At 46.5% G+C, this 115343-nt stretch carries 122 protein-coding genes and 3 pseudogenes (1 of these 125 running past the window's edge); 34 read left to right on the top strand and 91 right to left on the bottom strand.

Annotation, left to right across the window (positions count from 1 at the left end):
- Both uvsE and SB724_RS10470 read left to right on the top strand, forming a co-directional pair.
- Positions 1-693, top strand: partial view of a UV DNA damage repair endonuclease UvsE gene (uvsE, locus tag SB724_RS10475; RefSeq protein ID WP_410571040.1) — the 3' portion only. The gene continues 270 nt to the left of window position 1, outside the view; 693 of the gene's 963 nt are visible here — the last part of the coding sequence; the start codon falls outside the window, past its left edge; the stop codon is at positions 691-693.
- A gap of 68 nt (positions 694-761) precedes the next feature.
- Positions 762-1034 carry a hypothetical protein gene (locus tag SB724_RS10470; RefSeq protein WP_003151087.1) on the top strand — a complete coding sequence of 91 codons (273 nt, stop codon included), beginning with the start codon at positions 762-764 and terminating at the stop codon, positions 1032-1034.
- A 66-nt stretch (positions 1035-1100) separates the two neighbouring features.
- Here SB724_RS10470 and SB724_RS10465 read toward each other — a convergent pair whose 3' ends face one another.
- The 8 genes from SB724_RS10465 to SB724_RS10430 form a co-directional block, all read right to left on the bottom strand.
- Positions 1101-2828, bottom strand: a complete 1728-nt coding sequence (locus tag SB724_RS10465; RefSeq protein ID WP_410571038.1) for an ABC transporter ATP-binding protein — start codon at positions 2826-2828, stop codon at positions 1101-1103.
- Positions 2829-2908: 80 nt separating this feature from the next.
- Positions 2909-4411, bottom strand: a complete 1503-nt coding sequence (gene cls, locus SB724_RS10460; RefSeq protein WP_410571036.1) for a cardiolipin synthase — start codon at positions 4409-4411, stop codon at positions 2909-2911.
- A gap of 95 nt (positions 4412-4506) precedes the next feature.
- Positions 4507-5136, bottom strand: coding sequence for a YitT family protein (locus SB724_RS10455; protein ID WP_032875913.1), 630 nt, complete (start codon positions 5134-5136; stop codon positions 4507-4509).
- Between the two features lie 139 nt (positions 5137-5275).
- Positions 5276-5947 carry a respiratory nitrate reductase subunit gamma gene (gene narI / locus SB724_RS10450; RefSeq protein ID WP_410571034.1) on the bottom strand — a complete coding sequence of 224 codons (672 nt, stop codon included), beginning with the start codon at positions 5945-5947 and terminating at the stop codon, positions 5276-5278.
- Positions 5944-6501 (bottom strand): nitrate reductase molybdenum cofactor assembly chaperone, encoded by a 558-nt coding sequence (narJ, locus tag SB724_RS10445; RefSeq protein WP_088461803.1) that lies wholly within the window; start codon positions 6499-6501, stop codon positions 5944-5946. Before narJ ends, narI begins: the two co-directional genes overlap by 4 nt.
- Positions 6502-6526: 25 nt before the next feature.
- On the bottom strand, positions 6527-7990 hold the full coding sequence (gene narH, locus SB724_RS10440; protein WP_410571031.1) for a nitrate reductase subunit beta: 1464 nt from the start codon (positions 7988-7990) through the stop codon (positions 6527-6529).
- On the bottom strand, positions 7980-11666 hold the full coding sequence (locus SB724_RS10435) for a nitrate reductase subunit alpha (protein WP_410571029.1): 3687 nt from the start codon (positions 11664-11666) through the stop codon (positions 7980-7982). The genes narH and SB724_RS10435 overlap by 11 nt, the downstream gene beginning before the upstream one ends.
- A 178-nt stretch (positions 11667-11844) precedes the next feature.
- A complete protein-coding gene (locus tag SB724_RS10430; protein ID WP_007407629.1) occupies positions 11845-12321 on the bottom strand; it encodes a cyclic nucleotide-binding domain-containing protein in 477 nt (158 codons plus the stop codon).
- Between the two features lie 142 nt (positions 12322-12463).
- On the opposite strand from SB724_RS10430, the gene SB724_RS10425 reads away from it, so the two are divergent.
- Positions 12464-13183 carry a YwiC-like family protein gene (locus SB724_RS10425; RefSeq protein WP_410571027.1) on the top strand — a complete coding sequence of 240 codons (720 nt, stop codon included), beginning with the start codon at positions 12464-12466 and terminating at the stop codon, positions 13181-13183.
- 30 nt (positions 13184-13213) lie between these two features.
- Here the strand turns inward: SB724_RS10425 and fnr are convergent, their stop codons facing one another.
- From fnr to SB724_RS10405, 4 genes are all read right to left on the bottom strand, one after another.
- Positions 13214-13930 carry a fumarate/nitrate reduction transcriptional regulator Fnr gene (gene fnr / locus SB724_RS10420; protein WP_007407631.1) on the bottom strand — a complete coding sequence of 239 codons (717 nt, stop codon included), beginning with the start codon at positions 13928-13930 and terminating at the stop codon, positions 13214-13216.
- 97 nt (positions 13931-14027) lie between these two features.
- Entirely contained in the window at positions 14028-15218 is a 1191-nt protein-coding gene (gene narK, locus SB724_RS10415) for a nitrate transporter NarK (protein ID WP_032875893.1), read from the bottom strand.
- Between the two features lie 133 nt (positions 15219-15351).
- The gene (gene argS / locus SB724_RS10410; protein WP_007407633.1) at positions 15352-17022 is read right to left on the bottom strand and encodes an arginine--tRNA ligase; all 1671 of its coding nucleotides are present in this window, start codon (positions 17020-17022) and stop codon (positions 15352-15354) included.
- Positions 17019-17447 carry a YwiB family protein gene (locus SB724_RS10405; RefSeq protein WP_014419128.1) on the bottom strand — a complete coding sequence of 143 codons (429 nt, stop codon included), beginning with the start codon at positions 17445-17447 and terminating at the stop codon, positions 17019-17021. The genes argS and SB724_RS10405 overlap by 4 nt, the downstream gene beginning before the upstream one ends.
- A 290-nt stretch (positions 17448-17737) precedes the next feature.
- Between SB724_RS10405 and SB724_RS10400 the strand changes: the two genes are divergently transcribed.
- The 7 genes from SB724_RS10400 to SB724_RS10370 all read left to right on the top strand — a co-directional run bounded on the left by SB724_RS10400 (position 17738) and on the right by SB724_RS10370 (position 20848).
- Positions 17738-18883, top strand: coding sequence for a response regulator aspartate phosphatase (locus tag SB724_RS10400; RefSeq protein WP_410571024.1), 1146 nt, complete (start codon positions 17738-17740; stop codon positions 18881-18883).
- Positions 18867-18986 (top strand): PhrC/PhrF family phosphatase-inhibitory pheromone, encoded by a 120-nt coding sequence (locus SB724_RS10395; protein WP_021494790.1) that lies wholly within the window; start codon positions 18867-18869, stop codon positions 18984-18986. Before SB724_RS10400 ends, SB724_RS10395 begins: the two co-directional genes overlap by 17 nt.
- 197 nt (positions 18987-19183) lie before the next feature.
- Positions 19184-19387: a helix-turn-helix transcriptional regulator gene (locus tag SB724_RS10390; RefSeq protein ID WP_003151064.1), complete on the top strand. Its 204-nt coding sequence runs from the start codon at positions 19184-19186 to the stop codon at positions 19385-19387.
- A gap of 13 nt (positions 19388-19400) precedes the next feature.
- Positions 19401-19604, top strand: a complete 204-nt coding sequence (locus SB724_RS10385; RefSeq protein WP_007407641.1) for a hypothetical protein — start codon at positions 19401-19403, stop codon at positions 19602-19604.
- Positions 19605-19638: 34 nt separating this feature from the next.
- Complete coding sequence (locus SB724_RS10380; protein ID WP_007407642.1) at positions 19639-19824, top strand: DUF4177 domain-containing protein; 186 nt, start codon at positions 19639-19641, stop codon at positions 19822-19824.
- A gap of 186 nt (positions 19825-20010) precedes the next feature.
- Positions 20011-20292 (top strand): hypothetical protein, encoded by a 282-nt coding sequence (locus tag SB724_RS10375; RefSeq protein ID WP_007407643.1) that lies wholly within the window; start codon positions 20011-20013, stop codon positions 20290-20292.
- Positions 20293-20335: 43 nt separating this feature from the next.
- Entirely contained in the window at positions 20336-20848 is a 513-nt protein-coding gene (locus tag SB724_RS10370; protein ID WP_410564003.1) for a stage II sporulation protein M, read from the top strand.
- A 590-nt stretch (positions 20849-21438) separates the two neighbouring features.
- Here SB724_RS10370 and SB724_RS10365 read toward each other — a convergent pair.
- From SB724_RS10365 to speE, 3 genes are all read right to left on the bottom strand, one after another.
- The gene (locus SB724_RS10365; protein ID WP_003151056.1) at positions 21439-21657 is read right to left on the bottom strand and encodes a helix-turn-helix transcriptional regulator; all 219 of its coding nucleotides are present in this window, start codon (positions 21655-21657) and stop codon (positions 21439-21441) included.
- Between the two features lie 168 nt (positions 21658-21825).
- Positions 21826-22698 (bottom strand): agmatinase, encoded by an 873-nt coding sequence (gene speB / locus SB724_RS10360; protein ID WP_410571021.1) that lies wholly within the window; start codon positions 22696-22698, stop codon positions 21826-21828.
- 58 nt (positions 22699-22756) lie between these two features.
- Positions 22757-23587 carry a spermidine synthase gene (gene speE, locus SB724_RS10355; protein WP_003151052.1) on the bottom strand — a complete coding sequence of 277 codons (831 nt, stop codon included), beginning with the start codon at positions 23585-23587 and terminating at the stop codon, positions 22757-22759.
- A gap of 199 nt (positions 23588-23786) precedes the next feature.
- Between speE and SB724_RS10350 the strand changes: the two genes are divergently transcribed.
- Entirely contained in the window at positions 23787-25859 is a 2073-nt protein-coding gene (locus SB724_RS10350) for a transglycosylase domain-containing protein (RefSeq protein WP_101670745.1), read from the top strand.
- A gap of 24 nt (positions 25860-25883) precedes the next feature.
- Here SB724_RS10350 and SB724_RS10345 read toward each other — a convergent pair whose 3' ends face one another.
- The 3 genes from SB724_RS10345 to SB724_RS10335 all read right to left on the bottom strand — a co-directional run bounded on the left by SB724_RS10345 (position 25884) and on the right by SB724_RS10335 (position 27649).
- On the bottom strand, positions 25884-26315 hold the full coding sequence (locus SB724_RS10345; RefSeq protein ID WP_342019151.1) for a hypothetical protein: 432 nt from the start codon (positions 26313-26315) through the stop codon (positions 25884-25886).
- 143 nt (positions 26316-26458) lie between these two features.
- Entirely contained in the window at positions 26459-26977 is a 519-nt protein-coding gene (locus tag SB724_RS10340) for a YwhD family protein (RefSeq protein WP_410564012.1), read from the bottom strand.
- 12 nt (positions 26978-26989) lie between these two features.
- Complete coding sequence (locus SB724_RS10335) at positions 26990-27649, bottom strand: site-2 protease family protein (RefSeq protein WP_003151043.1); 660 nt, start codon at positions 27647-27649, stop codon at positions 26990-26992.
- A 105-nt stretch (positions 27650-27754) separates the two neighbouring features.
- Between SB724_RS10335 and SB724_RS10330 the strand changes: the two genes are divergently transcribed.
- The gene (locus SB724_RS10330; protein ID WP_410571019.1) at positions 27755-27943 is read left to right on the top strand and encodes a 2-hydroxymuconate tautomerase; all 189 of its coding nucleotides are present in this window, start codon (positions 27755-27757) and stop codon (positions 27941-27943) included.
- Between the two features lie 37 nt (positions 27944-27980).
- Here SB724_RS10330 and SB724_RS10325 read toward each other — a convergent pair whose 3' ends face one another.
- Complete coding sequence (locus tag SB724_RS10325) at positions 27981-28400, bottom strand: MarR family winged helix-turn-helix transcriptional regulator (RefSeq protein WP_095060295.1); 420 nt, start codon at positions 28398-28400, stop codon at positions 27981-27983.
- A 385-nt stretch (positions 28401-28785) separates the two neighbouring features.
- Here SB724_RS10325 and SB724_RS10320 point away from each other — a divergent pair, with 385 nt between their 5' ends.
- Positions 28786-30165, top strand: a complete 1380-nt coding sequence (locus SB724_RS10320) for an amino acid permease (protein ID WP_038460224.1) — start codon at positions 28786-28788, stop codon at positions 30163-30165.
- A 64-nt stretch (positions 30166-30229) separates the two neighbouring features.
- On the opposite strand, the gene SB724_RS10315 is transcribed toward SB724_RS10320, so the two are convergent.
- From SB724_RS10315 to SB724_RS10305, 3 genes are all read right to left on the bottom strand, one after another.
- Positions 30230-30730, bottom strand: coding sequence for a YwgA family protein (locus SB724_RS10315; protein WP_007407653.1), 501 nt, complete (start codon positions 30728-30730; stop codon positions 30230-30232).
- Between the two features lie 39 nt (positions 30731-30769).
- Positions 30770-32071 carry an HD domain-containing protein gene (locus SB724_RS10310; protein WP_003151035.1) on the bottom strand — a complete coding sequence of 434 codons (1302 nt, stop codon included), beginning with the start codon at positions 32069-32071 and terminating at the stop codon, positions 30770-30772.
- Between the two features lie 159 nt (positions 32072-32230).
- Entirely contained in the window at positions 32231-32455 is a 225-nt protein-coding gene (locus tag SB724_RS10305) for a YuzB family protein (protein ID WP_003151034.1), read from the bottom strand.
- A gap of 202 nt (positions 32456-32657) precedes the next feature.
- Here SB724_RS10305 and SB724_RS10300 point away from each other — a divergent pair, with 202 nt between their 5' ends.
- From SB724_RS10300 to SB724_RS10280, 5 genes are all read left to right on the top strand, one after another.
- The gene (locus SB724_RS10300; protein WP_012118695.1) at positions 32658-33431 is read left to right on the top strand and encodes an RsfA family transcriptional regulator; all 774 of its coding nucleotides are present in this window, start codon (positions 32658-32660) and stop codon (positions 33429-33431) included.
- Between the two features lie 261 nt (positions 33432-33692).
- Positions 33693-34007 (top strand): PadR family transcriptional regulator, encoded by a 315-nt coding sequence (locus SB724_RS10295; protein WP_007614461.1) that lies wholly within the window; start codon positions 33693-33695, stop codon positions 34005-34007.
- A complete protein-coding gene (locus tag SB724_RS10290) occupies positions 34008-34562 on the top strand; it encodes an HAAS signaling domain-containing protein (protein ID WP_265972699.1) in 555 nt (184 codons plus the stop codon). It abuts the gene before it with no gap.
- Positions 34563-34659: 97 nt separating this feature from the next.
- Positions 34660-35580: an ATP-binding cassette domain-containing protein gene (locus SB724_RS10285; RefSeq protein ID WP_044802454.1), complete on the top strand. Its 921-nt coding sequence runs from the start codon at positions 34660-34662 to the stop codon at positions 35578-35580.
- Positions 35577-36530, top strand: coding sequence for an ABC transporter permease subunit (locus tag SB724_RS10280; protein ID WP_410571015.1), 954 nt, complete (start codon positions 35577-35579; stop codon positions 36528-36530). The genes SB724_RS10285 and SB724_RS10280 overlap by 4 nt, the downstream gene beginning before the upstream one ends.
- On the opposite strand, the gene SB724_RS10275 is transcribed toward SB724_RS10280, so the two are convergent.
- From SB724_RS10275 to cysL, 6 genes are all read right to left on the bottom strand, one after another.
- Positions 36520-37356 (bottom strand): hypothetical protein, encoded by an 837-nt coding sequence (locus tag SB724_RS10275; protein WP_265972697.1) that lies wholly within the window; start codon positions 37354-37356, stop codon positions 36520-36522. The two genes, SB724_RS10280 and SB724_RS10275, sit on opposite strands and share 11 nt — an antisense overlap.
- Complete coding sequence (locus SB724_RS10270; protein WP_265972696.1) at positions 37347-38144, bottom strand: hypothetical protein; 798 nt, start codon at positions 38142-38144, stop codon at positions 37347-37349. Before SB724_RS10270 ends, SB724_RS10275 begins: the two co-directional genes overlap by 10 nt.
- Positions 38113-39036 (bottom strand): DUF6895 family protein, encoded by a 924-nt coding sequence (locus SB724_RS10265; protein WP_265972695.1) that lies wholly within the window; start codon positions 39034-39036, stop codon positions 38113-38115. The genes SB724_RS10270 and SB724_RS10265 overlap by 32 nt, the downstream gene beginning before the upstream one ends.
- 48 nt (positions 39037-39084) lie before the next feature.
- Complete coding sequence (locus SB724_RS10260; protein WP_003151018.1) at positions 39085-39264, bottom strand: hypothetical protein; 180 nt, start codon at positions 39262-39264, stop codon at positions 39085-39087.
- 152 nt (positions 39265-39416) lie between these two features.
- Entirely contained in the window at positions 39417-40280 is an 864-nt protein-coding gene (lipL, locus tag SB724_RS10255) for an octanoyl-[GcvH]:protein N-octanoyltransferase (RefSeq protein ID WP_265972694.1), read from the bottom strand.
- 46 nt (positions 40281-40326) lie between these two features.
- Entirely contained in the window at positions 40327-41226 is a 900-nt protein-coding gene (gene cysL, locus SB724_RS10250; protein ID WP_007407666.1) for a cysJI operon transcriptional regulator CysL, read from the bottom strand.
- Positions 41227-41341: 115 nt separating this feature from the next.
- Between cysL and SB724_RS10245 the strand changes: the two genes are divergently transcribed.
- Positions 41342-42319 carry a YeiH family protein gene (locus tag SB724_RS10245; RefSeq protein ID WP_410571011.1) on the top strand — a complete coding sequence of 326 codons (978 nt, stop codon included), beginning with the start codon at positions 41342-41344 and terminating at the stop codon, positions 42317-42319.
- Between the two features lie 36 nt (positions 42320-42355).
- On the opposite strand, the gene pta is transcribed toward SB724_RS10245, so the two are convergent.
- Positions 42356-43327, bottom strand: a complete 972-nt coding sequence (pta, locus tag SB724_RS10240) for a phosphate acetyltransferase (protein ID WP_003151012.1) — start codon at positions 43325-43327, stop codon at positions 42356-42358.
- A 257-nt stretch (positions 43328-43584) separates the two neighbouring features.
- Between pta and hemQ the strand changes: the two genes are divergently transcribed.
- Both hemQ and bacG read left to right on the top strand, forming a co-directional pair.
- Positions 43585-44349, top strand: a complete 765-nt coding sequence (hemQ, locus tag SB724_RS10235) for a hydrogen peroxide-dependent heme synthase (RefSeq protein ID WP_003151011.1) — start codon at positions 43585-43587, stop codon at positions 44347-44349.
- A 119-nt stretch (positions 44350-44468) separates the two neighbouring features.
- Entirely contained in the window at positions 44469-45248 is a 780-nt protein-coding gene (gene bacG, locus SB724_RS10230; protein ID WP_410571009.1) for an NADPH-dependent reductase BacG, read from the top strand.
- Between the two features lie 16 nt (positions 45249-45264).
- On the opposite strand, the gene bacF is transcribed toward bacG, so the two are convergent.
- The 7 genes from bacF to SB724_RS10195 form a co-directional block, all read right to left on the bottom strand.
- On the bottom strand, positions 45265-46464 hold the full coding sequence (gene bacF / locus SB724_RS10225) for a transaminase BacF (RefSeq protein ID WP_410571007.1): 1200 nt from the start codon (positions 46462-46464) through the stop codon (positions 45265-45267).
- Between the two features lie 12 nt (positions 46465-46476).
- A complete protein-coding gene (gene bacE / locus SB724_RS10220; RefSeq protein WP_007407671.1) occupies positions 46477-47658 on the bottom strand; it encodes a bacilysin exporter BacE in 1182 nt (393 codons plus the stop codon).
- Positions 47655-49073 (bottom strand): alanine--anticapsin ligase, encoded by a 1419-nt coding sequence (gene bacD, locus SB724_RS10215; protein WP_265972691.1) that lies wholly within the window; start codon positions 49071-49073, stop codon positions 47655-47657. The genes bacE and bacD overlap by 4 nt, the downstream gene beginning before the upstream one ends.
- Before the next feature lie 17 nt (positions 49074-49090).
- Positions 49091-49852 (bottom strand): dihydroanticapsin 7-dehydrogenase, encoded by a 762-nt coding sequence (gene bacC, locus SB724_RS10210; RefSeq protein ID WP_044802445.1) that lies wholly within the window; start codon positions 49850-49852, stop codon positions 49091-49093.
- Positions 49849-50559, bottom strand: coding sequence for a 3-((4R)-4-hydroxycyclohexa-1,5-dien-1-yl)-2-oxopropanoate isomerase (gene bacB / locus SB724_RS10205; protein WP_410571004.1), 711 nt, complete (start codon positions 50557-50559; stop codon positions 49849-49851). The genes bacC and bacB overlap by 4 nt, the downstream gene beginning before the upstream one ends.
- A complete protein-coding gene (locus SB724_RS10200) occupies positions 50549-51163 on the bottom strand; it encodes a bacilysin biosynthesis protein BacA (RefSeq protein WP_032875842.1) in 615 nt (204 codons plus the stop codon). The genes bacB and SB724_RS10200 overlap by 11 nt, the downstream gene beginning before the upstream one ends.
- A 160-nt stretch (positions 51164-51323) precedes the next feature.
- Positions 51324-52562: an MFS transporter gene (locus SB724_RS10195; protein ID WP_108725258.1), complete on the bottom strand. Its 1239-nt coding sequence runs from the start codon at positions 52560-52562 to the stop codon at positions 51324-51326.
- Positions 52563-52784: 222 nt separating this feature from the next.
- Between SB724_RS10195 and SB724_RS10190 the strand changes: the two genes are divergently transcribed.
- Positions 52785-53987 carry a multidrug effflux MFS transporter gene (locus SB724_RS10190; protein WP_410571002.1) on the top strand — a complete coding sequence of 401 codons (1203 nt, stop codon included), beginning with the start codon at positions 52785-52787 and terminating at the stop codon, positions 53985-53987.
- 32 nt (positions 53988-54019) lie between these two features.
- On the opposite strand, the gene SB724_RS10185 is transcribed toward SB724_RS10190, so the two are convergent.
- The 20 genes and pseudogenes from SB724_RS10185 to SB724_RS10090 all read right to left on the bottom strand — a co-directional run bounded on the left by SB724_RS10185 (position 54020) and on the right by SB724_RS10090 (position 75400).
- Positions 54020-55438 (bottom strand): amino acid permease, encoded by a 1419-nt coding sequence (locus SB724_RS10185; RefSeq protein WP_410571000.1) that lies wholly within the window; start codon positions 55436-55438, stop codon positions 54020-54022.
- Between the two features lie 24 nt (positions 55439-55462).
- Positions 55463-57145, bottom strand: a complete 1683-nt coding sequence (locus SB724_RS10180) for a M20 family metallopeptidase (RefSeq protein ID WP_045209236.1) — start codon at positions 57143-57145, stop codon at positions 55463-55465.
- Positions 57146-57216: 71 nt separating this feature from the next.
- On the bottom strand, positions 57217-58764 hold the full coding sequence (pruA, locus tag SB724_RS10175) for an L-glutamate gamma-semialdehyde dehydrogenase (protein WP_032875826.1): 1548 nt from the start codon (positions 58762-58764) through the stop codon (positions 57217-57219).
- 207 nt (positions 58765-58971) lie between these two features.
- Positions 58972-60258: a Glu/Leu/Phe/Val family dehydrogenase gene (locus SB724_RS10170; RefSeq protein WP_410570997.1), complete on the bottom strand. Its 1287-nt coding sequence runs from the start codon at positions 60256-60258 to the stop codon at positions 58972-58974.
- A 232-nt stretch (positions 60259-60490) separates the two neighbouring features.
- The gene (locus SB724_RS10165; protein ID WP_082998236.1) at positions 60491-61426 is read right to left on the bottom strand and encodes a sensor histidine kinase; all 936 of its coding nucleotides are present in this window, start codon (positions 61424-61426) and stop codon (positions 60491-60493) included.
- A 1-nt stretch (position 61427) separates the two neighbouring features.
- Positions 61428-62126 (bottom strand): response regulator transcription factor, encoded by a 699-nt coding sequence (locus SB724_RS10160; RefSeq protein ID WP_410570995.1) that lies wholly within the window; start codon positions 62124-62126, stop codon positions 61428-61430.
- Positions 62127-62317: 191 nt separating this feature from the next.
- Positions 62318-63184 (bottom strand): annotated as a pseudogene (locus SB724_RS10155) (DUF4097 family beta strand repeat-containing protein).
- 20 nt (positions 63185-63204) lie between these two features.
- The gene (locus SB724_RS10150) at positions 63205-63909 is read right to left on the bottom strand and encodes an ABC transporter permease (RefSeq protein WP_012118718.1); all 705 of its coding nucleotides are present in this window, start codon (positions 63907-63909) and stop codon (positions 63205-63207) included.
- A gap of 64 nt (positions 63910-63973) precedes the next feature.
- A complete protein-coding gene (locus SB724_RS10145) occupies positions 63974-64900 on the bottom strand; it encodes an ABC transporter ATP-binding protein (protein WP_032876931.1) in 927 nt (308 codons plus the stop codon).
- Between the two features lie 348 nt (positions 64901-65248).
- Positions 65249-65704: a dTDP-4-dehydrorhamnose 3,5-epimerase family protein gene (locus tag SB724_RS10140; RefSeq protein ID WP_003150986.1), complete on the bottom strand. Its 456-nt coding sequence runs from the start codon at positions 65702-65704 to the stop codon at positions 65249-65251.
- The gene (rfbD, locus tag SB724_RS10135) at positions 65701-66549 is read right to left on the bottom strand and encodes a dTDP-4-dehydrorhamnose reductase (RefSeq protein WP_410570992.1); all 849 of its coding nucleotides are present in this window, start codon (positions 66547-66549) and stop codon (positions 65701-65703) included. Before rfbD ends, SB724_RS10140 begins: the two co-directional genes overlap by 4 nt.
- A 20-nt stretch (positions 66550-66569) precedes the next feature.
- Positions 66570-67517 carry a dTDP-glucose 4,6-dehydratase gene (gene rfbB, locus SB724_RS10130; RefSeq protein ID WP_020957994.1) on the bottom strand — a complete coding sequence of 316 codons (948 nt, stop codon included), beginning with the start codon at positions 67515-67517 and terminating at the stop codon, positions 66570-66572.
- A gap of 2 nt (positions 67518-67519) precedes the next feature.
- Positions 67520-68257, bottom strand: a complete 738-nt coding sequence (locus SB724_RS10125) for a sugar phosphate nucleotidyltransferase (protein ID WP_038460267.1) — start codon at positions 68255-68257, stop codon at positions 67520-67522.
- 27 nt (positions 68258-68284) lie between these two features.
- On the bottom strand, positions 68285-69289 hold the full coding sequence (locus SB724_RS10120; protein ID WP_410570989.1) for a PseG/SpsG family protein: 1005 nt from the start codon (positions 69287-69289) through the stop codon (positions 68285-68287).
- 1 nt (position 69290) lies between these two features.
- Positions 69291-70031, bottom strand: a complete 741-nt coding sequence (locus SB724_RS10115; RefSeq protein WP_410570987.1) for a cytidylyltransferase domain-containing protein — start codon at positions 70029-70031, stop codon at positions 69291-69293.
- Positions 70024-71145 (bottom strand): N-acetylneuraminate synthase family protein, encoded by a 1122-nt coding sequence (locus SB724_RS10110; RefSeq protein ID WP_032875799.1) that lies wholly within the window; start codon positions 71143-71145, stop codon positions 70024-70026. The genes SB724_RS10115 and SB724_RS10110 overlap by 8 nt, the downstream gene beginning before the upstream one ends.
- The gene (locus SB724_RS10105) at positions 71145-72008 is read right to left on the bottom strand and encodes a GNAT family N-acetyltransferase (protein WP_038460275.1); all 864 of its coding nucleotides are present in this window, start codon (positions 72006-72008) and stop codon (positions 71145-71147) included. The genes SB724_RS10110 and SB724_RS10105 overlap by 1 nt, the downstream gene beginning before the upstream one ends.
- On the bottom strand, positions 72009-73178 hold the full coding sequence (locus SB724_RS10100) for a DegT/DnrJ/EryC1/StrS family aminotransferase (protein ID WP_310527261.1): 1170 nt from the start codon (positions 73176-73178) through the stop codon (positions 72009-72011).
- A gap of 22 nt (positions 73179-73200) precedes the next feature.
- Positions 73201-74625: a capsular polysaccharide export protein, LipB/KpsS family gene (locus tag SB724_RS10095; protein WP_410570983.1), complete on the bottom strand. Its 1425-nt coding sequence runs from the start codon at positions 74623-74625 to the stop codon at positions 73201-73203.
- Between the two features lie 4 nt (positions 74626-74629).
- The gene (locus SB724_RS10090) at positions 74630-75400 is read right to left on the bottom strand and encodes a glycosyltransferase family 2 protein (protein ID WP_017418665.1); all 771 of its coding nucleotides are present in this window, start codon (positions 75398-75400) and stop codon (positions 74630-74632) included.
- Between the two features lie 280 nt (positions 75401-75680).
- Between SB724_RS10090 and gerQ the strand changes: the two genes are divergently transcribed.
- Positions 75681-76226 (top strand): spore coat protein GerQ, encoded by a 546-nt coding sequence (gene gerQ, locus SB724_RS10085; RefSeq protein ID WP_410570981.1) that lies wholly within the window; start codon positions 75681-75683, stop codon positions 76224-76226.
- Between the two features lie 46 nt (positions 76227-76272).
- On the opposite strand, the gene SB724_RS10080 is transcribed toward gerQ, so the two are convergent.
- The 8 genes from SB724_RS10080 to SB724_RS10045 form a co-directional block, all read right to left on the bottom strand.
- Entirely contained in the window at positions 76273-76644 is a 372-nt protein-coding gene (locus SB724_RS10080) for a DUF423 domain-containing protein (RefSeq protein WP_410570979.1), read from the bottom strand.
- Positions 76645-76707: 63 nt separating this feature from the next.
- Positions 76708-78027, bottom strand: coding sequence for a purine/pyrimidine permease (locus tag SB724_RS10075; RefSeq protein WP_021494757.1), 1320 nt, complete (start codon positions 78025-78027; stop codon positions 76708-76710).
- Positions 78028-78045: 18 nt separating this feature from the next.
- Positions 78046-78372, bottom strand: a complete 327-nt coding sequence (locus tag SB724_RS10070) for a YwdI family protein (RefSeq protein WP_410570977.1) — start codon at positions 78370-78372, stop codon at positions 78046-78048.
- Between the two features lie 150 nt (positions 78373-78522).
- Complete coding sequence (locus tag SB724_RS10065) at positions 78523-79206, bottom strand: uracil-DNA glycosylase (RefSeq protein WP_012118732.1); 684 nt, start codon at positions 79204-79206, stop codon at positions 78523-78525.
- A 14-nt stretch (positions 79207-79220) separates the two neighbouring features.
- The gene (locus SB724_RS10060) at positions 79221-80027 is read right to left on the bottom strand and encodes a glycosyltransferase family 2 protein (RefSeq protein WP_410570975.1); all 807 of its coding nucleotides are present in this window, start codon (positions 80025-80027) and stop codon (positions 79221-79223) included.
- A gap of 84 nt (positions 80028-80111) precedes the next feature.
- A complete protein-coding gene (locus tag SB724_RS10055) occupies positions 80112-80639 on the bottom strand; it encodes a hypothetical protein (RefSeq protein ID WP_410570973.1) in 528 nt (175 codons plus the stop codon).
- 44 nt (positions 80640-80683) lie between these two features.
- Positions 80684-81319, bottom strand: coding sequence for a permease prefix domain 1-containing protein (locus SB724_RS10050; RefSeq protein ID WP_132105616.1), 636 nt, complete (start codon positions 81317-81319; stop codon positions 80684-80686).
- Positions 81312-81650, bottom strand: a complete 339-nt coding sequence (locus tag SB724_RS10045; RefSeq protein WP_003150960.1) for a PadR family transcriptional regulator — start codon at positions 81648-81650, stop codon at positions 81312-81314. Before SB724_RS10045 ends, SB724_RS10050 begins: the two co-directional genes overlap by 8 nt.
- A gap of 149 nt (positions 81651-81799) precedes the next feature.
- On the opposite strand from SB724_RS10045, the gene SB724_RS10040 reads away from it, so the two are divergent.
- On the top strand, positions 81800-82612 hold the full coding sequence (locus SB724_RS10040; protein ID WP_003150959.1) for a bifunctional hydroxymethylpyrimidine kinase/phosphomethylpyrimidine kinase: 813 nt from the start codon (positions 81800-81802) through the stop codon (positions 82610-82612).
- Between the two features lie 30 nt (positions 82613-82642).
- On the opposite strand, the gene SB724_RS10035 is transcribed toward SB724_RS10040, so the two are convergent.
- The 5 genes from SB724_RS10035 to SB724_RS10015 form a co-directional block, all read right to left on the bottom strand.
- The gene (locus tag SB724_RS10035; protein WP_042635591.1) at positions 82643-82918 is read right to left on the bottom strand and encodes a hypothetical protein; all 276 of its coding nucleotides are present in this window, start codon (positions 82916-82918) and stop codon (positions 82643-82645) included.
- Positions 82919-82981: 63 nt separating this feature from the next.
- Positions 82982-84421, bottom strand: a complete 1440-nt coding sequence (locus tag SB724_RS10030; RefSeq protein ID WP_410570970.1) for a sucrose-6-phosphate hydrolase — start codon at positions 84419-84421, stop codon at positions 82982-82984.
- Positions 84418-85800, bottom strand: coding sequence for a sucrose-specific PTS transporter subunit IIBC (locus tag SB724_RS10025; protein WP_020958006.1), 1383 nt, complete (start codon positions 85798-85800; stop codon positions 84418-84420). Before SB724_RS10025 ends, SB724_RS10030 begins: the two co-directional genes overlap by 4 nt.
- Before the next feature lie 219 nt (positions 85801-86019).
- On the bottom strand, positions 86020-86850 hold the full coding sequence (locus tag SB724_RS10020) for a PRD domain-containing protein (RefSeq protein ID WP_012118737.1): 831 nt from the start codon (positions 86848-86850) through the stop codon (positions 86020-86022).
- Positions 86851-86873: 23 nt separating this feature from the next.
- On the bottom strand, positions 86874-87188 hold the full coding sequence (locus SB724_RS10015) for a hypothetical protein (RefSeq protein WP_265972666.1): 315 nt from the start codon (positions 87186-87188) through the stop codon (positions 86874-86876).
- Between the two features lie 525 nt (positions 87189-87713).
- Here SB724_RS10015 and SB724_RS10010 point away from each other — a divergent pair.
- The gene (locus tag SB724_RS10010) at positions 87714-90125 is read left to right on the top strand and encodes a S8 family peptidase (protein ID WP_174736959.1); all 2412 of its coding nucleotides are present in this window, start codon (positions 87714-87716) and stop codon (positions 90123-90125) included.
- A gap of 41 nt (positions 90126-90166) precedes the next feature.
- Here SB724_RS10010 and SB724_RS10005 read toward each other — a convergent pair whose 3' ends face one another.
- The 4 genes from SB724_RS10005 to SB724_RS09990 all read right to left on the bottom strand — a co-directional run bounded on the left by SB724_RS10005 (position 90167) and on the right by SB724_RS09990 (position 94030).
- Positions 90167-91168: an LLM class flavin-dependent oxidoreductase gene (locus tag SB724_RS10005; RefSeq protein ID WP_265972665.1), complete on the bottom strand. Its 1002-nt coding sequence runs from the start codon at positions 91166-91168 to the stop codon at positions 90167-90169.
- 162 nt (positions 91169-91330) lie between these two features.
- Positions 91331-92080: an oxygen-insensitive NADPH nitroreductase gene (gene nfsA / locus SB724_RS10000; RefSeq protein ID WP_007407708.1), complete on the bottom strand. Its 750-nt coding sequence runs from the start codon at positions 92078-92080 to the stop codon at positions 91331-91333.
- A gap of 102 nt (positions 92081-92182) precedes the next feature.
- Complete coding sequence (locus SB724_RS09995) at positions 92183-93370, bottom strand: FtsW/RodA/SpoVE family cell cycle protein (RefSeq protein WP_007407709.1); 1188 nt, start codon at positions 93368-93370, stop codon at positions 92183-92185.
- 201 nt (positions 93371-93571) lie between these two features.
- Complete coding sequence (locus SB724_RS09990) at positions 93572-94030, bottom strand: GNAT family N-acetyltransferase (protein WP_265972664.1); 459 nt, start codon at positions 94028-94030, stop codon at positions 93572-93574.
- Between the two features lie 291 nt (positions 94031-94321).
- On the opposite strand from SB724_RS09990, the gene ywcE reads away from it, so the two are divergent.
- Entirely contained in the window at positions 94322-94582 is a 261-nt protein-coding gene (gene ywcE / locus SB724_RS09985) for a spore morphogenesis/germination protein YwcE (RefSeq protein WP_003150937.1), read from the top strand.
- A 43-nt stretch (positions 94583-94625) separates the two neighbouring features.
- On the opposite strand, the gene qoxD is transcribed toward ywcE, so the two are convergent.
- Genes qoxD through qoxA form a run of 4 tightly spaced genes read right to left on the bottom strand, consistent with a single transcriptional unit; the run spans position 94626 to position 98567 of the window.
- Positions 94626-94994, bottom strand: a complete 369-nt coding sequence (gene qoxD / locus SB724_RS09980; protein ID WP_007614576.1) for a cytochrome aa3 quinol oxidase subunit IV — start codon at positions 94992-94994, stop codon at positions 94626-94628.
- Between the two features lies 1 nt (position 94995).
- Entirely contained in the window at positions 94996-95610 is a 615-nt protein-coding gene (gene qoxC, locus SB724_RS09975) for a cytochrome aa3 quinol oxidase subunit III (protein ID WP_003150930.1), read from the bottom strand.
- A 14-nt stretch (positions 95611-95624) separates the two neighbouring features.
- Positions 95625-97574, bottom strand: a complete 1950-nt coding sequence (qoxB, locus tag SB724_RS09970; protein ID WP_007614578.1) for a cytochrome aa3 quinol oxidase subunit I — start codon at positions 97572-97574, stop codon at positions 95625-95627.
- Between the two features lie 27 nt (positions 97575-97601).
- On the bottom strand, positions 97602-98567 hold the full coding sequence (qoxA, locus tag SB724_RS09965; protein WP_087920812.1) for a cytochrome aa3 quinol oxidase subunit II: 966 nt from the start codon (positions 98565-98567) through the stop codon (positions 97602-97604).
- A 502-nt stretch (positions 98568-99069) separates the two neighbouring features.
- Between qoxA and SB724_RS09960 the strand changes: the two genes are divergently transcribed.
- The gene (locus SB724_RS09960) at positions 99070-99315 is read left to right on the top strand and encodes a GlsB/YeaQ/YmgE family stress response membrane protein (protein WP_003150926.1); all 246 of its coding nucleotides are present in this window, start codon (positions 99070-99072) and stop codon (positions 99313-99315) included.
- A 16-nt stretch (positions 99316-99331) separates the two neighbouring features.
- Here the strand turns inward: SB724_RS09960 and galT are convergent, their stop codons facing one another.
- The 4 genes from galT to SB724_RS09940 form a co-directional block, all read right to left on the bottom strand.
- Positions 99332-100873, bottom strand: coding sequence for a UDP-glucose--hexose-1-phosphate uridylyltransferase (gene galT, locus SB724_RS09955; RefSeq protein ID WP_410570965.1), 1542 nt, complete (start codon positions 100871-100873; stop codon positions 99332-99334).
- Complete coding sequence (locus SB724_RS09950; protein WP_044802422.1) at positions 100863-102047, bottom strand: galactokinase; 1185 nt, start codon at positions 102045-102047, stop codon at positions 100863-100865. The genes galT and SB724_RS09950 overlap by 11 nt, the downstream gene beginning before the upstream one ends.
- A gap of 51 nt (positions 102048-102098) precedes the next feature.
- Positions 102099-102485, bottom strand: a complete 387-nt coding sequence (locus tag SB724_RS09945; protein ID WP_029325749.1) for a GtrA family protein — start codon at positions 102483-102485, stop codon at positions 102099-102101.
- A gap of 79 nt (positions 102486-102564) precedes the next feature.
- Positions 102565-103188, bottom strand: a complete 624-nt coding sequence (locus tag SB724_RS09940; protein WP_007614590.1) for a TetR/AcrR family transcriptional regulator — start codon at positions 103186-103188, stop codon at positions 102565-102567.
- A gap of 335 nt (positions 103189-103523) precedes the next feature.
- Here SB724_RS09940 and SB724_RS09935 point away from each other — a divergent pair, with 335 nt between their 5' ends.
- From SB724_RS09935 to SB724_RS09925, 3 genes are all read left to right on the top strand, one after another.
- On the top strand, positions 103524-103685 hold the full coding sequence (locus SB724_RS09935) for an anti-repressor SinI family protein (RefSeq protein ID WP_003150917.1): 162 nt from the start codon (positions 103524-103526) through the stop codon (positions 103683-103685).
- A gap of 216 nt (positions 103686-103901) precedes the next feature.
- Positions 103902-104582 (top strand): class I SAM-dependent methyltransferase, encoded by a 681-nt coding sequence (locus SB724_RS09930; RefSeq protein WP_410570962.1) that lies wholly within the window; start codon positions 103902-103904, stop codon positions 104580-104582.
- Positions 104582-105256 carry a glycosyltransferase family protein gene (locus SB724_RS09925; protein ID WP_410570960.1) on the top strand — a complete coding sequence of 225 codons (675 nt, stop codon included), beginning with the start codon at positions 104582-104584 and terminating at the stop codon, positions 105254-105256. Before SB724_RS09930 ends, SB724_RS09925 begins: the two co-directional genes overlap by 1 nt.
- A 20-nt stretch (positions 105257-105276) precedes the next feature.
- Here SB724_RS09925 and SB724_RS09920 read toward each other — a convergent pair whose 3' ends face one another.
- The 6 genes and pseudogenes from SB724_RS09920 to cidR all read right to left on the bottom strand — a co-directional run bounded on the left by SB724_RS09920 (position 105277) and on the right by cidR (position 110034).
- Complete coding sequence (locus SB724_RS09920; RefSeq protein WP_095060328.1) at positions 105277-105879, bottom strand: DsbA family oxidoreductase; 603 nt, start codon at positions 105877-105879, stop codon at positions 105277-105279.
- Positions 105880-105964: 85 nt separating this feature from the next.
- The gene (gene efeB, locus SB724_RS09915; protein WP_410570958.1) at positions 105965-107221 is read right to left on the bottom strand and encodes an iron uptake transporter deferrochelatase/peroxidase subunit; all 1257 of its coding nucleotides are present in this window, start codon (positions 107219-107221) and stop codon (positions 105965-105967) included.
- 18 nt (positions 107222-107239) lie between these two features.
- A pseudogene (locus SB724_RS09910) lies at positions 107240-107558 on the bottom strand (Efem/EfeO family lipoprotein); the annotation flags it as partial.
- Between the two features lie 75 nt (positions 107559-107633).
- Positions 107634-108308, bottom strand: a complete 675-nt coding sequence (gene thiE / locus SB724_RS09905; RefSeq protein ID WP_265972660.1) for a thiamine phosphate synthase — start codon at positions 108306-108308, stop codon at positions 107634-107636.
- Entirely contained in the window at positions 108305-109123 is an 819-nt protein-coding gene (gene thiM, locus SB724_RS09900; protein ID WP_265972658.1) for a hydroxyethylthiazole kinase, read from the bottom strand. Before thiM ends, thiE begins: the two co-directional genes overlap by 4 nt.
- Positions 109124-109125: 2 nt before the next feature.
- Complete coding sequence (cidR, locus tag SB724_RS09895; protein WP_044802418.1) at positions 109126-110034, bottom strand: cidABC operon transcriptional activator CidR; 909 nt, start codon at positions 110032-110034, stop codon at positions 109126-109128.
- Positions 110035-110140: 106 nt separating this feature from the next.
- On the opposite strand from cidR, the gene SB724_RS09890 reads away from it, so the two are divergent.
- Positions 110141-110527 carry a CidA/LrgA family holin-like protein gene (locus SB724_RS09890; protein ID WP_007407725.1) on the top strand — a complete coding sequence of 129 codons (387 nt, stop codon included), beginning with the start codon at positions 110141-110143 and terminating at the stop codon, positions 110525-110527.
- Positions 110509-111186, top strand: coding sequence for a CidB/LrgB family autolysis modulator (locus SB724_RS09885; RefSeq protein ID WP_017418642.1), 678 nt, complete (start codon positions 110509-110511; stop codon positions 111184-111186). The genes SB724_RS09890 and SB724_RS09885 overlap by 19 nt, the downstream gene beginning before the upstream one ends.
- 85 nt (positions 111187-111271) lie before the next feature.
- On the opposite strand, the gene SB724_RS09880 is transcribed toward SB724_RS09885, so the two are convergent.
- The 4 genes from SB724_RS09880 to SB724_RS09865 all read right to left on the bottom strand — a co-directional run bounded on the left by SB724_RS09880 (position 111272) and on the right by SB724_RS09865 (position 114598).
- Positions 111272-111913, bottom strand: a complete 642-nt coding sequence (locus SB724_RS09880; protein WP_017418641.1) for an ATP-binding cassette domain-containing protein — start codon at positions 111911-111913, stop codon at positions 111272-111274.
- A 12-nt stretch (positions 111914-111925) separates the two neighbouring features.
- Complete coding sequence (locus tag SB724_RS09875) at positions 111926-112480, bottom strand: ABC transporter permease (RefSeq protein ID WP_410570954.1); 555 nt, start codon at positions 112478-112480, stop codon at positions 111926-111928.
- Positions 112481-113304: 824 nt separating this feature from the next.
- Positions 113305-114102, bottom strand: coding sequence for an ABC transporter permease (locus SB724_RS09870; protein WP_017418638.1), 798 nt, complete (start codon positions 114100-114102; stop codon positions 113305-113307).
- Positions 114103-114163: 61 nt separating this feature from the next.
- Positions 114164-114598: a hypothetical protein gene (locus tag SB724_RS09865; RefSeq protein ID WP_025650423.1), complete on the bottom strand. Its 435-nt coding sequence runs from the start codon at positions 114596-114598 to the stop codon at positions 114164-114166.
- Between the two features lie 134 nt (positions 114599-114732).
- Between SB724_RS09865 and SB724_RS09860 the strand changes: the two are divergent.
- Positions 114733-114924, top strand: a pseudogene (locus SB724_RS09860) (LrgB family protein); the annotation flags it as partial.
- Between the two features lie 129 nt (positions 114925-115053).
- Positions 115054-115248 carry a YwbE family protein gene (locus SB724_RS09855; protein ID WP_003150901.1) on the top strand — a complete coding sequence of 65 codons (195 nt, stop codon included), beginning with the start codon at positions 115054-115056 and terminating at the stop codon, positions 115246-115248.
- Positions 115249-115343 lie beyond the last annotated feature (95 nt).

The raw sequence follows: 115343 nt of genomic DNA, 5'->3' as shown, positions 1-115343 counted from the left end.
CAGGAGTTTCGTGAGATCGGCGGGCTGGTCAGAAAATATGACCTCAGAACGAGCTTTCATCCGAACCAATTCACGCTTTTTACAAGCCCGAAACAGGAGATTACCGCAAATGCGGTCAAGGATATGGCCTATCATTATGACATGCTGGACGCAATGGGCATCGCGGACCGTTCCGTCATCAACATCCATGTCGGAGGCGCTTACGGTGACAAACAAAGCGCCCTTGGCCGTTTCCGCGTGAATCTGAAAGAACTTCCCGATGTCATCAAACAGCGGATGACTTTAGAAAACGATGATAAAACATATACGTCCGAGGAAACACTCAGTATATGTGAGCAAGAAGGCATTCCGTTTGTGTTTGATTATCACCATTTTTACGCCAATCCGACCGATGACGCTGATTTAGATGACATTCTTCCGCGGATGATCAAAACATGGCAGCGGATCGGCTTAAAGCCGAAGGTCCATCTCTCCTCGCCAAAATCGGAATCAGCCGTACGCAGTCATGCGGACTATGTGGATGCGAATTTTATTCTGCCGGTGCTGGAGCGGTTCAGACAATGGGATACGGACATCGACTTTATGATTGAGGCAAAAGAGAAAGACCGGGCGCTGCTCCGGATCGTCGAAGAATTAAGCGCCATCCGCGGAGTCAAACGCCTGGCGGGCGGAGTGCTGAGGTGGAAGGCATAACCAGGTTTATCACCCGTTTATATGGGGAATTTCCGAAATAACAGACCATCAGACGGAGGAGAAAACATATGAAAAACATTACATCTTTGAAAATAGCCGCTAAGAAGTTCACTTTACGAAACATGCTTCAGCTTTATCAGCTTTGCCACACGGGAGGCCACGAGCTGTATATCTACTCTAAAAAAACGATGTGCAAAATCAAAGATATCATTGAGCTGGAAACGTTCAGAATGGCCCATAAAGAACAAGAATATTTAATTGTAGTGGAAGGAAAGAAAGCGGTGCAGCTTGTTGACCGTTTCAAACATATCATCGAACCTGCGCAAAAAGAAGCCCATTAAATACGGACTACATAAAAAAAGGATAGACAGGAGGCTGCCCGGCCCCTTTTGTCTATCCTTTTTCTTTTATTGATGTATCAGCTCGCCGAATTGGGCCTGATGGAGTCTCTGGTACATGCCGCCGGATGCCAGCAGTTCCTTATGATGACCTTGTTCAGCAATGCCTTCTTTCGTGACGACGACGATCCGGTCCGCATCCTTAATCGTAGCCAGCCGATGGGCGATCACAAGCGTTGTGCGTCCTTCAGACAGCTCTTGCAGCGATTTTTGAATGGCGGCTTCCGTTTCTGTATCGAGGGCTGATGTAGCCTCGTCTAAAATTAAGATCGACGGGTTTTTCAAAAACATTCTGGCGATGGAAAGCCGCTGCTTCTGCCCGCCTGACAGTTTCACCCCGCGCTCGCCGATCACCGTGTTTAAACCGTCGGGATACCCGTTTACCAAGTCCTCTAAATGCGCCTGGCGGACGGCCTGCCAGATTTCTTCCTCAGACGCGTCGAGCCGCCCGTAAGCAATGTTTTCCCGCAATGTGCCGGAAAACAGAAAGACATCCTGCTGGACGACGCCGATTTGTCCGCGCAGAGATGACAGCGTCATGTCCTTAATATCGATACCGTCAATGGAAATCACGCCTTCAGACGGCTCATAAAAGCGCGGCAGCAGACTTGTCAGCGTTGATTTTCCCGCTCCCGAAGGCCCGACGAATGCGACTGTTTCCCCGGCATGAATGGACAAATTGATTCCCGACAGAACCGGACTGTTTTCTTCGTAACCGAATGACACACGATCATAACGGATATTCCCTTTTAAACCGGACACATGTCTCGCGTTCGGGGCGTCCTTGATATCAGGCTCCGTTTCCAGTATTTCTATAAAGCTTTTAAAACCGGCAATGCCTCTCGGATACATCTCAATAATCGCGTTGATTTTATCAATCGGACGGAACAGAACGTTCGTCAGCAGCACAAAAGCGACGAATTCCCCGTAAGATAACGATCCGCGGATCACGAACCATGTCCCGCACAACAGGACGAACAGCGTGACGAATCTTGTCAGCATGTAACTGATCGAGCCGTTTTTCGCCATGATTTTATATGACGTCAGCTTTGTTTTGCGGAAACGCTGATTGTTCACGTCAAACCGCTGCGTTTCAAACGCTTCATTGCTGAAAGCCTGAACAAGACGGATGCCGCCGATATTGTTTTCAACCCTCGCGCTGAAGTCCCCGACGTCTTTGTTCAGTTTTGTAAACGCAGAAGTCATTTTTTTATTAAAATACAAAGCAAGCCAAATGACGACCGGCATAATGATAAAAGTCAACAGCGCAAGCTGCCAGTTAATAAACAGCATCACACCGAACGCGCCCAAAATCGTCATAATCGCGATAAACAGGTCTTCAGGCCCGTGGTGGGCGGTTTCTCCGATATACATCAAATCATTGGTGAGCTTGGACATTAAACTGCCCGTTTTGTTGTTATCGTAAAATTTGAACGAAAGCTTTTGCAGATGGTCGAAAAGCTTTTTCCGCATATCGGTTTCAATGTTAATGCCGAGCATATGGCCCCAATACGTCACAACATACTGAAGCGCCGAGCTGAGGGCGTAGACCCCGAATAAAGCCGCCGAAGTCAAAATAATCAGACTCCAATCCCGCCCCGGGAGCAATTTATCGATAAAGTAATTGACAATCAGAGGAAAACTCAGCTCCATCAATCCGCCGGCGATGGCAGAAAAGAAGTCGAGAAAAAACAGCTTTTTGTACGGTTTATAATAAGAAAAAAATTGTCGCAGCACGATTCCGTCCTCCTTGTGCCTCGTTCTTAATGATAATATTTCTCAATTATACTATACACAAGGAGTTTTAAAAGCGTTTTTTATAAAACGCCGGAAAATAACCGTGCGAAGGATTCCTTCGTTCTTTCCCATAATGTGCGCTTATAGAAACGGACGGGGCTGATTTTTTCAGACTCCTTCATATCCTCCAGATAATGCGCTTCAAGATCTTTGATCGCCTCTTGATCTGTAAAAAAGACATTGACTTCAAAGTTCAGCTGAAAGCTTCTCATGTCCGTATTCGCTGTCCCGACAGAGGCGAGGTTTCCGTCAGTGATGAGCACCTTTTGATGCATAAAGCCTTTTTGATAAGAATAGACTTCGATTCCTTCGCGAAGAAGCTCGGGGAAATACGATCTCGTCGCATACTGGGTTAAAAACCCGTCATTGGTTTCCGGCACCATGACACGCACCCGGACGCCTCTGGCAGCAGCCTCCTTTAGCGCTGTGCGAATCGGCTCATTCGGCACGAAATAAGGCGTCGCGATCCATACAGACGATTCGGCCGCCGCTATCATGGCATAATACAGATCGCTCATCCGCTCCTTCATATCGGGCCCTGTCGGAACGACTTGATAGACGCCGCCGCTTTCTGCAGCAACCGGGCGGGTGTATGCTTTCTGATCAATCAGCACCTCATCCGAAACGTATTCCCAATCAAGCATAAAAATGCTGTGGAGCGTCTGAACGATTTCTCCTTCGACTTTCATATGTGTGTCCCGCCAAAAGCCGACATCTTGGTCTTTGCCGATATACTCCTTGCCGACATTCAGCCCGCCGACAAAACCGACTTTCCCGTCAACGATGACGATCTTGCGGTGATTTCTGAAATTGAATTTTTGGTTGAAAAAACCGTATTTCAGCGGCAGAAACGGTACGATGTTCACGCCCGCGCGTTTCAGTTTTTTAATATCTTTTCCGGCCAGCTTCAGGCTGCCGGCCGCGTCGAACAAAAACCGCACTTCCACGCCTTGACGCGCCTTTTCCATCATAATGTCCATCATCTTGTGCCCGAGCATGTCTGATTTGAACATGTAATACTCAATATGTATAAATGACGCGGCCTCCCGGAGCGCCTCAAACAGCTCCGGAAATGTTTCGCCCCCGTTTTTGAGCACCTTCAGCCTGCTTTTTGTATTGATATTCATATGGGACGCCTTGATTGAATATTGAAAGAAACGCTTCTGATTTCCTTTCAGCCCGGTCAGATCAGGAGTTTGTTCCATATCAAATATCGTTCTCAGCTTTTCCCGGTTGTATGTCCGTTTCGACCTGAACAGCTTGCCTTTTTCATAAAGCTGGCCGGAAAAAAGGTAAAATAAGTACCCGGCGATCGGAAAAAACACAAGAATATGAATCCATAACAGCGTGTGCTGCGAGGTGCGGTTTTCAAGAATTAACGAATAGATGCTGAACAAAATAATGCTTGCATAGCAAAGCACCCCTCCGTAAAACTCAAGCCTGGAAACCGGAAAAAACCATATGACATATGCTCCGATAAGCATCATATATAAAAAGCAAAATTCCAGTCTCCTTTTCAGCATCCCGACTCTCCCCCATCTGATCCGATATCTCTGTATACCCTCTGTTTTCCGGCTTGTAAACATATGAAAAAGCCTCTCCGCACGAGCGGAAAGGCTTATGATGAAGCTTCCTGTGATTGGCCGGGTGTGATGTTCTGAAGCAATGCCGGATTGAGCGAGCAGCTGCCTTTGATTTTATTTTTGAAGATGCCGATGATCAGACCGGTGACTGCTATCGACACTAAGGAGAAGAGCCCTTTCAGCAATCCGACGGAAAAAATACCGGCCAGCACGACGCCAAAATCGAAGAGGAAATTAACGGCACCCGGATTCCATCCGCAGCGCTTTTGCAGAAATAAAGCGAGGATATTGGCGCCGCCGAGCGATGCCTGATGATAAAACATGAGCGACAAGCCCAACCCGATCAGCGCCCCGCCGCAAATCGCCCCGGCAAGCGGTGAAACAGAGACCGGCGGCAGCCAGTGATCCGCGCCGGTAAACAGAGTCAGCACTGTGACTGCAAAAACGGTGGATAGAGTGAATTTGATTCCCATTCTGATGAGAGAAAATATATAAAACGGGATATTGATCAGAAAGAAGATAATCGCAAACGAGGAATGAAACACGTATGACAGGCTTAGTGACAGTCCCGCTGTGCCGCCGGTTAATACATGAGAATGTCTGAGTGTCAGGACGCCGGCGCTTGTCATCAGACAGGCGGCTAAAATGAGGAAAATCCGCTTCATTCTTCACTCTCCTTTCGTTGATGTTATTTCCAAATAAAACATAACAGGAATCCCCGCCGCCCAGCCATTACCTTGGCAGAAAATATCTTATGTTTTTATTTTTTCACCATAAAAAATCCCCCTTTTGCAGGGGGGATTTTTACGTGCGTTTCCGATAGACAACATAGCTGCGGGCCAAATACTTGAGGGGCAGGCTGAACACGTGAACCAATCTTGTAAACGGCCAGAGGATAAAAACGACGTACCCTATGATGATATGAAACTTAAACCATAGCGGGACACTTTCCATCAAAGAAGCGTCAGGGCGGAACAAAACAATTTCCCTGAACCACGGCCCGACTGTTGCCCTGTAATCAAATCCTTTCGAGTCAATGTTGAGGAACGTGGCCGCAACGCCCGACAGCATCATGAACAGCAGCAGAATAAGCGTCAGGATATCCGATGGCGAGCTGGTTTTGCGGATTCTTTTGTCAAACAGCCTTCTGTACGTCAGGATGACAAGTCCGGTACATGCCGCGATCCCCGCCGGCAGGCCTGCGCCGATCGCTATTTTGTGATACATATGCTCGGAAATGCCAAGAGAAGCATACACGCCTTCCGGGATCAAAATTCCCATGACATGTCCGCCGACAACGCATAGTAAGCCCCAGTGAAAAAGTGTGCTGCCAGCGGCGAGTTTTTTCTTTTCTAACAGCTCGCTTGATTTCGCCGTCCAGCCGAATTGGTCATGCTGATAGCGGTAAATATGCCCGCCGATAAAGATCGTCAATACAATGTATGGCATAACGCCCCACAGGATCTGCCCGCTCATGCCTGAACAGCCCCTTCTTCAATGCTTTCACGCACACCGATGTTTTCCAGCGCGGCCTGCAGCACGTGCAGCAGCTCAGCATAGATGCTGTCATTTTTTTCGAGGCGGGAAGCCAGCTCTCTCACATTGGACAGGTATTTCTCAAACACGCTTCTCGCCGCTTCAATCTCCGCAACCGCGGCGAATTCCAGCATCAGCGGCAGGTAATCTGGCAGTTCTTTATCTGTCGGCAGGAAACCGGATTGCTGGTAGGTGTTTTTTAAATGCAGCAATTCGATGCCGCGTTCCCTCTGCTCGCCTGAGTTAAAGTAGGTGACGTACATATTCGTTTTTTTTCCGAAATCGAACGTATACACATAGTGTTCAATCAGCGCTTGCGGAGAAAAGCCGGCTGCCGCCTCTAAAAAGTGCAGCAATTTCTCCCGGATTTGCTGATTGGTGATGTCATGGATAAGAGCCTTCCAATCGGGAAGCCCGGCTCTCCACTCTTCATCCGGATATGAGAGAAGAACGGAAAGAGCGGAGAACGTCATTTGCCGGTCTGTGGTGTTCATGTTATTACACCTCATTTATGAAAAATTAGAAACAAGAGCCCGGGCCGCCTGAAAATGATAAGCCGCAGCTCCCTTGTTCAGCATATAAATCTGATACTTCTTCTCGATGGCTGCTCGGTATCACAAAGCGGTCATCATATTTGGCGATCGCAAGCAGCCGATACATATCTTCAATTTGCTGTTCTGTTAAGCCGACACTGGAGATCAGTTCCGGATCGATTGATTTATTCGTCTGCACCGCCCTCATATACTGGCGCATGACAGACATTTTCTTTAACGTTGACCGAATATGATCCGTATCACCGGCCGTTAACAGCTGCGCCAAATAGTCAATCGGAATTCTCATTTGGTCGATAGCCGGAAAAATCGCTTCCGCCGTTTGCCGGCTGCCTTTTCCTTCAAAGAGATTCATAATCGGGCTCAGCGGCGGAATGTACCACACCATCGGCAGCGTGCGGTACTCAGGGTGAAGCGGAAGCGCAATCTTCCAGTCGATGATCATTTTATAGATCGGCGATTGCTGCGCAGCCTCTATCCATTCAGCCGGGATGCCTTGTTCTTTTGCCAGTTTGGCAATCTCAGGATCATTCGGATCAAGAAAAACGTCCAGTTGGGATTGGTAGAGATCCTTTTCATTTTCAACGGAGGCCGCTTCCTCCACTTTGTCCGCGTCATACAGCATGACGCCGAGATAGCGGATTCTGCCCACACACGTTTCAGAGCAAATAGTCGGCAGCCCCGCCTCCAAACGCGGAAAGCAGAGTGTGCATTTTTCCGCTTTGTTCGTTTGCCAGTTAAAATAGACTTTTTTATAAGGACAGGATGAGACGCAATATCTCCATGAACGGCATGCGTTTTGATCAACAAGCACAATGCCGTCCTCCTCACGTTTGTACATAGCGCCGGACGGGCAGGAGGACACGCACGCCGGATTGATGCAGTGTTCGCAAATACGCGGCAGATACATCATAAAGACTTCATCGAATTCCGTTTTAATGGATTCCTCCATTTTTTGAACGTTTGGATCTTCAAGACCCGTAATATGCCCGCCCGCGAGATCATCCTCCCAGTTCGGGCCCCATTCGATATTCATGAAATCCCCCGTCAAGGACGATTTCGGCCGTGCCACCGGCTGGTGTTTTTTCTGCGGGCTGTTTGTTAATGTTTCATAATCATAGTTCCAAGGTTCATAGTAGTCATCAATCGTCGGCTGGTTCGGGTTATAGAAAAGGCCTGCAAGCCGATTCGTTTTCGGGCCTGATTTCAGTTCAAGCTTTCCTTTTTTCAACGTCCAGCCGCCTTTATATTTGTCCTGGTCCTCCCATTGCTTCGGGTAGCCGATGCCAGGCTTTGTTTCTACATTATTGAAGTACATATATTCCGCACCGGAACGGTTTGTCCACGTGTTTTTGCAGGTGACGCTGCACGTGTGGCAGCCGATGCATTTATCCAAGTTCATGACCATCCCGATTTGCGCTTTAATCTTCAAGCCAATCGACCTCCTTCAGCTTGCGGATGACGACATTCAGATCGCGCTGATTCCCCGTCGGACCGTAATAGTTAAAGCCGTAGCTGAGCTGGGCATAGCCCCCGATCATCTGGGTCGGCTTGACGTGAATCCTTGTCGGGCTGTTATGGGTGCCTCCGCGGTTATTCGTCAGTTTTGTGCCGGGCACGTTGATGTGGCGGTCCTGGGCATGGTGCATAAACGCCATTCCTTTAGGAATCCGGTGAGACAAAACCGCTCTCGCGACGACAACACCGTTTCGGTTGAAGCATTCAATCCAATCGTTGTCTTTGATATCCGTATCCGCAGCATCATCTTTATTCATCCACACGGTCGGCCCGCCGCGGAACAGCGTCAGCATCGGCAGAGAATCAAAATACATGCTGTGGACGGACCATTTATTATGCGGCGTCAAATAATTAAGAACGATCTCTTTGCCCTCTTGATCAGGCCGCTTGCTTAGGAACGGACGGTGCTGGAGGATCGGTTTAAATGTCGCCATCGTTTCACCGAATTCCATCATCAGTTCATGATCGACATAATAGGATTGTCTGCCTGTCATCGTCCGCCACGGAATTAATTTTTCCACATTCGTCGTAAACGGCGAATACCTGCGCCCTCCTTTTTCTGAGCCGGTAAAGGCCGGAGAGGTGATGACCGTTTTCGGCTGGGCTGTAATTTGCTCGAACGTAAAGCATTCTTCCTCGCGCTCTTCCGCCAGGTCTTTCAGCTTCAGGTTTGTGATGTTTTCAAGTGATTCCCATGCTTTCACGGCGACTTTTCCATTGGAGGTGGACGACAGGGTTAAAATCGCTTCCGCCGCCTGCTTCGCTTCACTTATATTCGGGCATCCTTTGGCAACGCTGTTTGAATCGGTTTCTCCCAGTCTCTGTTTGAGTGATTCATATTCATCCGCAATCGACCAGCTCATCCCTTTTGTTCCGCTCGGTTTTAAAGCCGTATGAGGGCCGAGCGCGGTCATTTTATGAAAAATGTGTTTGTAATCCCGTTCAACGACATGGATGTTCGGCATCGTTTTTCCCGGAATGGCTTCACATTCACCCTTGCTCCAGTCATTGATTTTGCCGAACGGCTGGGCCAATTCCTGCATCGTGTCGTGGAGGAGCGGCGTGGCGACTACCTCTTTCACCGGCTCCATATCGACTTCTTCCGCCAGATCGGAAACGGCTTTTGACAGCGCCTTGAAAATATCCCAGTCTGACTTCGATTCCCACGGCGCCGAGATGGCCGGAGCAAATGGATGAATAAACGGATGCATATCCGTGCTGCTGAGATCGTGTTTTTCATACCATGTCGCCGCCGGCAGCACGATATCGGAATACAGCGCCGTACCCGCCATTCGAAAATCGAGATTGATTAACAAGTCGAGCTTTCCTTCCGGTGCCTGCTCCCGCCATTTGATTTCTTCAGGGCGAATGCTGTCGCTGTCGTCATTCATCAAACCGTTCGTCGTCCCCAGCAGATGCTTAAGAAAGTATTCATGCCCTTTTCCTGAGCTTGAGATCAGATTGGCCCGCCATACGAAGAGATTCCTCGGGAAATTCACTTCATTGTCTGGGTCTTCAATCGCGAATTTCAGTTTTTTCTCTTGAAGCCGTGAGGCCACGTACGCACCTACGTCTTCAGGTGTCGCCGCCCCCGCCTTCTCAGCTTCTTTGTACAGATCAATGCCGTTTTGATTGAATGTTGGGTAAGACGGAAGCCACCCTAATCGCGCCGCCAGCACATTGTAATCGGCGTGATGCTTGTAGCGGGATGAAGAAGCGATCGGTGAAGCCAAGTCACTGATCGGCTGGTCTTCATAACGCCACTGGTCTGTCGCAAAGTAGAAAAACGAGGTGCCGTTTTGCAGTTTAGGCACGCCTTCCCAGTCCTTTGCGGTTGCAATCGTCTGCCACCCTTCAGCGGGACGGAGCTTTTCCTGCCCCACGTAATGGGCCCAGCCTCCGCCGTTTACGCCTTGGGCGCCTACGAGTAAAACAAGATTTAACACCGCGCGGTAAATCGTGTCGGAGTTGAACCAATGGTTAATGCCGGCCCCTACGATAATCATGGACCGGCCGTCTGTATCGATCGCATTTTGGGCAAACTCCCTGGCAATCTGTATAACGGCTTCTCTTTTAATTCCCGTGATCTGTTCCTGCCAGGCAGGTGTGAACGGACGGGGATCATCATAAGATGCGGCTGATTGTCCGCCGATGCCCCGGTTCACGCCGTAGTTGGCCAATATCAAGTCAAACACGGTCGTGACGTACGTCTCCTCACCATTCAGATCCAATTTTTTAATAGGAAGATTCCGCTCAAGCACTTTGTTTCCGTCATTTGAAAAATACGGAATGCGCACCATGCCGATTTCGTCCTCTATTCCGAGCACGGAGAGGCGGGGCTTAATCTGTTCCCCGGTGTCTTCGTCGATCATGTGCAGATTCCATTTCTGCTGCCCGTCCCAGCGGGAGCCCATTGTTCCTTGCGGTATGGCAAACGCACCTGTCTGTTCATTCCAGACCGCCGGCTTCCACTGATCATTTTTTGTCTGCCGCCCGATGTCTTTTGCATGCAGAAACCGCCCGGCTGTATACACGCCGTTCTCTTTTGACAGAGTGACGAAGAATGGAAAATCGGTGTATTGCTTCGCGTACTCAATAAAACGTTCCGTTTCTTGGTTCACGTAAAATTCCTGCAAAATGACGTGACCCATCGCCATCGCAAGCGCCCCGTCAGTCCCCTGGCGGATACTCAGCCAGTCATCCGCAAACTTTGAGGATTCCGCAAAATCCGGGCTGATTGAAATGACCTTGGCGCCTTTATAGCGGGCTTCCGCCAGAAAATGCGCATCAGGCGTTCTCGTTAACGGAACGTTGGAGCCCCATGTGATGATATAGCCTGAATTGTACCAATCACTGCTCTCCGGAACGTCCGTCTGGTCGCCCCAAATTTGCGGGGACGCCGGCGGAAGATCCGCATACCAGTCATAAAAACTGAGCATTGGGCCGCCGATTAACGACATGAATCGCGAACCTGATGCGTGGCTGATCATGGACATCGCCGGGATCGGAGAAAAACCGACATTCCGGTCAGGCCCGTATTTCATCACTGTATACAGCAGAGAGGCTGAAATCAGCTTCAGCACCTCCGGCCATTCTGCGCGGACAAAGCCGCCTTTCCCCCTTGCCTGTTTATAGGACTTCGCTTTTTCAGGGTTTTCGACGATCGATTTCCAGGCATCCAGCGGATTTTGATGCGTCTGCAATGCTTCCCGCCACAAATTGATCAGCACACCGCGCACATATGGATATTTCACACGGAGCGGGCTGTAGATGTACCAAGAAAAACTGGCCCCCCGCGGACAGCCTCTCGGTTCGAAATCAGGCATATCCGGGCCTGTTGATGGATAATTCAAGTTTTGTCCTTCCCACGTGACAATTCCGTTTTTCACATAAATATTCCAGCTGCAAGAACCGGTGCAGTTGACGCCGTGGGTGGAGCGAACGACTTTGTCGTACTGCCATCTGTTTCTATATACATTCTCCCAATCACGATCTTCGCTTGTCGTTTGGCTATGGTTATTTGAATGATGTTCGATAGGAGAAAAATAGTTTAATCTCCTGAGCAACGGACTCATTTTCTTTTTCTTCATGATCGTTCACTCCTTCCGAGTCAGGTGATGCTATGTACACTATAAACAGAGACGGCGCATCACCTTGTGAACTATGTCACACACTCTGCTTTTTTCACAAAACGTTCACACAGAGCAGCAGGAAGGATTTTCAAACGATATGAGGACGCCCGGCGTCGTCAAAAAAAACCGGTTCTGTTTAAGAACCGGGTTCGGCGTTTTCATCCCGTGATGTGTGCAGATATCGCAAAAACAACTGATAGGAACAGAAGACATTTTGCTGAAGCATCGCCAAAAAGTTCATTTGCAGCCGCGGATGGTAAGACATCATTTGCTTAAATACGGAATATGGAATATGGAGTACTAGAATATCCGGTGAGGCATTGACTGAGATAAAAGGCGATAAAGAGAGCCCGCCTTTTTCATCAATCGGAAACACATCGCCTTTTTCCCACAGCGCAACGGTTTGCGACCCTTCAGGGAGTCTGCTGTCCGTAAAACGGATATTGCCTTTTAATACAATATAAACGGATTGTGAATGAAGAAAGGATGGAGATTGGTCAGATGAGCCGCGGATAAACGTCCCGTTTTTCAGCAAGGTTTCGACAATGGACAGAGGCACTTCATTAAACATAGGAAGTTGTTTCAGAAATAATAAATAGTCACACTGATTCATAGGAAAGCCTCCTGTGCTAAGGATAGCTTTAGTGTAGCCCGATTGAGCCCGCGCGGCAGTGATGTATTTCACAGCTTGTATGATAAAAGTCACTTATCAGGAGAGTGTTTGCACTTATAATGAAATAAAAAGGAGGGTTTCGATGAAGGCGATGATTCCGAAGCAGCACGGCGCATGGGCGATGCTGCTGATTCCATTTTTACTCGGCATGGTCAAGGGATGCCCGGTTTTCTGGCATATTCCGCTCTTTTTGGGCTGGCTGTTCCTTTACTTGACGGTTTATCCCGTTTCGCTCGCTTTGAAAAAGAAACAGCTTCAGCCCTATCAAAAGTGGATATGGTATTACGGTTTTCCGGCCTGCTGCTTTTTGATCATTTCTGTCTTTCATAAGCCGCAGCTCGTCTGGATCGGCGTTTTTTTATTGCCGCTGTTTCTCATACATACGCATTATGCCCGCCGAAAAAACGAACGGGCGCTCACGAATAATATTGCAGGTGTTCTGTTCTTTTGTTCAGGCGGGCTTGCGAGCTGCTGGCTGGGAACGGGAACCCTTGACGGCTGGGCTTGGTTTCTATTCTTGCAATCCGCTTTATTTTTTGTCGGGAGTTCTTTTTATGTGAAATCGGTCATACGGGAGAGAAAAAACAGAACCTTTGCATACTGGTCGTGGGGATATCACCTCTTGCTCCCCTTTTTATCGGCTCTTCTCGGGGCAGGCTGGGCGTTTCTCGCTTTTATCCCAAGCAGTCTGCGGGCCTGGTTTTTTCACGGAAGAGACTGGCCGGTGAAAACGATCGGCATTCTGGAAATCGTAAATGCCGGCTTCTTTCTTGCCGTCATGTGCCTGTTTATCACAAGGTGAAAAAACAAGGACAGCGCTGTCCTTGTTTTTTCAGTCAATATTGCAGATCTCAAGCGGACAATTTTCACACTCGATCTCGCATCGTAAATAGTCCCGCTTGTGCAAAATAATTTTTCCGGTTTCGTCTATCGAAATAACCCCTTGTTTGCGGAGGTCTCCCAGCATGCGGTTGACGCTCTCCCTTGCCGCCGCGCAAAACTTAGCCAAATCCTGATTTGTCAGCACAATGTTAATCAGAATCCCGTCACTTCGTTCCACCCCGTAGCTGTTTGATAAGCGGATAAGGGTGGAATAGAGCGCCCCCTTTTTGCCGTGAAGAAGCAGGTCCCTGATCTTGGACTGGATTTTTCGAAGATGGGTGCTCATCCATTTCATAAATTCAAACGTCAAAACACCGTTTTGGATCAATTCCTTTTCCAGCTTGTTTTTATTAATGACGAGCACCTCGCCATCCTCTAACACTTTCGCACTGAGCATATATCTCGGCTCATCTGTGAATAGCGTCAATTCCCCGACAATATCGTTTTTTTGGCAGATTCTAAGCGTCAGGTCTTTTCCGTCAGACGTCAGCTTGCCGATTTCAATGAGTCCTGATTGAATCAGATAAAGCTCTTTTGCATCCATTCCTTCTTGAAACAAATACGTGTGTTTTTTCATTTTCCTTTTCGTACTGATCGATTCCAGCAATTCATGCAGTTCGCGGGAAAGAAGTTCTTTATCAGATTTTCGGACAGAGAGAATATTCATGAGCTCACCTCGAAGAAAGTCACGTTGCGTATGTATATTGTAACGTGACCTGATTTGCACTCACCCAGAAAAAACTAACAATCTTGTGAATGGATCATTATGAATTGAGGCTCTGACTGTTTCTCTCCGTATGTGTTTTCATTTTTTCCTGCCAATACATCCAGATCACAAGAACAAAGCTGGCTAACGCGACCTCCGAAAGCGCCATAAACCCGATCGCGTATTGGCCTGTTGCCTGAAATACACTTGCCAGAATCAGCGGAGGGAAAAAACCGCCCAGTCCGCCCATAGCTGACACAATACCGTTGGCAATCCCCGCTTGCTTCGAAAAGTAGAAAGGCACCAGTTTAAATACAGTCCCGTTTCCAATCCCTGAGCAGACTGCCACCGTCAACGATCCAAACGCATAAAGGCCGATCGTCGGGGAGAATGACAGCATGACGCCTGACAGCGTAAGCCCTGCGAAAACGAACATCAGAATGCGGAGCGGACTCAGTTTATCTGCAAGAAATCCTCCCACAGGCCTGAGCAGCGTAGAGACCGCAATAAATCCGGCCGTCCGCAGACCGGCGTCCGCAGGGCTCAGCCCAAAATGCTCAACCAAAAAATTCGGAAGATAGATGGTAAAGGCGACAAAGGCGCCGAACGTAATAAAATAAAACAGGCTCAACATCCACAGCACATGATTTCGGTAAACGGCTTTCATTTGTGTCTTTATGGAAACTTTGACTTTCTTCTCATGCCGGTCGCCGAACAAAACATGCAGTAATGCGAAAACAGCCAGCAAAACAAGATACATCTGCACGGTTGCTTTCCATCCCGCGGCTTGAGCGATAACCGGCGCCGCAAAGGTAGTAACGGCGGTCCCGATGTTTCCGGCACCGTAAATCCCATTGACGACACCGTGCTTTTCTTTCGGATAATATTTCGGGAGGGACGTCACTCCGATGGAGAATACCGCTCCCCCGATCCCTAAGAAAAAGCCGCCCGCGATTAAATCAAACAAAGAATCCGCGATACTGATCCAAAATACAGGAAACAAAAGCAGGATGAAGCTGATCATAAACATCAGCCGCGCGCCATACCTGTTCGTTAAATATCCTAAAGGAATACGGAGAAGCGATCCGAGAATAACGGGAATCGCCGTCACCAATGAAATCTCGCCTTTGCTTAAATGAATATCTGATGTCATTTGAGAAATGAGCGATGAAATCAGCACCCACACCATAAACCCTGCCACTAAGCTTAATGACTGCAACGATAATTGAATATGTTGACGATTGATCATTCGGCTTGCCCCTTTCACTGATTCAATATCAGTCTTATCATACAAAAACTCAGTGTGCGGGATTGTGAATTACATCACACGCTTTATATACAAAAAAAGAACAAAGCCCGAAGACTTTGTCCTTTGATCATCATTACATTTTTTCCGGAGCGGATACGCCGATCAGCTGAAGCGCATTGTTCAGCGTAATTTGCGTCGCCTTCATTAAAGCGAGACGCGCGCGGCTCTTCTCTTTATTTTCCGGATCGATGACTTTCTCCGCATTGTAGAAGCTGTGCAGAGCGGAAGCCAGATCATAAATATAGTTTGTGACACGGTGAGGAATGCGTTTTTCCGCCGCTTCTGCCACTGCCTCAGGGAAGCCGCCGATCGTTTTCAGCAGGTCATATTCTTTTTCTGATTGAATATGGCTGAAATCAAGATCTGCCGCCGGTTTAAGTCCCTGCTCTTCCCCTTGGCGAAGCATGCTGCAAATACGTGCATGTGCGTATTGCGCATAATACACAGGGTTTTCGTTAGATGTGGATACGGCAAGATCCAAGTCAAAATCCATGTGCGTATCAGCGCTGCGCATCGCGAAGAAATAACGGACCGCGTCAAGGCCGACCTCTTCAATCAGGTCGCGCATCGTTACGGCTTTCCCCGTACGTTTGCTCATCTTCATTTTTTCGCCGTTTTTGTATAAATGAACGAGCTGAATGATCTCAACTTCCAATGTGCCTTTCTTGTAACCGAGCGCTTCAATTGCCGCTTTCATACGCGGAATATACCCGTGGTGATCCGCGCCCCATACATTGATGAGCTTGTCGAATCCGCGGTCAAGTTTGTCTTTATGGTATGCGATATCCGGCAGCAAATAAGTGTATGAGCCGTCTTTTTTGATCAGCACACGGTCTTTATCGTCGCCGAATGTTGTGGAACGGAACCATGTCGCGCCGTCCTCTTCGTATACATGGCCCTTTTCGCGAAGCGCCTCGAGCGCCTGATCAATTTTTCCGTTTTCGTACAGTGACGTTTCAGAATACCATACGTCAAACGGCACGCGGAAATTTTCCAAGTCGGAGCGAAGTTTATCAAGCTCGTACTTTAAGCCGTATTCACGGAAAAACGCCTGACGTTCGCTCTCCTCTTCATGTACGAAACGGTCGCCGAAATCTTCGGCAAGCTTTTTCCCGATAGCAATAATATCCTCGCCGCGGTAGCCGTCTTCCGGCATCGGTTTCTCGAGACCGAGCGCTTCAAAATAACGGACTTCAACGGAAAGCGCCAGGTTGTTAATCTGGTTGCCCGCATCATTAATATAGTATTCGCGGCTCACATCATAGCCCGCTTTAGAAAGCACGCTGCACAGCGCGTCACCTACCGCCGCGCCGCGCGCATGGCCTAAGTGAAGATCTCCCGTCGGGTTGGCCGATACGAATTCGACCTGAATCTTTTCGCCTTGTCCGATGTTTGTCTCCCCGTAATGTTCACCCGCTTCAAGCACGGACGGAATCAGTTTTGTTAAGTAGCTGTTGTTCATGTAAAAGTTGATAAAGCCGGGTCCCGCAATATCCATCTTTTCAATGGAAGCTTTGCCTTTATCAAATGACGCCACGATCTCCTCAGCGATTTGGCGCGGCGCTTTTTTTGCGATTCTCGCCAGCTGCATCGCCATGTTTGTGGAATAATCACCGTGTGTTTTTTCTTTCGGCGTTTCTAACAGTACGCTTGGAATCTGGCTTTCGTCCGCCAGGCCCGCTTTCAGAACGGCCGCTTTGATCTCTTCCTTCAGCACGTCCTTCATTTGTTCCGCAATGTTCATGCCTTTGTTTCCTCCTTATATTGGATCGTCATGTTATGTACATGTTCTTGGTTTTCGCCTACAGTCATGTTATATGTCATCTTGACGGAGCCTTCCGAACCGCCGACATCAGCTTGTATGTTTTTCGTTTCCGTACGGAGCTCCATTTGTCCGAACGGCAGTTTATATTGAGTGAGTGTCGATGCCCCCGGAATGAACCGCTGTTTCATTTGGATGGCGCCCGATCTCATCACGAGAATCTCTTTTTCTGTAATCTTGACGACCGTTTTAATCTTGCCCAAATCATGCTCTTCGTGATAGGAAAGATACGTTTTGCCGTTTCTCACGTAATAGAATCCACTCGATGTAAATTCAACCGACTCTTCTTCTGAGCCGTTGTGTATGAATGATTGCACATGAATGGCTACTGGTGTCTCCTGTCTCATGCTGACACTTCCTTTTCATCATCCCGCTTAACCTGAATAGTATAAGTTTTCAAGGGAAAAAGTTCAACCGCTTCCTCCTATCTTACCATCTTTGCTGATTGGTTTTGAAGATAAACATGATTTTTAAGGAAAATGAAAAAAACGGAAATCCTAGGCTGCGGGAAAAATGCTGCTCCTTCGGCGGACGGCTTGTCAACGGGGAAAAGTTTGCGGTATTTTTGCGCTATCCTTCCGAATGAAAATGATAAAATATGTCATATACATAACGTGGAAGGGAGGGATTGGGAATAGTGGCGAGTGTTTTATCATCTTCAGCGGTTGGAGAAAAAATCAACGAATGGTATATGTACATTCGAAGGTTCAGCATCCCGGACGCCGAGTACTTGCGGAGAGAAATCAAAGAAGAACTTGCAGGCCTGGAAGATGATCAGGATCTTCATCTATACTATTCTCTCATGGAATTCCGCCACAATCTGATGCTCGAATACCTCGAACCGCTGGAATCGCAGCGGATAGAAGAACAGCCGAGACTATCGGATCTGCTCGCGGAAATTGATAAAAAGCAGGCCCGGCTGACCGGACGTCTTGATTATTATTTTAATTTTTTCCGGGGTATGTATGAGCTGGAATGCCGTGAATATCTTTCAGCGATTCAGTTTTTTAAGAAAGCTGAATATAAGCTTGATTTTGTCAAAGATTGTATCGAGAAAGCTGAATTTTATTTTAAGATGTCAGAGTCCTACTATTATATGAAACAGACTTATTTTTCTATGGATTATGCCCGGCAGGCTTATAAAATTTATCATAAGCAGGAGGCATATAATATAAGGGTGCTTCAGTGCCATTCATTGTTCGCTACCAACTTTCTTGACTTAAAGCAATATGATGAAGCAATTCAGCATTTTAAAAAGGCTTATGCCATGGCAGAGGCAGAACAGCAGCCTCAATTAATGGGCCGGACTCTATATAATATCGGACTTTGTTTTAACAGCCAAGAAAATTACAAACCAGCCATTGATTACATAAAACGGGCAATAGCTGTTTTTGAAGATGGGAACATCATCACTTCTCTCCCGCAAGCCTATTTCTTAATCACACAAATACATTATAAAATCGGAAATATGGCCATAGCCAGACAATATCATGACAAAGGGGTATCTTATGCAGAGGAGGCAGAAGATTCCCTATATATCGCCGAGTATGAATTTTTAGAATCTTTATATGTCGGTGAGCCTGATGAAGAAGCAATCATGGAATGTTTTGACTTTCTCAGAGATAAATCGATGTATGCTGATCTTGAAGATTTTGCCTTAGATGTGGCAAAATATTATCATGAAAGAGAAAATTTCGAGAAGGCTTCCGCATATTTTTTAAAGGTGGAAGAAACAAGACACAAGATTCAAGGAGGTGTGAAGTTGTATGAAATTGAAGTATAAATTAGCACTTACTTGCTTAGCGATAGGCACTATTTTTGTTTCAGCCGACATTGCAAGTGCACCGGAACATCAATTTGAAGTTGCTCAGCGCGGAATGATTTAAATGATGATTACTTTTAGGCTTGCAGGTTAAACTGCAAGCCGTTTTTTATATAAACAACTAATTTGCAAAAACAAAAAGTATACCTTAAAATTCAAATGTGTAAAAAGTATTTGACACATATACATATATTATTTAAAATAAATATATATAAATTTGAAAATTTAAAATAAAAACAAAAATATTTAAGGAGGGTTTTAGTGGATAACAATATAAAAAAACTTAGAACAGCAGCTGATATTTCACAAAATGATCTGGCTAAGCTCTGCAATGTGACCAGACAAACCATCAATGCAATTGAAAATAATAAATATGACCCAACTTTAAGTCTGGCATTTTCGATAGCTCACGCATTAAATACGGGAATAGATAAAGTATTCAACTATAACGCCAAAAAAAATTAAGGGAGCGGTTCTTATGAAGAAAATGGATGAGATGCAAAAACACCAATCGGGTATAGCCGCCAGAATAGCATTTAGTTTTTATACTGTCGCTTTACTGATATGGTCATTAATAGATTATTTTAAAAACGGAAATACAGGATGGCAATTTCCAATACTTTTAATAGGCTGCGCGCTCTATTTATGGATTCAAGTTTATCATAATCGAAAAACAAGGTAACAATTCCAATACACTTCCGGAGGATTATACACCAATGTACGAATATAAGTTCATAAAAGTAGAAGTAAACCGATGGAAAGGAAAGCCTAAAGAAGACTATAAAGAAATTATTGAAAAGTATTCGCAGCAAGGGTGGAAGCTGGTTCAAATATTTGCTCCTCCTATTTCAGGTTATGGGGCAGCCGATTATTTTGATATTATTCTTGAAAAAAAAGTATAAATGTTTCAGTACAAAGAAAGCCGGATCATACATATGGTCCGGCTTTCTTTGTACTGAAATAAGTCAGCAGATACCTTAACGGATTTCACCTCTAAAATATTTTTTTCGGAAATCCGCAATTCAAATAGCTTCCAATATATTTTATTATTTAACTTGCTGGGGATATTGAAAAAATTGGAGGAAAAAATGAGTCTACTTTTAAAAACACAAAATAGTAAAGCGATTTTTACATTAGTAGCATCAGGAATCATTGTTCTCGCTCTTTTCAGTATAAAACATAATCATTTAAGCATGGATGTCATCGATATTTTAAACAGAGCTGGAATAATAGCTCCTAGTTGGATTGTCAGTGCTATCACCGCAACGGGTTCAGTCCTGGCTATCATTACTGTTTTAGGATCTCTTGGTGCAGGCTTGCCATTAGCCGTTTTAGAACAATTGGCTGCAGCAAGTACAGCAGCAGCTTAACATAAAACATTAAATTCAATATCCCTGGCAGTCCCTTAAACGAATGGATGAAAATACTTTGTTTAAAAAGAACGTTTTAGTCAAATTGTACATAATCTGTCTGATCTTATTTTTAATTGCTTTATTTACAGCATATTTTTATACAGCTCCCGCTTCAAATGTAAATAATCTAAATCGAAATATCCGTCCGGATTTTTTTCAGATTTTCTTTAATAATATTAAAGTAGCGAGTCTGCTTGTTTTTTTAGGCCCGTTGACGCTGTCACTTGGCACGATTGCAGTTTTAATTATTAATGGATTAATTTTAGGAAATGCCATAGGAAACATCAAAGACAATTTAAACCTTTTACTGCTTGTTATACCCCATGGAATAATTGAAGTCCCGGTATTGCTTCTTGCAGCTTCTGTAGGAATGAAATTAACTTTGGATTTATTACTCCTCAAAATAAATTTAAAATTCACTTTTAAATTTATTGGTATTATATTTCTCGGTTTAATTATAGCAGCTATGTTAGAAACATTTATTACACCTATCTTTATAAAAGGAGTCTCTTAGGATTATGCAAATTGAATTATCTTCATTTAAGGACCGAAACATTAATTTTTTGTCCTCATTTTTGTTTTATATTATCGGGTTAGCTTTTTATTTAAGTTCCCTATTGCCTTTTATGAAAAGTTTAATTCCCAAAAACATCCCTATACAAGTTGTTGAGCAAGTAAAACATTTAGATTATATCATTGCGATAGCCGCACTGTTACTTTTAATGTTCGGGGTGATTTTTGAAGGATTTGTATTATTTCTCATTATAAATTTTCTTGGCGCTCAAATTAAGATTAAAACCTTTTATTCCCTATTTATGTTTTCTAACATCCCGGTCGCAATTAAGTTTTTTCTTATATCATTCAAAAACATTTTCGCAGAACATCCAAACACTAGTTTATTTTTCACAAGTAATCATTTGATTTTTTCTATCTTTGATTTGTTCAATATTGCATACTTATTTCTTTTGTTTATTCTTCTGAAATGGAGAACGAATTTGAACTACCTGACAATCTCAGTTTTTATTTTTACGGCATTCCTATATAGAATGTTTTTTTAGCATATATAAATAAACCCCCTCAATAGGGGTTTTTCTTTCATTTCGTTCACTGTATACAATTCCTTTTATATGCTTCCGAAACAATACCCACTCTAGTACTCACATTCCACTTTTTACAGAGACCGGCTATGATATATTCGACATTACGCTGCGAGTAGTTTAATGACTTAGCGATCTCTTTATTAGGTTTTTCAGCAATTATCAGTTTAATTACAGAAATTTCAATCTTTTTTAATTCCAATTCATTTTCTACTGCTGTTTTCATTCTAACTTCCTTTCTAAAGATGTATTTACTAAATAATACCCTATTATATAATTTTTATCAATAACATCAATTATTAATGGTAAAATAATATGTTGCTTTTACTAACTTCTAAGTAGTTTATATACAATATAAAAATCCCCCGCCATGTTTCAAGCGGGGGAAATTCTTTTATTTCACAAACCCAAGCAGCATTTCACGAATCATCTTGCTTGCCGTGTTTGCGGTTTGTTCTGAGTGGTCATAGACAGGCGCGACTTCTACGAGGTCAGCGCCTTTTACGTTAACTTCTGAGCGCGCGATTTCATGGATGGACGCGAGCAATTCTTTAGACGTGATGCCTCCTGCGTCAACCGTGCCCGTGCCCGGCGCATGAGCGGGGTCAAGCACGTCGATATCGATGGTGACATAAACAGGGCGTCCCGCAAGCTGCGGCAGCACTTTTTTCAGCGGCTCAAGCACTTCAAATTTAGAAATGTGCATGCCGTTTTCTTTCGCCCATTCAAATTCTTCCATCATTCCGGAACGGATGCCGAATGAAAATACGTTTTGCGGCCCGATGAGCTCGGCCGCTTTGCGGATCGGAGTAGAATGGGAAAGCGGTTCGCCTTCATAATCCGTGCGCAGGTCGGTGTGCGCGTCAAAATGAATGATGGCAAGGTCCGGAAACTTCTTATACATGGCTTTTATGACAGGCCATGATACAAGGTGCTCCCCTCCCATGCCGAGCGGGAACTTGCCTTTTTCTAAAATGCTGTCCACGTATTCTTCAATCATATCAAGGCTTCTTTGCGGATTGCCGAACGGGAGCGGAATGTCGCCGGCGTCAAAGAAATTCAAATCAGCCAAGTCACGGTCGAGATACGGGCTGTATTCTTCAAGACCGATAGACACCTCGCGGATTCTCCCCGGGCCAAACCGCGAACCCGGACGGTAGCTGACCGTCCAATCCATCGGCATGCCGTAAAGGATGGCGTCCGCCTCTTTCCAGTCGGGGCGGCTTGCGATAAATACTTTTCCTGAATATGCTTCATCAAACCTCATGATAAAACCCTCGCTTTCCTGTAAAAAAGCGCAAGATTCGCTCCTGCGCCGTACGTTTTTATTTGATTAAATCGCTCACAAATTTCGGAAGAACAAATGCCGCTTTGTGAAGCTCTTTCGTATAATATTTCGTGTCGATGTCAAAGAAACGGCTGTCCTCCACTTCAAGCGGATCGTACTTTTTAGAACCGATCGTAAATGTCCACAGGCCGCTCGGGTACGTCGGGATATTAGCCGTATACAGACGGGTGATCGGGAAGATTTCTTTCACGTCACGCTGTACGTTTGTAATCAGTTCCGGTGTAAACCACGGGTTGTCCGTCTGCGCGACGAAGATGCCGTCTTCTTTTAACGCCTTGGAAATTCCGGCATAGAAGCCTTTTGAGAACAGATTGACGGCCGGTCCGACCGGTTCTGTTGAATCAACCATGATGACGTCATACTCATTCTCTGATTTCGCGATGTGCATGAAACCGTCATCGACTCTCACGTCGACGCGCGGATCATCAAGCTTGCCCGCAATGGACGGAAGGAATTTTTTAGAGTATTCAATAACCTTGCCGTCAATGTCGACAAGCGTCGCTTTTTTTACGCTTGGGTGCTTCAGAATCTCTCTGATGACACCGCCGTCTCCGCCGCCGACAACGAGGACGTTTTCCGGATTCGGGTGCGTAAATAACGGGACGTGCGCAACCATTTCATGATAGACGAATTCGTCTTTTTCAGAAGTCATGACCATTCCGTCTAAGAACAGCATGTTGCCGAATTCTTCTGTCTCCACCATTTCCAGATGCTGAAATTCCGTCTGTTCCGTATGTAATGTTTGTTTCACCTTTAATGTAATGCCGAAATTCTTCGTCTGCTTCTCCGTATACCAAAGCTCGCTCAATTGTCATCTCCCTTTCAAGGCTTATTTCATTTATTGTAAGCGTCTGTATCGCTTTTATTCCGGTTAAAATCTCATTTTCACCTAAGGAAAAAGTATAGAGGATGGAGGGAAAAAAGTAAAGAAGTGTCCGGTTTGATATGTTTAAAAAACCCCCTTTTTTCACATAATAATAGAATCATGAAAAAGGGGGTTCCCAAAAGTGGATAAAGTATCTGGAAAACAGCTCAGAATCACGTTCAAAATCATCCGCGCCTGCATCTTTCTGACACTGATCGGCGGAATGCTGGCCGGCGTCTGCTTCACATCCGTTCTTCTTGCAGCGAAATGGCAGGGGGCCCCCTCCGTCCGGGTTCCTCAGTCTACGATTCTTTATGCAAATGACGGCTCAAAGCTAGGTGAGACCGATTTCGGGGAAAAGCGCTACTGGGTCCGGTTAAAAGATATCAATCCGATAGCGGTGCAGGCCGCGATTGCGGTGGAGGATCAAAACTTTTACAATCACCACGGTTTTGATTACCGGCGGATGGCCGCCGCCGCGCTGGCTGACATAAAGGCAATGGCCAAGGTTCAGGGCGCAAGCACCATCACCCAGCAATACGCGAGAAATCTCTACCTTGAGCATGATAAGACATGGAAACGAAAATGGAACGAAGCATTTTACACGATCCGCCTTGAACAGAACTATTCTAAAAACGAGATTTTAGAAGGTTATGTAAATACGATATATTACGGCCACGGCGCATATGGAATTGAAGCCGCCTCCCGCCTGTATTTCGGCAAACACGCCAAAGATCTGAACGATGCGGAAGCCGTGCTTCTGGCGGGCATACCGAAAGGCCCGTCCGGCTATTCGCCATATGTCAGCGAAAAGAAGGCCAAACAGCGCCAGGAAACCATTCTCCGACTGATGGCCGGACAAAAAATGATCTCAAACGAAAAGGCGGAAAGGCTTAAGAAAATGCCGCTTGCCTATCAGCCGCTGAAAAACAGAACCGCAGCGAAAACGGCGCCTTATTTTTACGATGATGCGATGAAAGAACTCGAGAAAAAGCTCGGCATGACGCGCGAACAGCTCGCAACGAGCGGATTGCGTGTTTATACGACGCTTGATAAGCGCATGCAGCGGATTGCGGAAAACACTGTGGCACATACGATCCGTACCGGCTCTGACATTCAGGTCGGCTTTTCCGCGATTGATCCGGCAACAGGGCGCGTGCTTGCGCTTCTCGGCGGACGTGACTACGAAAAAAGCCCGTTTGACCGGGCGACACAGGCGAAACGGCAGCCGGCTTCCACGATCAAGCCGCTTTTGTACTACAAAGCGATTCAAAGCGGCTTTACACCGGTCACGCTGATGAAAAGCGAAGCCACAGAGTTCCAGATTGACGACAACGGAGATACTTATTCTCCAAGCAATTACAACGGCTACTACGCCAATAAACCGATTACGCTGCTTCAGGCGCTTGCGTTATCAGACAACATTTATGCCGTGAAGACCCATCTCTTTCTCGGCATGAATAAGCTCGTGTCGGCGGCAAAGGAATTCGGCATCAGCGAACATTTAAAGCCCCTTCCGTCTCTGGCGCTAGGAACTGAACCCGTGCGCCCGATTGAGATGGTTAATGCCTACGCGATGCTCGCAAACGGGGGAAAACAAATCACCCCTTCCTTTATCACAAAAGTGACGGATACCGCCGGCAACGTCTTGTATGAACAGCCGCGCGGACATCAGCAGACGCTTGATAAAAAAGCCGCTTTTGTGACGGCGAGCATGATGACGGGCATGTTTGATCAGGATTTAAACGGCTATACTTCCGTCACGGGACGCACCATTTCTGACCGGCTGACCCGAACCTATGGCGGTAAATCAGGCACGACCAGCGCAGACAGCTGGATGATCGGCTTTAACCCGGCTCTTGCCGCCGGTGTATGGACAGGCTATGACAAAAGCAGCACGATTGATTCAGTAGAAGAAAAAAGCTATGCGAAGACGATTTGGGCGGACTTTATGGAGAAGGCACTCGAAGGAGAACCGGAAATAGCGCTTAAACCGCCGAAGGGCGTCACGGGCGTCTATATCGATCCCGCTTCCGGCTACACTTCGGGACCTGGCTGCGCCGCGAAACATTATACGTATTTCATCGCAGGCACTGAGCCCGCGGATGTGTGCTACGGAGCGGAACCGTCTAAAAAAGAAAAGGAACACGCCCCCGCCCGTAAAGAAGCTCCGCGCAAAAAATGGTGGGATAAGTGGCTCGGCAAAAAAGACTGAGCCCGGTGCATTGCGCGCCGGGCTTTAATCCGCGTCTTCCTCAAGCACCCATGGGAGCAAAAGAGAAAAGTCGAGATGGATAATAGGGTCAGGAAAACCCTTCGGTATAAAAAATGTTGTACTCGGCAATGAAAACGAAAAGCGGATATCTCCCGCCCACTCGATATGAAACTTCGGCCAGCCTTCCCTAAGCCTGCCGACAATCGGATAGCTGCCCGCATAATGATGCAGGCCGTTTTCCTTTCCATGCTCCCCCAAGTCGTGACAGACAGCCGGACGAATCCCAAACTGCGTAAACAGCCTTGTTTTCTCGGCGGGAAGAAGACTCACCGCCTCGGAAAAGTTCCGGCAGTGCCCGCAATCGCAAGGATCAGGCCATGATTTTTCGTATTGTTTTCTCGTTTCCGCCGCATCTGCTTCAATGACCCAAGGCCCGATTTCAAAAACGGTGAACATGATGAAACCTCCGCGTAAACATGAAAAACCCCGAGTCTTGGTTCGGCTCGGGACTTTCCATGTCCTGATTCTGTATCAACAGTTTACTCAGTACAATTGCAAAATAGTGCAAATATTTATAAAGTTCACAAAAAGTTCACAAATTATTTTTCTTCCGGAAGCAGACCTGTTTTCAATTCATCGGATGAACGTTCCCATAGCCCTTGGTCATGCTTCTGCAGAAATTCAGCAAGCACCTGCTTTGAGCTGGCGTCCATTTTGTCCACGATAATGCAGCGCTTCATTGATTTATCCATTAAATTCACATGCTCCGGCAATGACTTATAGCCTCTGCGGATACTTCTGTCCACGGTCATTTCACAAGCCGTCACACCCGCGTAATAAGGGCCTTCTTCTTTTCTGTCGATGGTGACCCACACAAGCCAGTACGGTTTTCCGTTCGGCACTTCATCTTTGTCCGGCAGGAATTTGATGCCTTTTTCAACGACACTGCGGGCATGCATTGCGCCGATGTCAACGAAGGCTTCCTTCTCTTCCACATCGACAAATACCGGAGAAATATTGTCAAGGCTCAGCGCCCCGGCGCCAAAACCGCCATGTCCGTCGGTCGGATCACTTTTAATAATATTAAATCCGATTGTTTTCTTCTTTTTTTCTTCCATGAAAATACCCTCCTACAAAAGCGGTTGAAATATAATGGCAAATACCTTGAGAATCCAGTCTCTCCCCTCGCTTAACAGCGGCCACACGACATAGGAGCCGACCGGTGTCACAAACAGCACGAGAAACACGATAATCCCGTAGCTCTCAAACTGAGTCATTTTGGCGCGCACCCGCGGCGGCACGAGATCCTCAATAATCCGGTAGCCGTCAAGCGGAGGAAGCGGCAGCAGGTTGAATAAACACAGCGCGAGATTCAGCTGAATCCAAATAGAGAAAAAGCGGTCAAGCCCCATGCTGAATGCAGAAAGCAGCTCCATTCCGTAAGCATGCATCAACACTAGCAAAAAGAAACCGATAAAGGCAAGAAGCAGGTTGCTTACAGGCCCGGCGACGGAAACCAGCACTCCCGCCAGCCGCGGTCTTTTAAAGGCGCGGCGGTTCACCGGCACCGGACGGGCCCAGCCGAAACCCGCGACCAAAATTAGAATCGTTCCGAAAACATCAAGATGTTTAATCGGATTGAGCGTTAATCTGCCCTGTCTCGCCGCGGTATCGTCTCCGAACCGATACGCGACATACGCGTGCGCCAGTTCATGCATCGTAAATGCCACGATCAGCGTAATCACGACATAGGGCATAAGCTCCAGCGGATAATATAAAAATCTGTCCAAATGTAAAAATCCCCTTTTTTAAAAAATGCAAGATTGTCCTTCATTCAGTATACTATAAGTGACCTCTCTTCCAAAGAGAGGAAACGATAAAGGAGGATCAGCACCATGCCGCTCGTAACCGTTAAAATGCTTGAAGGCCGCACAGATGAACAAAAACGGAATCTGGTTGAAAAAGTGACAGAAGCCGTAAAAGAAACGACAGGCGCAGCCGAAGAAAAGATCATTGTCATGATTGAAGAAATGAGAAAGGATCATTACGCCGTCGCCGGCAATCGGATCAGCGATACGGAGTAAACCTTGATAATGGCCGGCGCTGCTATGTCAGGCCGGCTTATTTCATTACTTTTTCAACGAGGCTGAAAAAGGTGTTCTTTTCTTCCTCTGTCAATTTTTCAAACAGCTCGTCAATGAGCATCTGCCGGTTTTCAATCATTTGCACGGCCGCCATTTTTCCCGATTCGGAAAGCGTCATCCATACCGTGCGCCGGTCTTCGTTATTTCTCGACCTTTCCACGAAACCCTCTTTTTCTAAATGATTCAGAGCGGTTGTCGTGGCTGAAGGCGATAATGTGACTTCCTGCAATATATCTTTAATCGTGCACGTGCCGTGCCGGTAAATAATCCTGAGAATAAATCCTCTGATATTGTTTATACTCTTCGGAATTGTCGCCTCATCAAGCTTTTTCGTGCTCTTTAAATATTTCGTGAGCGCGTAATCCAGTACATTTGCTTGCAATATATCGTGCTCCATGCAGAAACTCCCCATTTCAAGATGCATCCATCATCATTTGATTGTTTTTTATTACATTTTACTGATACCTCGCGGGGAAAGTCAAAATTTCGGCCGGAAAGCCCGCAACTTTTATCCTGCCCTATACAGACTATTATCTCCTACTTTTTCACCCATCCCTTTTATGCAATGCTGGTTTTATAGACATGATTCAGGTAAAATCATTAAGGGTGACTGCGTTTGACGGAAAGGATAATCTGATCGGATGCGGCAGACAATATGACTGGAAAAGAAACGGAACAGACGGGGAAACAGAACACAGGATTGTCGATTACACAGAAGATGTGACACGGGTAAAAGCCAAAGAGCCCCTCTTGGCTTTTGCTTTTGGATGGAGGGATGCGTGTTGCGGAATATCCTACAAAAAAAAGACATCACCCAGCTGCTTGAACAAAGCAGAAACAGGCAGACTGCCAAAACGATGGGTGGATTTGATTTAACTTTACTGGGCATCGGCGCCGTCATCGGGACGGGCGTCATGGTTCTTACAGGCATTACGGCCGCGAAAAATGCCGGGCCTTCCGTAATCTTTTCTTTTATCATTGCAGCCGTTGTCTGCAGCCTTGCAGCATTATGTTATGCCGAAATCGCTTCTGTTCTCCCGGTTTACGGAAGCGCCTATATTTACTCTTATACCACCATGGGAGAAATTGTCGGCCATTTAATGGGCTGGACGCTCTTATCCGTTTATATGGTGACGGCGTCGGCGGTGGCAAGCGGCTGGTCAAGTTATTTTAATAATCTGTTAGCCGAAATCGGCATGCCTTTGCCGGAAAGTCTGCTGCACGTGCCGAGCCAGGGGGGCATCGTCAACCTTCCTGCCATCATCATTACTCTATTAATTGCCGTCGTTCTGTCACGCGGCTCCAAAGAGAGCAAAACCTTTAATAATATAATGGTTCTCGTAAAAATCGGAATTGTTTTGCTGTTTATCATCACAGGAAGCTTTTTTGTAAAGCCGGGCAATTGGCATCCTTTTATGCCTTTTGGAATCAAAGGCGTCATTACGGGGGCTTCTGCCGTCTTTTTTGCGTTTCTCGGATTTGACGCGATTTCCGCTTCGGCTGAAGAAGTCAAAAAACCGCAGCGCAACCTGCCGATCGGTATTATCGGTTCACTGGTGATCTGTACATTTGTATACGTCATCGTCTGTCTCGTCATGACGGGTATGGTTCCGTATTCACAGCTTAATGTGCCGGAAGCCATGTCTTATGTGTTACAGACTGTAGGACAAAACGCGGTGGCGGGCGTTATCGCTGCCGGTGCGGTGATCGGACTGATGGCCGTCGTTCTCGCCCATACATATGCGGCGACCCGTATATCTTTTGCGATGGCAAGAGACGGAATGCTGCCGAAAGTCTTTACCATTGTCGGAAAGAAATCGGGAGCTCCGATCTTTAATACGTGGCTGATCGGACTGATCAGCGCCTGCATCGCGGGTTTTGTTGATCTGAAAGAGCTGTCAGATCTCTCAAATATCGGCGCGCTTTTGACATTTGCCATGGTCAGTCTGTCCGTGCTGATTCTGCGCCGCACCCATAAGGATCTGCCGCGGGGATTTAAAGTGCCTTTTGTACCAGTACTGCCGATTTTGGCCATTATCTGCTGTTTGTTTTTAATGGTCAATCTGCCGCTGAAAACGTGGCTTTATTTTGCCGTCTGGCTGATCATCGGCGTCATCGTTTACTTTTTATATTCGTACAAGCACAGCAAATTGAGACAATAAACAAAACCAGGCCCGCTTTATCGCGGCCTGGTTTTTTCATCAAAAAAGACGAAAGCCATCGCCTTTAACAAATGTGTTTCAGCTCTTCTATGTAGTGAAGCGCCTCATCATATTCTTCATCTGTATATTTCTGTTTGCTTTTTATCGTAAACACTTTCTCTTTCTTTTCCTCAGCTTCAAGGCCGTCAAAATACAAAATCGTAGACACCAGCTCCAGAAACCTGGATGAGCGGCTGTTGACGCTGTCGATGTACTTCTTCATATCCGGCATCGTAAGCTCCGCATGATGTAAAAACTCGGCTCCCGTCTCCGTCAGCGAGTACCGGTATTGAAAGTAGCCGCCCTTTTTTTCCTTCACCTCATCCAGAAACCCAAGATTGCACAGCTCTTCAATTCGAAGCGTCAGTTCTTCGGAATACGGGCCGTAAAAATGAAAATCATATTTTTCGTAGAAAGGATACTGCATTTTCTTCGCGATATAAATGATTTTCTGCAGCTTTTTCCGCCCGATGATTTCTCCAGAATCCGAGAACACCTTCATCAGTTTTGCATGTTCTTTCAACAAATTCCCGACATCTCCTTTTCCTTCTTTACCAAAATCCTTCTATGTCAGTCCCAGCAGCTGCCGGATTTTTAATTTTGCTTCAGGGTTTTCTGAATCGTCACAAATGAGGTCCATCGGATAGTAGAGCTTATGATCCGTCCGGCGTTTGCCCGAAATGGATTCGACAATGGCGGACTGCCTGGACAGCTCTTTGATCTGGCCGTTCTGCGTTAACAGGTGAATCGGAAGACGCTCCTCCTCTTCACCCGGCCGATAAAAATCATACGGCAGATCCGATGAAGAATCGACCACTAAATAGTAATTGGGATCAATTCCCGCCTCTTTAAACAGAGCGGTCAGTTCAAAATAAGCCGACATTTCCTCGTTGGGGTTAAATTCGGCATATTGAAACAGCTGGCGGTTAATGAAGCGGCGGCACAAGTCGGACAGAATCGGGTCCTCTTCTTCCTCCCAAGCCTGGAAATAATATAAAATGATGGCTTCATCAAGCTTCAGATAATCCGCAAGCGTCAGCTTCCCTTCAAAAATGGAATAAAAATGAACGGGAGCATGAGTGAATATATACCCTTCTTCATGGAGCTGCTTCGCACGGTGGAGAATTTTCGTCAAAATGACTTCAGCGCTTCTCGTCACGGGGTGAAAATACACCTGCCAGTACATTTGATAGCGGCTCATAATATAGTCTTCGACGGCGTGCATGCCGCTTTGCTTAATGACGATCTGGTCCTCACGCGGACGCATCACCCTTAAAATCCGTTCCATATCAAAATGTCCGTAGCTGACGCCCGTATAGTATGCGTCCCGCTGAAGGTAATCCATCCTGTCGGCGTCAATCTGGCTCGAAATCAGGCTGACCACCTGTTTGTTTTTGTATGTTTTGGCAATGACTTCGGCAACATCCTGCGGAAATCCCGGTCCCGCCTTTCTGAGAACCTGATTCACCTCGGTGTCGCCGAGAATGATTTCCCTCGTATAGTCTTCATGATCCAGATGAAAAACCTTTTCAAAGGAATGCGAAAACGGCCCATGTCCCAAATCGTGCAAAAGCGCAGCGCTGAGACAGAGTTCGCGTTCATTGTCATCCCATTCAGGACGCCCTTTAAAAACATCATCAACCATTCGTCTGACAATCTCATAGACGCCGAGAGAATGGTTAAAACGGCTGTGTTCCGCGCCGTGAAACGTCAAATACGTCGTACCGAGCTGTTTGATCCGGCGCAGCCGCTGAAATTCACGGGTGCCGATCAAATCCCAGATCAGCTTGTCCCGCACATGAACATAGCGGTGAACGGGATCTTTAAACACTTTTTCTTCTGATAATTTTCCGTTTGGATACGCCATCGTCATTCCCTCTTTTTTTTAGCCGTGATTCTATTATATCGGCTCTGTAATTTGAAAACATCCTTGAATTTGTCCGGCGTTTTGTTCCAGTTTTCCGACATTGATTTTTTGAAGCAAAAAAGCCTGACCCATCGGGCGAGGCTGTCGTAAAATACACATTTACTTTTTGATCTTCTTTTTCACTTTCTCAATCAGCTCGTCCTCAGTCGGCGCCGACAGCGGGCGGTTGTTTACGAAAGCAAACGATTTTTTGCGTCCGGGCCCGCAATATGACTGACATCCGACCTCCACTTTTGCATCCGGGTCAGCTTCTTTCAAACGCGGCAGCAAAGTCTTAATATTGGTGGCCTGGCAATCATCACACACTCGGAATTCATTAGCCATGATGTACGCTTCCCTTCATTCAATGTTCCTCTATGTTAAATCTTAATTTTAAAAAAGAAAAAAATCACATCACATCTCATTGTACAAGGATTCATCTTATCCTGCAAGGCTCTGCGTATCTCTCATTCTTTCAGCCAATTTGTATAAATATTTTCCAATCTGGACATTCTAATACCATCAAAGATATTGGGGGTTGAGAACATTGACAAAACAAAGACAGGACGCCTGGTCAGAGGAAAACGACCTGCTGCTCGCGGAAACCGTGCTCCGTCACGTTCGGGAAGGAAGCACGCAGCTGAACGCCTTTGAAGAGGTAGGCGATAAATTAAACAGAACGTCGGCAGCGTGCGGTTTCAGATGGAATGCCGTCGTCCGCCATCAATACGAAAAAGCGCTTCAGCTCGCCAAAAAACAGCGGAAACAGCGGATGCGCGCGCTCGGAAACGGCCAGCCGGCCAAGAAGAAACTATTATACCAGCCGCCTGCACCGGATGCGGACATCATGCAGGAAACCGCAGCCGAAGAGACGGTTCAAACGGAAGCGCCAAAAGAGGATCGGCAAGCCGTCATGTCCGGCGAACATATGCCTTATGTCGATGAAAGCTTCAAGGAAGAGTTAGCTAGTTTATCACATTTGCTGGCGCCTCAGCAGCCGAGCCAAAAGGCGGAGCTCACAATGGCAGATGTCATTCAATTTCTGCAGAGCTATGAAGGCAGCGGAAAGCAAACTTCCGCCCTGCAAATGGAAAATGACCGTTTAAAACGGGAAAACCAAGAACTTCAGTCTAAAACCGAGCAGCTGGAAGCGGCCGTCGAAAAGCTTGAAAAAGATCAAAAAACCATTCAGGAAGACTACGAAACCTTGGTGAAAATTATGAACAGAGCCAGAAAACTAGTTTTATTTGAAGACGACGAACATGCCTCTCCGTCCTTTAAAATGGACCGGAACGGCAATTTAGAAAAAATGGCCGAATAATGGAAAAACCCCTTTCCTTGTCATGGAAAAAGGGGTTTTTGCCATTTGTCAATGACGCGCATCCTGATCTATATTAATGTAAACATTGTTCAGGAGGCCTTCTTCCCGCAAGGGGTGCGCATCTCGGTCCCCCGCCCACACATAAGCATAAAGATTCAATTCCTCATCCCAAATGGTTCTTGGGAATTATTGATCGATTAGCTACTGTGCAATACACTGTATAGAGAATACAATTATTAGATATGATGGGAATGATAGTAAATGAGTAGCCAATTACGAAAAGGAGCATTGGAACTTTGTGTGTTATCCCTGCTTCTTTATGAAGATTTATATGGTTATGAATTAATCAAGATCATAAGTGAAACGTTCCCTGTATCGGAGGGCACCATCTACCCCATATTACGAAGACTCACAAAAAATAACTACCTAAAAACGTATACAGCAGCTTCCGATCAAGGCCCATCACGCAAATATTACAAAGTAACAGAAGAAGGCGCCTTTTATCATCAAACATTAAAATCGGAATGGCTTGACCTGTCCGAAAAAGTGAACAGCATCATTAAGGAGGGAAAATGAATGTGTAAAGACCAATATTTAAAACATCTCCGGCGGGAAATAAAAGATCTGCCGGAACGTGAGCAAAAAGAGATACTCGCCGATATCGGCGAAATATTCCAAATGGGCGGCGCTGAAGGAAAAAGCGATGAACAAATCGCCGGCAATTTAGGAAACCCCAAAACACTTGCGCGCGCCTTAAAAGCGGATATTTTCATCAGTGATGCCGAGGAGCAGAAAACATGGCGCTCCTTTTTCAAAGCATTCGGCCTGATGCTGGGGATGGGCATGTTCAACTTCATGTTTATGCTGACACCGTTTCTTTTTGCCTCTGTTGCGGTGTTAAGTTTGATGGCGATCGGCCTGATGCTGATGACCGGATCATTCTTTCTCCTTGTAAAAGTGCCGATTGTAACAGCCATTTTTAACGGATGTATGGTTCTTGGAGCGGGTATGGCGGTGTTTATGGCCGGATTTGATCTTTCGAAACTGATATTCCGCATCTTTTTGCGCTATTTCAAATGGAATGTCGGCGTTGTAAGGAGGGAAACCATTGAATCGAAAAATGTGGTATAGCATTGCTCTCATTTTAATCGTTGCCGGCCTGATCGGAAGCATGTTCTTCGGTTTTGACGGCTTTTACCCTAAATCATAAGGAAGGTGTGCAAATATCATGACTGAACCAGCCCTGATATTAAAAGATGTCTCTAAAACAATCAATCATACCCCTATTGTACAGTCAATTTCTTTCGATGTGAGAAAAGGTGAGATATTCGGCCTTTTAGGGCCGAACGGCTCAGGAAAAACCACTATTTTCAGAATGATCGTACAGCTTATTAAAAAAACAGAAGGAGCCATTTCATTCAGAGGCAGACCGGACAGCGACTTTGAATATTTTATGAGACATATCGGGGTTATCATTGAAGGCCCGGATATGTATCCGAATATGACCGCTTTGCAAAACCTAAAATATTTTACTAAACTGCGCAGCAGCTCGCTGCGAACGGATGAGCTTATGAATACCCTTGCAAAAGTCGGATTGGAGCAGGCTGCCCGCAAAAAAGTGAAACATTTCTCATTAGGCATGAAACAGCGCTTGGGGCTCGCTTATTCTCTTCTTCACAATCCCGGATTATTAATTCTGGATGAACCGATGAACGGCCTCGATCCTAAAGGAATGAAAGAATTGCGCACCATTCTTTCCGATTTAGCGAAGCAAGGGGTTTCTATTTTATTATCAAGCCATTTATTGTCGGAAATGGAGGAAATTTGTGATAGGGTTGCCTATATTAAAAAGGGACGGATTTTAGGAATTGAAGACATGAAGAACAGACATGACCTTGGTCAGAAAAAGCTGTTTACCGTCACGGTCGATCATCCGGCAAGGGCGAAAGAAATATTAGAGCAGGAAGGTATTCTTCAAGTACAGCAAAAAGACAGCCGCATCATTGAATTGGAAGCGGAAGAAGATACCATCCCGTATGTCATTAAATCTTTGGCAGAGAAAGAGATTCTGATTTCCCGCGTTTCTGCAAGGACTTTGTCATTGGAAGAGAAATACATGATGATTACAGATCAGGAGGACGCGGTATGAGCATATTTCATCTGGCGCAGAACGAATTCATAAAAATAACCCGAAAAAAAGGCACACTTTTATCTCTTTTTTTCCTGTTTCTCATCGTTTTGCTGGCCGGCCTTATTATGAATCATGAGTTAGATGCTTCCTCGGATAACAATTGGAAAGAACGGCTTCTCGCCGAAAAAAAACAGGAAGAAATTAATAAACCGGCTGAAACGACAGGAGTTTATTATTCTGCTGATGTTAAGAATAAAGACTATTATTTGGAGCATAACATCAACCCTTATGAATGGAACGGCTGGAGGTTTTTCGGCACGGTTACTTCAAACGGGCTTGAGATTTTCGTCAGCTTAACCGCGATTTTAACCGTCAGCGGGGTTGTTTCTAAAGAGTTTGCCCTTGGGACGATTAAGTTTATCGCTACAAGCCCGAACCGAAGATGGCGGATTTTAACATCGAAATTTCTGGCGTCTCTTCTGTTTACCGGCATGGTTTACTTATTTTACTGTGTGAGCTGTTTGCTGATCGGCGGCGTGTTATTCGGTTTTTCCAATGCTTCATATCCGCTCGTCTATACTCATTTAAATGACAGTCTGTATACCATCAGTTCAATCAAAGCATCCGGAATCATTCTGCTTTTGCGTTTCATATCAATTATAAGCATTGTCACCATTACGTTCACTTTGTCAGTATTGTTCAAAAGCCAGGCGCTCTCCCTTTGCTTATCCATTTTACTGCTGTTTGCCGGCAGTATATTGGGCGGAACTGATTTGCTTGCCCAATTTACATGGTACAAATTTACGCTCTTTCCGCATTTAAATCTCGTTGCTTATGTAAATAAAAGCGCGGGTGATGCGATTTCAACGTTAAACATCCCCTATTCCGTGACGGTTATAGCGATCTACATTCTTATTTGTTTATTGATTTCTTTTTCCGTCTTTCAAAAGAGAGACATTACAGCATAGACAGAGAGGCGGCGGCATAATGAGCGGACGGCAGGAAATATTGAAGTTCCAGCAATTTGCCGCTGACCGCCCCTTGGTCCATCGCTAATGGATTCAAATAACCGAAGCTCCCGCTGCTTCGCTGCTGAAAGCGTAGAAATTCCCGCCCTTCCCGTATAAAAAGCGCCTCATCGAATTGGAGAAATTTCATAATGGCTGTGTATTTTGCAACGGCGTCAATGTGATACTTTCTGCACTCGGCTAACATTAAACCTGAAAAAGCAAAGTCTGATGTTTTGTACCATTCCGTGAGAAAAGGCTGCAATTCTTTCATTTGCAAATAAGAGACGGCATAAAGGGCATCCGCCTGTTCTTCCTGGATGCCGCCCGGTGCCATGAGCAAATCGGCCTCACGTTTCATCCCGGTTTCTAAGAACACGATCAGTTCTTCCGGAGTCACCGCCCCAAAATAAGCCCCTAACACCATGAGGATCATAGAGGAAGGCTCTGATTTCAGTTCCTCTTGTAAACCGCGGACCATTTGTTCAAGTCCGTTATGAAAAAAGATGCTTTTTGCGGCATCTATCCTGCGGTACACATGATACGCATACGCGAACAGGACCGGATGGCATTCGTGCGTTTTTTCTCCAAAATAACGGTCTAAGAATAGAATGACTTCTTCTGTATCCTTTCTTTTTTCAAAGTGATGACATGCCGCTAAACCGCAAAACAGGTGCATGAGATCATCTGCTTCCATCTCTTCCGGCTGCAGCTGAAGGTTCTTCCAAAAACCCAGCAGCCATTCTTCTGTTTTTTTTATATTAAAATGTTCCTTGACTATCCGCATGTTCCACACTCCAGATTCAGAATCTCAATCGCCGGCAGAAGAGCCGGAGCACAATGAATGGATGGATTCTCGTTATTTATATGATGAAGAGCCGCTTGACAGCCATAAAAAAATGGATCGATACACGATTGGATAAATAACATATTGCACAGCTGTTTCATTTTTCGGCTGCCGAGACAAAACACAAGCCATTTTTGAATGGAAGCCTTCAAGCCGGGATGAAGCAGATGCTCTCCCTGATCTAAATGAAGAAGACAGTACTCGACAAACTCCAGCTCGTTTTCAGCGGTTCTTTTCCACGCGTCATGGAGCAAAGGCTGAAACATCGAATTCTTGTAAAAGCGCACTTTTTCATGGTCAGTTGACATTCCCAGCTCGCTCAGCAAACCGACGAATTCGGCGTATTTAAAATAAGGCCATTCTTTTTTTATAAGATAGCCGTTTTGCAATCCGTGACGTATGACCTGATCATCCGAATCCATTCCCTGCTTCTTTTTATAAGCTTTTGCCGTTAAATAGATATGAATCAACTCATTGACAATGGCCGTGTTACAGCGAAACAGATCTTCCCAGCATGACTTATCAACGAAAGCGGAGGCAATCCTTTCAGTATGTTCTTTTACAGCGGAAGAATGGCTCGTCTTCCTGTAGTACTTGCAGAAGCCGGCAAACAGCTGAATGCTCTTTTGATCCGGAAGCGATTGTTCAGCAAAAGATAATAAAAATTGATCTGTCTCTTCAGCTAATCTATTCAAGTTAATCGTTCCTTTCTGCTCTAAGACAGGCATGCGCGGCACCCGCGGCGACAAGTGTTGTATGATAGCAATGTTTAAACACATCTTCTCTTCGCTGTTCACCTTTCAAACCGGGTTTATGTTGATAGGTGATGCTCGGGACATTCCCCTCTTTCATTCGGCCCTGATAGATTTTATTCCAGGCTGCTTCATAGAGCGGTTTATGGTTATCCTTATCCATGTCGATATGTAAAAAAGAGCTGCACATCAATAATTCACTGGTAATATCTAAATTCTCAAGACAGATATAGATCCCGAGAAATTTCAGGACCTTTTCTTTTAAGGACGGCAGATGATACTCTTTATCCGTAAGCGAAGAACATCCCATGTCTGTTATATAAAAAATCGTATGAGTGATACTGTACGCATCATGATCCGTCATATATGTATTTGGGACATCCTGACCAGCTGCTGTGTAGTGATATAAGTCAGAAAAATCCGTTATTTCCGAGGTTACGCCTGCTCTTTGCAGACTGTACTTCAGATCCATTTTCCGAAAGGGAATTTTAGCAAGGCTGCAATCAAAACGTGCTGCCGTGAATTTTTCCAGCTCCCATATCACCGAAGCCCGTGACGGATGATCAGTCAAGGTAAGAAATTCACCCGCAATAGCCAATCCGGCGAGACCGTCCGGATCAAAATGAATAAATTCTTCAAGCTGATCATTATGGAGCCTTTCTGTAATAAACTCCGTTAAAACAGCAACTTCCTTATCATCTGCCTGATTTCTGATCAGGTAATTGATAAGAAAAATGAGTTCTATAAATGTTTTAAGGCGCCACCTGAAATCATTCGCTACTTTATGATTCATATCAAAATAATGGATATTTTTAACAATCCATGACAGCGCTCCCCGCTTAATTTCTCTTATATACTCTTGTGTCAAACTCTCACCGCCTCGTCTCAGATGTGTAGGCTCCAAACAGTGATTATCCTATTTTTGAGCGGCTAAATCAGAGAAATTCAAATTCGGGTTTTGATTGTCTTCTTGGCTCGGCACTACAAGCACCCAGCCGCTCCAAGCGAAAGAATTGCCTGATTGTTCCGCATCTCCGGCTAACAAATGTGTCGGGATTGTGATTCTTTTTTCTTCTTTTATTTTTTTAAAGTTCATATCTCCATCTCCTTCAGTTTATAGAATTATTTGGAACCTACATAAATATATTAATCAAATAAGGTATATAATGTAAACTAGTTTTGGTATAACACTTCTTTTTCACTATAACTAAATAGTATATAATTACCAAAAACAAAAAAAGCCCGGACTTAGTCCAAGCTTTCCTGCGTGCCGAACACCTTCTCATTCCGTTCCAGCATTCGGGTCAGATTTTTTTCAAATACCTTCTCTTCTTCCGGCGATAATCCGGCTGCATACAGGCGGCCGCTGAGTTCCTTCAGTTCGGTCAAAAGCGCCAGCATTAAGTCCTGCACGGTAATGTCTGTTTGCAGCAATTCGCTTAATGAAGCCATCGTTTCGGGCCGGATATCGGGATATACGCCTTTTGTATCGTTGCTTTTGTCTTTTAAAGCGGCTTGATAGAAACGTCTGATCAGATCGGCGCGTTCGCTTCCGCTTTTATCGGCGCAGAGGTAAATCTGAACCGCGGTTCCGCCCCGCAGGCGCCTTTGTGAGATTCCCGCGAATTTTCGGCCGCCGATGCTGAGATCGTAGCTGCCCGGACAGTACGATCCTTTAATTTCATATGCTTTAATTTCGGCATTATGCGGACGCAGCATCCGCCGCACCAGCTCTGTCATCGCCTCGTAGCCTCTGTCGATGTCGATGCCTTTTTTCTCATCTTCAAAAATAAGCGAGATATTCAATACGCCTTCGTCCAGTACGACGGCGAGGCCTCCGGAATTGCGGACAATGACACGGTAGCCTTCGTCCTCCAGCAATTTCACGCCGTCCTCTAAAAACGGCAGGCGCGTGTCCTGAATGCCGAGCACGATTGTCCGGTGGTGCACCCAGGAGCGTGCCGTCGCAGGCGATTCCCCTTTGCCTACGGAGGCGCACAGCGTATCATCCATTGCGAATGACTGCTTCGCATCAAAATAAGGGCCGAGGCTGGATTGGTCAATGATTCTCCAGCTCGGCTGCATCAGTAAATCAATCGGTTGCTTTCCCATCTATATTAAATCCCTTTCGTCATAGGCTTTCCATGCATTTATTATATCACTCCGCTTGAGATGATTGAAATTGGCTTTTCAAAAGTGCGATGAAGATTTCTTTGTTTTTTGTGTTCTCCATAATGGAAGATTGGATGATAGACAGTTTCCGTTTTAAGGAGAATCCTTTTATCTCAAGCACGGAAATGCTGCCGTGAAGCAGATCCTTTTGCAGCACGCTTTTTGACAGAACGGAAAGACCCATTCCGCTGATCACGGCTTCTTTGACGCCCTGGTTGCTGCTGATCGTCATCATGGATTTCGGCCGCAGTCCGTTTGATTGAAGGACGTGGTCTAAATATTCCCTCGTTCCCGAACCCTTCTCCCTCGTCACCCACGCTTGATTCTGCAATTCGGCAGCCGGGATGTTTTTTCTGCCGGCGAGCGGGTGTCCGTTCGGTGCGGCAATGCACAATTCATCCTCCATAAACGGCTGAATGTCGAGCTCGTTTTTCCCCGTATGCCCTTCAATTAATCCGATATCGGCTTGAAGCATCCGAACCGCTTCGCTGACCTCCTCCGTGTTTCCGATCATGACGTCCAGGTTCAGCTCGGGATACTCGTTATGGAGCTTTGCGAGAAGCGGCGGCAGAATATATTCGCCGATGGTAAAACTCGCGGCGATTTTGAGCTTCCCTTTGACATAATGATGATGGGCGTAAATTTCGGATTTGGCCTGTTCGTACAAAAAGACCATCTGCTTGGCGCGCTGATAGAGAATGTCCCCCGTCGGCGTAGTCGTAAAGTGCTTCGGAGAGCGGTTCAGCAAAGCGGTTTGAAATTCTTTCTCCAGGTTTTTAATGTGGAGGCTGACGCTCGGCTGAGAAATCATCAGCTTCTGCGCCGCCTTTGTAAAGTTTTTTTCTTCCACGACGGCAATGAATGTTTTCAGTTCACCATAATACAAAAAGCATCGCCCCTAATCATTATTTTTCCTAATCGTTTAGATCATATAAATATATTTTACTAATGATTAAGACCGCAGTAAAGTGGAGTTATCAAGATAATGGGAAGTGACTGAGATGAAGATGGTAAAGGGTGTTTCAGTTACCGCAGGAATTGCGTTTGCGGCTTTCTATATCAGCCGCCTGCCGTTTTTGCAAATGCTCGGAATGCTTGTCCTTGCAATGCTGATCGGCATGCTTTGGCGCGCCGTATTCGGACAGCGGGCGGCATTAGAGCCGGAGATCGCGTTCTCAAGCAAATACTTGCTGAAAGCAGGCATCATCCTGCTTGGCATGAGACTGAATCTGGCGGATATCTATCATGCGGGCTGGCACGTATTTGCAATTGCCGTCTGCTGTATGATGTTTGCGGGTGCCGTTGTATACGGACTGTCCCGGCTATTCCTTATAGATCAGACACTCAGCACGCTGACAGCCTGCGGCACAGCGATCTGCGGAGCGGCTGCCATTGCCGCGATCGCGCCGCAGATCAGATCAAATGAAAATGCAGCCGCCATCAGCGCGGCCGCCGTTTCGTTATTAGGAACCGTTTTTACTGTTGTATATTCTCTTGCTTATCATGGATTGGGCTTTTCTCCTGCGGCTTACGGAGCCTTTTGCGGGGCAACGCTTCACGAGGTGGCGCATGCGGCGGCGGCCGGCAGCGCCGGAGGAAAAGCAGCCGTCGAGATGGCGGTGATCGTCAAACTGATCCGGGTCGCGCTGCTCGTCCCGGCCGCATTCATGCTCGGAATGCGGGCGCGCCGCAGCGGAAAGTCAGAGACGGCTTCTGCCGCTTCGCTCCCCATCCCTTGGTTTATCTTCGGATTTCTCGGAATGAGCGCCATCCATACATCAGGCGTTATTTCAGCCTCGTTTTCCGCGTTTCTTGTTCAAGTGTCTTATGTTTTAATCGGCATGGCGATGGCGGGTCTCGGTTTGAAAGTCCATATATCGGCATTTCGTCATAACGGCTGGCGGGCGCTCGCAGCAGGCTTGATCGGTTCTCTCTGTTTGTCCCTGTTCGGCTGGGCCGCAGTGGCGTTCTTTCTATAAAAAAAGCCGGTCCTCGTAAAGACCGGCTTTTGCGCATTACAGCGCTTGAGCAGCCGTAATTAACGCAAGATTGTAGACGTCTTCCGCATTACATCCTCTGGAAAGATCGTTTACAGGCATATTCAATCCTTGCAGAATCGGTCCGACCGCTTCGAAGCCGCCTAAGCGCTGAGCGATTTTGTAGCCGATGTTACCTGCTTCAAGGCTTGGGAATACAAATACATTCGCGTCTCCTTTAATGTCGGAGTCCGGCGCTTTTTTCTCCGCGACAGACGGCACAAATGCAGCGTCGAATTGGAATTCGCCGTCCAGCGTAAGCTCAGGCGCTTTTTCCTTCGCAATTTTCACGGCTTCAGCCACTTTGTCCGTCTCGTCTGATTTCGCCGATCCTTTTGTAGAGAAGCTGAGCATGGCAACGCGCGGGTCAATGTCAAACATTTGAGCCGTATTGGCGCTTTCAATGGCGATTTCGGCAAGGTCCTGGCTGTCAGGAGCAATGTTGATCGCGCAATCAGCGAACACATACTGCTCGTCACCGCGGGCCATGATGAAGACGCCTGATGTTTTTTTCACGCCTTCTTTTGTTTTGATGATTTGCAGTGCAGGGCGCACCGTATCAGCAGTAGAATGTGCAGCTCCGCTGACAAGTCCGTCTGCGAGACCTTTGTACACAAGCATCGTGCCGAAATAGTTTTCGTCCAGCAAAGCTTTGCGGGCTTGTTCTTCCGTCGCTTTGCCTTTGCGGCGTTCTACGAAAGCCTGAACGAGTTCTTCCATGCCTTCATATGTATGCGGGTCAAAAATGTCCACGCCGTCAAGCGTAAGGTTTAATTCTTTCGCTTTTGCTTGAATGTCTTCTTTATTGCCGACTACGATCGGCTTTAATACCTTGTTGCCCGCCAAGTTGTTGACCGCAACCAGGATACGTTCGTCCAACCCTTCAGGAAATACGATTTTCACATCTTTTCCTGCGACTTTTTCTTGTACTTTTGTAAATAAATCTGCCACGATATACCCTCCTCTATGTTGACAAAAAACGCTTACTTTTACAGCATACTCTTCTTCCAGCTAAATTCAAATAAGCAACTTCTATTATAGCGCTTTCAAAAAGAAATCTTATTTTTCTAACTAATTTAATTGACGGTTTGTTTCACGGCTTATTTTCTGACACAAGGCTTCGGATTATTCAAGGTTTCTCCACAGCCGAAACGGTTAAACTGTGATATAGTGAAGGCATCAATGAATAGATATAGGAGTGAAGATACATGAGTGAGCAGCAAAAAACGAACGAAGCCGCCCAAACGCTTGACGGCTGGTACGCGCTTCACGATTTCCGCACAATGGACTGGACGTCATGGAAGATGTTATCCAGCGATGAGCGCCTGTCGATTATTCACGAATTTACGGGACTGCTTGAAAAATGGGGCGTCGCCCAAAAAGAAGGCAAAGGCTCGCAAACCATCTACAGCATCGTCGGACAGAAAGCTGATTTTATGCTGATGATTCTTCGCCCGACAATGGAAGAGCTGAACGAAATCGAGCTTGAATTTAACAAATCAAAGCTTGCTGAATTTACAATCCCGGCTTACTCTTACGTGTCCGTGGTTGAGCTGAGCAACTACCTCGCAAGCGGAGAAGGCGATCCGTATGAAAATCCGCATGTCCGCGCCCGCCTGTATCCTGAGCTGCCTGAAGCGAAATACGTCTGCTTCTATCCGATGGATAAAAGAAGAAGCGGCAATGACAACTGGTACATGCTTTCTATGGATGAACGCAGAAATCTGATGAGAAGCCACGGCTTGATCGGACGGAGCTATGCCGGCAAAGTCAAACAGATTATCACGGGATCTGTCGGTTTTGACGATTACGAATGGGGCGTCACGCTCTTCAGCGATGATGTGCTTCAGTTCAAAAAACTTGTTTACGAAATGCGCTTTGATGAAGTCAGCGCGCGCTACGGCGAATTCGGTTCATTTTTTGTCGGAAACCGCTTGTCTCTCGACACGCTTCCGAAGTTTTTGCACGTGTAACACCCACCCGCCTGTCCGGCGGGTTTTTTATTTGTCAGAATTTAAATAAAATTTGCTATTTTTATCATTTTTTTTTACGATGTAAAGGAGATTCCATTTTGGTAAAGGGGTGCAGACAGTTGTCAAAACGAACCGCATTTATTATGGGAGCCAGTCAGGGGATCGGCAAAGCGATCGCTCTGAAACTGGCGGACAATGGCTTTCATACCGTCATTAATTCACGAGTTCCCGAAAATATCGAATCGGTAAAAGAAGAGATCCTCGCCAAACATCCGGATGCGGTCGTCACCGTTCTGGCCGGCGATATGTCGGACCAGAAGACAAGAGCCGGCATTTTTGAAGAGATCAGATCACAATGCGGACGGCTTGATGTATTGATCAACAACATTCCGGGCGGCTCGCCGGATACTTTTGAAAACTGCGATATAGAGGATATGACAAATACCTTTACGAATAAAACAATCGCTTATATCGACTCTATGAAAACAGCCGCAGCAATCATGAAACAGCACGAATTCGGCAGAATCATTAATATCGTCGGAAACCTATGGAAAGAACCCGGCGCCAATATGTTTACCAACAGCATGATGAACGCCGCTTTAATTAATGCCAGCAAAAACATCGCCATTCAGCTTGCGCCTTTTCACATTACTGTCAACTGTCTGAATCCCGGATTTATCGCCACAGACCGTTATCACCAATTCGTGAAGAATGTCATGAAGCAAAACGGCATTTCTAAAGCGGAAGCGGAAGAACGGATTGCCTCAGGCGTCCCGATGAAGCGTGTCGGAACTGCGGAAGAAACCGCGGCGCTGGCTGCCTTTCTTGCCTCTGAAGAAGCCTCTTATATTACCGGGCAGCAAGTGTCAGCCGACGGCGGCAGCATGAAAAGCATATAATAAAAACATCCCGCTCTCAGCGGGATGTTTCTTGTAATGAAGGAAAGGACAAACCGAGCTTTTGAATCCGCAGCACGAATTCCCTCAAATCGCCCTGCTTGGCCACCATTGATATTCTGACATAACGCTTTCCGCCGCTGCCGAAAATCTCGCCGGGCGTCACGACAACATGGGCATGCTCCAGCAGATAGTCCGAAAACTGGTGTGAGGACTCGAATTCATTCGGAATTTCAGCCCAGACATAAAAAGTCCCTTTCGGTTTTTCAATGCTCCAGCCTAATTCCTTTTCACATAACGCCGTGAAAAAGTCAATTCGTTCTTTATATGTGCGCTTCAGACGCTCCGTATGCTCAGGATTTCCTGACAGCGCCGCCGCTGCCGCCTGCTGAAGACCGCCGAACATGCCGACGAAGACGTGATCCTGAAACTCATTGACCGCCTGAATGATTTTCTCATTCCCCACGGCAAATGCCATTCTCCAGCCTGCCATATTGAAGGTTTTCGAAAATGAATAAAGCTCCGCGCCGACCGTTTTCGCTTCTTTCGCCTGAAGAAAGCTGGCCGGGTTCTGATCAAATTCGAACGCGCCGTATGCAAAATCGTGAATAAGGTGGATGTCATGTTTTTTTGCAAACGCAGCCGCTTTTTCATAAAACGCCTGATCCGAAGTTGCGCCCGTCGGGTTATTCGGGTAATTCAAAAACATCAGCTTGGCTTTTTTCAGGACGGCGGGATCAATCCGCTCAAAATCCGGCAGATAGCCGTTTTCCGGATGAAGCGGCATCTCATGCAGCTCCGCTCTGGCCATTGTAATGCCCGATAAATACTCAGGGTAGCCGGGGTTCGGAACTAAGGCGATATCGCCGGGGTTCAGCAGGCATTGCGTCAAAACGTACAAACCAGCTTTCCCTCCGCCGAACAGCGCGACTTCTGTCTCCGGATTGACCGATACCCCGTACTCTCTCTCATAAAATTCCGCGATGGCTTCTTTCAGAAACGGATAGCCTCTGAACGGGCCGTATCCGTGATACGAAGGATTCAGCGCAGCCTCCCGCAATGTTTCAACGATATGCGGCGGAGTGGGGAGATCGGGATTCCCCTGGCCGAGATTAATGATCTGGGCTCCCGTTTCCTCCATCTCTTTTACCTTTTGAAAAACGAGCGAAAATTCCTGTTTCGGAAGTGTCTTGATGACGTCGGACGGTATGATTTCCATCTGAAAGGCTCCTTATAAATGAATTTGCTCTGATTCGTTATTCCGTTCTGAAAAGGATTTATTGACCAGTTTTGTATGCAGAAACAGTCCGCTGACCAAAAGGACGATAAACGCCATGATGACTGCCGCGTCTACAATGTTGATCAGCATGGAACCGACGGCGATGCACAATCCGATGGAGGCCTCCGCCACCGAAAAAATCCGGCCCTGAATCTGGTTCGCCGCGTTCTCCTGAACTTTGACCTTCGCCAGCACCTCACCGTATTCCATTGCGATAAAGAAAAGAATGGCGGCAATGACTGACACGGCGAAAATCGGGGTAAACAAAAACAGCGCAAGCGAGACAATCGATAACACTGTAAAATACATCAGCCCTTTATTGTTGTTAAAGCCCCATTTGCTGACAAGAGCGGCGCCGATAAAGCCGCCGAAGCCGATGCAGAACGTCAGGATGAAATTGCCGATTTCCCCGTCGCCTAAAAAGCGGCTCACAATCGGGAAATAGCTGTAGACGACACCCCACAAAAGCGCCATCGTAATCATCGTGAACATGGCGTTTAACACAAAAGCATTTGTTTTGATTTCCTTCAGGCCTTCTTTAAACGACTGAAAAGCTTCTCTCACGTTTTCTGACTGAATCGGCACGTATTGAAGCTTAATGCGGCTGATGAAAAACGCGGAGACAAGATAGGTCACCCCGTTAAACGCGACGGCAAGCTCCACAGAACCGCCTAACAGAAAAAGTCCGCCGGCTGCAGCGCCGACAATAATCGAAATCGTCGTGGCTTTTGCAAACAAAGTGTTGATATTTTTAATATCAGCTTCTAAAGACGACATGACCGCGAGACGTGCCGGGTTAAAAAACACGCCGCTTCCGTAAGAAACAAACAGCAGCGCCAGAAAAAGCAGCGGATATTCGCCTTTCGGGAGAAATGTCAGCCCCAAAAAGATGACGCCTCTGATCACATCCGTCCACAGCATGATTTTCACCCTGTCAAGCCGGTCCACGAGCACGCCTAAAAACGGCTGAAACACCATCGGAATACTGCGGACCGCGATGACGCCGGACGTCACCCAGTAGTCGTGATAGTATGTAGACAAAATGAGCAGGGCCGGGAGAACGCAATAGTCTCCCATAAACGAAAGCGCCTGCCCGAAAAGCAAATACTTAGAGTTCGGTTTCAGCTGTTTCATACCGGTAACGCATACTTTGCAGTCAGCTTCGCCTGCTGCTGAATTTGTTTGATTGATTCGGCCACGTCACCCGAATTGCTTCCTTTCAGCTCAAACGCCGCAATGCTGTTGAACGCTTCGAACAGCCGCAGATCCACGGATGTACCCGCTTCGGCCGCTGAGAAAGAAACGATTTCGGTGTCTCCCTTTAAGACGCCGTCGGGAATGTCAATGCTTTCAATGACGAAATCGACAGCCGTCTCAGGCAGCTGGCCGTTCTCTTTGAAATGCTGAGGATACAAGTGGCAGTCGGCGACATAGCATGGCTCCTGCTCCAATAACCCTTTCGGCAGATCGGCTTCTTTTCCGAAACAGAGAACATCCAATAACAGCTGCGCCATATCGACGCCGAAGACCTTTTTAATATTCGGAATCATGTTCCAGCCCGCAAATCGTGCCGCTGATTCAATCAGTCCGGCTTCCCGGTTTTTCATTAATTTAATCTCTGTATGTGTTGCGCAGTTTTCGAGGCCGAGTCCTTCATTCGCCTTTTTGGCTGCTTCGACGATTTTCCGCTTCGCGTCATCATCCAGGATGGACGGCGTAATATGCGATGTCTCCGTGAATCCGATTTGCGGTGTTTTATCATGAATCGCGACAGGGAAGTATTCTCCGTCGGCCATGATGCCTTCTATGCTGATATAGTCGGAATAACCGCTTGTTTCGTACCAGTCGTCATACTCGCCCTGCAAAAATTCTTCCGCGATAAACGGCGCTTCAAACGTGACCGCTTTCGGTACGTTGATCGACTTCAGGTATTCATTGACTCTGTTAAATTCGGCTTCGGCCGTTTCCATCTCTTTGATGAGCGTCACGCCGATGGAGCTCGCCAGATATGTAGGCTTCAGAATGAGCGGCGTTCCAATTTCCTGAAGCGCGGCGCGGAAATCTTCCAGCGTCGTCACCCGTTTGTTTTTGATGGATTTGACGCCGGCCCGGTTGAAGGCGGCTCTCATTTTGTTTTTATCTCTGGCATTTTCAGCGGCCTGTACGCCCGCTCCCCGCAGGCCGAGACGTTCACACGCTTTTGCCATCGGAGCGATAAACAGTTCATTGTTGGTCGTAATGGCGTCAACCGCGAACATGCCGGCCGCCTTGACGATTTCTTCGACTACTTCTTCCTCAGGTTTGTCATGATCTTCATGAGCCCAGTAAATCGAATCGGGATGCTCAAAATCAGCCAGACTCTTAAAATAGTCTTTATCTTTTATGACCGCAACCGAGTATTTTTCAATTAATGCCGCATGAGAGGCTGTAATTGCAAAAGGCCTTGGAATAAAGCTGACGAGGTTGTATTTTTCGGCTGCGCTTTTGTAAAACATATGCGGCGGGCATCCCCCAAGGTCAGCGATAACCAATACTGTTTTTCTCTCCATATGTAAACACTCCTTCTCTATTGTGCGGTGTATCCACCGTCTGCGGTGATCGCGCTTCCGGTCATATAGCTTGATAAATCCGACGCGAGAAACAGCATGACGTTCGCTATTTCTTCAGGCTTGCCGAGTCTCAGCAGCGGATTGACTTTCGCTTTTTCTTTTTTGATTTCTTCAAGCGTGCCTTCGTTGTTTTCAAGGAACGACTTTTCATTCAAAGGTGTGTCAATGATTCCCGGGCACACGCAATTGACGCGGATGTTGTGTTTGGCGTAATCGACGGCCATCGAACGCGTCAGCTGCAATACGCCGCCTTTAGAGGCGTTATACGCGGGAATGTCGGGCCATGCAACGACTCCTCCGACGGAGCACGTGTTAATGATATTGCCCTTGCCGCTTTTGAGCATATACTTGAGCGCGTGCTTGCTCATAAGAAACATACCCGTCAGATTGACGTTGAGCACCTTGTTCCAATCGCTCAGCTCCATCTCATGAATCGGGGCGACAATTTCGATGCCGGCGTTATTGATTAACACGTCCAATCCGCCGAACTTGTCCGCCGCTGACCGGATGGCGTTTTGACATGCCGGTTCATCTGTAATATCCGTCCGGACAAAATGCAGCCTGTCATTGTTTTCTTTCCGGATCATCGCTTCTCCCTGCGCCTCATCAATATCCGCGACGACCACATTCGCCTGCTGATTCAGAAACGCCTGAACCGCGGCATAACCGATGCCTGATGCGCCCCCTGTGATGAGGACGGTTTTATCCGTCAGGTTCATGACTCTTTCGCCTCTAATTTTTTCGCTTTTGCTCTGTTATAGCGCGGAGGGAAAAAGATATTGACTGATTTTGAATCTTTTTCAAATCTGTTGATGGCGCCGTGATCTTCTCTCGGATCGCAGAAATAAGCTGTGCCGAATGTCATATCCACTTTGCAGCCTTCAATGGTCATATCATAGCCGCCGCCGATGCAGATGCCGATCTGTTCATTGCGGTGTTTATGGAACGGCATTTCTCCCCCGTTGCCCGGAATGTTGGCAAGCATGATTTCCACCCAGTCTTCCACGAAGAACGTGACTTCCATCCCAGGCAATAAGTCTCTCGTTTTAAAAATATTCAAAAAATAGTCCTCGGGGCTTGTGTAGGTTTCACCGGCTTTCAGGCGTTTGATATCAATGGCGATCACTTCTTGATCCGTCTCATTTCTTGCGCCGTGAGGCACGTTAGGAGGCGCGATATAGGCTGATTCCAGCGCTGTCATCTTTCTTGTGACATCTCCGACAGTCATGGACAGCTCGCCGGAAACGACAAGGCCGATTTGGACTTCCCTATGCTGATGCGGTTCCACGTTTGTATGCGGCGGAACGTAAGAAAGCAGAACTTCCGTATCTCCTCTGACGGACGAATATTGTCTTACTCCGTTATCCCATTCTATTAATTTAGGCGTCGGGAAATAAAGTTCCTGCAAATCTTGTTCAGTTTTCATCATGAATCTCTCCTTTTCCGAATAATGACCAGCTCATGGGAATGCTTTTAAATGTTTTGACAAAGTGAAGGCCGTACTTTTGTCTGGCCAGCTCATTTGTCAGCGCGATGTCGGACAAACCGTCCTTCACTCTTTTCGCGGCTGCGCTCGTCGAGTTCACCAGATCAAACGTGACATCTTTACGGGTAAAATACTTAATCAAATTGATAGGAGACGGGTGGGATACGATGACAGCCTGTTCAAGCATGTCATCTGTATATTCAAAACCGGGCCGGACAGCCAGGCCGTACATCGGGGTGTCGCACCTGAAAATTTGCAGAAGCTGCAGATCCGGTCTCATGTAGAAGTGCTTAATGCCGTCATACGCGTGAGGCACAATTGTGTATTCCAGCGGACTTTGAAGCGTTTTTTCAATGCACGATTCAAATGTATCATGCAGTGATAATTTGCTGTTCACCCCTTGGAGAAGGGTAAAATTGGTGATAAAGTTTTTTGCTGCGTACTCACTGCTTGTCCCTTCAGGACCGAGCGTGTTGATCGTAATCAGTTTAGATATTGAATAAGCCTTGCTTTTTGTTTGAATGCTATTATCCAATATAATCATGAGCACCAACCAATCTGTTAAATTTTAAGTAAATATTATCCATAGATGTTCAAGCTGTCAATATTATTTGAAAATATTGATAATTATTCCTATATATTAGAAAACACCCTATGACATAGGGTGTTAAAATTAACATTTATAAAATTATAGAAACTTTATTTTACCGATACAATGATTGGTCGGCCTGATGCTCATATTTCCCATACCTTCTGTATGCGAAAACGCTGAGGACAAAGCCGATGAGGGTAACGGCCGCACAGATAAATCCGACAGCTGCATATCCGTATCCGACATAGACCGGACCCATGACAGCAGAACCCAAGGTGACGGCCAAATTAGACGCCAGGCTGTAAAATGCCATGATTTTGCCCCGGCGGCTCTGTGAGCAATCACTTAAAATGGTGCTGAGCAAGGTCACCGTCAGGCTTTGCATCAATCCCCAGACGAATAACCCGATGACCAAAAACGGCATTGATGACGGCGCATAGGCGAGACAGGAAAGCCATATGCTGATCACGGCCAATGCCGCGATCAAAGAGCGCATTTTCCCCGCCTTATCTGCGATTTTTCCGGTGAACACGCTCATGGAAAAACCGATTCCGTACACCATGATCAGCAGCCCTGAAGCTGTATTTCCCCCCGGCAGCACGCGGTGAAGATAGGTGCCGAGAAATGAATACATGCCGTAAAAACCGATCATGTTGCAAAAAGTGATCGTGAGGTATACAGGGACACGTGGCACCTTCAGCGCATCCCGGAAAGTGCCTGCCTGCCGTCCGTTTTCCTCTTCTGTTTTATCCCCATCCGCCGTGCTGCGGCGCGCCTCAATGAAAATGAGCGAAGCAACGAGGACAGACATCAGAGCGAAAATCCAAAACGTCCACCGCCAATTCAAAACGCCGCCGATAAAAGAGCCGATCGGAACGCCGAAAATCAAAGCGAGCGACCAGCTTGACACGATCAGACCCATCACCTTGCCGCGGTACGCATAAGGCACACGGTCGCCGACCACCGCATAAGCTGTCGGCACAAACGCACCCGCCGCAAGCCCGGAAAGCGCCCTGCCCAGAAAGAAGAAAAAGAGATTGTGCGCCAGCGCGCAGATCACCGTGCCGGCCGTAAATATAAGCAGCCCCGCCATCAGGCTGAGCTCCCGGGAATATTTATCTCCCAGCGGAACGAGAAGCGGCGCCCCGATAAAAATCATCACTCCGTAAATACTGATGGAAAGCGCCAGCACACTGACATCCGAGCTGAAAGCCCGCGCTAAATCCGGAAGCAGCGGAGAAATCACCAGCTCTTCAGAACCGGCGGCAAATACGCCTAATGTCAAAGCAAGCGCGAGACAGATCGGAAATCGGCGTTTCGTTTCGATGTGATCGGTTTGTTTGCTGTTCATGCTCTATGAACACCTCTTCCGTAAAACTTTTCTACCTTTTGTTGTTTTATAGTTTAGCATCCTTATATTTCATTTTACATTTCACATGAAAACTAATTCCAATTTTTTATTTACATTCAGATTTTAAATAAAATATTTAGTTTGTATTCAATAAATGATATAAAATACGCCGTCCGGTTATGCTATAGTGATAGAATCATTTGTTAAGGTGGGGGTCATGGAATGAATAACGCTGATTCAAAGGCCGCCCGCGCAGGCCTCGGCATGGTACTGATTCTAGGGACGCTCGCTTCATTCGGGCCGCTTTCGCTCGATATGTATCTGCCCGCTTTGCCTGAAGTGGCGGCCGATCTTCATACGACAGCGTCACTTGCGCAGCTGAGCCTGACGTTTTGTCTTTTGGGGCTGGCGGTCGGGCAGATCGTTGTCGGGCCGCTCAGTGATATGATCGGGCGCCGGAAGCCGCTCATTCTGTCATTGCTGCTTTATACGCTGTCTTCTTTATTATGCGCCTTCAGCCCTTCTGTTTCGTTTTTAATTGTTATGAGGTTTATTCAAGGATTCACCGGGGCGGCCGGAATCGTCATCGCACGGGCTTCCGCGCGCGATATGTATTCCGGAAAAGAATTAACGGCTTTTTTCTCATTACTGATGCTCGTCAATGGGGCGGCGCCGATTTTAGCGCCGATTACAGGGGGATTTATCCTTCAGTTCGCCGGCTGGAAAATCGTATTTATCGTGCTGGCGGTGATCGGCTGTATCATTTCTGCCGCCGTGCTTACGGCGTTGCCTGAATCACTCCCGCCGGAAAAGCGGACAAGCGGCGGACTCCGGGAGACGCTGATGACGTTTCGCGGCCTGCTTGGCGACCGGATGTTTATGGGATTTGCGCTCAGCCAGGCATTTGTGATGACCGGCATGTTCGCATATATTGCCGGGTCGCCGTTTGTACTGCAAAACATCTACGGCGTATCAGCGCAAATGTTCAGCCTGCTGTTCGCCGTAAACGGTGCGGGAATCATATGCGCCACCCAAATCACCGGACGGATGGCCAAAACACATGATGAACGGAAGCTGTTTGTCTCCGGGCTGTTGATCGCCGTCATCGGAAGCATCACTTTGCTTTTATCACTTGCGTTTGGTTTAGGCCTGACGGCGGTCTGCATTTCTTTATTCATCATTGTTTCTTCTGTCGGGATCGTCACGACGACGGGATTTTCTCTGGCTATGCAGAAACAGGAGAAAGGCGCGGGAAGCGCTGCGGCTCTTCTCGGACTCCTGCCCTTTATCGGCGGTGCGGCTGCCGCTCCCCTTGTCGGTATTGCCGGAGAAGAAAATGCCTGGCCGATGGCCGTCAGCATTTTCGGTTTTGAGTTCTGTGCCGTTCTATCCTATGTGCTGTCGTCAAAACGGAAAACAAAGTAAAGCCCGCCGCTTTTTGCGGAGGGCTTTTTTTCTTATCCGGCAGCGCCTTTTTCCGAAGAAGCCGGCTCACGCTCCAGGCGTTTTTTGATACCGAAGTGATAATACGCGTAACAGATGATCATCAGCGGGACGCCGCAGTACAGACCGATACGCTGGTCGGGGATAAAGATGAGACTGATTAAGATAAGCCCGTAAACCGAAAATCCGAGAATCGGCACGATCGGATAAAGAGGCGTTTTAAATGCCAGGTCTTTCAGATTTCCTCCTTCAGCGAGAAAGCGTCTCCGGAAAACGAATTGTGAAGCGCAGATTGACATCCACGCGACGACGGTAATCATACCGGAGATGGAAATGAGCCACACATACACCGTTTCAGCCGCGAATACACTTGTCAGCAGGGATAAACCGGAGATAGCAATGGTGATGGAAAGAGCTTTCAGAGGCACGCCTTTTTTCGTCAGTTTCGTTAAGGAAGCGGGGCCCATCTTAGTTTTTGATAGGGACCACATCATTCTGGACGAAGCGTACAGCCCGGAATTCGCCACCGACAGCATGGCGGTCAGAATGACAAAGTTCATGATATCAGCCGCATAGGGAACGCCGATTTTATCCAGCACAGCCACAAACGGGCTTTCGATGACGCCTGCCGTTTGGTACGGCAAAATGGACACGAGAACAAACATCGCCAACACGAAGAAAAACAGCGTCCGCCATATGACGTTTCGGATTGAGCGGGGAAGCGTCTTTTCCGGATTTTCGCTTTCTCCCGAGGCGATTCCGACCAGTTCGGTGCCCTGGAATGAAAAATTCACCATGACAAGGGTAAACAGCACGGCTTGGGCGCCGTTCGGGAAAAGCCCTTTGTCCGTCGTAAAGTTTGACAGATACGGAGCCGTCTGCCCGCCGTTAAAACCGACAAAGCCGAATACCGCAGCGCAGCCGAGAATAATAAACAATACAATGGCCATGACCTTAATGCTGGAAAACCAAAATTCCATTTCCGCAAAACTCCGCGCAGACAGCGCGTTAATGGAAAAAATGACGACGCCGAATACCAGGCACCACACCCAAATCGGAACGGCCGGAAACCACCGCTGCATTAAAATCCCCGCCGACGTCAGTTCAAGCCCCACTGTATTGGCCCAGCTGAATGCGTACATCCACCCGATCGTAAATCCCGTCGACGGCCCGAGAAACTTTGCGGCATACGCCTGAAATGATCCTGCGACCGGCATGGCGACCGCGAGCTCCCCCAAACAAAGCATCACCAGATACATTAAAAATCCGCCGATCACATAAGCCAATATCGCGCCGATCGGTCCCGCTTCACTGATCGTAAAACCGGAGCCCAGAAAAAGCCCCGTCCCGATCACGCCGCCGAGGGCGATCATAAACAAATGCCGGCCCTTCATCGTGCGCTGTAATTCAGTTTGATTGGTATCTCCCTGCATATACATCCCCCTTATTCCGTTATGTCAGCCATTTGTGCGTATGTCTAATCGGTAGCTGTGCAAAAGGTGCATTGTCGTCTGCTGAATGAGCTCCGGCAGCACATGGAATGTGTACGGTTTGTACACGCGTTCCGTCCATTTATGGCCGTCCTTTCCGTATACCCCTATATTGACCGACGGAATATTCAATTCCCTGATTTCTTTAAAAGGAATCGTCCCGATGACATCCCAGCCCGGAAAATTATCGGTAAAGGCGGAGACCTCCTCGTCTGTTTCATGCAGCGATAAAAAGCTTCCGTCCGCTAAATAAGGGAAAAACTTTTTAAAGACGAATGTTTCTCCGGTTGATGCCGCTGTTTTATCGACCGCTTCTTGAATGACATGCTGCAAAAGCCGGTCCCGTGTGCTCTCTTCTTTCAGATAATTGTGCGGAAGGTAAGGCGGCGCATAGAAAATAATGACCTTGGCTCCCTGCTCAGGATCGAGTTTTTGCAGTTCCTCGACGGCTTTAAAGCATCTCATCCGCAGTTCAAGATGTTCATATGTTTTAAATGTCTGCTCGATACACTGTGCAGGGTCTATCCCGCGGTTTCTCAGCTTTTTCAGGTAATCTTCCAGACTGTACACTTGAACGTTCCATGACATCTCTTTTTTCGGCAGGCTCGTTCTCTCGCAGTATTCGTCATAATAATCAGATAATTTTTGCTCTGTCTCTCTGCAGGCTTCGTCAGCCACGGCAGTCAGCTGATCCATGACTTCTTTGGCGGTTTTCTCGTAAATAAAATAATTAAAATAGACATAGCTGCTGACGGCGGTCTGCACGTTATACGCTTCCTTATTGTCACGCTGGTACAGGCAGGTCGGCGGAAGCACAAGCTCCCCTTCAATGTTTTCCGCCATATGAATATTGTTGTGAATTCTTCTGGTGATTTCTGATGCGATCAAATTCGGGTCGATGCCGGACAGCGTATCACCGACATGCACCTCCCGCCCGTAAATCGCAAAGCAAGGCAAAAGCTTCCCTGCCGCGCCCGTGTAGATGTACCTTGTCGTGTCACCCTCATACAGCGGCGTGATAAAATCGTTATTAATCGCTGCTAAATAACGAAGATGCTTTTCTTGTTTCAGCCGTTTTAATTCAGAAATGCTGGTTAAAATGCCGGAATGCTGGCTTTCTTCATCCGGGTTTGCCATGAACAGAATATGGCCCGGCAGCTGATCGCGCCGTTCAGAAAAGTGAAGCAGATTGGCGAGATGAACGGCAATACCGCTCTGCATATCAACCGAACCCCTTCCGAACATCCACTCGCCTGAGCGGGCGTCCCGCTGCACATCCCGATCAAATTCATAGTTTGAGAAATATTCCGCAAGACGGTCGGAATCAAAAGCGATATCTTTTAAAGGGCCGAAATCCTCGATGCCGACCGTATCAAGATGAGCGTGATAAATGACCGTATTCAGGCTTTCTCCGTTCCCCTCAATAAATGCGAAAATATTTTTGCGGCCGTAAGGGTCCTCAGGAATCGCCTGCTCCCACACATGTGACGGATTCTCCTGAAAGTAGGGAAAGCTCTTGATCATATCTTTGATATAGTCGGCTTTTTTTCCTTCTCCCAATGTGCCGTTGATGCTGTTTAACGCCACCAGTGATTTCGTAATGGCTTCTATTTTCTCCTCCGGAAGCATTTTGCTGAGCTGCTGATACATATTCCATCCTCCTTACCCTCATATAGAGAAAATAGCGCGACTCTCTTTTTCATCGCGCTATTTCCGAAAGATTAATAGGCTTCAGACGTTGTTTTTGCCTGCATATGAAGAATCAGATAGTCAGGACCTCCGGCTTTTGAATCGGTTCCTGACATATTGAAGCCGCCGAACGGCTGGTATCCGACAATCGCTCCCGTACAGCCGCGGTTGAAGTATAGATTCCCGACGTGAAAATCTTCGCGGGCGCGTTCAATGTGCGCGCGGGTTTTCGATAACAGAGCGCCCGTCAGTCCGTAATCGGTATTATTGGCAATCTCAAGCATATGGTCGAAATCACGGGCTTTTGAGATCGCGACGACCGGCCCGAAAATTTCCTCCTGCATCAGGCGGGCGTTTTCATCAACATCCGCAAAAATGGTCGGCTGAATAAAGTATCCTTTTGAATCATCACCTTCGCCTCCCGTCAGGAGTTTTCCTTCTGTTTTGCCGATTTCGATATAACTCATGACTTTATTATAAGATGCTTCGTGGATGACTGGCCCCATGTATGTATCAAAATCTTCCGGACTTCCGACGGTGAGTGATTTTGTTAAAGCGACGGCTTTTTCAACAACTTCATCATAGACGTCCTGATGAATGACCGCACGGGAACCGGCTGAACATTTTTGGCCTGAGAATCCGAAGGCGGAATACACGATTGAGGAAGCGGCAAGATCAAGATCAGCATCTCTGTCTACAAGCACCGTATCTTTCCCTCCCATTTCGGCGATGACCCGTTTCAGCCACTTTTGGCCCGGCTGTACTTTTGCGGCGCGTTCATAGATGCGGCATCCGACCGCGCGGGAGCCTGTAAACGACACAAATCTCGTCTTCGGATGCTCAACCAGATAGTCGCCGATTTCTCCTCCGTCGCCCGGTATGAATTGGAGTACGCCGTCCGGCAGGCCCGCTTCTTTCATCACTTCAACGAATTTCGCCGCCACGACAGGCGCCGCATCCGCCGGTTTCAGCAGTATCGTGTTGCCTGTTACGATGGCTGCCGCCGCCGTTCCCGCCATGATCGCAAGCGGGAAGTTGAATGGAGAAATGACGATTCCCACCCCAAGCGGCTCATAGTGATACTGATTATATTCTCCGTCACGGCTCTTTACGGGGGAACCGTCTTTCAGTTTCAGCATCTGACGGGCATAATACTCTAAAAAGTCGATCGCTTCCGCCGTATCAGCATCCGCTTCCTTCCACGGTTTTCCCGCTTCTTTCACTAGATAAGCGGAGAATTCGTGCTTTCTTCTGCGGATAATCGCCGCCGCTTTAAACAGCACATTCGCGCGGTGTTCCGGCCGTACTTTTTTCCATGTCTGAAATGCCTGCAGCGCAGCCTGCATGGCCTTTTCCGCAAGTTCTTTTCCGGCGGCCGATACAGAACCGATCACTTCTTTTTTATCTGCCGGATTGACGGAAACGATCTTTTTATCCGTTTCAATCGCTTCACCGTTGATGATAAGCGGATAATGCTTGCCGAGCTGTGAATTCACATAAGCCAGCGCTTCCTGAAACGATTGTTTATTTGTCTCTTCCTGAAAATTTGTAAATGGTTCGTGTGCGTATGAAACTGTCATTAGAATTCCTCCCCGTATTTTGTAATGTGTGCTCACGCTTTATGAAGATGCAAGAAGCATACCAGCATAGCAATTTGTGATAAAAATAAGAAAATCTTTGCCGAAAGCGGACGAAGCTTGTCCGAATCTGTCAGCTGTAATCTGAAAACGCAAAGAAATTTTGCGATCTGCTATATAACTGATGCAAAATCTCTTTGCGGATAACACTTATACCCAGCCGCGGAACCGGGCGGCTTCAGCCGACTTTCTGATGCCCGTCATATAGGCGGCCAAACGCATATCGACTTTGTGGGTATGCGCTGTCTGATAAATGGATTCAAACGAATTCACCATGACGCTGCGCAGTTTTCCGGCGACTTCCTCCTCAGACCAGTAAAAGCCTTGATTATTTTGCACCCATTCAAAATAAGACACCGTCACGCCGCCGGCGCTTGCCAAAATATCCGGCACGAGAAGCACGCCTCTTTCATTCAGAATTTTCGTGGCATCTATCGTTGTCGGGCCGTTTGCCGCCTCCACAATGATTGAAGCTTTAATGTGATGGGCGTTTTCAGCCGTAATCTGATTGGAGATTGCGGCGGGCACGAGAATATCACAGTCCTTTTCCAGCAGCTCCCGGTTCGTTATGACATCCGTGAAGAGATTCGTCACCGTGCCGAAGCTGTCCCGCTTATCCAGCAGGTAATCAATGTCAAGGCCGTCAGGGTCATACAAAGCGCCGTGGGCGTCTGAGATGCCGATCACCTTGGCGCCGGCGTCATGCATAAATTTAGCGAGAAAGCTCCCCGCATTTCCGAACCCCTGAATGATGATCCGTGCATTTTCCAATGGAATCCCTTTTTTCTTAACGGCTTCCTCAATACAAATCGTGACACCTTGCGCGGTCGCTGTCTCCCGCCCATGTGAACCGCCGAGAACAATCGGTTTGCCCGTAATGAATCCCGGTGAATCAAATTCTCTCAGGCGGCTGTATTCGTCCATCATCCATGCCATAATCTGTGAGTTGGTATATACGTCAGGAGCCGGAATATCCTTTGTCGGACCGACGATCTGGCTGATCGCGCGCACATATCCGCGGCTCAGCCGTTCCAGCTCTCCGAATGACATCGTCCGCGGATCACAGATGATGCCGCCTTTTCCGCCCCCGTAAGGAAGATTTGTGATGCCGCATTTTAAAGTCATCCAGATGGAAAGCGCCTTGACCTCTTCTTCACTGACTTCCGGATGAAACCGCACGCCCCCTTTTGTCGGGCCGACTGCGTCATTATGCTGTGAGCGGTAGCCCGTGAAAACCTGTACTGAGCCATTGTCCATTTTGACAGGGATGCGGACGGTTAAAAGCCGCATCGGCTCTTTCATCAGTTCATACATATTGTCAGGATAGCCCAGTTTGCGCAGGGCTTCTTTTATGATCGATTGTGTTGACAAGAACAAATTAAGAACTTCTTTTTCTTCATCTTTCTGATTGCTTTTAGAAAGCGGGTTGGCTGACATGTTTTATCACCTCATCGTATTTTACGTGTAAGCTTCAATTACCGGCAGAACAAAATGTAAGCGCTTTTACACCAAAACCCATCAATCCCTTTCACATTGTCGTTACGCCCCTTTTTATATGCAAGATTCATGCCAGCCTTTTGCGTATAAAAAAAAGAGACTGTTGTCAGCCTCTCAGATTAAAGAGAAAGGGGATTTGAAGACGTATACAGAAGAAACCTTACTGCTTTTATTAAAATTTAATACGTCTTAAACGTACAGAAAACGTTGTTTCTTTGAAGGGGACACTATTTAGAGATATACTTCCTTCCATTTGCTCTACTAATCTCTTAGTAATCGTCAGCCCCAATCCGCTTCCCTGATAATTGGTATTTCTCGAGTCCTCCAATGTGTACATTCGTTCAAAGACACGGTCTTTATGCATTTCATTTATTCCTTTTCCTTTATCTGATATTTCTACAAAAACATCATTATCAGTTATTCTGATCTTTAAACCCACCATCTTACCATCGGAACCATATTGAATTGCATTCGTAATTAAATTATTCAGAACCCTCTCAATTGCCTCTTCATCTCCGCTAACAAAGACAGAATCATCGGGTATATCAATCACTACTTCAAATTCTTTGCTGATTAAAATTTCGTAGTAATCCAAAATTATTTTTCGGCTGACTTCACATATGTCAATTCGTGAAGAATTTAATTTTTTATCTCCTGACTCTAATTTTACAAGTTCAAAAAAACGGTTTATTAACGCTAATACCTCGACCGTTTTTAAATTAACTGTTTTTAGTAAACTCATAACCTTTTCCGAAGTCAGACTTTTATCGTTATTTATAATTTCAATATAACCTAGTATAACTGTTAAAGGCGTCTTTAAATCGTGTGAAATATTTGATAACATTTTTCGCATGGACAGTTCAATACTATTGCAGTTCCCTTTGATCTTTTGATTATGGTCTAAAAGACGGTTTATTTGAATTAACAAGGATTTTATATATTTATCTTCCGTGTTAAGCAATAATCTTTCGCCTGTCTCTTCATTAACAACTTTTCGAAGTTTATTTCTTATATATTTAATCTCAGTCCTTAGATTTAATCGGCTTCGGAAAAGAAATATATTTACTGCCGCAGAGCATATGAATAAAATAACCAACATATAAAACAATTCAAAAATCCCCCAACTTATAACCGATTCCCCACAACGTTTTTATGTACATTGGATGAGATGGATCGTCCTCAATTTTCTCTCTAAGCCGTCTAATATGAACATTAATTACATTCTCATCTCCATGATACTCATCTTCCCATACGGATTTATAAAGTTGAGACTTAGTATATACTTGTGAAGGATTAGAAATAAAGAGTTTTAAAATATTAAATTCTTTTGCCGTGAGATTAATCTTTTCATTGAATTTTTTAACAGAAAAGCTATGCAGGTCAACACTTAAATCACCTATTTTAATGATTTTTTCTTCCTTTGAAGACAGGGAGCTCTTATAGTGTCTTTCTCTTCTAATGGTTGCTTTAATTCTGGCTATTACCTCCAGCATAGAAAAAGGTTTAGAAATATAATCATCAGCCCCGAGGCCGAGACCAAGTGCCTTATCTACATCTTCATCTTTTGCAGACATGATAAGAACGGGAACCATACTTTTGGACCGAATCATTCTTAAACATTCCATCCCATCTATCTTCGGAAGCATTAAATCCAACAATATAACCTCAAACTTTTGGGTGTTCAATATGTCTAAAGCTTCTTCACCATCAAAAGCTGCTGTTACTTCAAACCCTTCTTTCGTTAAGCTTTCGCTTACCATATCGCTTATGAATTGGTCGTCTTCTACAATTAATATTTTGTAACCCAAGCTTTCCGCTCCTTAAATATAAAACTGATATTCTTAATTCACTGTTTATTTCAATCATTATACAGATAATTAATCTCATTATAATTATTTTTTATACAAAAGGAGATAAATATTCCAAAACATTTTAAATACAAACAAATAAGACAACCATTCTTCAATTGCGGGAATTGTTGTCTTGTGTTTTTCTCTTTTTATCTCACCTTTATCGAACCATCTTCACTAGATAGACTTATTTTATTACTTCCCGCGCCAATTTCACCTTTTTTCAGTTTTACGCCGTCATGGCTCTTATTAAGCCCATCTAGATCAAACGTTACATCAGAATTACTCTGAGCAAAAACAGCAAGTGAAGTTGGCGCTTTTTTATAAGATACACCTATATCTCCTGATTTCGTATTTACTGATAAAGATTTTCCTTCTGTTATGTCCTTGATTGAAACCGCTCCATCTTTAGAAGTAACCTTTACATTGGAACTATGTATTTCCTTCATCTCGTTATCGCCGCTTACAGATGTTATATTTAATTTCTCAAAAGAACTATTTTCAACGCTTAACGCCCCATCCTTGGATGAAAACTTTCCAGTATGAGCCGAAACATTATTGATTTTTTCATCACCGGAATGATTATCAACGACAATATTTTCAGCTGAAATTTCACTTCATTGTATACTCCCATCTTTATTGGTTATTTCAATATTGTTCATACCTGAATCGGGAACATTAATATAGATTGTGCCGCCCTGCTTCCCAAAAGTAAATCCATCCAAAAAGCCGCCATTCTTTTGTTCTTTTTGACTAACGACCAAATCCCCCCCATCTCCTTGAAATGTAACTGGAGCCTTATCTTTCTGCTTCCCCTCAGCAGATATTGTTGCCTTATTTGAATTACTCTTTTTAAACTTCACATCCCATGAGTCAGTATATACTTTTAAAGTATCAATTTTTTCAACATTGCAGGACACGTTCTTTTTAAAGTTTTTAGTATCTGTCTTATAAAGGCTTAAAACAATTCCGCCGATTACGATTAACACTGCACATGATGCTATAATCTTCTTCATTGTATAATTTCTCCTTTTATCTACAATAAATCTTTCTGATCCACCTTACGGTAAGAAAGATAACCCACTAAAAAACCAAATAAACAAAGTATAATTGGAATGATAATAAATTGACTTAAACTGACTGTTTCTCCTCCGTCGGAAACTGTTGCATTGATAAAGACCCCGATTATGACAGCCCAAGTGATTGTAGCAGAAGTTGATTTTTTTCTCATGCCGAAAAATAAAGGAATCAGACTCACTCCTCCCATCATAAAAGCGGTGAGAAGAGTCGATGGCATAGCGGAAATAACTTCACTCATTTCAACAGGCTTCTCGAATAAATATAAGTGCGGACTCACGAAGAGAATTAACAAGTTAATAACAAACGTAGCAATAACAATACTTACAAAGCAGAATAGGAAGACAATAGATAGTTTAGCTTGCATTAATTTTTTTCTTTGTAAAGGATAAGTAAACAGCAATTGTATTGTTTTATTTTTATATTCATCAATAACTAAACGGGATAAAATCACAGCAGAAAAACTAATAAACACAATTCTAATTAAAATATTAGTTAGAGATATAAAATCTGCATAATCACGAAACATAAGTTCATTTTCATTTTTAGATTCCCATCCCATAAAAGCCGCTAAGGCAAAGATGATGAATATCCAAAGTGCCACCCATTTAAAATACTGTGATAAGTGATGTTTTTTGTACTCTAATTTCATAAGTTTTAACATGCTAATAGCCTCCAGCAGAAGAATTTAAGACAATGCAAATAGGTGCATAACACAGACGGGCAATCTATCTAGTGTGTATTCCCTCCCCATTCATAGAATTTAAGAAGTATTCTTCTAAAGAACTGTGTTTTTTATTTATACTTTCTATACCAATGTCATTCAGAATAAGTGCTTTAGAGATTTCTTGTTGTGTAACTGCTGTTTCATAGATACGAATTAATTGTTGATCAATCATTTTAAAATTTCTTATCCCCAGATTTTGCTCTAAAATATATAACGCTTTTTTTATATTTTGGACTTTTACCTCTATATACTCTGTTTGTTTTCCGTTTATACTCTTCATAGAAACTTCTTTTATTAACTTGCCATTCTGTATGATACCAACAGTATCTGACATTTGTTCCATTTCGGCTAAAATGTGACTGGAGACTAATAATGTAATTCCATATTCTCTGCAAAGTAACTTAAAGAGATCCCTTAACTCTTTTATACCTATTGGATCCAGGCCATTAATCGGCTCGTCTAAAATGAGAAGTTCTGGTCTTGTAGAAATAGCTCTGGCTATTCCTAACCTTTGTTTCATTCCTAAAGAAAACTCTTTCACTTTTTTATTATCAATATTATGTAACTTTACAAGCTCGATAGCGTGGTCAATGGATTTTTTATCGTAATAGCCCATATATTCACAATGGAAATCTAAATTTTCTTTAGCAGTGAGGTTGTCATAGAAAATGGGATATTCAATAATGGTGCCCATTCTTTTTAAAACTTCAAATGACGTATCTGTTAATTTCTCACCGAAAATTTCTATTTCACCACTTGTAGGCTTGATTAAATTGGTAATCATTTTCATAATGGTTGTTTTACCTGCACCATTGGGACCCAAGAATCCATAAATCTCCCCTTTTTTCACGTGCATATTAACCCCGGAAACAACTTCTTTTCCTTTAAATGTTTTTGTAAGCTGACTCGTTTTTAAGATGTATGTCATTCGCTTTCCCCTTTCCATATATACTCCTACTATATAAAGGAAAGTTCTCTTTTCTCTTAAGCAAATATTACTTTTTTCTTAAGATTTTTCTAATTAAATCCTATCCCCATTCTATAAATCATTTTTTGTTTTTTAGGATGCATGATGTCCATAGGAGAAGAAAGGGAGGATCTCTTAAATTTCAGGTCCCTAACTGACCGCCATCTTCCAAGACATTTTTGATGAAATTGTCCTTCAGGCCAGCAATCATGATATAGTGGGCGGTCGTATCTTATTCACTGGCTCCACTCATATCAAAGTCAACAAAACACAAAAAAACGAAGACATCCGCTGTCTTCGTCTTGTGCGCTACCGGTGAGCCGTCTGCCAATCAAATCCGATGGTGTCATCATTCCACGGGATTCTTTTTTCGTCAGGCTGATCCGGATTGTAGGACATCGTCGTGAAATAAATAATGGTCAGCGGGGTTTCACCCAGCACTCTGTACCCGTGTGCGACGCCTTTGGGAATGAGAAGGAGCATCGGATTGTCTTCTCCCATGTAGTAGACATCCGTTTCTCCCTTGGTTGCCGACTCTTCGCGAAGGTCATGGAGCACGACCTGGGCATGGCCTGTCGGGAAAAACCACAGGTCATCCTGTTTCTCATGATAGTGAAACGCTTTAATGACGCCGGGATAGCTTTTGGACCAGGAAGCCTGCCCGAAACGCTCTAAGAGATGTTCATCGTCACGGACGAGTTCTGAGAAAAAACCCCGGTCATCGCTGTGTTTGATCAGCTTTTTGATTTTTACGCCTTCGATCACTTGCACTGTCCCTCCCCTTGTAAATAATCCCGCAGCGCTTCCCGCCAATGCCTCATGCCGAGCCCCTGCCGTTCAATCGACTCAAGACTCAACACCGAATAAGCGGGGCGCGGCGTCTCATTTCCGTATTCCTCCGTCGTGACGGGCAGCACGGCGGCGGTTCTGCCGCTTTCTTCAAAAATAGCCTTGGCGAATTCATACCAGCTGCACACTCCGCTGTTTGCGGCGTGGTATAAGCCCGGCGGCCTGTCAAACAGACCGATCACCGTTTCGGCTAAATCTTTTGTATACGTCGGCGCTCCGACTTGATCGTTAACGACACGCACCTGATCATGTGTATCCGCAAGTTTCAGCATCGTATTGACAAAGTTGTGCCCGCCGCTGCCGTACACCCACGATGTTCTGATAATGGTGTGGTTTTTTCCCGTTAACCGGATCAGTTCTTCGCCGAGTTTTTTGCTTTTTCCGTAAATCGTGCCCGGATCTGCGGGATCATCGGTCTGGTATGGCCGTGTTCCTTTGCCGCTGAAGACGTAATCGGTGCTGATGTGAATGAATTTCGCGCCGGTGTTTTCAGCCTCAAGCGCGGCATAATAAGCGCCGATTCCGTTTATTAAATACGCTTTGTCGAGCTCCGTTTCACATTTGTCAACGGAGGTGTATGCCGCCGTATTGACGACGATACCCGGCTTGTAATGGCTGAACGAGTGCCGCACCGAACGCTGGTCGGATATGTTCATCATCGCTTTTGTCAAGGCGATCACTTCATACCCTTCCCGCTTCAGCTGGCGGCATAACTCCCGCCCCAGCTGGCCGGCCGCTCCGGTTACTAATACCTTCGTCAATCGGATCCCCTTCTTTCCGATTAGTCTTGGCTGTCTGTATACCAGCGAATGGTTCTTCTCATTCCTTCTTCAAATGTGACGTCCTGCCGCCACCCCAGCTCATTTTTCAGCTTTGAAGCATTGATGGCGTAACGGCGGTCATGCCCTTTTCTGTCTTCGACATGAGCAAACCGTTCCTCGACACCGAGCTCCTTCATGATAAATGACGCAAGCTCTTTATTCGTCCGTTCATTTCCTCCGCCGATATTGTAAATGTCACCGAGTGTTCCTTTTTCCAGCACGAGCTTAATGGCGCGGCAATGATCTTCGGCAAACAGCCAGTCTCTGATCTGCATCCCGTCGCCGTACAGCGGAACCGGCGTGCCGTTTACGGCATGCCTGATAATGGTCGGAATCATTTTCTCATGATGCTGGTACGGCCCGTAATTGTTGCTGCATCTTGTAATAATGGCAGGAAGCTTATGGGTTCTCACATAAGACATGACGAGCAGGTCTGAGCTTGCCTTGCTGGCCGAATACGGATTGTTCGGAGAAAGCGGCGTCGTCTCTGTAAAAGCGGGATCATCCGGCGCCAAATCTCCGTACACCTCATCTGTGGAAATGTGAATCAGCCTGCCGGCTTTTCCCTGTAACACTGCGTCCGCCAGTCGGTATGTGCCCATTACATTTGTTGTGATGAACGGCTCTGCCTGATTTATGCTTCTGTCCACATGGGATTCAGCCGCAAAATGAATGACAGCGTCATACATTTGGGAAAAGACTTTGTCAATGTCCTCTTTTTTAGAAATGTCACCTTTGATAAAACGAAAACGGCCGTTCTTTTTTAAGGCTTCTATTTCAAGCGGCCTGCTTGCATACGTGAGATTATCCAGGACGGTAATCTGCGCATCTGTTTCTTTCAGCATCATCTTTGTGAAGGTAAGGCCGATAAATCCGGCGCCCCCTGTAATTAAATATGATTTTGGCATGATTAATGCTCCTGTCCTTTCTGTAATGCCTGATGCGCCAGGCTTCCGGCGAGGTAGAGCGATTCATGCGTGCCCGCATCCACCCACCAGCCCGTTAACACATCATACGTCAGCTCACTGTGTTCAATGTATAAATTATTGACATCCGTAATTTCCAGTTCGCCGCGTTTTGAAGGGGAAATTTGTTCAATATAAGAAAACACTTCTGCGTCGTACATGTAGATCCCTGTGACGCATAGTCTGGTCGGCGGCTGCTCCGGCTTTTCAATGATCGACTTGATCCGTTTGTTTTCCTCATCAATCTCGGCGATGCCGAAGCGCTCCGGATCGTCCACTTCTTTCAGCAGCACTTTTGCTCCTTTTCCCTGCTTTGCGAAACGCTCCGTATAAGGTTTTAATGAATCTTCAAAAATATTATCTCCCAAAAGCAGAACGAACGGATCGCGCCCGGTAAACCGCTTTGCGTATGATAAACCGTCGGAAATGCCGGATGCGGCTGGCTGAACCTGATATGTGATTGAGACGCCGAGCTCTTCTCCGGTTTCGAGAAGTTTATGAAATTGCGGAATATATTCTTTTTGCGTAATCAGCAAGATATCTGTAATCCCCGCTTCTTCCAGCTTCATGACCGACCAGTAAATCATCGGATATGGACCGACAGGGAGTAAATGCTTATTGACCGCTTTTGTCAGCGGCATAAGGCGTGAGCCGGTGCCTCCGGCTAAGATAACACCTTTCACATGAACACTTCCTTACGTGTGGTTTTATCACAAATCATAAAGAATCGCCGCCGCCCGTTTGATGCCCCTGCCGTCAACCAGCGGCTTTCCGTTTTGATGAAGTCCGGTCCGCAGAGGATAATCAGCGGCCATGTCAGACATATGCCGTGCGAGAACGTCCGCTGATATGCCTTCACCAAGGCCGAGGTGAACGGCGGCCCCCCGTGCGGCGAATTTTCCCGCCGTCTCAGTTTGATGCTCCACTTGAGAAAGTACGATGCAGGGCACACCTGTACAAATGGTTTCATATAAAGTGATCCCGCCGGACACGACGGCCATATCAGCCCTCACGAGAAGCGCGGCCATGTCATTTGTCTGCCTTACCATCTCGGCATAAGGCATTTGTGTAAGATGCGCGCGCACGTCATCAGCATGAGGCGCGGCGCCGCCCATGACGATGATCACTCGTTTTCGCTGAATGCCGGGGATGCGGCGGCATGCTTCCATCACTTTAAAGACAAGCTTCTTCGGATCGCTTCCTCCTAATGAAACCAATATGGTCCGGCATTCTTTTCTCAGCTGATAAAGCTGTTTGGCTTTTTCAAAACCCGGATGAAGAATCAAATAATCCGGGCCTTCATATACCGCGGCGCTGCCCATTTGAACCGTCCGGCTTTTCAGCCCTCCGTAAATGCCGTTTATAACGGCATCGCATAAATGAATGACATGTTCCCGTTTTTCTTCAAATAAGACGATGCGCGCCGATGAATGCTTTTTGATTTCCTCTAACCAGTCACACGGCATATCGAGCAGATCGAATATGAGAAGGTCAGGAGCCTGCCTGTTTATTTCCCGGACAATAAATTCCTTTTGTCCCTTGTCAGGCTTGATGATCACTTCCCATTGATCAGAAGACAGATAAGAAGAAGCCTCTTTATTTGTGTAGAACGTTATTGAGCAATTGTTCTTAATGGCACCGGCAAGCAGCTTCATCCGCACCGCGTGCCCCATGCCGATGTCACGGCCCCCGTCCGCGAAAATCAAAACCCGCATGCTAATCAGCCTCTTTTTGCCGGATCATTTGATTAATGGCCCTGAGCTCCGGATCACGATTCAGCAGATGGATCAATTCTTTTGCCGGAATATCAGGACGCGAGCCCGCTTTTACGTACAGCTCGCGGGCCAGCCTGTAGTCCTCTTCGGTATCGACGGTCATCCGCAAGTGAGGAGCCCGGAGTTCCTGCGGGGGCTCAGGAAAGAGAAGCCGGTACTTCTCAGGAGATTCTCTTATTAAAAGCGTGACATGCTCCTGATATTTGTCCGCCAGCGTTTTGTCGGCATTGATCTCCGTTAAAAGGCGCGCGTTTACCGCCTCGCCGCCGATGCCGAGCGGTGTACCGCAGATATACGTGTAGTCTGCGTGCTGATCTAAATGCGATTGAATCAGAAAATCAAGCAGCGAAGGGTCGACAAACGGGTTATCCCCCGTCAGTCTGACTGCGATATCCGGTTTTACTTGTTCGATGACTTGTGCAAACCGGTCAAGCACGCGCTGCTCGCTGCCGCGGTGCACACGGTAGTTCTTGCTGAGGCAGTGCGCAGACAGAATGTCGTCGGTCTTGCTGTCAGACGAGGCGACAATCAGATTATCCCGTGATTGATCATAATACGCGCTTTGCCGAACCCTTTTGACAATCATATCGAGGATCGTATACCCGCCGATCGGTTTCAGCACTTTGCCGGGAAGACGCCCGCTTCCCATCCGCGCCTGAATGATAAACAAAATGTCAGTCATCATATGGGCTGCCTTTCGTCAAAAGGTCATCCCAAGTGATGCCCGTGTCGGCGGGGATATCCCTGACCGCACGCGCGCCGTCAGTTAAAAGCTCAAAATATCTCGGGTGGAGCCCCTGCGGTTTTTGACCGGGACGAAGGACGGCAAGGTTTTCAGCCGTAAAACATTCACCTTTTTGAATCGGCGCTGTTGAAAAAATGCCTCTGTAAGCGAACCTTCTGATATCTCCTTCAATCGGTGTCGTCGTTTTATGGGAGCTTCCCGACAGCACTTCCGGCACCGGAGCGTGATGGCCCTGCCGCAGCTCCGCTTCAACCGAGCGGATCGCCGCAACCATTTCTTTTAATTCATCCGGATTGAGGGCGAAGGAGTGATCAGCACCGGGCAGGTTTTTATCGATCGTAAAATGCTTTTCAATCAGTTTCGCTCCGAGCCTGACCGCCGCGCACGGCACATCATACGGATGGGCGCTGTGATCGGAGAAACCGATCACTGCATCCGGGAATGCGGCGGCAAGCATGGGAATGACGCTCAGATTGCTGTATTCAGGCGGCGCGGGATATTTCGCCACACAATGCATGATCGCAATTTCTGTGTTCCCCTCGCCGGTAATGGTTTGATAAGCCTCCTGAATATCTGAAATATCAGCGCCCGCGGTGGAAAAGATAATCGGTGTCTTCAGTCCTGCGACATATTTCAATAACGGCAGATGGTTCAGCTCGTATGAGGCGATTTTAAAGGCTGAAGGCGAAGTCGCATACAGTAAGTCGGCAGAGCCTTCGTCACAGACCGTGCTTAAAAACAGCACGCCTTTTTTCTTACAATATTCAAGCAGCGGTTCGATCCACTCAGCGGGCATTTCCATTGATTGCACCAAAGAAAATATCGAGACATCTTTTCCCGCAGCGGTTTTGTACAAGCCTGGGTCTTTCTGATACATTTTGTCAGCCTGAAACATTTGGAACTTGACCGCGTCCGCGCCGGCCTCACTGGCCGCATCTATCAATTCAAACGCCTGGCTCAGTTTTCCGTCATGATTAATTCCGGCTTCGGCGATGATGAATACGGGCGAACCTTCGCCGATTGACTTCGTTCCGATTTTGCATGATGCCATCAGTCCGCCTCCTTCCCGGGCCACACATGATAGTAGTAATAGGACGCATCCGCTTTAAATCCCATTCTTTCATACAGGCGGATGGCTCTTACATTGTGGAGCTGCGTTCCCGCTGATACAGTCTTATGCTGAAAGCGCAATGATTGTTCAATCACGTGCGCCGCTAAATGGAATCCCGCTCCTTTCCCTTCAAATCCCGGTTTTACCGCCATCAGATCAAGGACGAATTCATCGCCTTTAGACAGCCCCTGAACAAAGCCCACGGTCTCTCCCTTATATGTGGCGGCGAATTGTAACGAAGCTCTGCCTTCCGCGTTATTCCGCGCCCACTCTTCAAACAGGCGGTTTGCACTTTCATAGCTGAGATGGGGGTCTTGGTAATACCTGCTTTTTGTAAAGGCGTCGCGGGCCAGCCGTCTGATCGCTTCCGTGTCGCCGGGTCCGGCTTCTGTAATCTCAAATGGCGGCGTGCTGTTATATACACGCACCGGGCTGACGAGTTTGAGCAGACTCCCTACAAAATAAGCGTTCGGAAGCTGCTGAACGACCTGCATCGCGCCGATATCTTCAGCCGGTATTTTAATAAATATAAAATCAGTGCCTGCCGCCCGCCTTGCCGCGTAAAATTCCTGAAACAGCCTTTTGAGCTGTCCGGTGCTGTTTGCGGCTGCAAGCTTCACATTGATGATATTTTTTCGGAACAATTGACTTTCCCACGAAGAGTTTTCATATAAAATCGCGCCTTGAAGGCTGTTTTCTTCCAATAAACAGAGCGACGATTCATAGGCTTCCGGCTGGATGCCCTTCTGATGCAGGAAGGCATGAATCATGTCCTGCGCAAGATTTTCCCTCAGTCTGTACACCTAATCAGCCCCTTTGACGATATCCGTAACGGCTGCAATGACGTATTCAACGTCGTCATCTGTCATTGACGGATAAAGAGGGAGTGACACGGTGCGGTGATAATACGCTGCCGCGGCCGGAAAGTCAGTTTCCTTATACCCGTACGTTTTTTGATAATACGGATGGAACGGAACCGGAATAAAATGAACACTTGTGCCGATATTATATTGGTCTTTTAAAGCGGAAATCAGATCGTTCCGGCTGACCCCGGCCTCCCGCTCCTCTATTTGAAGAACATACAGATGCCATGCATGCCGCCCGTCATCACTGACATGCGGGATGGTCAGCCCTTTCATGTGTCTGAAGGCGTCCTGGTAGCGGCTCGCAATGTCGGCTCTTCTTTGCTGCATGCTGTCAATCCGTTTCAGCTGATGGAGCCCAAGCGCTGCCTGAAGATCAAACATATTCATTTTATAGCCGGGCGTTTCGACCTCGTAGTACCAGCTTCCGTTTGAAGAATAGCGGTTCCACGCGCCTTTGCTCATGCCGTGAAGGCTGAGCACCCTGATTTGATCGGCAAGCCCGTCATCGTCCGTCGTCAGCATGCCGCCTTCACCGGTTGCCAGGTTTTTTGTCGCGTAAAAGCTGAATGCCGTCGCATCACCGATTGATCCGATCATTTTCTGTTTATACGTGGTATACACGGCATGTGCGGCATCCTCTAAGACAAACAGCTGATGCTTTTCGGCGATGGCCAGAATCCGATCCATATCACATGACTGGCCGGCGAAATGAACGGGTACAATCGCTTTTGTCCGCGGGGTGACGGCCGCCTCAATTTTTTCAGGGTCCGCATTCAGCGTAAGCGGATCGATGTCAACAAACACCGGAACGGCGCCTGTGTGCACGATTGTATTGGCCGTTGAACTGAACGTCACGGCAGACGTGATGACCTCGTCGCCGGGACCGATCCCTTTCGCTTTCAGGGCCAAAAACAAAGCGGCGGTACATGAGTTCAGCGCGATCGCGTGCTTTGCCCCCGTCCAGGCAGCAAAGGCTTTTTCAAACGCCTCTACTTTCGGTCCCTTTGAAAGCCAGCCCGATTCAAGCGTATCAATAACCTCCTGAATTTCGTCCTTCCCGATCATGGGCAATGAATAGGGAAGAAAAGCTGATCTTTTTTGCACCATTTTCTTTGCGCTCCTATCTTTTTTATGAAGGGTCAACCCGTCTGAAGCTGACTCCGGTTTTTTCCTGAAGCACTTGGCATAAAGCGGCAAGCGAATCCTGAACCGGGTAGTTCGCGGCGACAAAAGCACGGCGCGCCTGTTCCGCTTTTTTATATTCTGCGGGGCTTTCGCATATCCGGATTAATTCCTGAGCGAGTGCCTGCGGGTCCTCAAAGACAAATTCTCCAAGTGAGTGATAATAAGGGTATCTGCGGGTTCCCGCTGATTTTCCGATCAGCACGGGCTTTTGAAACAGCATCGCTTCAAGACCGACCGTTGATGTCTGAGTCACCGCAGCGTCAACATACGGGAGAATGTCATACAGCTCCATCTCTTTTTTGATGATTTTTCCTGCTTTATATTTCCGCAGCACCTGATTGTAAGCATCCAGCTTGTTTTTGCCGATTTCCCACGGATGCGGTTTAATAATGAGCTGCATGTTCTTTTGGCCGGCAAGCTCTTCAAGCACTCCCGTATAAAATTCATCAGAAAACGGCTGCGTGGCGATCAGCACCGTCCGCTGTGACGGGAGAAAAGAAAGTTTGCGGTAAAACGTGTCCTGATTAATCGGTTCTCTTGAGAAAATCTCGTCGAAACGGGGATGCCCCGTGATGATGATTTGTTCATCCCTGCAGCCTTTTGCTTTATACCACTCCGCTTCATAAGCCCCGAATACAGCCTGATAGTCCGTAAATACGGGCAGAAACGCTTCATCTCCCATGAGCGCTCCGTGCTGGAGACAGATGCTGACGGCGTTTTTTTTCGCTGACATCAGCGCCAGCACACGGCTGTAAATATCCTCTGTCGTGCCGACTACAACGGCGGAAATCTTCTCGGCCGTAAACAAAATATCAACGGCATCAATCGCTTCAATAAATAATGGAATGTCTTTATACAAACGTTCCTGAAATTCTCTGTTTCCGAAAGCGGGATGGCTGTGAAGCTCTTTCAAAATGGAATGGGCTTTTTCAATATAAGGGACGGGGTTCCCTTTTTGCCCCATTCCCGTCAGCTCCAATTTGCAGATAACGGGCAGCCCGTAATGGTCAGGCAGACTCCATCTGGCCAGTACCGCTGTTTTTGCCGGATCAAACTGCCGGTAGTTTCCCTCGGTGAACCGAAGATGATCGAAATGCAGAATGACTTTTCCGTTTACCGGTTTCTCATCTGTTTTCTTAATGTTTTGCCTTTTTTGATCATAATATGGCTGTATACCGGCTTCAGGAATATGCTGATTCGCCGGACCGAAAAGCTCTGGGTTCTGCTCCATGCTCTCCCGAAGCGCCGGACTGATATATTGATAAAAATTACTGATCAATGCGAGCGGGATGTCTTTGTAGCGAAGTGACTGAAAAAGGTCAATATACTGCCGGTACAGCACCCAATAATTCGCTAAGTATGCCGACAAGCCCTCACCCCTTTCCAAGCTTTTTTAATGATTCCCTCAGCTCCCGGCACGTGGTCTGCTGCGGAAGACTGTTCACAAACTCGTTTTTCTCCGCCGCGAAAAGCTGATAATGGATGGATTGATCGGTAATATAATTGATATCAAGCTCCTCAGAAATCGGGTAAAACGGATAAAAATGATTCACTCTCCAGAAGAAACGGGCGTCACCGATCCGGTAAAACGCGGGGCTTTCATCCCAATAGGAACCGAATGCCGATTTGACCTGTTCCAGCACGGAAAACCGGTGCATGACCGAACAATGGTCAATGGCGCACGGCGCGTTCCACACGATCCGTTCGGCGGGCCTGGCCGTCTCCTTCACCGTCTCTTTCCGCTGATTCAGATGATAGGTTTTGGAACTTGAATACACGACGGCTTTTTCCGGGTCTTCATCAAGCTCTTTCACCATTTTCTCAAGCCGTTCCGGCACATACGTGTTGTCGTCGGTCGCATACGTCACGTACTCGCCCTCCGCCATTTCTATTGCCTGATTAATCAAGGCGGCGTAGCGTGTTTTTTCCGTTCTTTCTTTGACGCCCGATACATCGCTTTGATAAAACCGGACGCGGTCATCCGTGAGAAAAGGACGTATTTTCACCAATGTCGCTTCATTTGAGTTGTCATCCATAATGAACAGCTCAAAGTCCGTAAACGTCTGAGACAGAATACTTTTAATAGAGCGGGCCACATAGTCACTTTTGTTATAGCTCGTCATGATCACTGACACTTTAGGCAACTCGTCACCCCCTTTTCGCACCTGAAACTACCGCTATCATATGTTCCTTATGCGGAAGATGCGATAGGAATACAGACTATTATGTGAAAAGTCAGCATTGCGCGCACAAAAAAAGCCGGCTCTGATGTCCGGACTTATTGGAGCGTATTTTCTTTTTCCGCATAAATCTTTCTTTGGGCTCATATGGTGGAATAGATAAAAACAGCAGCTGCTCTGTCGGCTGTCTGATACTTTTCAGGAGGTTTCAGCATCAAGAGGTTTTCATCAAAGGAGGAACAATATGAAACCGAAAAAGAATCAATATCAGCAAATGCAAGGGATGGGGATGGGAATGGATATGCAAGGATACCAACCGCAGCTCGGGCCTAATCCTTATCCGCAGCCACAGGGCCAAGGATCACAAATGATGCCGATGCAGCAGCAAATGACAATGCCGATGCAGCAAGGTCAGCAGAGCTTCGGCGGGGGGTTCCCCGGTCAGCCGCAGCAGCAGGGCGGCGGCAGCTTTCAGATTCCGTCAGGTTCATCATCGTCACAAAACGTTCCCGGCATGCTGCCGATTGAAGAGTCATACATTGAAAATATTCTGCGGTTGAATCGAGGCAAAACGGCGACGATTTATATGACATTTGAAAACAGCAAAGAATGGAATTCAAAGATTTTCCGCGGTGTGATTCAGGCGGCGGGACGTGACCATATCATCATCAGCGATCCGAAAACGGGCACCCGCTATCTGCTTTTGACCATTTACCTTGATTACATCACGTTTGATGAGGAAATCGCTTATACTTATCCGTACTCCATGTCTTCTTATTCGCCGAGATAAATCAAAAAGCCAATCGCTCACTTGACAGAGGATTGGCTTTTTTTCTTTATAAATATTTGACGGCCGCGACGATAATCATAATCCAAGAGATGATAAACGCCACGCCGCCGAGCGGTGTAATCGCGCCGAGAATGGAAATCTGCGTCACGCTCAATACGTACAGGCTTCCTGAAAACAGCACGATGCCCGCAAACATCAGCCAGCCCGCAACAGAAATACTGCCTGCGCCAGAAAGCTTTTCGGCCAAAAACGCGACAGCCAGAAGACCGAGCGCGTGATACATATGATATTGCACGCCTGTGTGCCACACCTGCAAATATTTATCGGGGATTTTCCCTTCAAGCCCATGCGCGCCGAAAGCGCCCAGCGCCACGGCCAATAAAGCGTTAATCGCACCAAGAATAATAAACACTTTCATCTATTTTTCTCCCGCCTTTTCGTTAAAGTTTCCAATTCAATCATAACCCAACATCGGCAAAATTCAACGTCCGCCGTCCGATGACACGAGATTGTCGGATTTTTTCTTTTTGATAAGCTGGATTCGGTCAATCGCTATCGCCAGCAGCGTCCCGAGCACAAGGCCGTTGCTTAAGAGCGAAATCAGGATCGGATGCATCCCTGATAACGCGCTCTCCGGCACAAACATGACGCCGACCCCCGTCAGGAGCGCCAGACCGATAATGGAGCGGATTCGTTTTTGCTCCGCTTTCTCATAAGAGTCAAACTCTGTAAAGGCAAGACCCGCCATCGTGGAGAAAACGACGAAGTTTACCGCAAATCCGACCGGTGAGGGCAGACTCGCAAACGCATTCATAAATAGCGGGATCATACTGATGATCATGACAAATACACTTCCCAAAAGAAACGGCTTTTTCGAAGGAAGCTTCGTCGTCTCAATAAAACCGGCCGCCCCTGAAATCGGCACAGGCGCAATACCCCCTGACAGTCCGCTCAAAAGGTGGCTGATCGAAGCCGCAAACCCTGCCGGACGCTCACGCCGCTTCCCGACGGTGCCGCCGAATTTTTTCACCGCCGCTTCTACAACCCGGATGCTCGCGAGCATGTTGACAATCAAAAGCACGGTAATGAAGAGTGACGTAATGATCAGGCCGCTGTCAAACACGGGTTTTCCAAACGGAAAAAGAGCCGGCAGCTGAATCACGCGGTCCGGTATTTGAATCGGTTTGGCAGCGCCGAAGACGGCGAATAAGATCCATCCGCCGGCAAGCGAAAGGAGAATCGCATACTGTCTTAAGAACGTAACATTCGATCGGGACATGATGAACATCGCCGCCGTCACAACCATGGCGAGCCCGAATACAAGGCCGTCGACGCTGTTTTTTAAATAGCCGATGCCCAAAAGGCCTTTCACAATCGGCTGACTCAGCTGCATGACCAACAGCAGCAGATACACACCGGTCACAACCGGCGTAAACAGCACGGCCAGCCGTTCAATCACTTTAAAAAGGCTGAACAAAAAGAAAAAGACAGCGCTTAATAACAGCGCCCCCTGCAGCGCCCGCAGCGTCTCGCCGAATGTCGCAAACACCGTGCCAGTCAGTCCGCCGTAAATCGTGTATACGCCCCACCATAAGCCTGCCGGGCTTTCATTAATCGGCAGACGATGTCCCTGGAGACATTGGATGACCGCGGCGACGCCAAGCACAAAAAATGTGCTCTGAATCAATGCGGCAGAATCGGCATGGTTCAAGTGAAATGATTGTGCGATGGCGACAGGAACTACAATCGCAGCCGCAATCATAAATGCCGTCCATTGCAAACCCCCGAGTATCAGTTTCAAGTCAATCAACCTCTCCTGTTAAAAATCGAAAATGGAATCCCCGTTTCCGTCTTCCTCACGTTCGTCTTTCGCTTTTTTCTGATATTGGTTCAGCCCGGCGCTGCCCATCATTTTTTCAAGCAGCAGCGGGTCTGTCGAAGGAGACGCGGAAGGTTTCGGCGCCGCTTTCGGAATCGGATTCTGCACAGGCGCCGGAGCGGTGTGCGTCTGAGTGCCGAGCACGACATCACACAGAGAGCGGATGGCGGCCGCGTGCATTTTGACCTCCTCGGTGTGGGGCGCCGTTTTCGCCTGCCTCAGTTCTTCTTCCATCTTCTGAATCAAAGCAGAGATATGTATGTTCATGAGTAAATCCTCCAGCAGTAATTTGTCTTCTTCCTGCATTTTATCAAATTTCTGAGCGAATCGCAGAATTGAGTTTGTTATTTTTTCTGACGGCATATCGCCCTGAACGTCAAAAAAGATGCTTCCGCCGGGCGGAAGCGCCTCAAAAGTTTATTGCGGCAGGTCGGGGATGCACCAATCGATCGGCTGCTCACCCATTTTTTCAAGGGCGGCGTTTGTACGGGAAAACGGTCTGCTCCCGAAAAAGCCATTCCTTGCCGAAAACGGGCTCGGATGAGTCGATTCAATAATAATGTGTTTCGATGTGTCAATGCGCTCTTTTTTCATCTGCGCGTGACGCCCCCACAGGATAAAGACAATCGGCTTCTCTCTTTCATTCACCACATCAATGATGCGGTCAGTGAGCCGCTCCCATCCCTTGCCTTTGTGGGAATTGGCCTGACCGCGGCGAACCGTAAGCACTGTGTTTAACAAAAGCACTCCCTGCTTCGCCCAGCTGACGAGCGATCCGTGGTTCGGTACGGAGCAGCCGATATCGTCCTGAAGCTCTATGAAAATATTTTTCAAAGACGGCGGCTGTCTGACCCCGGGCTGAACGGAAAAACTAAGCCCGTGCGCCTGTCCTGGCCCGTGATACGGGTCCTGTCCGAGAATGACCGCTTTTACATCCTCATAGGGCGTATAATGCAAGGCGTTAAAAATATCATGGCTGTCAGGATAAATCGTTTGGCTGCTGTATTCTTGTTTCAGCATTTCTCTCAGCTCTTGATAATACGGTTTGTCAAATTCATCTTTCAGCTGATTCCACCAGCTGTCTTTTAAAAGCTGTTTCAAACTGTCCGTCCCCCTTATGAACTGTGCAGTCTTGAATGGACGGGCTTTCCGTCCCACACAATGTCAGTCGGCGCCTCCCGCCTCTTCATGTCCGGCTCTTCAAGAAGAACCGCGAAGTTTTTCGTCGGGAGCTCCCCAAGCCCGTGCTTTTCGCTTAACCGGTCTAAGTACCGCTTCCGTTTGCCGCCGAGATCCGCGGACTGATTGCCGCCTCCCTCAAAAAACGCATATATGACGCTCGCGCAAGGAACACGCTTCACATGGTGCTGTTTTGCGGCGCGCAAATAAAAGTCCCAGTCCCAATAATTATGGACATCCGGATCAAAATACCCTAACGTGTCATGCAGAGAACGCCTGTACATGCTTCCTGACGGAACGTACGTGGAAAATACCCGCATATCCGCATAATCCGCCGTATAGGCGAACGGCTTCCGTGACACCGGGTATCTCGTGCCGCCCCGTTCTTCAAATGACACAATTTCCGCGTCAGAATGGACAAAATCCGCATCAGCAAGTGCAGCCGCCATTCTTTCCAAATGGCCCGGCGTAATGAAATCATCATCATCGCACAGCATGATACAATCACCCGACGCTTTTTTCACACCTGCGTTCCGCGCTTCCACATGTCCGGTATTCTGTTCTAAATCAATAATCTGAATCGGCAGATCGCTGTACAGCTTCTTCGCCTCCTCGACTGATTCCCCGGCATCATTTACAATGATCACTTCATAAGGCTTTATGGTCTGCATGGAAATCGACTCCAGCAGCTCACACAAAGCCGGAATCCGGTTATACGTGACTATGACAATTGATATATTCATGACCCGCTCCTTCTGCTTTTTCTCATGTTCTATTAAAACATAAAGCGGCGGAGAGATCAGGGGGGATTTTTGATTTCGGCCCATTCAGAAACAAATCCAGGTCATGCCCGCCAGCAAAACGAGAATGATCAGAAGGTCTCCCCAAACAGTGCATACCGCCTTGGCATTAAGTCTGCCCGCCTCCATGGCGTTCCAAAGTTTTGATTGATAAACAGGCACCAACACCATCGCATAGCATGTGCACAAACAGACAAAAGCCGGCGGGACAAGCGCACATCCATCCTCATCCCAATCATGAATCAGTTCCGGTATACTCACCCCGCTGTCAATGTACAAGTATAATATACCCGCCAGCGGAATGAGCGAACTGATCTGCAGCTCGAAAAGTTTCACCTTCCACTCACGCGCAAACGAAACAGCCCAAAGCCACCCCAGCGCATAAAATAAGAGAAGGAACAAAATCCCGAAAACAGCAAAAAAAGCATCTTGCAGCGTGTTCATTACCATAATAAAAAGACTCACAACAGGCAATACGAGAAGCAAGCTGAAAACGGTAAATAAGGTAACGGCTATTTGGGCGCACGCGCCGTATATCCACGAACCCAGTCTCATTTCATCACTCCTATATAGAATTTCTATGTAAATAGTGAAAAAAATCAGGCAAGCCTCTGCCTGCCTGCGTAAAAACCCAATTTTCCGCAAAACGGAAAACAGACCGTCACAACGGCGCATACTGCCGCAAAACTCGGTGTGACCGCCGAAGGAAACAGCCCAGCCGGAACCAGATTGAACAAAAAGACAAACATAAAACATAGATTCGGCACCATTGAAGCCCATACCGTCCGCTCAGCAAGCTTTTTGCCGCCAGCCCCGAACTCTTTGCCAGCTTGATAGCCGATTTGGAACCAATACAGCACATAACCGATCATAATCAGCCATACTGACACGGAAATCCCTTTCCACAGCGCGTCAACAGCGGGATGAATCCTCCACGCGTGCATCATCGTAATCATCGCCCCCATCACAAAAAGACCGCAGTTGCAGAACAGATAAAAGAGCATAAAAGTCCGCGCGGGCACCGCCGAAGCTTTTTGAAAAGCAGAGATAATCTCAGACGGAGTCCCCACTTCCCGCAGAATAAGCGCCATCGCTTCGCTTTCGGTTTTGCCTTTTTCCAGATGATCACAAATGGCATGATGAATATGGCTTTCGATTTCCTTTAATAATTCACGACTTCCGGCCTTGCCTTCCAGCCCTTTTCTGATTTCCTGCACATAAAGGTCCTTATCCATTCTGCCCGCCCCGCTTCAGCATCCGGTCCATCAAAGCAGAGAACAGATTCCATTCCTTCGTCCGTTCGGCTAGAATGTTTTTTCCTTCATCGGTGATCCGGTAATATTTTCGGTCCGGCCCTTTGGTCTGCTTTTCCCAGTAAGAAGAAATATAGCTTTGGCGTTCAAGCTTATGAAGCGATGGGTACAGCGTGCCTTCCTTCATTTGCAGTTCATTCCCGCTTCTTTTCTCCATTTCTTTCACAAGTTCATACCCGTACATGGGCCGTTCATTCAGCAGCGTCAGCACCAGAATGACCGTGCTTCCCTTTACAAGCTCCCTGTTGAGCATTTATTTCCTCACCCTTACCTAGTAATCTTATGTAGGTATTGTACGCACATCCCCCGCGGCTGTCAAATCATTCCTCCAAGCCTTCCGTATTGTGATCGGGAGAAAATCTAACTATAATGAGATATAAAACACTGATGGAGGCCATTGATATGTCAATGCACAAAGCACTTACTATTGCCGGTTCTGATTCCAGCGGCGGCGCGGGAATTCAGGCCGATTTAAAAACATTTCAAGAAAAAAACGTATACGGAATGACGGCTTTGACCGTGATCGTAGCGATGGACCCGGAGAACAGCTGGGATCATCAAGTATTTCCGATCGATGCCGATACGATTCGCGCACAGCTGGCGACGATTGTTGACGGAATCGGCGTAGACGCCATGAAAACGGGAATGCTCCCTACCGTGGAGATCATAGAGCTTGCGGCGAAAACGATTAAAGAAAAACAGCTGAAGAATGTCGTTATCGATCCTGTCATGGTCTGCAAAGGAGCGAACGAAGTGCTGTATCCGGAGCATGCCGAAGCGCTTCGCACCCAATTGGCGCCTCTGGCAACCGTCATCACGCCAAACCTGTTTGAAGCAAGCCAGCTGAGCGGTATGGATGAATTAAAAACAGTGGAAGACATGAAAGAAGCGGCCAAGAAAATTCACGAACTCGGCGCGAAATATGTATTGATTACAGGCGGAGGCAAATTGAAACATGAAAAAGCGATCGACGTGCTGTATGACGGAGAAACCGCGGAAGTATTAGAAAGCGAAATGATTGATACACCTTACACGCACGGAGCCGGATGCACATTCTCCGCCGCCGTGACGGCAGAACTGGCCAAAGGCGCTGAAGTGAAGGAAGCCATCTATGCGGCAAAAGAATTTATCACCGCGGCAATCAAAGAATCCTTCCCGCTGAACCAATACATCGGACCGACTAAACATTCGGCGATGCGTCTTAGCGGAAAATAAAATAAATATCCCCCTCATGATCGAGGGGGATTATTTCATTTTTTTCGCGGATGACCGCAAAAACATCTCAATAGACTGCACAAACAGCGCATATTCCTTCATCTGTTCATATGTATGCATTAGCCGATCACTCCATTCATTGTGCGGCTCAGCTCTCTTGAGCATGCGATTCAGCTGAAGCAATACTTCTTTATATTCTTCCCGCTTATCTTCCACTTGCTCTGCGGCTTTGACAAGTAAACATTTCGGCGTCATCTTCTGATTTTTCAAAACTGAGAAAACAACTCCTTTTATTCCTGGAATCATAGGCTTTCGTTTGAAGAATAGCACAGATGGCATAGGTTTCACATAAGAAAAAAGAACGATTTTCTACAAAAGTGTCCAAATTGAGCCATTTATTTCCGTTTTCCCTACCGAAGTGACGGTTACGTCATCATTTCCCGGGAAAGGAAAATATCTGGCGCTGAATACCTCTTCTCCATCATTTAAAAACAATTCGATGGAGGATGCATCCAGAAACAGCTGCACGGAATGCACCTCGCCGATGGCGCAGCTTCTCGTTTCTTTTTCTTCTCCGCTGAAAGCAGTGCGCTCCAGCACAGCCAGCCCCTCTTCCTGATGAAATATAAACCGGGCTGCGCCCCGAATTGAGATTTCAAAACCGGATTCGCAAGTGATGTCTTCCAGCAGCACTTCAGCCCGGGACGCATCTTTCACCGGGAGGCTTACAGACGAGCAATTCAATTGAAGACGGCGCTTTTGTTCATCCTTGCGGCGTGATTTCATTTCCGGGAGCGGACGCTGTATGATTCTGCCGTTGGACAGTGACAGCTGTCTCGGCATCGTTAAGCAGTGAATCCAGTGATACGCATGTGTCGGATGTTTGCCCTCATGCTGATCCGGAACGCCCATCCACGCGAACAGAATTCTCCGTCCCTTATCATCTTCCAGCGTCTGCGCCGCATAAAAATCAAATCCTCTGTCAAGCTCCGTAAATTCACCGTGCTTAAACTCTGGCCGCTCTGTATGCAGCCTGCCGAGGAAATAGCCCGCCTGGTGGCTGTTATGATATTTTATCCCGTCGGCTTCAAGCCCCTGCGGACATACGAGCAGCACGTCGGTTCCGTCAAGGGAAAACAGGTCGGGACATTCCCACATATAGCCGAATGACCCGAGACCGCCGGAGTCCGCCCCCGCAATCGCACCGAGAAACGTCCAATCCGTCAAGTTCTCTGATGTGAACAATACAGCGCTTCCGGTGAGCTTTTCTGTCTGCGCGCCGAGCACCATGTAATACGCTCCGTCTTTCTTCCAAACCTTCGGATCACGGAAATGAGCGGTATAGCCTTCCGGGAGACGCGCGACGACTCCTTTTTTTTCAAATACGATCCCGTCTTCGGATACGGCGAGGCATTGATACGTTTCCCGATTGCCTTCTTCGTCACGGACATTGCCTGTGTACATCAGGCAGAGCCGCCCGTCTTTTTCGATGGCGCTTCCGGAATAACAGCCGTTTTTGTCATACCACTCACCCGGCGCAAGCGCGATTTCTTCCTCTTTCCACTCAACGAAATCCTTCGTCGTCACATGCGCCCAAAATTTCGCGCCATGCCCCGTATGAAATGGCTGCCATTGAAAAAACAAGTGATATACGCCGTTCCATTGGATCACGCCGTTCGGATCATTTAAAAGCCCGACCGGCGCCATAATATGATAGTTCTGGCGGTATGGATCTGACGCGGCTGTTTCTCCCCGCTTCTTTTTCGCTTCCTCAGCCTGCAGGCGCAGCTCTTGATCCGGTGTCCTCATTTGACGGCCTCCTTTTCTTTAGCTCCCATAATGTAAGCGGCAATAAACGCCGAGACAGAGGCGATGCCCATTCCGATCAGATAGTTTATAAGATTTCCTAAACCGAGCGGAGCCGTGATGGCAATCATCGGAATTCCGGTCAGACCGTAGGCATTGGCGGCGACGCCGGTCACCACGACATAGGCTCCTCCCAGCGCTCCGCCGATCATTCCCGCGATAAACGGCTTACGGTACCTTAGGTTCACACCGAAAATGACTGGTTCGGTTACGCCGAGAAAAGCGGAGAATGCGGCTGGCAGAGCGATTTCTTTCATTTTCGCTTTTTTCGTCAGGAAAAATACAGCCAGTCCCGCCGCGCCCTGAGCGACATTCGCCATCGACCAGATAGGAAGGATATAGTTTCTGCCCAAATCAGCGATGAGGCCGGCCTCAATCGCATGAAAGCTGTGATGCACACCGGTAAGCACAATAAGCGGATAAAGACCGCCGAAAAGCAGTCCGGCAACAATTCCCGCATGATCATACACATATGTCAGCGAGACGGTAATGCCTGATCCGATCGCCCTGCCAAGCGGACCGATTGCGATAAAGGTAATAAATCCTGTGACAATCACCGTGACAAACGGCGTGACCAATAAATCGAATGCGTGAGGCACGATTTTTCTCGTGCCCTTTTCCACTTTGCTCATAATGTAAACGGCTAACAGTACGGGGATGACCGTCCCTTGGTAGCCGAGCAGCGCAATGTCGAAGCCGAAGAGCTGCATAAAATCAGGCGATGCATCCGCAAGCCCCCACGGATTCAAAAGCGCCGGATGGATCATAATTCCCCCGAGCACGGCACCGAGATAGGCATTACCGCCAAATTCCTTCGCCGCGCTGAACCCGATGAATACGGGCAGGAAGATAAACGCCGCGCTTGAAAACATGTCTAAAAGCTTAAACAGCGATGATTGTTCAGACACCCAGTGAAAAGCCTTCATCATGCCGAGCAGCCCCATTAAAAGTCCGCTTGCCACGATAGCCGGAATGATGGGAACGAATATGTTAGACAGTGTCTTCGCAAATCTTGCGGCCGGATTCAGCTTTTTTTTCGCTGCGTCCTGATGTGTCTCACGATCCTCCCGCCCCAAATCGGCTTCTTTTGAAAAAGCGTCATACACTTTATTCACGAGGCCGGTGCCGAATATAATCTGATATTGCCCCGAGCTGCTGAAAGCCCCTTTTACGCCTTCTATTTCTTCAATGCCGGCCTGGCTGATCTTCTGTTCATCTTGAATGACGAGCCTGAGCCGCGTCGCGCAATGTGTCGCGCTGATGACGTTTGATTCCCCTCCGATATGTTTGATAAGCTGTTTTGCCGTTTCTTGATAATTCATTATGTATCCCCCTTTCTAAAATCAAAAAAGACCTAAAATTCGCCAACGAAAAAGGTCAGCATGATCCCTTTTTCATGTACGCAAATTTTAGGTCTTGCCTGCATTACCAGTCACAATCCCGCCGGATTCAGTTTTTTTAATGCGCTTTCATTCTATTTCATGACAGCGCTTTCGTCAATATGTTTTCAAAAAAAAAGTCTGTTTCTCGAAACAGACGCGTTATTCCGGGTTTTTTTGCAGACGCTGGACATGCAGCGTAATATAGCCGGCCTCGGATTCCGGCAGTTCCAAATCATATTCATTTTTTAAAAACGCCGCCAGTTCAAGCGCACACCGATAAGCAAACGGATACTTTTTTTGGATGAAATAAAGCATCTCCTCGTCCATGGAATGGAGTGCTTCATTTGAGTCCAACCGGCTGACCGCATACCGCAAGTGCGTGACGAGGCGCTGATAGGAAATACTGTCTTCATCCACCTTCTGTTCGAAAAAGGATTCGATCTTTTCGATCATTTCTTTGATCATGGTTGTATGCTTCATCGCCGAATACATGCTTTTGGCATCCGCCTTGGCAGTGTGGATATGAAGCGCGATATACCCCGCCTCATCATCAGGCAATGATATACCGAGGGTTTGTTTCACGTGTTCAACCGCCCAGCGGCCGATCTCATATTCTTTTTTATAAAGCGCCTTAATTTCATGAAGCAATCGGTTATGCACCTGAAGGCCGTTTTGAATCCTTTCGATCGCAAAGGATAAATGGTCCGCCAGCGCAATGTGGATGTGATCGCTCAAAGGTGCCGCAAGCTCTCCCTCCGCATGACTGATGATATCTTCAGCCGCCTCTATATGCTCTTCGGGAAGCGTTTCTAACACTTGTTTGAACTTTTCATTTTCGTCGTGCACGACAAATATTTTTTCAATTTTATGTTTTTGAATCACATCATTTTTTCTCTTTTGAAAAGCGATTCCGGGACCCATTACGATCTTTTCCCGTCCGTCTTCTTTTATTAACGCCGCATTGTTATTTAATACTTTGTCTATTCTCAAGAGGTTCGCTCCCGTTCTTATGTTTAGTGGGATTGTACCCTCTTTTTCATATGATGTAAAGGTGTCGGACCCGCGCGCTCCCGTTTCGGCAATTCTTTGCGGGCAGGCATCCATCGGTTTTTATCCAGCCTGCCGCGGGCCGATTTCGTTTCATCGGTCAAATCCGCCGATCGGACACGGCTCACAAACGAAAAAGCCCCAGCCGTCCGCTTCGCTTTCTTATGATAAGCCGCTTGGTTTCCGTACACGGCGGCTAATGGATATCTTCCGTTACCCGGCGCCATCCAGTTCATCAGAAAGACCATCCACACCCGTAAAGATACTAGCAAACGTTTCATTGCAAATCATCCCTCCGCTTCTTTTTGACAGACAGCTTGTTCGCAGGCCTGTTTTTCTCTCCGCTTTAACGGAAAAGGCGGCCGATCCTTCTCCGCTAAAAACTAGCGGGTCTAGCAACCCTATGACTCTATGATAGACGCGGCCGGGCGAATTGTTTGTCACAATATGAGTGAAAAAACAAACTAGTTTTCAGAAGTTTTGTTGAAAGCTGATGGAAATGACCTGAAAAATGGAAAAGCCGATAAAAAAAGTTATACACACTTTATCCCTTGGTTAAGCACAGCTTAAACACAGGGTATATCCACATATCCACAAACTTGATCTATATTTTGTATAGGAACATTCGTTCCCAACAATATATATACACAAATTTATTCAGTTATGCACAGGATTCTGTGTATAACTCCCTCCTTATTCACAGACCAATTTCCATAAATGAGTCATATGTCACAAGGATTATTTTGAATTTTCAAGAAATATATACTAGATTTCTAATTTAGATAAAGAAAAAGGGGGAAACACGATTGAAAAAAGGAATCATCCGTTATCTGCTTCCGGCTTTTGTCTTATCCTTTACCTTATCCACAAGTTCACAGGCTGCGCCGGCTTCAAAACCGCAAACTCCGGATCTTGAGAAGGCTGAGGTGTTCGGTGACATTGATATGACCACCGGCAAACAAACGACAGTCATCGTGGAGCTGAAGGAAAAGTCACTGGCGGAAGCAAAGGAACTCGGCAAAGCACAGACAAAAAGCAAGCTGAAAAGCGAACGCGCAAAAGTGAAAAAGAAAGCGCTCAAAACCGTTAAACACGGAAAAATCAACAGAGAATACGAGCAAGTGTTTTCCGGCTTCTCCATGAAACTCCCGGCAAATGAAATCCCCAAACTGCTGAGTGATCAGGATGTCAAAGCGGTTTATCCGAATGTTACCTATCATACCGATCAGCTCAAAGATAAAGACATCACCCTATCTAAGGATGCCGTGTCTCCGCAGATGGATGACAGCGCGCCTTATATAGGGGCAAATGACGCGTGGAAGCTCGGCTATACGGGTAAAGGCGTCAAGGTTGCCATTATTGACACCGGTGTCGAATATAAACACCCTGACTTAAAGAAAAATTTCGGACAATATAAAGGATACGATTTTGTGGATAACGACTACGATCCTGAAGAAACGCCGTCCGGTGATCCGAGAGGCGCGTCGACTGACCACGGAACCCATGTCGCGGGCACGGTAGCGGCAAACGGGACGATTAAAGGCGTCGCGCCGGATGCTACACTCCTTGCCTACCGTGTGCTCGGTCCGGGCGGAAGCGGAACAACGGAGAACGTCATCGCCGGCATCGAACGCGCGGTACAGGACGGAGCGGATGTCATGAACCTTTCTCTCGGCAATTCTGTGAATAACCCAGACTGGGCGACAAGCACGGCGCTTGACTGGGCGATGTCAGAAGGCGTCACGGCCGTTACATCAAACGGAAACAGCGGGCCGAACAATTGGACCGTCGGCTCTCCGGGAACGTCCAGAGAAGCCATCTCCGTCGGAGCGACCCAGCTGCCGCTGAACGAGTACGCCGTCTCCTTCGGTTCCTATTCCTCAGCGAAAGTAATGGGCTACAACAAAGAAGATGACATAAAAGCACTGAATAAAAAAGAAACAGAGCTCATAGAGGCGGGTATCGGCGAGCAAAAGGATTTTGAAGGCAAAGATCTGAAAGGAAAAGTCGCGGTCGTCAAACGGGGCAGCATCGCCTTTGTGGATAAAGCCGACAACGCCAAAAAAGCGGGCGCGATCGGTATGGTTGTGTATAACAATGCCCCGGGAGAAATTGAAGCCAACGTACCGGGCATGTCCGTGCCGACGATTAAGCTTTCATCAGAAGACGGCGAAAAACTCGTCAGCCAATTAAAAGCGGGCGGCACAAAAGCGACTTTCAATTTATCCGTGGCTAAATCGCTCACTGAACAAATGGCAGACTTTTCGTCACGCGGTCCGGTTATGGACACGTGGATGATTAAACCTGACGTCTCCGCTCCCGGCGTAAATATCGTCAGTACTATTCCGACCCATGATCCGGCCGACCCGTACGGCTACGGATCGAAGCAGGGAACGAGCATGGCTTCCCCGCATGTAGCCGGCGCAGCTGCCGTCATCAAGCAGGCCAAACCGAAATGGAGCCCGGAGCAAATAAAAGCCGCTCTCATGAACACGGCCGAAACCTTAACGGACGCGGACGGTGACGTATACCCGCATAATGCGCAAGGCGCCGGAAGCATCAGAATCATGAAAGCGATCAAAGCAGACTCCCTTGTCGCCCCGGGAAGTTATTCTTACGGAACGTTTATGAAAGACAAAGGCAATGAAACGAAAAAAGAAACCTTTACGATTGAAAACCAATCGTCCATCAGAAAATCATATCAGCTCGAGTACTCTTTCAACGGCACGGGCATTACCGTTTCGGGCACAGACCGGGTCGTGATCCCCGCTCATCAAACCGGAAAGGTCAATGCGAAAGTAAAGGTCAATGCCAAAAAAGTAAAGGCAGGCACCTATGAGGGAACCGTCACAGTGCGAGAAGGCGGAAAAACAGTCGCAAAAGTGCCGACGCTGCTGATTGTAAAAGAGCCGGACTATCCGCGCGTGACGTCAATCGACGTGCAGGACGGCACAACGCAGGGAACCTACCAAATTGAAACCTATCTTCCGGCGGGAGCCGAAGAGCTTGCCTTCCTTGTATATGACAGCAATCTTGACTTTGTCGGCCAAGCCGGCATCTACAAAAAGCAGGATAAAGGCTATCAATATTTCGACTGGAACGGCAAAGTCAATGGTGACACCGCACTGCCGGCAGGAGAATATTATATGCTGGCCTATGCCGCGAACAAAGGGAAATCAAGCCAGGTGCTGACTGAAAAACCTTTTATCATTGAATAACCGAACAACCCTGCTGGAGCATCAGCAGGGTTTCTTTCTGATTAATCGTCAAAAGCTTCTCGAAGCAGGCGGTATGATTGAAGTTTATCTTCAAAATGATGAGTAATGGTTACAGCCATCACTTCTTCTGTTCCGTATGCTTTACTGAGAGCCAGAATCTGTTCTTTCACTTGCTGCTTCGTTCCGATGATCATTCGATTCCGATTATCGGCAATTCGTCTTTGTTCATACGGTGTATACGTATTGCCGCGGACGGTTTCGTAAGACGGTACGCCGTGAAGCGGAATCCCCTGTTCACCCGCAAGCAGCGTATAATCCATGACGGCCGCGAGTTCCTTCGCTTTCTCTTCCGTGTCCGCGCACAGCACAAACACCGCCACGGCTGTTTTTGGTTCTTTTCCTAATAGAGAAGGTTTAAATCTGCGCTTATATTGTGCCGTCGTGCTTTCTCCGCCTTCTCCATTAATAAAGTGGGCAAACATATAGCCTGCTCCCGTTTCTGCGCTCAGAAGCGCGCTTTCCCCCGAAGAACCGAGAAGCCAGACTTCCGGCGCCGTCTTAATAAGGGGTGATGCGGTCAGATTCGGAAAACGGTGATTGTCATCAGCTGCATCATGCAGATACATCGTCAGCTCACGAATCTGCTGCGGATATTGATCAGCATTACGCTTCCCGCCGTCATTCAGCGCCCATGATGCGATCGGCATTCCGCCCGGCGCTCTCCCTAATCCGAGATCGATTCTGCCCGGCGTCAACCCTTCAAGCACGCGGAAATTCTCCGCCACCTTATATGCGCTGTAATGCGGAAGCATGACACCGCCCGAGCCTACACGAATCTCATTCGTTTTCGCCGCAATATGGCTGATCAGCACTTCAGGGCTTGAACCCGCCAACCGCTCTGAAAAATGATGCTCTGACACCCAAAACCTCTTATATCCGAGCTTTTCCGCCTCCTGCGCCAGTCTTACTGTATTCCGCAGAGCACTTTCCGCAGAACTCCCTTCTGATACAGGAGATTGATCTAATATGCTTAATGAAATCATCACTGTCACCTCATCAACATCGTACCACTGCTAAGCCGTTTTTTCTTTCTGTATGCTTATAAGCATCCCTGATGATAAACATTTATATACCTTGTTCCATTTTGTCGAAATATGTTACACGTGAAACATAAAAAAACCTCTCCCGTCAGGAGAGGTTTTTTCTTAATTCTTTTGAAAACCTTTATCTTTTACATATTGATTTAAATAGGTTCTCGGTTTTTGTTTCATGAACTGCAGAATTTGATCAGACCACGTTTCAACCCGCTTGCCGTTTGTCCGTTTATCATAATAAGCGGAAATGGTTTCATCATATTCCTTCATATAACTGCGGAAGTGTTCTTCATTCGTATCGTACGTGTTTTCATGATATACGGCTTGTTTCGGCAGGCGCGGCTTTTGACCGGACGGATGAGCGGGATGACCGACTACCAAGCCGAACAGCGGCAGCACATGGTCAGGTGTACCAAGCACTTCCGTCACCTGATCAAGTTCATTTCGAATGCCTCCGATATAACAAATGCCAAGCCCCATTGATTCCGCGGCAACACTTACATTTTGTGCGGCAAGTGCGGCATCAATGACGCTGACCATAAACATTTCCGTATTCTCAAGAAGCTCGGTAATGTTTTCGCCTTTTTCCTCAGCAAGTTTTTTATGACGGTACAAATCAGCGCAGAACACAAACAAGTGCCCGTTATTTTCGACGTAAGGCTGGTTTCCGGCCAGTGCCGCCAGCTTCCGCTTTTTCTCCTTATCAGTTACGCCGATGATGGAGTAAGCCTGCACGTAACTGGACGTTGACGCCGCCTGGGCGCTTTTCACTAATGTATCTATCTCTTCTGCTGTCAGAAGCTCGTCAGTAAATGATCGGATCGACCGATGATTAAGTATAGTTTCGATGGTATTGTTCATATAAAAGCCTCCTTCTCTCTATATCATATCCGAAAGGGAATCATGTCAAAAGCGAAATGCTCTAAACAAAAAAAGACAGCCCGGAAAACGAGCCGTCTCACATTAAGAATTGAACAAGTAGCTTTTATATTTCGTCAGCTGCACACTTGCGTTATATACGATCCCGAAGCTGATTAATGTAGAAAGCACCGAGCTCCCCCCATAGCTGACAAACAGCAGCGGAATACCGGTAACCGGCATAATGCCGATATTCATCCCGATGTTCTGGAAGGTGTGAATCACGATAAGTGCAGTAAATCCTACGCAAAAAAACGCGCCAAATCGGTTAAACGCATGCAAGCGGTCAATCAGCACCACAAGTCTGTAAATTAAAAAGAAAAACATGACAACCGCAATGGCGCACCCCAAAAATCCAAAACTTTCACCCAAAATCGCAAAGATAAAGTCGGTCTGTCCCTCAGGTACGTACACCTTCAGATTATGAACGCCGTTTCCGGTAATGCCGCCCGATCCGATCGCCATAACGGCCTGATCCACCTGCCAGCTTTTATCGCTCTCTGCCTGAGTCGTTGCCGCACTGGAGTCAGACATCCACGATGTAATCCGGTTAATTTGATAATCCGCAATGCCGATCGAATTCGCCACATGGGGAAATTCAATTACCAGTACTAAGAAAAGGCCAAGCACAAGCGCGGCCGAACCGCCGATAATGGTGATCAGCTTCCAGTTTACACCTGACATAAACACCATCACCATAACGATAAACAGACAGATCGCACCCGTTCCGGCATCCTGCAAAACGATCATCCCGATCGGAATAACCGTCCATGCCGCAATTTTCAAAAGCAGATTCACATCTTCCCGAAGTGACCTTTGATCCTTCGGGCCCGCCTTCGATATAATGGACGCGACCATCATCATAATTCCTATTTTCGTAAACTCAGAGGGCTGGAGGGTAAAGTTGCCGATTTGAAACCAGCTCTTCGCTCCGTTTTTAATCGGCGCGATGGATTCCGGCGCCACACGCAAAAGGAGCAGCGACAGCACGCCGGCAATCAATACGTACAGACTCAGTTTCTCAAGCTGCTCTAAATCAAAGTACAGCAATAATCCGATGAATCCCGCACCTATAACATAGAAGACAATCTGTTTCATCCAGGCACTGCCTCCGTACTGCCCGAACTGTCCGGCCGCATAAATCGCCGCCACACTAATTATTAAAAACACACCAAATATAAAAATCAAATCCCCCTGATAATAGGGATTTTGCTGTTTCTTATATCGACTCATTCTATCCCGCCTTACATTTTCATCGGAAGTCACTATTGTTTATTATACATGAACACTGTTCAAGAAAACATGATGAGGTTGCTTCCTTTTTATTTTTTACGGTTTGGGGACTACACGACATATGACGTGTCAGAAAAGGAAATGTTTCGGTCGTGACGAAACTTTTCCGATAAAAAACCCCTTCTCGTCAGAAAAGGGGTTTCAGTCTATGTTTAACGTCATAAACAAGCTGTTCGGGTCCTCTTTATAATGTGCAAACGGATTACAATATTGAAACCCGACTTTTTCATACAGGCGTCTGGCGGGGAGAAAAGCCTCCATAGAACCGGTTTCTAAGCTGATCCGCTGATAGCCCCTCCGCCTTGCTTCTTCAAGCATATGGCGGAGGATCTGGTTGGCTGCGCCTTTTCTGACATGATGCCGAGAGGTTTTCATTGATTTGATCTCACCGTGCCGGCTGTTTAGCTCCTTTAAGGCACCGCAGCCGAGCAGGATGCCGTTTTCCCTCGCACTCCAAAACGTAACGTCAGGCTGACGCAGCCGGTCCGCATTGAGCGCGTGTATACTTTCCGGAGGAGAATGCATGGTCATGCTCTTCAAATGGTCCTGCAAAAGCGCAATGACATCCGGCGCTGTGACATCTTCTTTCCTTACGTCCACTTCAAACCACCCTTGCTGTGCATGTTTCTTTGACCATAGCAAAGGTTCACAGCCTGCGCCATTCCATTGTCCGGAAATGTGACAGGGTATTTGGCCTTTCCGGTTTCTTGTACCTATCCAAAAATGAGGCAATAGTTGCAATACATTTCTCGAAAAAGCGGTATCAAAAATTGGAAAACATGGTATAATAATTGTAACAAAATGTTCAAAAAACGACCACAAAACAGACACATTTCACTCTCTGTATTTCATTTTGGAAACGCTCCCATAAAATGAAAGGAGACATGTAAGATGGACATGTTTTTTGCTTATTTACTGGTCGCGAGCGCAACACCCCTCTTTATCTGGCTGGATAACAAAAAAGTCGCTCTTTCGGCCATACCGCCAATTATTCTCATGTGGGTTTTCTTCTACTTTTACGCAACCAGCAGCCTATCCCCTCTCGGCCACACACTCATGATCATCCTGTTTGCCGTCAACGTCATCGTTGCCCATATCGCCGCCTTTATCATTTACGGCCTTCCGCGCCTGCGCCGGAGAAGAAGCCAATAAAGGCACAAAAAACCCTCTTCGCATAAACGAAGAGGGTTTCTTTTTATTCCTGATGTTCGGAATGATGCTTCGCACCGCCAGGAGGGTTTCCATCCATATGGTCACCGTGATGGTAGTGCGCCGCAAAGATCCAGATGGAACCAAGGATGATAACAATCGCTCCGAAAAATCCGAAGAGCGTGTTTCCGACTTGAATTCCGCCGTTTTCGCTTTCTGTCATGTGCATGAACATGAGAAGCTGAAGACCGGCTTGGATAAATGCGAATCCGAAAATGATCCAGAGTTTTGCTGATGAGCTTAAATCCGTATATACTGCAACCCAAAGGGCCAGCAGGGTCAGAATAATAGACAACGCAAAACCTACGATATGCTTCCACGGAAAGTGGCTGTGTTCAGCAGATTTGTTTGCCATATTATAGTCCCCCCAATCCGATGAGATAGACGCCTGTAAAGATGAAGATCCAAACAACGTCTAAGAAGTGCCAGTATAAACTTGAGATAAAGATTTTTGAAGACGTCTGCGGCGTTAATCCGCGTTTCTTCAATTGCAGTAAGATGCCGGCAATCCAGAAGATACCGATCGTTACGTGCGTTCCGTGCGTTCCCAGAAGGACGAAGAATCCAGACCAGAAAGCACTTGTACCGAGAGATGCTCCTTCATGTACATAGTGGATGAACTCGTTAAGCTCACATCCGACGAAGCCCGCGCCGAGAAGAAGCGTAATGATCGTCCAAATGACGACGCCTTTTAAACTTCCGCGACGCATTTCATGAACAGCGATCCCGCAGGTGAAACTGCTGATCAGAAGCAGGAATGTCATGATCATGACAAGCTTCACTTCAAATAATTCAGCCGGTAAGACTCCTCCTGCTGTTCTTCTTTGAAGAACGAAGAAGGTTGCAAATAGTGTTGAGAACAACACAATCTCTGCCCCTAAAAAGATCCAAAACCCGAGAATATTGAGTCTGCCGGTTTCAGATTGATATTCCATAGGCGCGTTAGAATTGCCGTGTTCTGCATGTTCCATAAATCACGCCTCCTTTATTCGGAAATCTTTCTTTCCGTCTCTTTTATTTCTTCAACAGGTATATAGTAGCCATTGTCATATTCAAATGAACGAAGCACCATGCAAAGCAGAATGCCGATCAAACCGACAATGCCCATCCAGAACCATTCAAATACAAGCCCGAAGCCTGCAATACCGAACGCCACTGACATAATAAGCGGTCTTCCGGAGTTGTGCGGCATATGGATTTTCTTGAACTTGCTTTCCGGATGAATATCCGTTTTGTCTTCTTTCAATTGCAGTAACGCATCTTGAGATTTCACTTCAGGAAGCACCGCAAAGTTGTAATGCGGCGGAATCGCAGATGAAGTCGCCCACTCAAGCGTACGTCCCACGCCCCATGAATCTCCGCTGATCTCGCGAGTAGAGTAGCGGAAGCTGTAGTAGATGTTATAGCAAAGGATTAAGAATCCGACACCCATCATGAAGGCTCCGACAGTTGAAATAAAGTTCAATGCAGTCCATCCGTCATTCGGTCCGTAAGTGTAAATACGGCGAGGCATACCTTGCAGCCCCAAGAAGTATTGAGGGAAGAAACATACATTAAATCCGATCATAAAGATCCAGAAGAACCATTTTCCGATTCTTTCGTTCAGCTTGTGGCCGAACATTTTCGGATACCAGAAAATAAATCCTGCGAAACATGCAAATACCGTACCCGCGATCAGCACATAGTGGAAGTGAGATACGAGGAAGTACGTATTATGGTATTGATAATCCGCTGCAGCCATCGCAAGCATAACCCCTGTTACCCCGCCGACAACGAAGTTCGGGATGAACGCAAGCGCCCACAGCATCGGTGTTGTAAAACTGATCCGGCCTTTATACATCGTAAAGAGCCAGTTAAAGATTTTAACCCCGGTCGGAACCGAAATCGCCATCGTTGTAATCGAGAAGAAAGAGTTAACGGACGCACTGTTCCCCATTGTGAAGAAGTGGTGAGTCCATACAAGGAAACTCAGGACGGAAATGGCGATAATTGAGCCGACCATCGCTTTGTAACCGAATAACTGCTTTCTTGCAAACGCTGAAATAATTTCAGAGAAAATACCGAATGCCGGTAAGATAACGATATATACTTCAGGGTGTCCCCAAATCCAGAACAAGTTAGCCCAAAGCATCGGCATACCGCCGGCTTCCAGCGTGAAAAAGTGAGCGCCGAACAAACGGTCAAATGATAACAGCGCCAATGCCACTGTCAAAACAGGGAAGGCGAATACGATAATAACCATTGTAATCAGCGTCGTCCATGTGAACATCGGCATACGCATCAGCGTCATGCCTTTCGTACGCATTTTCAGGATCGTCACCATAAAGTTGATACCCGTCATCAGCGTACCGATACCGGCAATCTGAAGACCGAGCAGGTAGAAGTTCTCACCAGGCCCGGGACTCATGTCGTTGCTTGCCAGCGGCATGTAACTCGTCCAGCCTGCGTTCGGAGAACCTCCGATAACGAAAGAAATATTGAAAAGCATCGCACCTACGAAGAACGTCCAGAAACTCAGGTTGTTCAAGTAAGGGAATGCTACGTCGCGCGCACCGATCTGCAAAGGTACGACAACGTTGATCAGACCGATTAAAAACGGCATCGCCATGAAGATAATCATGATCGTACCGTGAGTCGTAAAGATCTCATTATAGTGGTTTGAGTCTAAAAAACTGTTATTAGGAAGCGCTAACTGGGCGCGCATCATCAAGCCGTCGACCCCGCCGCGGAACAGCATGATAACAGCAGAGATAATGTACATGATTCCAAGTTTCTTATGGTCTACAGACGTAAGCCATTCAGACCAGAGCCACTTCCACTTTTTGAAGTATGTGAGTACAACGATGATAGCGATAGTGGAAAGCGCAATGGAAACTTGTGCGCCCAGAATTAATGGGTCACCTGTTACAAAAAATTCATCCCATCTCAATTTCATTCGGGCTTCCTCCTTTCTTGTTCAATTTCAATCTTGTTTATCGTCGGATACTTTAAATTCGTTTTTCTTTACATTTTCCCACGGATCTGTTTTAGAGTGCGGTGATACGGCTTTGTAGCCAAGGCGTTTGCGCGCCTCCATCGCATATTCGGCATCTTGGCCGTGGTCAACGTATTTTAAGTGTGTAGAAGAGAACGTTAATTTACCGACATTCTCCGGAAGCATCAGTTCGTCATACTTCTCTTTCGTCAGCTTTGGAGAATCGCTTTGGGCTTTTTTCACCCAGCTGTTAAAGTCTTTTTGCGTAACAGCTTTTACGTTGAATTTCTGGTCGGCAAAGTGTTCGCCGGTGAAGTTCGCGTTGCGGCCTTCATATGTTCCCACTTTGTCAGCCTGTAAGTATTGATCCATCAGCATTCCCGCCATCGCGTATTTTTGTCCCCCAAGCTGAGGAATCCATAGCGATGCCATTGAATCGGCTGAAGAAATTTTAAATAAAACCGGACGGTCTACAGGAATGTTCAGGTAGTTAACCGTCTCAATATCCTGCTCTGGGTAGCTGAATACCCATTTCCAGTCTACCGAAGTAGCATAAACAACAAGAGGCTCTTTATCCTTTGTCGCTTCAGGCGCTTTTTCTAACGAATATATCGTCTGTACGGTAGGCACAGAAAGTGCAATAACAATTAAAATTGGGATCACTGTCCAGACTACTTCTAAGAACGTGTTGCCGTGCATCTCGGGCTTGTAATTTCCGCTGTCTTTGCCTTTGCGGTCGCGGTATTTCACTAAAATGATTGTAAATAGTACGAATACGACGCCGACAATGAACAGCATAAATCCGATTGACAAGAGAATCAGATCTTTCTGCTGGTCTGCTACAGGTCCTTTCGGATCTAAAACGGAAATGTCGCTGCATCCGCCCAGTACGAAAACAACAGCCAACATCGCTATTAAAAGTAACGGTTTAAATGCTCTGAACAAGAAGATCACCATCCTTCCTATTGATGTAGTGAATCTGAAATGTACTTTCTCAAAATCTTTTCTCTATCTACCTTGTTATGCTATCAAAATCTGCCCTTATTAGCTTTATTTTTTTCTAAAGTTCATCTTTTTTTCGACCTAATGTCACAAAATCGTCAAAAAATGCATGAACTTTTTCCACTTGCGCAAATCAAACATAAAAAGTTTTAGATCATTTAGCATATATAGAGAAAAAAGATAGTGAGAACGAATAATACCAAATAAAGGTTTACCATAATAAAAAACGCTGGTCAACAAAAAGTTTCATTTTGTTAAACATTCTACAAAAGAAATATTTTTTCCTTTGCTCACACCTTTTCACACGGTTTCCATTTTAACGCAACGCATTGTGAAAAAAAAGACCGGAACGCGCCTTGATATGTTCATTATAAAAAACGCATTCATATGTTTAATATGGACAAAACGAAGGTAACATATAGGCATAAATAATAAAAAATAGGAAGTGATATTTATGGGTTTTATCGTATCTCTGATTGTCGCTATTATTATCGGCTGGATCGGAAGTTTATTTGTAAAAGGCAGTATGCCCGGAGGAATCATCGGGTCAATGATCGCCGGTCTGATCGGCGCATGGATCGGGCACGGACTGCTCGGCACATGGGGTCCTCACCTTGCCGGCTTTGCCATCATTCCGGCAATCATCGGAGCTGCGATCGTGGTATTCTTATTCAGCCTGATCGCCAGAAGCAGAGGATAAAAAAAAGCCTCGTCCCTTATGGGATGGGGCTTTTTTCCGGTAGAGCGCCCAAATGGCGGATAAACCGCCGGAAAGCCGCTCTGCCTTCTTCTGTCTGTTTAAAGACGCCGGCATGCTCCAGTATCCGCGCAAAGGCATGGCCGATTTCCTCTTTCAGAATCTGTTCCGCGTTTTCTTTCGTTATCTTCCGCTTATGCAGCACACTGAGCGCCCAATCTTTATGCGCTGCCGCAGAAAGGTCTGCCGTTAAGACCGCTTCCGGGTCCGGTGAGCACAGCGCTTCAGCCGTGTATTTCATTTCTTGTTCAAGGCGGCCCGGCAGAATCGCAAGCCCCATTACCTCAATCAGTCCGATATTTTCTTTTTTCAGGTGATGAACTTCCTGATGGGGATGAAAAATTCCCAGCGGATGCTCATCAGAGGTGCGGTTATTTCTGAGGACGAGATCTAATTCGAATAAACCGTTTCTCCGCCGGGCAATCGGCGTAATTGTATTGTGCGGTGTTTCTCCTGAATAGGCGAGGAGATCAGCCGCCTCATCGGAATAACCGCGCCATGCCCGCAGGATGGCATCCGCCGCGCCGGAAAGCTCAGACGCGCTCTCGCTTTGCAGGCGGATGACCGACATCGGCCACTTCACAATTCCCAACACCGTTTTCGGATAGTCAGGCAGCCTGTACCGGCTTTCTGTCTCCGCCCGCGCCATCGGGAATTCATAATTGCCCCCCTGAAAATGGTCGTGGCTTAAAATACTGCCGCCAACAATCGGCAGATCAGCATTGGAACCGAGAAAATAGTGAGGATACTGGCTGACGAACGACAGCAGCCGGTCAAACGTTTTTTTACTGATCTTCATAGGTTCGTGCCGGTCTTTCAAAACGATGCAATGCTCCCGGTAATACACATACGGAGAAAATTGCAGAAACCACTGCTCATCGCCGAGAATCACCGGAATGACACGAAGGTTTTGACGCGCCGGGTGATCCGGTCTCCCCTCGTACCCGACATTTTCTTTACAAAGAACACATCTCGGATAATCGGATTGAGGCTGCTCTTTGGCAGCCGCAATTGCTTTCGGATCTTTTTCCGGTTTTGAAAGGTTGATCGTGATGTCCAGCTTTCCGTAAGCCGTCTCAGCCGTCCACCCGACATTCCGCTGTATTCTGTCCGAACGGATATAATACACATCCTCTGAAAATCGGTAAAACGCCTTTGTCGCCTGCTCCGGCCCGTGCACCGCCTTTGTTTCTTCAAAACGACGGACAATCTCGGACGGCTGCGGGACAAAGCAGCCCATGATCTTCGCGCTCAGCAGGTCGCGATAGGTGTCTGTATCGGCTGTAATCCGGCCCGTTTCTGCCGCCCATTCATAAATCGGGGCCAATATGTCCGGCAATGATGCCGCCGATTCATTTTCTTTCTGTTCTGAAACTTCCGGATGGGTGATATGCAAAGCTTCATATAAACGGTTTCTTGTATATTCAATATCAAGATAGGAAATCAGCTCTTTTTGCAATCCGTACCGGATTAAACGTTCCACGTGCCGCTCAATTGCCATCGTCATCCCCCTTTAGTTCTCTCGCTCCGGCTCCGACATCCGCCGTGTAAAAGTCAGCTTTTCTCCCTGTCTTTTCCTCATAGCGGGCTCCTGCCGTTTCAATAAAATCCGAAACCGCATCGTCCTTGACGATACTGACTGTACAGCCGCCGAAACCGGCTCCCGTCATCCTTGATCCGATCACCCCGCCGTGGCGCCAGGCCGCTTCAGCCAGTGTATCCAGCTCATGACTCGTCACCTCGTAGTCATCGCGTAAAGAGAGATGCGAATCCCTCATTAATTCACCGATATGATGAAGCTGATTGTTACTGAACATGTCGGCTGCCTCTATTGTGCGGTGATTTTCATAGACGGCGTGTTTCGCCCGGCGTCTGTTCACTTCATTCTGAATCAGCTCCGCATGAGCGTCAAAAGCGGAAGGGGTCAGCTCTCCCAGTGATTGAACGGAAAGATGCTTCTGAAGATCACAAAGCGCTTCCCCGCACTCCTTGAGCCTCGTATTATAGCCTGAGTCTGCAAGCGTTCGTTTTTTATTGGTATTTGCAATAACGATCGACAGCCCCGACAGCCCGAGTTTTGTATATTCAAAGCTGAGCGTCCCGCAATTCAGCAGAATCGCATGATGTTTCTTTCCCATTCCGATGGCGAATTGATCCATTATTCCGCAGCTGACGCCGATAAAGGAATTTTCCGCCGTCTGAGCGAGCTTCACCAAGTCGAGCATATCCGCCTCAAGCTCATGGCATTCCTTGAGAATGACCGCCGTAACAAGTTCAATGGAAGCCGAAGATGACAGCCCCGCGCCGTTCGGGATGTTTCCCCAGAACACAATATCGAAGCCGTGCGGAAGGGAAAAACCGCTGCCGAGACATTCCGCCATGACCCCTTTCGGATAGTTGGCCCACCCGTCCTCTTTTTGATAACGGATATCATCGAGACTGCATTCCTTTATGCCCGCTTCCTTAAATTGATGAGAGTACATTCTGACGAGCCTGTCCCCTCTCTCCCGGACGGCTGCATATGTACCGATCGTCAGCGCGCACGGAAAGACGTGGCCCCCGTTATAATCCGTATGCTCTCCGATGAGATTCACTCTGCCGGGCGCAAAGAAAATGCGCAGGTCCTCCGATTCCCCGAATACATCAGCAAACGCTTTCTTTATTTTGTGCTTCATACGCATCCCCTTTCACCATTACACTTTCCCCCGGGGCGCGGAAAGAAACCGTTATGACACGCCCTCTTCTTTCGCTTTTCTGAAGACAATCCACTTGCTGGCCGCATAGTTGACGACTACGATAATGACGTTATCGGCGATTTTCGCCAACGTTTCGTTCATATGAAATTGACTGACCAGAAGAATCATCATGGCGAGATCGATGGCGAGAGACAATACCCGCACGCTGAAAAAGGCCGTCAATTCTTTCATCAGACTCCGCATCCCCGCGGTCTTTTGCTGAAATACATACAGTTTATTCGTGACATATGCAAATAGAACGGACAGAATCCAAGCAGCGACGGTCGCCGCCTTGTAATCCATCTCAAAGGCCGACGTCAGAATGTAAAAACTGACGATATTCACGATGGTCGTGAATATCCCCATAATGATATACATCATAATTTCTCTGTAGCGCATGGCAGTTCCTCGCTTTCTGAAAGACTTTTCTAAACCTTTTGTCAAATCAAGAAGAACGTTACCCCGATTTTCTGCCGCTGACAAAAACATAGAGCGCGTCAAACATGCTGCGGAAAGTAACCGGCCTTCCCAGCACATTGGATTGCTTAATCATCCCGTCGATGAGCGCGCACATCATGTTAGCGGTATGCTCGGTATCTATATGGTCTTCTATTAAATTTCTCGATTTGAGCCAATTTATGTACATGGTGCTTTCTTCTATCCATAACTTATAAAGACGGATATAAGCTTCATATTCACTGACGACTTTGTAAGTAGGCATATGAACGGCAAAAGACACAACATTCCAGGCAGGCTTGCTGTTTACAAACCGCATCAACAAGCTGGCCGCGCTTGCCGCAGCTTCACAAAGCGTCAACGGCCGCGCTGTTTGCTTTTCTAATTCGTCGAGATAGCCAGTGATAATCCTTTTTTTAATCTGACGCCTGTCTAACAAATGCTTCAGAAAATCTTCCTTGCTTTCAAAATGAACGTAAAACGCGCCTTTGCTGAAACCCGCCGCTTTACTGATGTCATCGATTGAGACTGAATCGTAAGCTCTTTCAATCAGGAGATGAAGGCCTGCGTCAATAAAACTTTCAAATGTTTCTTCTCTCTTAATTTGAAATTTGTTTTTTTTCATTTTTTACCCCAGCTGTTTGATCATTCACTTTATCTTACACCGAATCATTCTTTTGCGGTATTTTTTATGCAAAAAGAATATGCTAGTCGACGCTTTGAGGGTAAATGTTAATAGGTCATATGATTTATTTTTATTTGCATACTATCCAGTCAGTATTTATTTGTTTATTATTATACGTAAGAATTCTTGAAGGATTTTGGTTATTTCAGTCATTTTCTTAGGGAATAGGTAGGTGAATTCATCTTCAATTTGGGATTACCGGCCAACTATGTGTGATATTTGTTATACATTGGCTGCTGTAGCTGGGCAAATCAATTTTTCAATTGGAGGTTCTTATGAAAACTCATGTAATGAAAGATATAGATCAAGATTGGCAATTGTTAATTCAAGAGGCTAGAATCATGGGTTTGCACATTGACGATGTGAGGCGCTTCTTAAATACTGAAAAAGCGGTGAAGAAAAAAACACCAATGAAAAACACCATCCGCCAGCGGTAAGATTACAGGCGGATCCTTTTACTATATGACCTGCCACAGTCCGCCCGCACCCGAGTTTTCAAAGGAACATCCGCAATAAGAGGGGAATCAGAGAACAAACCGTATACCGGACAACCATTCCCGTCCGCATTCCGCAATTGAACAGCCAAACATGGTGATATGAGATCCCCCCGCTGCATATCTTGTGTATATGCCCATTTATGAGGTGATACACAGATGGATACGAATCCCTATTATGATGAAAAACAACAGAACTACTACGAAGGCCTGAATCCTTATTTATTGAACAAAATAGACGAAAACTGGCGGACAGTGCTTGATGTCGGCTGCGGCACAGGCAATTTAGGAGCGGCGATCGAAGACCGCGGAATAACGGTTTACGGCATTGAAGCGTATCCCGAAGCCGCAAAAAAGGCGGAAAGCAAATTGAGCCACGTGCTTTGCGGCGACATTGAATCCGCCATTCTTCCGTACGAATCTGAACAATTCGACTGCATGCTGTTTGGAGACGTTCTTGAGCATCTTATCGACCCGTGGTCCTTGCTGAAAAAGCTTCGCCCGTATGTAAAAAAAGACGGCACGGTGCTTGCATGCATACCGAATGTCGGCCACATCTCAGTGGTGCTGGAGCTTTTAGCCGGCAAATGGACTTACAGGGACGCCGGATTAATGGATCAGACCCACCTGCGTTTTTTTACCCGTGAAGAGACGCTTTCATTATTTAAAGCCGCCGGCTATGAGGTGAAACGCATTGAGGCGATCCGCGTTGATCACCCCTCTTATCACAAAGCCATTGCATCATTGCACGAAATATGCGTACAGCTTGGCATAAGGCATGACTTTATGACAGAAGCATCGGCGTATCAATATGTGATTGAGGCCGAGAGGAGCATGTAATGGATTCACATTCATTTCTGTTTGTCGTCTGTGTGAATGACGAGTCGCTGTACTCCCGGTGCAAAAGCCATATCATGCAGCTTACCGTCCCCCCTTCATACTCCGTTGATATCATGCCGATATACGATTCAGCAAGCATGGCCTCGTCCTACAACAAAGCGCTGAGACACCCCTCCAAATATAAAATTTATCTGCATCAGGATACCTTTATCATTCATCAGCATTTCCTTCATGACATGATTCATATCTTTCAATCTCATCAGGATCTCGGCCTTCTCGGTGTCGCCGGCTGCAAAACCCTGCCGCCGAACGGCATTTGGTGGGAAAGCGGAGAGCGGATGGGAAAAGTGATTGAATACCGGGGGAATGCTTATCACCCGCTGGTCTTTGAGCACGGTGATGAAGACGGACTGTTTACGCCCGCCGACGCCATTGACGGCTTGTTAATGGCGGCTCAATATGACGTGGAGTGGCGGGAGGATTTGTTTCGCGGCTTTCATTTTTACGACACATCACAGTCGCTTGAATTTCAAAAACACGGCTATCAAGTCGGCGTCGCCTGCCAAAAAGACCCTTGGTGCCTTCATTTTTGCGGCGACTCATTTGACGCCGCGGCTTATGAAGCGGACAGACAAACATTTGTCAAACACTATATGGCAAAGCCCTCTCGCTGATCGAGAGGGCTTTTTACGGGTTAACGTTTATTCAGTTCCCGCTCAATGATTTGTTCAAAGGTTTCCTTTCCCGCCGCGCCAGGGATTCTCTCATCGCCGATGATAAACGTCGGCACTGCCGTAATGCCGGCTTCCTCATAAGCATGGCGGAGCGCTTCCCGCTGTACGTGTCTGTACGCTCTTGTCTCAAGCGCCTCTTTGAAGGCAGCGCCGTCAAGTCCGGCTTCTTCCGCAAGCTTTGTCAGCACGCCAACGTCACCGATATTTTGTTCTTCCTGAAAGAACGCCTGAAAAACGCGTGTATGGTATTCGCTTCCTTTCCCATGTTCCTTTGCGAAATGAAAGCCTTCAAATGCCAAATCCGTGTAAGGATGCGGTGACACGCGGGGGAACGTGATGTCAACGCCTAAAGACTGCGCCATCGGCTCAATGGAGTTTTTCCACATCTGCCGCTTGGCGGGATCATTCACCGGATCAAGTTTCGGCGAGGGGCTCGGACGCAATTCAAACGGCATCCATTCCACCTGTACGTCCTTGTCCTTGATTGCTTCTTCAAACGCCGCTTTGCCGACAAAGCAAAACGGACATACATAATCAGAATATACTTTAATCTGCAGTGTCATTGTAAGTCTCCTTTCCTTTTCATTTTAAGTTGTAACATATATAGTTACAAGTGTTTTTTAAAAAACACCCTCCATATGGAAGGTGTCACGATTCCAGCAGCCTTTGGGCGATATATTCTCCTTTTTTACAGCCGCCGGGACAGGCGAATAAGGAAGAGCCGATCGTTTGTGTGTATTCATTCAGCGCATCCTTTTCCGCCAAAGCCTTCAGCATGGGGATAAATTGGCGGTCCGGGTCTTTTTGAAAACAGATAAACAGCAGGCCTGCGTCAACATAGCCCGTCTTCGGATCAATTCCGTCCGTATAGGAAAATGCCCGGCGCAGAATCTGTCTGCCGGTTGATTTTGCCACGCTGACATGCGAGTCGGCAGGAATTTGATTCAGCTTCACGGGATCGTTTTCCTTTTTTTGTCCGAAAGGCGCGCCCGAGCTTTTCACCCGCCCGAACGTGTCCTCTTGTTCCTTCAAGGATGAACGGTCCCATATATCTAAAAACATCTTAATTTTCCTAAACGCCATGTACGTGCCGCCCGTCATCCAGTCCGGCTCACCTGATTGAACCCAAACGATCGAATTCATCAGGTTTTCATCCTTTGTGCTTTGGTTGCCGGTGCCGTCTTTGAATCCGAAGAGGTTGCGCGGCGTTTCCCCGTTTTTCCCGCCGCTTAAGAAACCTTTATTGAGAAAGCGGACTTCGCACACGCCTGCTGCCTGTTTCATCAGGTTGCGCACCGCGTGAAACGCCGTTTGTTCATTATCCGCGCAGACCTGTATGACGATATCACCGCCGCCTTGTTTCTTATCGAGCTTGTCGTTAGGCATCGGCGGAATATCGGCGAGATGCTTCGGTTTTTTATCTTTCAGTCCGAAGCGGTCCTTCCCGTCTTTCTCGAAAAACCCGGGGCCGAAGCCGAAGGTAACGGTCAAATTCGCCGGGGCCAGATCCTGCGACTCCCCGGTATCCTGCGGAGGCATATATTTATTTTTCTGTTCGCCCGACGGGACGGCGCCTGAAGTCAGCAGCTGTGTCAGGCTTGTCCATTGTTTGAAAAGGGAGATGACATCGGCTTTGTCGCTTGACATGATATCAAGCGCTGCAAAATACACATACGTCTGATGCGCCGTTGTGATTCCTGCTTGGTGCTTTCCGTAAAAAGGAACGATTTGATCACGATCACGTTTTTCATCATTCTTCTTTGAAGCGGTGGCCGCCGGTTTGAAGAGCGGCGCGAGTCCTCCGAGGCCGCTCGCTCCGACAGCGACGGCGGCGCCCGCGACGGCGCCCCACTTCAGGACATCCCGTCTGTGGATCTGTTTTTCCTTGTTTTGTTCATCGCTCATGCTGTGTCTTAACTCCTTTTAAAGCACATCGGCAATCTTCGACATGGTTTCAGAAAGGGCCGTCAGCTTCGTGCTTATCTCTCTGATTTGATCTGTACTTAATGTATCACAAGACGTATACGATTGATCGCACGTTTTGATTTCGACATCAAAACTTCAAATTCGCTGAATTCCGCATCAAGTTTTTCCGTGACCTCGAAATGATCTTTCACTGCGCGCTTTTTACTGGTTCATAGAGTGCTTTTAAGCCTTCGGCGCCGGCGGTGATTGGTTCAGGCATCACTTTGAGCAAAGCGATAGAGCCGTCAAACGCTTCGGTCGATATTGCAAGCTGATTGCCCTGTTCTTGACATACGGCTTATATTCTCCAAGTCCGTCACTGCCTTTTTGCGCACACAGAAAAAGGGCCGCCCTATCGGGACAGCCCTGCTTTGGAGTGCTGAATTTCCTCTGAAAACTTGCGCGCTGCCGCTTTTGGATCTTCGGCTTGGCTGATGGCGCTGATCATGCTGACGCCGTCTGCACCCGCTTCAATGACGGGCGCCGCGTTGTCAGCCGTAATGCCGCCGATTCCTACAATCGGAATGCTGATGCCCTGACGCCGCACCTCTTCAATCAATGTAACGCCCTGCACAGCTTCAGCATCTTTTTTTGTTTCGGTCGGATAGACCGGGCCCATTCCGACGTAATCGGCTCCGGCGGCTTCCGCCCGCTTCACCTCGGAGACGTTATGTGCTGACACACCCAGAATCATATCGCCGATTGCCGCTCTCGTTTCTTCGGCGTCTGCGTCATCCTGTCCGATATGCACTCCGTCCGCCTGAAGGCGCAAGCCCAATTCGACATCATCATTAATGATGAAAGGAATCCCGGCCTGCCTGCAGACATCCTGCACCTGCTTCGCGAACAGGACACGTTCATCCCCTGTTAAAGAACCGCTCCCCTTTTCCCGAAATTGAAAAAGCGTAGCGCCGCCCTCAATGGCTTTTTTCACCACAGAAACGGGGTCTGCGCTTGTATTGTTTGATCCCATAATAAAATAAACCGATAACATATCCTTCATCATTTCCCGAGAAATACGCGTCATTTTACTGTCACCCTTTCAATTGCAGCAAGCTCGGCCGCTTCTTGTTCTGAGATGCTTGCCAGCTTGTTTAAAAGCTCAATCTGGAAGCTGCCCGGCCCCTTATGGACGGTGTCCAAAGCGGCAAGCTGAGCGGCGCTTCCGTATACAGAAACGGCTGAAACGGCCGCTTGCAGAACGTCCTGCCCCGCTGCGCAGAAGGCTCCGATTACAGACGTCAGCAGGCATCCCGCCCCCGTCACCTTCGTCAGCAGTTTATCACCGTTATGTACGGCGTATGTGTCGGTGCCGTCGGAGAGGACGTCGGTTTTTCCGGTAATCGCAATGACCGTCTTCAGCCCGCTTGCAGCCGTCTTAGCGAGGTGAACCACATCTCCTCCGGCTTCCCCCGCATCCACGCCTTTTATCTTCCAATCAGGGGCGCCGGCAATATTGGCGATTTCCGCGGCATTTCCGCGAATGGCGGACAAGCGGACCTCCTGTATGATCTTGCGGGCTGATGCCGTCCGAAACGGCGTGGCGCCGGCGCCTACCGGATCAAAAATGACCGGAACACCGTTTTCATTGGCCGATTTTCCGGCTGCGATCATAGCTTCAACCGACGCCGAACTGAGGGTGCCTATATTCAGGACGAGCGCTCCTGCGATTTTCGCCATGTCGGCGGCCTCCTCAATTGCATAAGCCATAACGGGCGATGCGCCGAGCGCGAGCAGTCCGTTAGCGGTGAAGTTCGTGACGACATTATTGGTGATACTGTGAACGAGCGGGTTTTGATCCCGCACTTTACTCAAGTGTTGAGCTGCGGTTTGTGCGTCCATGCTTAATCATCCTTTTTTCTCTTTTTCGGATTCCATAAATACGATTTCGTATGCTCCAGCCAGGCTCTGGCGGCAAAGGACATATAGCGGTCTTTCCGCCAAATGATGGCTAAATGCCACGGAATGACCGGATGAACGAGCGGAATGGTTCTGACTTTGTCAGGATCAAGACCGCGGCAGATTCTTTCCGGCAGCAGGCCGATACCGAGATTGGCGGATACCATTTCGCTGATAAAGTCCCACTGTGACGTTTCATAAATGACGTGCGGCCTGAATCCGGCTTTCACGCATTCCGTCATAATTCGATTATGAAGGACAAAATCCTCCCTGAAAAATATGAACGGCTCTTCTTTCAATTCGTGAAGACTGCATTCCTTCTCGTCCGCGAGCCGATGTGACGGATGGACGACGAGCATAAGGGTTTCCTTGACGATTGTGAACGTATGAAAAATCTCTTTATTCGCGGGAAGCACGACGACCCCGATATCAAGCGAGCCGTCCTCCACTCCTTGCTGCACTTTAATAGAGCCGTCCTCAACAAGCTGAAACGTCACATCGGGATATGTGACGCGGAAGTCACCGAGCACTCTCGGGAAAAAGCCGGACCCGATCATCGGCGGAAGACCGATGCGGACGTGCCCTTTCTTCACTTCCATAATATCGTTCAGCTCTGACGTCAGGTTTTGGAATGACTTTGTGATTTCCTGCGCCTGCACATACATGCTCTGCCCGGCGTCAGTCAGTTCAACTTGCCGGCCATTGCGGTAAAACAGCTTAATGCCGAGCTCCGTCTCCAGGTTTTTAATCATTTTTGAGATTGTCGGCTGTGAAACATACAGCGACTGTGAAGCCTTCGTAAAGCTTTTCAAACGGGCCACTTCCAAGAAATACGTTAAGTGCCGGATATCCATTACATTTCATCCTTTCTATAGACAAAAGGAATACACATTATTCTTTATATGTATTTTACCTATAGCAAAACCTTCTGTACAATATAAATATAAGGGAGGCATCATTATGAAAAAATTGCTGCTTACCGTTATTCAAATCGCTCTGCTGTTTATATTTGCGCGTCTGATCAATTGGGTCACGGCGGCTCTTCATATAAATATTCCCGGCAGTATAATCGGGATTGTGATTCTTTTCACATTATTGCATTTCAAGATTATCAAACTTGAATGGATTGAGCTTGGCGCAGCATGGCTCCTCGGTGAGCTGCTGCTGTTTTTCATCCCGTCTGCCGTCGGAGTGATTGAATACGGAGATATTATGTCTAAATTCGGCGTAAGCATTTTACTTGTCGTCGTCATCAGCACATTTGTCGTGATGGTTTCAACAGGTACGCTTACACAGCTGATAGCAAAAAGAAAGGAGAAAAAACAAACGTGTTCATCGGAATCATAAGTTTATTCTTAACTGTCTTAGTATATTTGGGCGCGAAAAAACTCTACACTCGTTTTCCGCGGGTGTATACGTCGCCGCTTCTGATTACGCCCGCTGTTTTGGTCGTACTGCTGCTTCTTGTCAATGTCCCGTATCAGACATACAATCTCGGCGGCGGACTGCTGACCGATATGCTTCAGCCGGCAACAGTGGCGTTCGCTATCCCGCTTTATAAATATTTCCCGATTTTAAAGAAATACGCCGTGGAAATTATTTTGAACGTAGCGGTCGGTTCATGTATCGCCATTCTGTCAACGGCCTTTATCGCGAAATGGTTCCATCTCGGCAGCAGCTTAGTCGACAGTCTCGTGCCGCGATCCGTGACGACGCCGATTGCCATGAACGTTTCAGAAATGATCGGCGGGATGCCGGCCGTTACAGCGGTTTTCGTCATTTTAACGGCTTTATTGGGAACGATCATCGGGCCGATGGTCATCCGCTATTTCCGCATTGATAACGAAATTGCCCGGGGTGTGCTGCTCGGAACTAGCGCGCACGGAGCGGGAACATCTAAAGCATTTGAGCTCAGCTCCGTATCAGGAACGATCTCAAGCGTGTCCATGATTCTCGCCGCGATTATGACACTGTGCGCGGCCCCGATTTTGCTTTCGTTTTTTTAACCCTCATTAACTTCACTATATTTAAATTAAAAACACCATTTCTCTTAAGAAATGGTGTTTTTAGTAAACTCAATTTTAATAGCTATTACATTGAAACAATTACACCTCCATCCTTCACTTCAAATATTTCATCACTAATTGATTCAAGAAAGTTTTTATCGTGACTTGAAATAAGAATTAACTTGTTCCTTTTTTTATAGTCGATCAAAAAAGTCTTTATTTTATGAAGTGTTTCTTCATCCAATGCATTAGTTGGCTCATCAAGGATTAGCAAATCCGGATTTTCCATAATAGCTTGTCCAATAGCTAGACGTTGCTTCATTCCTAGTGAGAACTTCTTATACTTTCTTGAATCATTTTTATCCAAACCAACTATGTCTAATGCTTTATTAATATCTGCGTCCGTCGCTTTCTTTTTTATTGATGCAAGCACTTTTAAATTCTGTTTGCCCGTTAAGTGAGGAATAAATTCCGGATTTTCAATAACTATCCCCATGCTCTCTGGAAACGATATATCCTTATGTAAAATGCTTTGGTTCACAGTTATAACACCCTTTTCAGGAACGAGTAGCCCAGAAATCACTCTGAAAAGCATCGATTTCCCCGAACCGTTCACACCTTTAAATCCGTAAACCTTTCCTGAAAATAACTGTAGCGAAACATCATTTACTACCTTATTGGAATTAAGTGTTTTAGTGACATGGTCTAACTTTATTGTTAAAGACATATTGTTCTCCCTTTAAAAAAAGTTTTTGTGTCTAATTTGCTTAATTGCAAGCATAATTAAACAAATTGTTATTATAGTAAAGAAAAACAAATAACCACTATGATTAACTTCATGCGGAGTTATAAGAGTATTGCTAATAAAAGAGTAGAAACCAGGTAAAAAAGGTACGTCAATCCATACAGGAAGTATCAATAGACCATACACTACAAAAAAAGCTTGTATAGGTTTTACTTTCAAAATATAAATGGTTTGAAACAAACCACAAATTAACAAAGTTAAAAAAACTGTAAAAAAAGTATAGGCTGTATCATGGTCATATCTAAAATTTCCATGTTTTAAAAAAACAGCTATATGTACTAATAAAATTAACAACAGACAATAACTAGTACACATTACTATAGTAAAAAAGAGTTTGCCAAATAACCATTGTTTCCTCGAGGATACTCTAGTAAGGACAATAGAAATTGTTTTACTCCGTTGTTGATATAAATAATTACCATTAATCAACAAGTAAAATCCACAGATAAAGAAATAAGGGAACGGCATGAAAAATAATTCATTTCCCATCAACGACTCCCAAACAGAATTAATATTAATTATATTGAGACTATGGACTATCATAAATAGCAAAAAAGCAATAACAAAAATCCAAATTATCCATTGCCATTTATTCTGTCTCCAGATATTTTTCACATCATATAAATACATTTTTTATTTATCTCCTCAGTATTTGAAAAGACTTTGATAGTTTCAAGCAAATCAAGGATGTAAAAACAATTATAAATAATAGATATAATTTATCGTAAAACGTGGATGATATGGCCTGAACAAATATGATTGAAAAATAATCATACATATCATTAAATAGGATTAGTAGTACAATAACCGAACCAATTAACATTCCGTATCTTGGAAACTTCAATTCGAATATCAATATAACTAACTGAATAATTAATAAAACCATTACCCACCCTAATAACAAACATACTAGCTGCAATCCAATAGTCCCATTTGTATAAATTATAGTTTTAAGAAATGTACCAGGTGATAAAAGTAACGCTGTAAGTAAAGTACTTAATACTGCTAATACTAAAAACAAAATAGTCCTTAATAGGATAAGCTTAATAATAAAACTAAAAAAAATAGTTCTCTTATTAAACCGTGGTATAACATAATTTGAAAAATGCAAACTATTCAAAGACAACAAAAATACACATACTGTTATAAAGCTTGTAGGTCCACCTAATATGTTCAAGAAAATTTTCATAAAACTAATATCTATTGCTGAATTAATTGTATTATTATAAAATACGGCCGAATTTAACAACAGCAAAATTATAAATGTTAATAAAATTCTTTTGTAACTTATTTTCAGTAAATAATACAGAAAGTTATTGTTGAACATATCTTTTCAACCCAATATAAGTTCCTACTAATGAAATTGCTAAAACAAAAGATGGTATCGCAAACAGATATATAATCGAAATACCTGTAATAGTTTGAATGGGACTCATTAACAATATAGGCGATAACTGTGGGTAAAATATTTCGAAAACAGGTTCTAAAACCAAAATAATCAAAAACGGTGACACATATGCAAGATATTTATTCTTTAGGAAAGTAGACAAAAACACTCCTAAAATTGCAAAAGACCCTGCATAGTAAAACAAAATTAAAATATATATTGCCATGTAAATACTAGGATGATACTCTGCAATCTGATGAAACATTCCATAATTATCAACAAATTCAGTATACGGCAACTTGTTTCCGAACATTATTAACATCAATATGAATGATAACACAAAAGGGAGAACAAATAAGAAACCGCCGCTAATAAAGGCTGTTATCACTTTGGAACTAAAATATTTTAATAATGAACAACGTGATATAACAAATTGAAAATAACCATTTTGCTTTTCTTCTAATACATTTGTACTGTACGGTAAGCAAGAAATTAAAACAAATAAGAATATTAAGATACCGCTAATAACAGAGTCGTTCGTGCCTAACCAAAAATACAACGAAAAACTCAAATGATCTTTATCAAAATAAGGAAGAGAAAACTTTTGATAGATTGATATGAAAATATCAATAACGAAAAGGAGAATCATAATTAATAAAGAAAATTTATATTTTTTCGAGCTTAAAACTTCTATGAAATTATTTTTCAATAATTGATAAAACAAAAAAAAACCTCCCAATTCAAATAACTAGAAAGAAAAAATTCTTTCTAGTTATTATCAAATTCTATCTTCTACTATCTGGACTCCAAACTCCTTTTGCTGCAATAACTACTGCATTTGGAGGGCCTTGTACCTCTCCAGCAATTCTTACACCGAGTGCTTTACCATGATTCTTCTCAATTGCAACATTTGGTATATTCTTATGTTGACCACTACTAACAACTACGTAACGACCGCCTGATACATCCTTTTTATCTTTATTAACTATCCACAAATTTATTTTTCTGTCTCTACCTATCCATGAGTTTTTTTGATATACTGAGGAATCATTGTATTTAGTTCTAGACCCTGTATAGTTATTGGCACCAAATCCTTTTGGCATCTCGAGATAATAACCTGTATCTTTTGTGTCTCCTTTTGCCAAAGCATTAGTTGTAACTAAACCTGACAAAAGAACAATCGTTCCGAAAGAATATGTAAGTACTTTTTTGAATTTCACTATTGATCCTCCTTTTTTTGATATATAAGGATTGTATACAAAAAAATGTATTTAATCAAGTTTTTTTCTATTTTTATCAGACTTATTTCTTTTTTCTATATAAAGAGGTGTTTACTCTAGGATCATCGGACCGGGTCATCCGCTATTTCCGCATTGATAACGAAATTGCCCGGGGCGTGCTGCTCGGAACCAGCGCGCACGGAGCGGGAACATCTAAAGCATTTGAGCTCAGCTCCGTATCAGGAACGATCTCAAGCGTGTCCATGATTCTCGCCGCAATTATGACGCTGTGCGCGGCCCCGATTTTGCTTTCGTTTATGTCATAAAAGACTGCTCCTTACAGAGCGGTCTTTTTTTATTTGCTATGAAGGATTGATTCGTCTGTCCTTCATAAAAAGACGAAAACACGATATGATAAGATATGAAGTGAAAAGACTGAAGAACGGATGTGTCATATGAACGGCCAGCAGCGAAGCAGCATCAGAAAAGGACTTGAAGTCGATATCGTCCTGAAAGCCGATCAGCGTTCAGGAAAGCTGACAAGAGGAATCGTGAAGGATATTTTGACGAACTCAAGCTTCCACCCGCGCGGCATTAAGGTCCGCCTTGAAGACGGGCGAATCGGCCGGGTGCAGCACATTATTGAATAGAAAAAAGCCGGAGCTTCAGGGACTGACCCCATAAGATGAGACAAATAAAAACACCTTCAAGTTTGAATACGGATGATTGTTATCCGAAATTAGAC

Source organism: Bacillus sp. SIMBA_031, from assembly GCF_046535225.1.
In the GTDB taxonomy this organism is placed as follows: domain Bacteria; phylum Bacillota; class Bacilli; order Bacillales; family Bacillaceae; genus Bacillus; species Bacillus velezensis.
Note: the sequence above shows the minus strand (reverse complement) of the source record. Positions and strands in the feature narration are given on the sequence as shown.

Bases quoted from the DNA above. Each gene is read 5' to 3' on its own strand.
- SB724_RS10245 (WP_410571011.1), top strand. From the start codon at position 41,342: ATGAAGATGGTAAAGGGTGTTTCAGTTACCGCAGGAATTGCGTTTGCG.
- cls (WP_410571036.1), bottom strand. From the start codon at position 4,411: ATGCTGAAAAGGAGACTGGAATTTTGCTTTTTATATATGATGCTTATC.
- SB724_RS09935 (WP_003150917.1), top strand. From the start codon at position 103,524: ATGAAAACTCATGTAATGAAAGATATAGATCAAGATTGGCAATTGTTA.
- SB724_RS10455 (WP_032875913.1), bottom strand. From the start codon at position 5,136: ATGAAGCGGATTTTCCTCATTTTAGCCGCCTGTCTGATGACAAGCGCC.
- SB724_RS09890 (WP_007407725.1), top strand. From the start codon at position 110,141: ATGAAAAAATTGCTGCTTACCGTTATTCAAATCGCTCTGCTGTTTATA.
- SB724_RS10365 (WP_003151056.1), bottom strand. From the start codon at position 21,657: ATGAAAACAGCAGTAGAAAATGAATTGGAATTAAAAAAGATTGAAATT.
- SB724_RS10325 (WP_095060295.1), bottom strand. From the start codon at position 28,400: ATGGAGCACGATATATTGCAAGCAAATGTACTGGATTACGCGCTCACG.
- hemQ (WP_003151011.1), top strand. From the start codon at position 43,585: ATGAGTGAGCAGCAAAAAACGAACGAAGCCGCCCAAACGCTTGACGGC.
- narJ (WP_088461803.1), bottom strand. From the start codon at position 6,501: ATGAACACCACAGACCGGCAAATGACGTTCTCCGCTCTTTCCGTTCTT.
- SB724_RS10385 (WP_007407641.1), top strand. From the start codon at position 19,401: ATGAAGAAAATGGATGAGATGCAAAAACACCAATCGGGTATAGCCGCC.
- SB724_RS10050 (WP_132105616.1), bottom strand. From the start codon at position 81,319: ATGGATAAGGACCTTTATGTGCAGGAAATCAGAAAAGGGCTGGAAGGC.
- narK (WP_032875893.1), bottom strand. From the start codon at position 15,218: ATGATCAATCGTCAACATATTCAATTATCGTTGCAGTCATTAAGCTTA.
- qoxD (WP_007614576.1), bottom strand. From the start codon at position 94,994: ATGGCAAACAAATCTGCTGAACACAGCCACTTTCCGTGGAAGCATATC.
- bacD (WP_265972691.1), bottom strand. From the start codon at position 49,073: ATGGAGAGAAAAACAGTATTGGTTATCGCTGACCTTGGGGGATGCCCG.
- SB724_RS09855 (WP_003150901.1), top strand. From the start codon at position 115,054: ATGAACGGCCAGCAGCGAAGCAGCATCAGAAAAGGACTTGAAGTCGAT.
- SB724_RS10190 (WP_410571002.1), top strand. From the start codon at position 52,785: ATGAATAACGCTGATTCAAAGGCCGCCCGCGCAGGCCTCGGCATGGTA.
- SB724_RS10005 (WP_265972665.1), bottom strand. From the start codon at position 91,168: ATGATTTCATTAAGCATATTAGATCAATCTCCTGTATCAGAAGGGAGT.
- efeB (WP_410570958.1), bottom strand. From the start codon at position 107,221: ATGAGCGATGAACAAAACAAGGAAAAACAGATCCACAGACGGGATGTC.
- bacB (WP_410571004.1), bottom strand. From the start codon at position 50,559: ATGAAAACTGAACAAGATTTGCAGGAACTTTATTTCCCGACGCCTAAA.
- SB724_RS10080 (WP_410570979.1), bottom strand. From the start codon at position 76,644: ATGAAAGTGTTTATTATTCTTGGTGCGATTAACGCTTTATTGGCCGTG.
- SB724_RS09945 (WP_029325749.1), bottom strand. From the start codon at position 102,485: ATGTATATCATTATGGGGATATTCACGACCATCGTGAATATCGTCAGT.
- SB724_RS10120 (WP_410570989.1), bottom strand. From the start codon at position 69,289: ATGCGGGTTTTGATTTTCGCGGACGGGGGCCGTGACATCGGCATGGGG.
- SB724_RS10430 (WP_007407629.1), bottom strand. From the start codon at position 12,321: ATGAATCAGTGTGACTATTTATTATTTCTGAAACAACTTCCTATGTTT.
- SB724_RS09925 (WP_410570960.1), top strand. From the start codon at position 104,582: ATGGATTCACATTCATTTCTGTTTGTCGTCTGTGTGAATGACGAGTCG.
- thiM (WP_265972658.1), bottom strand. From the start codon at position 109,123: ATGGACGCACAAACCGCAGCTCAACACTTGAGTAAAGTGCGGGATCAA.
- SB724_RS10405 (WP_014419128.1), bottom strand. From the start codon at position 17,447: ATGAGACAGGAGACACCAGTAGCCATTCATGTGCAATCATTCATACAC.
- SB724_RS10025 (WP_020958006.1), bottom strand. From the start codon at position 85,800: ATGAATTATCAAGAAACGGCAAAACAGCTTATCAAACATATCGGAGGG.
- ywcE (WP_003150937.1), top strand. From the start codon at position 94,322: ATGGACATGTTTTTTGCTTATTTACTGGTCGCGAGCGCAACACCCCTC.
- SB724_RS09995 (WP_007407709.1), bottom strand. From the start codon at position 93,370: ATGAGTCGATATAAGAAACAGCAAAATCCCTATTATCAGGGGGATTTG.
- SB724_RS10035 (WP_042635591.1), bottom strand. From the start codon at position 82,918: ATGATTCCAGGAATAAAAGGAGTTGTTTTCTCAGTTTTGAAAAATCAG.
- SB724_RS10295 (WP_007614461.1), top strand. From the start codon at position 33,693: ATGAGTAGCCAATTACGAAAAGGAGCATTGGAACTTTGTGTGTTATCC.
- qoxC (WP_003150930.1), bottom strand. From the start codon at position 95,610: ATGGAACATGCAGAACACGGCAATTCTAACGCGCCTATGGAATATCAA.
- SB724_RS10345 (WP_342019151.1), bottom strand. From the start codon at position 26,315: ATGTTCACCGTTTTTGAAATCGGGCCTTGGGTCATTGAAGCAGATGCG.
- SB724_RS10310 (WP_003151035.1), bottom strand. From the start codon at position 32,071: ATGGCGTATCCAAACGGAAAATTATCAGAAGAAAAAGTGTTTAAAGAT.
- SB724_RS10290 (WP_265972699.1), top strand. From the start codon at position 34,008: ATGTGTAAAGACCAATATTTAAAACATCTCCGGCGGGAAATAAAAGAT.
- SB724_RS10285 (WP_044802454.1), top strand. From the start codon at position 34,660: ATGACTGAACCAGCCCTGATATTAAAAGATGTCTCTAAAACAATCAAT.
- SB724_RS10395 (WP_021494790.1), top strand. From the start codon at position 18,867: ATGAAATTGAAGTATAAATTAGCACTTACTTGCTTAGCGATAGGCACT.
- SB724_RS10435 (WP_410571029.1), bottom strand. From the start codon at position 11,666: ATGAAGAAAAAGAAAATGAGTCCGTTGCTCAGGAGATTAAACTATTTT.
- SB724_RS10115 (WP_410570987.1), bottom strand. From the start codon at position 70,031: ATGACTGACATTTTGTTTATCATTCAGGCGCGGATGGGAAGCGGGCGT.
- bacC (WP_044802445.1), bottom strand. From the start codon at position 49,852: ATGAACCTGACGGATAAAACCGTCCTCATCACAGGGGGCGCATCAGGC.
- SB724_RS10145 (WP_032876931.1), bottom strand. From the start codon at position 64,900: ATGACATACATCTTAAAAACGAGTCAGCTTACAAAAACATTTAAAGGA.
- SB724_RS10380 (WP_007407642.1), top strand. From the start codon at position 19,639: ATGTACGAATATAAGTTCATAAAAGTAGAAGTAAACCGATGGAAAGGA.
- SB724_RS10150 (WP_012118718.1), bottom strand. From the start codon at position 63,909: ATGTTAAAACTTATGAAATTAGAGTACAAAAAACATCACTTATCACAG.
- SB724_RS10260 (WP_003151018.1), bottom strand. From the start codon at position 39,264: ATGAACTTTAAAAAAATAAAAGAAGAAAAAAGAATCACAATCCCGACA.
- SB724_RS10055 (WP_410570973.1), bottom strand. From the start codon at position 80,639: ATGAGACTGGGTTCGTGGATATACGGCGCGTGCGCCCAAATAGCCGTT.
- bacF (WP_410571007.1), bottom strand. From the start codon at position 46,464: ATGGAAATCATACCGTCCGACGTCATCAAGACACTTCCGAAACAGGAA.
- SB724_RS09875 (WP_410570954.1), bottom strand. From the start codon at position 112,480: ATGGGAAATGAATTATTTTTCATGCCGTTCCCTTATTTCTTTATCTGT.
- SB724_RS10070 (WP_410570977.1), bottom strand. From the start codon at position 78,372: ATGAACATACATATCTCTGCTTTGATTCAGAAGATGGAAGAAGAACTG.
- SB724_RS10110 (WP_032875799.1), bottom strand. From the start codon at position 71,145: ATGGCATCATGCAAAATCGGAACGAAGTCAATCGGCGAAGGTTCGCCC.
- SB724_RS10195 (WP_108725258.1), bottom strand. From the start codon at position 52,562: ATGAACAGCAAACAAACCGATCACATCGAAACGAAACGCCGATTTCCG.
- nfsA (WP_007407708.1), bottom strand. From the start codon at position 92,080: ATGAACAATACCATCGAAACTATACTTAATCATCGGTCGATCCGATCA.
- lipL (WP_265972694.1), bottom strand. From the start codon at position 40,280: ATGGGAAAGCAACCGATTGATTTACTGATGCAGCCGAGCTGGAGAATC.
- SB724_RS10305 (WP_003151034.1), bottom strand. From the start codon at position 32,455: ATGGCTAATGAATTCCGAGTGTGTGATGATTGCCAGGCCACCAATATT.
- SB724_RS10015 (WP_265972666.1), bottom strand. From the start codon at position 87,188: ATGAAACGTTTGCTAGTATCTTTACGGGTGTGGATGGTCTTTCTGATG.
- SB724_RS09960 (WP_003150926.1), top strand. From the start codon at position 99,070: ATGGGTTTTATCGTATCTCTGATTGTCGCTATTATTATCGGCTGGATC.
- SB724_RS10100 (WP_310527261.1), bottom strand. From the start codon at position 73,178: ATGGTGCAAAAAAGATCAGCTTTTCTTCCCTATTCATTGCCCATGATC.
- SB724_RS10370 (WP_410564003.1), top strand. From the start codon at position 20,336: ATGGATGAAAATACTTTGTTTAAAAAGAACGTTTTAGTCAAATTGTAC.
- SB724_RS10170 (WP_410570997.1), bottom strand. From the start codon at position 60,258: ATGTCAGCCAACCCGCTTTCTAAAAGCAATCAGAAAGATGAAGAAAAA.
- SB724_RS10375 (WP_007407643.1), top strand. From the start codon at position 20,011: ATGAGTCTACTTTTAAAAACACAAAATAGTAAAGCGATTTTTACATTA.
- narI (WP_410571034.1), bottom strand. From the start codon at position 5,947: ATGAGCGGGCAGATCCTGTGGGGCGTTATGCCATACATTGTATTGACG.
- SB724_RS09950 (WP_044802422.1), bottom strand. From the start codon at position 102,047: ATGAAGCACAAAATAAAGAAAGCGTTTGCTGATGTATTCGGGGAATCG.
- SB724_RS10425 (WP_410571027.1), top strand. From the start codon at position 12,464: ATGAAGGCGATGATTCCGAAGCAGCACGGCGCATGGGCGATGCTGCTG.
- SB724_RS10060 (WP_410570975.1), bottom strand. From the start codon at position 80,027: ATGAATATATCAATTGTCATAGTCACGTATAACCGGATTCCGGCTTTG.
- pruA (WP_032875826.1), bottom strand. From the start codon at position 58,764: ATGACAGTTTCATACGCACACGAACCATTTACAAATTTTCAGGAAGAG.
- cidR (WP_044802418.1), bottom strand. From the start codon at position 110,034: ATGGATATCCGGCACTTAACGTATTTCTTGGAAGTGGCCCGTTTGAAA.
- SB724_RS09880 (WP_017418641.1), bottom strand. From the start codon at position 111,913: ATGTCTTTAACAATAAAGTTAGACCATGTCACTAAAACACTTAATTCC.
- SB724_RS09940 (WP_007614590.1), bottom strand. From the start codon at position 103,188: ATGAAAAAAAACAAATTTCAAATTAAGAGAGAAGAAACATTTGAAAGT.
- SB724_RS10045 (WP_003150960.1), bottom strand. From the start codon at position 81,650: ATGCTCAACAGGGAGCTTGTAAAGGGAAGCACGGTCATTCTGGTGCTG.
- SB724_RS09920 (WP_095060328.1), bottom strand. From the start codon at position 105,879: ATGACACTGCAGATTAAAGTATATTCTGATTATGTATGTCCGTTTTGC.
- rfbB (WP_020957994.1), bottom strand. From the start codon at position 67,517: ATGCCAAAATCATATTTAATTACAGGGGGCGCCGGATTTATCGGCCTT.
- qoxB (WP_007614578.1), bottom strand. From the start codon at position 97,574: ATGAAATTGAGATGGGATGAATTTTTTGTAACAGGTGACCCATTAATT.
- SB724_RS09930 (WP_410570962.1), top strand. From the start codon at position 103,902: ATGGATACGAATCCCTATTATGATGAAAAACAACAGAACTACTACGAA.
- speB (WP_410571021.1), bottom strand. From the start codon at position 22,698: ATGAGGTTTGATGAAGCATATTCAGGAAAAGTATTTATCGCAAGCCGC.
- SB724_RS10330 (WP_410571019.1), top strand. From the start codon at position 27,755: ATGCCGCTCGTAACCGTTAAAATGCTTGAAGGCCGCACAGATGAACAA.
- SB724_RS10275 (WP_265972697.1), bottom strand. From the start codon at position 37,356: ATGCGGATAGTCAAGGAACATTTTAATATAAAAAAAACAGAAGAATGG.
- SB724_RS10280 (WP_410571015.1), top strand. From the start codon at position 35,577: ATGAGCATATTTCATCTGGCGCAGAACGAATTCATAAAAATAACCCGA.
- SB724_RS10030 (WP_410570970.1), bottom strand. From the start codon at position 84,421: ATGAGGACACCGGATCAAGAGCTGCGCCTGCAGGCTGAGGAAGCGAAA.
- SB724_RS10185 (WP_410571000.1), bottom strand. From the start codon at position 55,438: ATGCAGGGAGATACCAATCAAACTGAATTACAGCGCACGATGAAGGGC.
- SB724_RS10180 (WP_045209236.1), bottom strand. From the start codon at position 57,145: ATGTATCAGCAGCTCAGCAAAATGCTTCCGGAGGAGAAAATAGAAGCC.
- gerQ (WP_410570981.1), top strand. From the start codon at position 75,681: ATGAAACCGAAAAAGAATCAATATCAGCAAATGCAAGGGATGGGGATG.
- galT (WP_410570965.1), bottom strand. From the start codon at position 100,873: ATGGCAATTGAGCGGCACGTGGAACGTTTAATCCGGTACGGATTGCAA.
- SB724_RS10340 (WP_410564012.1), bottom strand. From the start codon at position 26,977: ATGGAAGAAAAAAAGAAGAAAACAATCGGATTTAATATTATTAAAAGT.
- argS (WP_007407633.1), bottom strand. From the start codon at position 17,022: ATGAACATTGCGGAACAAATGAAGGACGTGCTGAAGGAAGAGATCAAA.
- bacE (WP_007407671.1), bottom strand. From the start codon at position 47,658: ATGAAACAGCTGAAACCGAACTCTAAGTATTTGCTTTTCGGGCAGGCG.
- SB724_RS10470 (WP_003151087.1), top strand. From the start codon at position 762: ATGAAAAACATTACATCTTTGAAAATAGCCGCTAAGAAGTTCACTTTA.
- SB724_RS10200 (WP_032875842.1), bottom strand. From the start codon at position 51,163: ATGATTATATTGGATAATAGCATTCAAACAAAAAGCAAGGCTTATTCA.
- SB724_RS10040 (WP_003150959.1), top strand. From the start codon at position 81,800: ATGTCAATGCACAAAGCACTTACTATTGCCGGTTCTGATTCCAGCGGC.
- thiE (WP_265972660.1), bottom strand. From the start codon at position 108,308: ATGACGCGTATTTCTCGGGAAATGATGAAGGATATGTTATCGGTTTAT.
- SB724_RS10270 (WP_265972696.1), bottom strand. From the start codon at position 38,144: ATGCCTGTCTTAGAGCAGAAAGGAACGATTAACTTGAATAGATTAGCT.
- fnr (WP_007407631.1), bottom strand. From the start codon at position 13,930: ATGAATATTCTCTCTGTCCGAAAATCTGATAAAGAACTTCTTTCCCGC.